This is a genomic window from Rhodococcus sp. IEGM 1318 (assembly GCF_033142465.1).
Lineage (GTDB): Bacteria > Actinomycetota > Actinomycetes > Mycobacteriales > Mycobacteriaceae > Rhodococcus_F > Rhodococcus_F qingshengii_B.
The window spans coordinates 55,969-169,348 of the sequence record NZ_JAWLSC010000008.1 but is presented as its reverse complement, the minus strand read 5'-3'; the positions used below and the strand labels follow the sequence as shown (position 1 = coordinate 169,348).

The following is a 113,380-nucleotide window of genomic DNA, read 5'->3' as shown; positions in this document are numbered from 1 at the left end:
CACAACTCGGGGGTGAAGAGGGTGGCACGGAATGCGACGTGGGGATTGGCCTGACCTTCGTGGAGGACTCCGCGAGGGATCCACAGGCCGACGCCGGGAGTGACGGTCCAGAGTTGATTGTCGATGATCATGTTGACGACGCCGCGGTCGGACCAGATGAGTTCGTGCTCGGCATGCGCGTGCTGTGGCCACTGGGTGATGTGGTCGGTCTCGACGATGTACGTCGTCAGTTGGAACGGCGCCGGGACGGCGCGCGCCATCGGAGTGTGGCGGTCGGAATCCGACAGGTGGAGGCCACCGTCGATTTCACGAAGGGCAGGGATCGGCACCGCGGACTACCTCCAGAGCAAAGTTAGGTAAACCTTACACTGAAATGTGCTGGGCTCAGTGACCCGCTCCGAGTTCGATGAGAAGCACGCCTGCGGCGATGAGACCGATCCCCACGATCATGAGTTTGGTCAGTGGTTCGTGAAAGAGAATGCGGGATGCGATTGCCGTCAGCGCCACCCCGCATGCGGTCCAGATGCCGTACGCGACGCCTATGGTGAGGCCCGCGTCGAGTGCGAGTGTGAGGAAGGCGAAAGCGGCGAGATACCCCACGGTGACAACTGCGAGCCAACGCTTGTCGCTGCCGTCCTGCGACGCCATCCTCAGCGACAGTGTTGCGGTGACCTCGGAAACAATTGCAGCGATGAGAAACACGAATGTCATGCTGGGTCCGCCGGTCCGCTGTCGGCAGCTGCCTGAGAGCCGAGTTCGACGCACAGCACTCCGCCGATGACCAGGGCAATGCCGACGCCCATCGTGGCTGTCAGAGGATCCCCGAATAGGAAAGTCGCGAACACCGCGGTCAGGACAACTCCGGTTGCGCCCCAGATTCCGTATGCAACACCGAGTCCCATGCCCTCCCGCAGGACGAACGACAACGCGGTGAATGCTGCGAGATATCCGCCGACGACCACGACGTACCAGGCGGGGTGATCGAGGGCAGCGCGCAGAGACAGAGTCGCAGACACCTCGGTCAGGATCGCGGTGATCAACAGCAGCCATTTCTTCACGGTTCGGATTCTGTCAGGCTCCACGGATTCCGGCCGCGCACTACGGTTGAGACATGACGTGCGTGCTGCTCGGCGGAATCCGCGAAGGTGACATCCGCCACGAAGTGTCCGGTGGCGATATAACCGCGACGCCGATTCTCGACTGGGGCCACGACGACGTGGCCCGCCTCTACGAGGACATTGCAGAAGGTGCGATCCAGTCGGCGCGGGAGTTCCTGGTGTCGGCGCATCGCAGCGTCGCTGGAAATATTCGGCCGGTGTACGGCCTCGACGACCGGCAACCCGTCTCGGTGACATTGAGTCGAGAGCGCGGATCCTGCAGTCAGAGACTGGCCATCGTCGAAGCCTTGGCTCGCCGCCGAGGTATCGCCACCCGAGTACGCGGTCTCGTACTACGCGGGGAATTCTGGTACCCGAGATTTCGGCGTCTACATGCGGTGATTCCGAAGTCAGTGCTGCTGGCGTGGCCGGAATTTCTGGTCGACGGACGCTGGCAGGACATCTCCGAGATCGTTTCACCTGCGGTGGTCTCAGCTGTCGAACCATTCACGAACACCGGCGAGGAAACACTGTTCGACGCGATCGGACGCGCTCCGATCAGTTGGGGCAAATCAATTTCGTGCGATTGCTTGGACTTCTCCGAATTCGTCGACCGTGATCTGGGCACCTTCGAATCTCGTGACAAGCTCTTCGAGGAATTCGGACAGACGATGTCGACCCCCATCAGAATTCTCGTCGATCCGGTTTTCCGGAACTGGAGTGCATCCGGCTGACGCGCGACGCGAGGTCTAGGCTGTTCTGCATGTCTGTGCGTACCCCATTGGTCCCTGGAACCGTCTCTCCCGTCCTCGCTGTACCCTCGAAGATCGAGCGGCCCGAGTACGCGTGGAAGCCGACCGCCAAAGAGGGCAACGAGCCCTGGGTTCAGACGCCGGAGACGATCGAGGCGATGCGCATCGCCAGCAAGATCGCTGCAGGCGCGCTGCAGGAAGCCGGCAAGGCTGTCGCTCCCGGTACCACGACCGACGAGCTCGACCGCATCGCACACGAGTTCATGCTCGACCACGGCGCATATCCGTCGACGTTGGGCTACAAGAGCTTTCCCAAGTCGTGCTGCACGTCTCTCAACGAGGTGATCTGCCACGGAATCCCCGACTCGACCGTGATCCAGGACGGCGACATCGTCAATATCGACGTCACCGCGTACATCAACGGGGTGCACGGCGACACCAATGCGACGTTCCTCGCCGGTGACGTGTCCGAAGAGAACCGCTTGCTCGTCGAGCGCACACACGAGGCAACGATGCGGGCCATCAAAGCCGTCAAGCCCGGCCGCGCGCTCAACGTGATCGGACGTGTCATCGAGTCCTACGCCCATCGGTTCGGGTACGGCGTCGTCCGTGACTTCACCGGACACGGAATCGGTGAGACCTTCCACAACGGTCTCGTGATCCTGCACTACGACGAGCCCGCGGTAGAGACGATCATCGAACCGGGCATGGTCTTCACGATCGAACCGATGATCAACCTCGGTGGTATCGACTACGAGATCTGGGAGGACGGCTGGACCGTCGTCACCAAGGACCGTAAGTGGACGGCACAGTTCGAGCACACCCTGGTGGTCACCGAGACCGGTGCAGAGATTCTCACCCTGCCTTGAGTTCGGAGATGCATGGCGCTCTGCTGGTAGCGGGCACCACGTCCGACGCGGGCAAGAGCGTTCTCGTAGCCGGACTGTGCCGCATGCTGGCGCGTCGAGGCGTCCGAGTTGCTCCGTTCAAGGCGCAGAACATGTCGAACAATTCCGTCGTCACGCTCGACGGCGGAGAGATCGGCCGTGCGCAGGCCCTTCAAGCACGGGCGTGCGGGCTCGAACCGAGTGTTCGATTCAACCCGGTGTTACTCAAGCCGGGCAGTGACCGGACGTCGCAACTTGTCGTTCGGGGCAAGGCGACGACCACGGTGGGTGCTCGCGACTACATGCAGCATCGCCAGTGGCTTCGAGGAGTCGTGGCCGAGGATCTCGAATCGCTTCGATCCGAGTTCGACGTCGTGATCTGCGAAGGCGCCGGTTCACCGGCCGAAATCAACTTACGCGCAACGGATCTTGCCAACATGGGGTTGGCAGAGGCTGCACGGATTCCGGTCATCGTCGTCGGTGACATCGATCGCGGTGGGGTCCTGGCCCATCTTTTCGGCACCGTGGCGGTGCTCTCGCCGAGCGACCAGTCGTTGATCGCCGGGTTCGTGATCAACAAATTCCGAGGCGACGTTGCCCTGTTGGAACCCGGCCTCGAGCAACTGCACAGCCTCACCGGCCGGCCGACGCTCGGCGTGATTCCCTTTGCCGACGACCTCTGGCTCGATGCCGAAGACTCGTTGGGGGTGACCGGGAATGCTCCGGTCGGCCGACCGCGTCCGCCTCTGGGGGATCGGTGGTTGAGCGTCGCCGCGATCAGGCTGCCGCGGATCTCCAATTCGACGGATGTCGAGGCCCTGGCATGTGAACCGGGCGTTGCGGTTTCGTGGATCACCGACGCGGCGCGTATTCGCGACGCGGACCTCGTGGTGATTCCAGGGAGCAAGTCCACTGTCAGTGATCTCGAGTGGTTGCGCAGTACCGGCCTGGCCGACGAGATCATCGCTCGCGCAGGTCGCGGGCAGGCAGTGCTGGGAATCTGCGGTGGCTATCAGATGCTGGGCAAGTCCATCGTCGACGACGTCGAATCGGGATCGGGTACCACGGCGGGACTCGGACTGCTGGACCTCGAGATCGAGTTCGCGCCCAACAAGGTGTTGGCGCAGGTGACCGGTACGGCAGACGGTATCTCTGTGTCCGGGTACGAGATTCATCACGGCCGGGTAGTCCGCAACGGCGACCGTCCACTGCTGGAGGGTTCCGAAGGCGCACCGGAAGGCAGCGTGCGAGGGTCTGTTCGAGGGACCCACTGGCACGGACTCCTGGAAAGTGACGACTTTCGGCGCAGACTGCTGCGGGAGATCGAGGTTACCGGTTTTGTTGTTGCCCCCGACACTTCGGTTGCCGATGTCCGAGAGCAGCAACTCGACCTCCTTGCCGACCTTGTGGAACAGCATCTCGACCAGGATCTGCTCGAGAAACTGATCAACGGCGGGGCGCCGCGTGGGCTCCCCGTCATTGCCTCCGCACTCGAAGACTGAGAGCGCTCCCGCAGTCGTCTGCGTGGACGCGGTAGAATAGCCAGGCCTCACTCCCGCGACGGCTCCCTAGTAGGAGTGTGCGCGGTGACAGATCAATTCGACGGCTTGCTGACCGACTTCAGTGACGAGGTGCTGGTCGACGCGGCAATACTCGGCGATCACGCAGCCTTCGATGTCATCGTTCGCCGACACGGCCCGCACTTGTATCGATTTGCCCGTCGACTGCTCGCGAGCGAGAGTGACGTCGACGACATCGTCCAGGAAACCTGCGTTGCCGCGTGGCGCCAACTTCCGGGGTTTCAGCGGCGCTCGAGCATCAAGACCTGGTTGTTCGCGATCTGTTCCCGCAAGATCTCGGATTTCTATCGAAAAGTCGGCTCGTGCGCCGCTGACGTGGACGAACTCAGGGAAGGAGCTGATCCCCGATTGCGCGATCCGAGCGAAGAAGTTTGTGGCACAGCATTTCTCGACGCCTTGGAATCCGAACTCGATCGCCTGCCCCTGCACCAGCGCGCCGCCTGGGTCCTGCGGGAAGTCGAGGGGATGACGTATCCGCAGATTGCGATTGTCCTGGAACTGAGCCCGGACGCGGTTCGCGGCCAACACACTCGGGCGAGAAGAAATCTCGGCGCCGCACTCCACCGATGGCGATGACAGCTCGCCGGTGTGCCGGGTTTTGTCGCCGAACTCACTCTCCTTCCTGCCCTCGAAACTGGAAGAATGCTTCGTCGTGGATACCGCTTTCGACCCCAGAGGCTTCGACCCGAGAACCGAGGATTCGGTCCCGTCAGTGATGCCGGACGACGCGACGGCAGCCGGCGCTGACGTCGCCGTCGAGGCTGCGGAAACTCGACTGACCGCAAGCGCGGTCCGGGAGTTGCTGGCAGCGCTCGGGGGAAGTATCGGCGACGAGGACGAACTCGTGGTCTTGCTCCAGCGCGCCGTCGAAATCGCGAACGACGCCATCGAGGGCGCCGACAGTATCGGCGTCACCATCGATCTGGCCGGGCAGACCTACACCGCCGTTCACACCGACTCGCGGACCCTGCGCGTCGACATCGAGCAGTACGACGCAGGCGACGGACCGTGTCTGCACGCAGCTCGAACCGGTGAAACCGTTGTCGTCGATGCCGAGACCAGCGCGGAACGCTGGCCGCGGTTCGCGGCGGCGGCGAAGGACGAAGGGATCAAGTCCTTTCTCGCGGCGCCGCTCTTCACGCCGGATCAGCGTCTGGGTTCGTTCAACCTGTACGGACGCGCTCCAGCGGCCTTCGACAGCGTCGACGCGGACGTCATGGAGATTCTCACGACAACAGTCTCACGCGCGATCGGCGACTTCTCTCGCTTCAGATCTGCCAGGGCGGTGGCTGATGCCTTGCAACGCGCGCTCGAGACCCGGGCGCCGATAGAACAGGCCAAAGGCATGCTGATGGCCATCCATCGGATCGACGCCGACACCGCATTTCACATGCTGCGCAAGCAGTCTCAGACCACGAACACCAGGTTGCGCGACGTGGCAGCCGAGATCGTCGAAACGTATTCCGCGCCGCCAACCGCGGTCTAGTTCGAGGGGGACCGACGTACAGCCTCGAGCGCGACGACGACGCCCGCGGCGACAACCACGTGCATCAGCGCGAGCATGACCGTGCTGGCGGCGTCGAAGTCTGCGGCAATGGTCAGAGCGATGGTGCCGAGCGCCACGACTGCACCCACGATCTGGGCGATGCGGATGATCGGCTCCCACTTCAGTGAGATCAACATTGCGACCGACAAACCGACCAGCAGTGGCACCACCGTCAATGTGATGACCCCACCAGGCGCGACGCTCGCAGGCTTTCCCTGATCTGTCATCTCGAAGGATCCGCCCAATGCGAGGCCGATCAACCACAGGATCAGATTGACTACGAGAGCAACTACCGTGGCGCCGAGTACGGCACGTGGCTTGGTGACGTGGAGGTTGTGTGCGGTTGACGCGATTGCAGACATGGTGTTCTCCCGGCTCGATGCGATGGTCTTGTGATGGTGTGGTGATGTAGACCTTCGGACCCGGAGAAACTCATCGCCGGGCAGTTACCGCGGATCGGCGATGGGCACGGCGGTGCCCGTGACCGCGATGCCGCCGCCTGCCGGGATGTCGACCGCGAGAACACTGGGACGCCCGACGTGTCGGCCCTGCAAGATGGTGATCCGGCGAGGAGTGGCCGCCGGGTCGAGTTCGCGCAGGTAACCGCCGGTCGATGCAGCAGCAGAGCCCGTTGCCGGATCCTCGGTGATTGCTCCCACCGGAAAGAGATTGCGGGCTTCGAAAGTGGAGTCGTCCAGTGGATGCAGGATCGTCACCGTGCCGGCCCATCCCTGCGCGTCCATCAGAGTTCGCATTGCGGGTGGATCGAAGGTGAACTCGTCGAACGTCCCCTGATCACGAAGTACGACGACCGGGTGCGTGTTGCCGGCGTACGAGAGCATGGCGGGATACCGCTGGTCCAGTGCAGACGAATCGACGCCGATCAGCCCGAGCAGTGCCGTCAACACAGCATGATCGATCGGCGAGACCGACGGTTCGACGCTGGTGAAGGTCGCGGTGGATCGCCCGTCTTCGTCAGTCGCCGTGTCGATGGATACCGGTCCGATCGGTGTTTCGAAAGTGAAGGTTCCGCTGCCGTCGCGCTCGGTGAGTGCTACGGCTGTCGCGATGGTGGCATGACCGCAGAACGGTACTTCGGCGATGGGGGAGAAGTAGCGGATCCGGCTGTGGCGCGGGTTGTCTCCGAGTTCCGGTTCGATGAGAAATGCCGTCTCCGCATACCCGATTTCGGCTGCAACAGATTGTAATTCGGAGTCGTCTAGCCCACGGGCGTCGAGCAGCACGCCGGCCGGATTACCGCCGGCCGGATCCGAACTGAACGCAGTCAGCCGGAGGATGTCGCGAGAATTTGCCATGTCGACCATCTTTGTCCGCCGCCATCGATCGGGGGAAGAGCAGTCACGCGATTGCGGTCCGCAATCTTCGAACTGGACTGCCTCGGAACAAACCGGCCGCACGGCGTCGTTGGTGCAGTTATGAGCAATGACACAGGCACTGACGACGCGTTGTTCGCACTCGTGGCCGAGGGAAAACAAGGTGTGCTGGCAACCGTCAAGCGTGACGGCCGTCCACAGTTGTCCAACATCATTTACCGCTGGGATGCCGAGTCGAAGACGGCTTCCGTGTCCATCACTGCCGATCGCGCCAAGAGTAAAAATGCGGTCCGCGATCCGCGGGTTTCCCTCCATGTCAGCGCGCCCGACTTCTGGAGCTACGCCGTGATCGAAGGACTTGCCGTGGTGACACCCGCAGCGGCCGATCCTCACGACGAAGTGTCTGACGCACTGGTCGAGCTCTACCGGGACATCAGCGGTCAGGAGCATCCCGATTGGGAGGAGTACCGCGAAGCAATGGTGGCAGAGCGTCGACAGATTCTCACGGTACGGGCTGATCACGTCTACGGAATGACGCGGCTCCCGAAGCCGTCCGGCACCTAGCCTGCCCTTCACCTGAGTTCGGCCCACCCCCAACCCCGAGCGAACGGTACGTTCGTCGCCTCAGATGCGCCGAAAGCCACTTTCGCTCAGTGGGGAGGCGGTGCAGAGCGAACAAATCGGACTCGCAGGCGGTGGTGAGAATGTATGAGTGGTCATACTTCTGTCGACTCCAGGGCCCTCCACAGTGTGGATCGCGTACCGTTTCCAGACATGGAATTGACTCGAGTGGCGGTGGGCAGTGGTTCGTGCACCGTTCGGATCGACGGGCCGGTCAGCAAGCACGCGGTACTCCTGCTCCCGGGCAAAGGCGACCCCGTCGACTTGTACGACGATGTGTGTGAGCGACTGCATCATTCGGATCTGCGGACCGTCGCGGTGGAATCGATCGAGAATCTCGACGAGACATCAGCAGTGGTACTTCTGGACGAGTTGAACATCGCCTGGGTGAACCTGGTCGGTCACCGGGAGGGAGCCGATCTCGCCTGGCTGTTGGCGGCACGGCAGTTCGGCCGCTTCGCGAGTCTGATCGCGGTGGACCGCGGACATCCGTCGGCGAGCGATATTGCCGGCGTACCGCCGGTCGAAGTGCCGACCACCATCGTCGTGGGCAGTGGAGGTCGGGCCATTGCCGACGCCAGCGGTCGTTTCGTGTACTCCGATTTCCGCGTGACGGAACTTCCGGGTGTCGACGACGTCGTGAAGTCTGCACCGGCCGAACTCGCAACCGAGATCGTGCTGCGTACCAGCCCCTGGTGAAACACTGACCTATGGAAAGGCGGGCACTCCCATCGCGCGGAGTGCCCGCCTTTTCGGCGTCGTACGGGTTGCGGGGGCTCAGATGTCGAGGCCGAGCAGCGCGTTCTCGACTACTTCGGCCAGGGCCGGGTGGATCCAGTACTGGCCGCGCGCCATGTCCTGAGCCGACAAACCGAAGCTCATCGCCTGGATGAGCGGTTGGATCACCGTCGGGGCCTGCGTGCCCATGACGTGGGCACCGAGAATGCGTCCGGTGCCGCGCTCGGCGATCACCTTGCAGACACCCTCCTGATCCTCCATCGCCCACCCGTACGCCACGTCTCCGTATGCCTGCACCTTGACGGCGATGTCGAGTCCGGCGTCGCGGGCCTGCTTCTCCGTCATGCCGACATCGGCGATCTGCGGGTCGGTGAACACTGCGGCGGGTACGAAGCGGTGGTCGGTGCTACGAAGTCCGGACGTGTCTTTCCACGCATCCTGAAGCAGGTTGTGCTGAACGACTCGCGCTTCATGATTGGCGACGTGCTTGAGTTGGTACGGCGACGAGACGTCACCGAGCGCGAAGACGCCCTCTGCGGTGGTGCGCTGGTATTCGTCGACCACGATCGAGCCCTTGTCGTCGAGTTCGACGCCGGCCGTGTCGAGACCGAGTAGATCGCCGTTGGGCTGGCGGCCCACCGCGACGAGGAGGACGTCACCGGAAACGACTGTGCCATTTGCCAGTTCGACGGCGATGTTGTCGCCGTCGTCGCGTACCGACGTGAGAGGGGAGCCCAGATGGACGTCCCACTTCTGTTCGGCCAACTCGGTGAAGCGCTCGGAGATCTCGTCGTCGAGGTGCCGCAGCAGTCTCTGGCTGCGACCGATGATCGACACGCGAGAACCCAACGCGGAGAACACGTGTGCGAACTCGGTGGCAATGAATCCGGAGCCGACGATCACGAGGTGCTCGGGAAGTTCGGGCAGTCGCATGATGTCTTCGTTGGTGTAGTACTTCACACCACTCGACGCGATCTCGTCCGGGATGATCGGACGCGAACCGGCTGCGATGACCACCTGGTCAGCGGTGATCGTCTCACCGGTTCCGGTGTCGATCGTCTTGTCGCCGGTGAACGTGGCGTGGCCGCGGTAGACGGTGGTGTTGGGACTGTCTTCGCTGCGGTACCGCTCACCACCTGCGGAAATGGGATCGATGCGGCCGAAGACGCGCTTGACGATGTCGGACCAACGGACGCCGTCGAGCGTGGCGTCGACGCCGTACTTCTCGGCAGTGGTGACGGTGCGTGCCACCTCGGCGGCGTAGACGAACATTTTGGTCGGGATGCACCCGACATTGAGGCACGTTCCGCCGAAGGTGCCCTCTTCGAGGATTGCGATCTTCTTGCCGTCGAACCGCTCGTCGGGCAGCGAGTTTCCGGATCCGCTGCCGATGATTGCAAGGTCGTAGTGCGTCACTGCGCGATCTCCTGTGTGTTGCTTGCTGTGCTTGCCGAACTTTCTGCGGCCGGGGTGAGGTGGCCGTCGAGCCACTCCAACCACAGGTCGAGTTCGGAAAAGGCTGTGGCCAAGGGCTTCTCGGTCGAAAGGAACACGTCGTGACGGGCGCCGTCGATCGGGACGATGCTGGTTCGATCGCCGAGGCAACCGGCCCAACGTGCGATCTGCTTGACGTCGAGCACGGAATCGGCGAGGTCGACGCTCGGGTTGTACGCCTTCGCGAACTGCGACTTCTTCGAGCGCAGAATCAGCGCAGGCACTCCGATGTCGAGGCCGCGGTGCAGTTTTGCGTGACCCGCTCGGACGGCCCGCATCCAGCCGAAGGTGACGGGGCAGCCGGCCAGTGGCTTCCAGTCGAGGTTGTAATCCCAGACTCCGTTGGCCGAAACGTGAAGACTGGAACCGTAAGTCGGTAGCCCGGTGCCGGGGATCACGGTCTTTGCCGAGACCCGACCGAGGGCGTCGATAGCGGTGGTGCCGACGTTGCGAACGACCGAAGGTCCCTGAAGGTCGAACCACGGGCTGTTGAGGACGAGACCGCAGATTCCGGCGCCAGTGCTGCCACCGGGCTTGCGCTGCAAGCGGTTCAGCCACAGTGGAACGATCAGACCACCAGTGGAGTGCGCCATCGGCAGCACCTCGCTGCCGTCGGTCTCGTTGCGGACGATGCGCAGCGCCTCGTTCAGTTCGGCGTCGTAGAGCGCGAGGTCGGAGACGTAGTGCGCTGTGTGTCCCGGCTTGAGGGACCGGCCGCACTTACGCAGGTCGAGTGCAAAGAAGGCGTAGCCCTGCTCGGCAAAGTGCTCGGCAAGGTGCTTCTGGAAGAAGTAATCGGTGAAACCGTGCACGTACAAAACGGCACGGTGCGTCTTCACCGCCTCCTTCTGCGGTTGGTAGCGGACCAGTGTTGCGTCCACCTCGCCTTCGCCGTCCGGATCCGTTCCGAGCGGGATCGTCAGCTGCTGATATCCGTCACCGAGGACGTCTGGAACCCAAGTAGTCACAAATCACAATCTAATGGTCGTTTCGAGTCCGCGTTGTAGAGCACAATTGGGGGTGGTGAACCGCGCGTGTACGCACGGGTAACCTATTCGGCGTAACACAGCAGGCGGATGCGCGCACGGCTAATGACAAGGAAGTCGATTCTCCAGTGTCGAATCAGAACGCGGTAGAGACGAAGACGGATGTAGTGCTCGTGGGCGCAGGCATCATGAGTGCCACGCTGGGCGCATTGCTGCGCCAGCTGCAGCCCGATTGGTCGATCTCGACCTTCGAGCGGCTCGATGCCGTCGCAGCCGAGAGCAGCGACCCCTGGAACAACGCGGGAACCGGTCACTCCGCCCTGTGTGAGCTCAATTACACCCCGGAGAACTCGGACGGCACGGTCGACATCAAGAAGGCCGTCAACGTCAACGAGCAGTTCCAGGTGTCTCGCCAGTTCTGGGCACACGCGGTCGAGCAGGGCGTCCTGACTCAGCCCAAGGAATTCATCAACCCCATCGCACATGTGAGCTTCGTTCACGGTGAGGCCAACGCCAAGTACCTGCGTGCTCGCTACGACGCACTTGCCGGCCACACGCTCTTCCGCGGTATGGAGTACATCGACGATCCGGCCGAGTTCAGTGAGCGTCTGCCGCTGATGGCCAAGGGACGCGACTTCTCCGATCCCATCGCGCTGAACTGGAGCCAGGACGGCACCGACGTCGATTTCGGAGCGCTCACCAAGCAGCTCATCGGCTACATCGGTAAGACCGGCGGCAAGATGTACTTCGGCCACGAGGTCACCAACCTGACCCAGAATTCGGACAAGTCCTGGACCGTCAAGGTCACCAACCGTCGTACAGGTGAAAAGCGCACCGTGCGCTCGCGCTTCGTGTTCGTCGGTGCCGGTGGCGGCGCCCTGCACCTGCTGCAGAAGTCGGGCATCAAGGAAGCCAAGGGCTTCGGCGGCTTCCCGGTCAGCGGCGCTTTCCTGCGCTGCACCAACCCCGAACTCATCGACCAGCACAGCGCCAAGGTCTACGGCAAGGCTGCTGTCGGCGCCCCGCCCATGTCGGTGCCGCACCTCGATACCCGCGTCATCGGCAACAAGCCGGGACTGCTGTTCGGCCCCTACGCCGGATGGTCGCCGAAGTTCCTCAAGCAGGGTCGCGTCACTGACTTGCCCGGCTCGGTCAAGCCCAACAACATCCTCTCGATGCTCGGCGTCGGTGTCAGCGAGCTCGGCCTGGTCAAGTACCTGGTCAGCGAACTCGCCAAGAACGAAGCCGGGCGTATCTGGGATCTGCGTGAATTCGCGCCCAAGGCGCAGGCCCAGGACTGGGAACTCATCACCGCCGGCCAGCGCGTCCAGGTGATCCGCCGGGCCAAGGGTAAGGGTGGTGTTCTCGAATTCGGCACCGCTGTGGTCGCCGCTGAGGACGGTTCCATCGCCGGTCTGCTCGGTGCTTCGCCCGGTGCGTCGACGGCCGTCCCGGCGATGCTGGACGTCCTCGAGCGCTGCTTCCCGACCGAGTTCCAGGGTTGGAAGGGCAAGCTTCGTGAGATGGTCCCGTCCATCGGCGTCAAGCTCACCGACAACGAGGGCCTGTTCAACCAGGTGTGGGATTGGTCCTCGAAGGTCCTCGAGCTCGATTCCGCCGGCGTTTCCGAATCCGTTCCGGTCGCGGATACCGCCGCGACTGTGTGATAGTCCAACCCATGACGGCAACAGCAGCTTTGAAGCGTTCATGGGCACTCGATCTCGACAACAAGACGTTCTACGAGTTGTTGAAGCTTCGAGTGGAGGTCTTTGTCGTCGAGCAGGCCTGCCCGTATCCCGAGTTGGATGGGCGGGACCTGCTGACGGAAACACGCCACTTCTGGCTCGAACAGGACGGCCAAGTGGTGTGCACGCTCCGTCTGCTCGAAGAGCACGACGACGGAAACAAGAGCTTCCGAATCGGGCGTCTCTGCACCTCGCGTCAGGCTCGTGGACAGGGTCACACGACCCGCCTCCTGCAGGCCGCACTGGCGGAGGTCGGCGAAGCGCCGTGCCGGATCAATGCGCAGACCTACCTGGTCGAGATGTACGCCAAGCACGGATTCAAGGCTGACGGCGAAGAGTTCATCGAAGACGGCATCCCGCACACCCCGATGCGTCGTGGTGGGGGAGAGCCATTCGTGGCTGTCAGCTAGTTTGTTCGAGATTTGACCCTGGTCGGCTCATGGGAAAGTGAGCCGACTAGGGTTTTTTCGATACCGAATGTTCGCGGGGAAGTCCTGTTCGATTCAGGCGCGGTCCCGCCACTGTGAAAGATCTCTCCTCTACCGATCGTCCGGGAGATCTCAGCCAGGTTGCCGCGGCATTCGAGTGCAGCCAAATTCTCGGCGAGGAAACCGAGAGGTGGAGGGATATCGACGTGCGAAGTGAAGAAGATCGACCAGTGGCGGGCTTCCCGTTCAGTGCTGTGGTCGGCCAGGATCAATTGCGATTGGCGCTGATCCTGTGTGCGGTACATCCGGGGATCGGTGGAGTTCTGGTCCGCGGTGAGAAGGGAACTGCCAAGTCGACGGTCGTGCGCGCGCTGACTGCGCTGCTGCCCGCAGTCGACGACGCCGGAACGACACGACCGGCCCGCTTGGTGGAACTGCCTGTCGGCGCCACCGAAGACCGGGTGATCGGTTCGATCGACTTGGAGAAGGTTCTGCGTGACGGTGAGCGCGCATTCCAACCTGGACTGCTCGCCGCTGCTCACCAGGGTGTTCTGTACGTCGACGAGGTGAATCTGCTTCACGACCACCTGGTCGACGTGCTTCTCGACGCCGCGGCGATGGGCCGGGTTCACATCGAGCGTGACGGCATCTCCCATTCGCATCCGGCCAAGTTCGTACTCGTCGGCACGATGAATCCCGAAGAGGGAGAACTGCGTCCACAGTTGTTGGACCGTTTCGGTCTGGCGGTCGATGTCGCAGCTTCTCGCGACGTCGACGTTCGCATGGAAGTGGTGCGTCGCCGCCTCGACTACGAGCGCGACCCCGAGGCGTTTGTCGCTCGGTACGAATCAGCCGATCAAGAGTTGGCAGCCGAAATCCTCACGGCGCGTGAGAAACTGGACTCCGTTGAGTTGAGCAATCGGGAGCTTCGTCGTATCGCCTCACTGTGTGCGTCGTTCGACGTCGACGGAATGCGCGCTGACTTGGTGCTCGCGCGCACCGCGACCGCCCACGCCGCGTGGCGAGGCGACAGTGAGGTCACTGCGGAGGACGTGCGAGTGGCGGCAGAACTGACGCTGCCGCATCGCCGCCGCCGTGACCCGTTCGACGAGCCCGGCTTGGATCAGCAGCAGTTGGACGATGCACTCGAGCAGGCTGATCAGGATGCCCAGTCGCAGGTCGAGGACGACGCGCGTGACGGGGAGCCCGAACCTCCCGAGAATCCCGACGGTCGTGGCCCCGAAGATGGCGGCTCCGGTGATGGGGGACCAGGCGATGAGGGGCCGGACGATGACGGCCCGGAAGACCCTGACGGGCCAGGTGGGGGAGTGCGCGCCACTGATCGACCCTCGGCACCACCGGCCGGCGAATTCAAGGCCAAGCTCCTCGAGGTTCCGGGAGTCGGTGAAGGTGCACCGGGACGCCGCTCGCGATCCATGTCGTCCCGCGGACGGGTTGTGCGATCCACCCGGGAGCGTGGGCACGGGTTGCATTTGACGAGCACGGTCTTCGCCGCAGCCGAGTCCCAAGTTGCGCGCGGTCGTACTACGGGGCGGCTGCGACTGGCACCGGATGATCTTCGCGGCGCGATTCGTGAAGGGCGAGAAGGCAATCTGATCGTCTTTGTTGTCGACGCCTCGGGGTCGATGGCAGCACGCGATCGGCTCTCCGCGGTCACCGGTGCCGTCGTCTCGCTGCTCCGCGACGCCTACCAGCGCCGCGACAAGGTCGCCGTCATCACTGTTCGCGGCCGCGAAGCGGAGCTCGTACTGCCGCCGACGTCTTCGGTGGACATCGCCGTTCGCCGTCTGCAGTCCATGCGTACCGGCGGCAAATCCCCACTCGCAGAAGGATTCCTGCGTGCCCGCGAGGTGGTTCTGCGTGAGCGCCTTCGTGACCCACAGCGCCGCGCCCTCGTCGTCACGCTCACCGACGGCCGAGCTACCGGTGGCAAGGACGCGCTGCATCGCGCCCGCGTCGCCGCGCATCTTCTTGCCGATGCGTCCGTTGCGTCCATCGTCGTCGACTGCGAGACCGGCCTCGTTCGTCTGGGGTTGGCGGCCGAGTTGGCCCGAGAACTACGTGGCGGTTACGTCCGCCTAGCCGAATTGTCAGCGCAGCAGGTCGCGGGTGTCGTCCGCGCCGCAGCCTAGATCCCAGCTCAGGAGTTCACGATGCCCAAGGGTGTTCCCGAGACAGTTCCCGACGACGGTCTGACCACGCGTCAGCGTCGTAACGCACCGGTGCTCGCCGTGCACACCGGCCCTGGAAAGGGTAAGTCCACTGCCGCTTTCGGCATGGCGCTGCGCGCCTGGAACCAGGGGTTCGACATCGGCGTCTTCCAATTCGTGAAGAGTGCCAAGTGGAAGGTCGGTGAGGAAGCCGCATTCCGCGCGCTCGGAAACTTGCACGACGAAACCGGCGTCGGTGGGCCGGTGCAGTGGCACAAGATGGGCGAAGGCTGGTCGTGGACACGCAAGGCCGGTAGCGAAGAAGACCATGCCGCTGCCGCCGCTGAGGGATGGCAGGAGATCGCGAGAAGGCTTGCAGGCGAGGAACATCGATTCTATGTCCTCGACGAGTTCACCTATCCGCTCAAGTGGGGCTGGGTCGACGTCGACGAGGTCGTGCAGACATTGCGTGATCGTCCGGGCAACCAGCACGTAGTCATCACGGGACGCGACGCCCCGCAGGCGTTGATCGACGCAGCCGACCTCGTGACGGAGATGACCAAGATCAAGCACCCGATGGATGCCGGCCGAAAGGGCCAACGGGGCATCGAATGGTGAGTTCTTCCACACCGGCCGTGGTGATTGCAGCCCCTGCCTCGGGTAGCGGAAAGACTACGGTGGCTACGGGATTGATCGGCGCGCTCCGGCGGTCCGGCAGCAGTGTCGCCCCTTTCAAAGTGGGGCCGGACTACATCGATCCCGGTTATCACGGGCTCGCCGCGGGGCGACCTGGACGTAACCTCGACACTGTCCTGGTGGGCCCGGATCGCATCGGCCCGCTCTACCGGCATGGAACCGCCGGCTGCCATATCGCAGTGGTTGAAGGTGTCATGGGCTTGTTCGACGGCAAGATCGACGAGGCCAACTCGCAGCCGTCAGCCGAAGGATCGACGGCGCAGGTCGCGTCGATCCTCGGTGCGCCGGTGGTTCTCGTGATTGACGCCCGTGGACACAGTCAGAGTCTGGCCGCCGTACTGCACGGCTTCGCGACGTACGACGCGGGTGTGCGCATCGGCGGCGTCATCCTCAATCGTGTCGGCAGTGCTCGCCACGAACAGGTGTTGCGGCACGCGTGCGACAAGGTCGGCGTCGCGGTGCTCGGAGTTGTGCCGCGGTTGACGGAACTCGAAGTGCCCTCCCGTCATCTCGGGTTGATCCCGGCGGCCGAGCACGGCGCGGCCGCCGTGGCCGCGGTGGACGCGATGTCCGACCTGATTGCCTCGCACGTCGATCTCGGCGCTGTTCGCGCGCTGGCCGCATCGAACGTGAGTTCAGCTGTGTGGGATCCGGTTGCCGAAGTCGGCGAACACGGCGACTCTCGACCTGTGGTCGCCATGGCTGGTGGACCTGCCTTCACCTTCGGCTACGCCGAGCACCGAGAACTGCTGACCGCTGCCGGTGCCGACGTCCAGGTGTTCGATCCGTTGCACGAAGAGCTTCCCGCGGGAACTGCCGCTCTGGTCCTTCCCGGCGGATTCCCGGAAGAGCACGCGGTCGATCTTGCGGCCAATACCGTTCTGCTACAGCAGGTTCGTGACCTGGCGGACGGCGGTGCGCCGATCCATGCGGAGTGTGCCGGTCTGCTCTACCTTGCTCGCAGCCTGGACGGTCACAGCATGGCCGGTGTTGTCGGGGTGGATGCGACGTTCGGGAAACGCCTGACCCTCGGGTACCGGGAAGCGGTCGCGATCAGCGACTCCAGCCTCTTCGACCCCGGCGCCCGCGTCACCGGCCACGAGTTCCACCGGACCTCGCTCGTCTCGGCCGACGCCGACGGGTGTGCAAGTGCATGGGGTTGGCGGCCCTGGGACGGCGGCAGCGTCCGCGAAGGATTTGTTCGCGGCGGCGTCCACGCGTCGTATCTCCACACTCATCCGGTGGGGCAGCCCGAATCGATCGCGAAGTTCGTCGATGCCGCCCGAGGGTGACCTCTGTCTTGGCGTTGGATTCACGACGAGTGCCACCGCGAAGGACATCGTCGCTGCGGTGAACGCCGTACTGCGAGGGAAGATCGTGGTACTCGCCACTGCGACGGCAAAAGCTGAGTCTCCGGCTCTGCTGGCAGCGGCCGATGAACTGAACGTCCCGATTGTGAGTTTCGCCCCGGACGTACTTGGGCGAGTTCAGGTTCCGTCACCGTCGACTCGCGTCGAGCACGCGATCGGGACGGCAAGCGTCGCGGAAGCGGCGGCGATCCTCGCCTCCGGGGGCGGCCAGCTCGTAGTGACCAAGACTGCCAGCGATGGAGTGACCGTAGCCGCGGCCCGTAAAGTTCCCTCCAGCTTGAACAATTCTGACGACGAAACGGAGTGCGAGTGAGCGAGTCCACCGCAGACGAGACCAACTACCTGGTCGGCCTCAACCTGACCGATCGACGCGTGGTCGTGTTCGGCGGTGGCACGGTGGCTCAGCGCCGTCTCGGACTGCTTGTTGCATCCGGTGCCCGTGTTCATGTCATCAGCCGCGCGTTCACTCCAGCCGTCGAAGGCATGGCCACGGCCGGGCAGATCACGGTCGAAGAGCGTCCGTACGCCGATGGTGACCTCGAAGGTGCGTGGTACGCCATCGCGTCGACCGACGAACCGGAAACCAATGCGGCGATCGTCGCCGAAGCGGAGCGTCGCCACATCTTCTGCGTGCGCGCCGACAACGCGAAGCACGGCACCGCAGTAACTCCCGCCAGTGCCGAGTACGACGGCATGAGCATCGGAATTCTGGCCGGTGGCGATCACCGTCGTTCGGCAGCGGTCCGCACCGCCGTTGTCGAAGGTCTCCAGTCGGGCGTGCTCGCCGATACGGCCGAGCCCGCCGCTGCGGGTGTAGCCCTGGTCGGTGGTGGCCCCGGTGACCCCGATCTGATCACCGTGCGCGGCCGCCGGTTGCTCGCTCGCGCCGACGTCGTCGTCGCCGACCGATTGGCTCCGCCGGAGTTGCTCGCCGAACTGGGTCCAGACGTCGAGGTCATCGACGCCGCGAAGATTCCGTACGGCCGCGCCATGGCACAGGAGGCCATCAACGCCGCGCTGATCGACAACGCCAAGGCCGGCAAGTTCGTCGTCCGGCTCAAGGGCGGTGACCCGTACGTCTTCGGGCGGGGATACGAAGAACTCGAAGCGTGCGCCGCTGCCGGCGTTCCGGTGACCGTAGTGCCCGGAATCACGAGCGCGATCTCGGTCCCGTCGGCCGCAGGCATCCCGGTCACCCACCGCGGCGTCACACACGAGTTCGTCGTCGTGAGTGGGCACGTGGCGCCGGATCATCCGGATTCGCTGGTCGACTGGTCGGCGCTGGCCAAGCTGCGCGGCACGATCGTGCTGCTCATGGCGGTGGAGCGCATCGATCAGTTTGCCAAGGCGCTCGTCGACGGTGGACGCCCGCCAACCACCCCGGTCGTCGTCATCCAAGAGGGCACACTTCGTACTCAGCGAGAGGTGCGTGCCGATCTCGCGACCGTTGCTCAGCGCGTCAAGGACGAGGAGATCAAGCCTCCGGCGATCATCGTGATCGGGCCGGTCGCGGGCTTTTCTGTCGATGCTGGGTAACGTGAAGTCTTGTGTCTGATTCCCCAACATCTGAAACCGCTTCGGCGAATGCCCCGGTAGCGACTCGAGTCATCGGGCTCGCCATCATCGTCCTGAGTGGTTTGCAGATGATGGTGGTGCTCGACGGCACTGTCGCGAACCTCGCGCTGGCTCCTCTGCAGTCTGATCTTGGACTGAGCGACAGTGGTCGTAACTGGGTGTTGACCTCGTATGCGCTTGCGTACGGAGGCCTCATGCTCCTCGGTGGTCGCCTCGGTGACGCGTACGGGCGCAAGAAGATGTTCATCGCAGGAGTCTCGCTGTTCACGGTGGCGTCGTTGCTCTGTGGTCTCGCGCTGAACGAGGGCATGTTGATCGCAGCGCGGGCGCTTCAAGGCGTCGGCGCAGCCGTGGCGTCGCCCACCGCCTTCGCCCTTGTTGCCACGACTTTCGCCGCGGGTCCGGCTCGTAATCAGGCCATCGCGATTTTTGCCGCCATGACGGGCGTCGGATCGATCGCCGGTCTGATCATCGGCGGCGCATTGACCGAGGTGTCATGGCGTCTGATCTTCCTCATCAACGTCCCGATCGGTATCGCGCTCGTCGGCATGGCGTTCCGCGCCCTTCGCGAGACGAATCAGACGCGTCTGGCTTTGGATGTCCCCGGCGCGATTCTCGCGACCCTCGGTTGTACCGGTGTTGTTTTTGCTCTCACCGAAGGCCCGGAAATGGGATGGGGGAGTATCGCCGTCATCGGGGCATTGGCTGTTGGATTGGTGGCCCTCGCCGCCTTCCTCTTCGTCGAGCGAACTGCAGACAATCCGCTGTTGCCGTTCTCGTTGTTCGCCGATCGCAACCGCGTCGCGACGTTCCTCGCCATCTTCTTCGTCGGTGGCGCGATGTTCAGCATGACGGCCTTCGTCGCGCTGTTCGTGCAAGACATCATGCAGTATTCGCCGTTGCGTGCCGGTATCGCGTTCATTCCGTTCGCGTTCGGATTGGGCGCCGCCGCGTCGGTTGCTTCCAAGCTCGCAGTGAAGGTTCAACCTCGTTGGCTGGTCCTCACCGGCGTCGTGATCATGATCGTCGGACTCCTCTACGGATCTACCCTCGATTCCGATTCCACCTACCTCGCCAACTTGTTCGTGCCCGTGATCGGTATCGGATTCGGTATCGGCCTCGCTATGGTGCCACTGCCGCTGTGCGCGATCGCCGGTGTCCCCGAGACGGAGATCGGTCCACTGACCGCCATTTCTCAGGTTGCCCAGACGCTCGGTGGTCCACTCGCACTGTCGGTGATCGGTGCGATGGCGACGTCGAAGACGCTCTCTCTCGGCGGCACTTCGGGCAAGGCGGCGGACATGAATCCGGCGCAATTGATCGCACTCGGAGAGGGGTACACCTTCGCACTTGTCGGCTGCGCGGTCTGCGCCGTGTTCGCCGGTATCGCGGCGCTGTGCATCAGGTTCACACCTTCTCAGGTAGCCCAGGCACAGGCTGCGGAGAAGGCAGCTCAGGGAATCGCCTGATCAGTCCTGTTTATCCGCTTCGCTAGCCGATACGATCGTTGCAGGACGTGCCGAGAGTCTCGACGAATCGGGGTGCCGTGATGCGGATCGCGGACATATTGCGAAACAAGGGCAACAGTATCGTCACCATTGACGCCCACACGACGGTCAACGGGTTGTTGTGCGATCTCGCCCGTCACAACATCGGAGCCATGGTGGTCGTCGACGACGGCGCGGTTGTCGGCATCATCTCCGAACGCGACGTTGTGCGACGCCTGCACGAGCGTGGCCCGGACCTTCTCGGGATCCAGGTTTCCGAGGTCATGACTGCCCTGATGTACACGTGCGTTCCGGCAGACGCCGTGGACAGCATTGCCGCGATCATGACCGAGCGTCGAATCCGGCATCTGCCGGTCATCGAGGACGGCAGCCTTCTTGGCATCGTGAGTATCGGTGACGTCGTGAAGAGCCGCATCGACGAGCTCAAGAGCGAACGCGATCAGCTCGAGTCGTACATCGATCAGGGCTGATCGATAGTCCATCGCACGGTGACTACTCTCGTGTGATGGCCGCAATCCAGGAATCCACAGCAGACACGGTCACCATAGTGGCCGGCCTCGAGAGCACCTTCGCTGACGAACTCGGCGCTCTGACGGTGCCGTGGCATGGTGCTGCCGCCCCTGACCCGCAGTTGCTCGTGCTGAACGAGCAGCTGGCTGCGTCGTTGAGATTGGACGTAGCAGCGCTGCGAAGTGCGGACGGGGTTGGCGTCCTGTCCGGGTCGACGGTGCCGGTCGGGGCCACTCCGGTGGCGATGGCGTATGCGGGTCATCAGTTCGGTGGGTACGCACCAATTCTCGGGGACGGTCGGGCGTTGTTGCTCGGAGAACTCGTCACCAGTGACGGGCAGCGAGTGGACTTGCATCTGAAGGGCTCCGGGCGCACGCCGTTCTCTCGGGGCGGCGACGGGTACGCGGTCGTAGGGCCGATGCTGCGCGAATATCTGGTCAGTGAGGCGATGTACGCCCTCGGTGTCCCCACTACGCGCGCGCTGTCGGTGGTGGCGACGGGCCGAGACGTTCGCCGCAACGGCGCAGAACCGGGTGCTGTGCTTGCACGGGTTGCGTCGAGCCATATTCGAGTGGGGACCTTCGAGTTCGCGGCCCGGCAGGGCGAGGTCTTGCAGTCGCTCGCCGATTACGCGATCGCCCGGCACTATCCGGAGCTGACCGAAGTGCCGGCAACGGGTACACACAATCGCTACCTGAGGTTCCTCGAGGCGGTCGTCGAGGCGCAGGCGTCACTGGTGGCGAGGTGGATGCTCATCGGTTTCGTTCACGGGGTCATGAACACCGACAACACGACAATTTCGGGGGAGACCATCGATTACGGTCCGTGTGCCTTCCTCGACGTGTTCGATCCGGCGGCAGTGTTCAGCTCGATCGACCACGGCGGCCGCTATGCGTTCGGCAATCAGCCCGCTGTACTGAAGTGGAATCTGGCGCGCTTGGCAGAAACACTGTTGCCGCTGATCGATTCCGCACCCGACAATGCGATTTCCGCGGCGTCGGCAGTTCTCGACATCTTCGACGAGCGTTACGAGGGCCACTACGCGGCCGGCATGGCGGCAAAGCTCGGTCTGGCCCAACCGTTTGTCGATCGAGCGCTAGTCGACGATCTGCTGACATTGTTGGTGGAACACGGTGCTGATTGGACGGGCAGTTTCCGTGCTCTTGCGGACGAGTTGCGCGGAAATTCGGCGCCCCTCGACGACCTCGTGCCACGGGACCACATCGCGCCCTGGTTGCAGCGGTGGCAGGGCGCCCTGACGGAACAGGGACGCGAGGCCGTGGAGACCGCTGGCGCGATGGATCGCGTCAACCCGCTGTACATTCCGCGTAATCATCACCTCGATGCTGCCCTGCGCGCCGCGACCGACGGTGACCTCGCTCCATTCGAGAAGCTGTTGGAAGTGGTCACGCATCCATTCGACCGACGCGACGAGTGGGCTGACTACACCGCAGCGGCTCCGCAGTCTTTCAGCGAGACGTTCCAAACCTTCTGCGGCACTTGATAGACGAAGCCATCAATCCGTCAGGATGATCAGTTCACGCTCCGACGCGATTTCCACCCGCAGGCCTGCCTTCGACGCCACCCGCGCAACACCCTTGATATCGGTCGGTTCGGCGCGCGAGACCACCAGTGCACGGGCGAGCAAACCCTTGTGGTGCTTGTTGAAGTGACTGACCACCGTCCGGGTGCCGTCCGGCTTTTCGGTGAGCACGGTGGCTATCAATGCGTCCGGAACCGGTCCGAGGTCTTGGTAGGTGCCGGACCGTAGATCGATGACAAGGCCGTCGGCTTCGGCGGCCAGGGCCTTCGGCAGTTCCGGCTTCCACAGTGAGCGGAGCGTGCCCATCCCGGGCAGTTTGGACCCTCCGGAGAGGCGGTAGGCGGGGATCAGATCACCGGCGCGGACCGCACCGAACAGGGCGGAACCGATAGCGATCCGATCGAGGGCCTTGGCCTTCTGGGCGCGGGTGAACGTCTTGGCGTCGAGTGCGTCGAAGAGCACCCCGGTGTAGCGCTGCAGCGCGGGCCGCGTTGCGGACACCCACAGCTTGGCGTTGCGCTCCACTTCGTCCGCTTGCGTCGGACCAAGGCCGAGCGCTTCGCACGACGCCTCGACGTCAGCGGCCAGATCGACGAGCGTCTGAACCAGCAATTCGCGCGTTTCGGTCAACTGTGGCATCGACAGTTCGGCCAGATCGAGGGGCGCATCCTTGCCGCCGTCGGACTTGGTTTCTGAGGGAGGCAGCAGTACAAGCACGCTGTAACCGTACCGAGGCCCGCTCGGCCGACTGCGGCGACTATCCTTACACCTCGTGATTACCCGTCTGTCCCACCTGTTCCTGCGTACCCTGCGTGACGATCCCTCGGACGCCGAAGTTGCCAGCCACAAACTGCTGGTACGTGCCGGCTACGTGCGCCGTATCGCTCCAGGCGTCTACTCGTGGTTGCCGCTGGGACTGCGGGTGCTGCGCGAGGTAGAGCGTGTTGTCCGTGAAGAAATGAATGCCATTGGCGGACAGGAAATCCTGCTGCCTGCTCTGCTCCCGCGCGATCCCTACGAAGCGTCGAACCGCTGGACCGAATATGGCCCCAACCTGTTCCGCCTCAAGGACCGCAAGGGCAACGACTACATGCTCGGCCCGACCCACGAAGAGCTCTTTGCTCTGACGGTCAAGGGTGAGTACAACTCCTACAAGGACTTCCCGGTCACCCTGTACCAGGTGCAGACCAAGTATCGCGATGAAGAGCGTCCGCGTGCGGGCATTCTGCGCGGTCGCGAGTTCCTCATGAAGGATTCCTACTCCTTCGACCTCACCGACGAAGGCCTGACGGAGTCGTACCAGGCGCACCGCGGCGCCTACGAGAAGATCTTCACGCGTTTGGGCGTCAAGTACGTCATCGTCTCGGCTACCTCCGGTGCGATGGGCGGCAGTGCGTCCGAGGAGTTCCTCGCCGAGAGCGAGATCGGCGAAGACACGTACGTACGCTGCCTCGAATCCGGCTACGCCGCCAACGTCGAGGCCGTCAAGACTGTCGTTCCCGACTCGATTCCGTTCGACGGACTGCCCGAAGCCAAGGTGTACGACACCGCGAACACACCCACCATCGACACCCTGGTGGACTGGGCCAACGGTGCCGACCTCGGCCGCACCATCACCGCCGCCGACACTCTCAAGAACATCATGGTCAAGACGCGCCTGCCCGGCGGCGAATGGGAACTGCTCGGTATCGGCATCCCCGGCGACCGTGAGGTCGACGAAAAGCGCCTCGAAGCTTCGCTGGAGCCGGCTGAGTTCGTGATGATCACCGAGACCGACTTCAAGAACAACCCCTTCCTGGCCAAGGGCTACATCGGTCCGAAGGCGCTGCAGGCCAACGGTGTTCGCTACCTCGTCGATCCGCGCGTCGTCGACGGCACGAGCTGGATCACCGGCGCCGACGAAGACGGCAAGCACGTGGTCGGCCTCGTTGCCGGTCGCGACTTCACCCCCGACGGAACCATCGAAGCCGCCGAGGTTCGTGACGGCGACGCCTCGCCCGATGGAGCCGGCATGCTGGTCTCGGCTCGCGGTATCGAAATCGGGCACGTCTTCCAGCTCGGCCGCAAGTACACCGACGTCTTCACCGTCGACGTCCTCGCGGAGAACGGTAAGCCCGTCCGCCCGACCATGGGTTCGTACGGCGTCGGAGTCTCGCGCCTGGTGGCTGTCATTGCCGAGCAGCATCACGACGAAAAGGGTCTGCGCTGGCCTGCCGAGGTTTCACCGGCCGATGTCTACCTCGTCATCGCGAACAAGGACGAGACTGCTCGCGCCGGTGCCGAAGGCCTCGCCGCGGAGCTCGACCGCGCCGGACTCGAAGTGATCCTCGACGATCGCAAGGCATCGCCGGGCGTGAAGTTCAAGGACTCCGAGCTGATCGGCATTCCACTGATCGTTGTCGTCGGACGCGGTTGGGCGGACGGCAAGGTCGAAATTCGCGACCGCTTCACTGGCGAGAGCCGTGAGATCGACGCCGACTCGGCGATCGAGGAGATCATCAGCGCAGTTCGCGGCTGATTCGAATAGTCGTCAGGGCCGCCGCAGCCACCTTCCGAGGTGTCTGCGGCGGCCCTTCTTTTCTGCCACAATCGTGGCTATGGAACGCGAACCGGATTGGGCAGAAGTCGACGGCTATCTCGTTTCCACGTTGGTAGGTGAAGATCCGGTTCTCGACGCGGCTCTCGCCGCCAATTCCGAGGCCGGTCTCCCACCCATCGACGTGGCGCCGAACCAGGGCAAGCTCCTCAACCTTCTGGCGCGAATGTGCTTGGCGCGCAATGTTCTCGAGATCGGAACGCTCGGCGGATACAGCACGATCTGGCTCGCTCGCGCGGTCGGTCCCTCGGGCCAGGTCATCACGCTGGAATTCGATCCCACCCACGCGGACGTCGCGCGGTCCAACATCGAGCGGGCCGGCGTGGCTGACCGGGTCGACATTCGCGTCGGCGCGGCGCTCGACAGTCTTCCGTCGATCGCGAAGGAGGAGCTGGGACCTTTCGACTTGGTCTTCATCGACGCCGACAAGGAGAACAACACCGAGTACGTGCGGTGGGCTTTGGCACTCTCGCATCCCGGAACCGTCATCATCGTGGACAACGTGGTGCGTGGGGGACATGTGTCGAACCCGGATATCGACGACGAGCGCGTCAAAGCGAGTCGAGCAGTGTTGGAGATGATCGCGGCCGAACCGAAGCTCGACGGCACTGCCATTCAAACCGTGGGTTCGAAGGGGTGGGACGGGTTTGCCGTTGCAGTAGTGAACGAGTGAGCGCAGACTCGAAGCGGTGAGGATGCTGGGGGCAGCAAAAGCGGCGTGGCGGTGGGTGCGCAGTGCACCCGGTACGTATGTCTGGCTGTTGGCCTTGCTGTTCACCACACTGTTCCTGCGGCATCTGCCCGATAACGTCGAGGAACGATTTCTCGGCAAGCGCTCGACCAATCTGCATCACCTCGCCGAAGACCCGCTACGAGTCCTGTTTTCGAGCGCCTTCTGGCTCGAAGGTGGCGGATGGTTGGGATACCTGGTGCTGTTCACGATCTTTCATGCCACAGCTGAGCGTTGGCTCGGGACGTGGCGGTGGTTGTGTGTTGTCGTCATTGCCCACGTCGGAGCCACGTATATCAGCGAAGGTGTTCTGTACGAAGGTATTCGGCACGGCTACGTGGCGGAGTCGGCGGTCAATACTCTCGACGTGGGTGTGAGCTACGGTCTGGCCGGCGTCATGGGGATTCTGGTGTACCGCATCGTCGATCCGTGGCGGTACGTCTACCTCGCGGGTTTGTTGCTCTTCTACGGGGTACCTCTGATTTTTGCCACCAATTTCACCGCCATCGGCCACATGTCCGCGTTGTTGCTCGGGTTGGCGTGCTACCCGATCACGCGTGCTCGGGCCGGTACGTGGAACCCGATGGACCTGTGGCATTCGCGAAGAATCGCAGGTCTTCCATGAATCGCACCGCGGAAAGTTACCCGCTGGTAGTTTAGCGTCATCGACGAAAGGTAATGACGTGTCAGGCACCGATGGATTGCTCTTCAACCCCCATACTTACGACCCCGCTCAGTTCGATCCGGAGACCCGCCGGTTGCTGCGAGCCACCATCGAATGGTTCGAGAGCCGCGGCAAGAAGCAACTGCTTCAGGACGACCTCGACGCCGTGTGGGTCTCCGACTTTCTCGAGTTCGTCGGCAAGGAGAAGTTGTTCGCCACGTTCCAGACTCCGGCGGCATTCGCCGACGGTGACGAGAACCGTCGTTGGGACGGAGCCCGCAACGCAGCCTTGAGTGAGATCTTCGGTTTCTACGGGCTCGCGTACTGGTACGCGTGGCAGGTCACGATCCTCGGACTCGGACCGATCTGGATGAGTGACAACGACGCTGCGAAGAAGCGTGCAGCACAGGAACTTGCCGACGGCGGTGTCATGGCGTTCGGGCTGTCCGAGCGCGATCACGGCGCCGACGTCTACTCCACCGACATGCTTCTGACTCCCGCCGACGGTGACGTCGTCTTCCGCGCGAGCGGCGAAAAGTACTACATCGGAAACGGCAATGTCGCCGGAATGGTGTCCGTGTTCGGGCGTCGTACGGATGTCGAGGGTCCCGAAGGCTACGTGTTCTTCGTCGCCGACAGTGCACATCCGAACTATCAGCTCGTGGACAACGTCCTGCGCGGGCAGATGTACGTCAGCAACTTCCGCCTCGACGACTACCCGGTGCGTGAGGAAGACATTCTGCACACCGGCGTCGCCGCATTCGAGGCCGCACTCAACACGGTCAACGTCGGAAAGTTCAACCTCTGCACAGGCTCCATCGGGATTACCGAGCATGCGTTCTTCGAGGCAATCACTCACGCGCAGAATCGAATTCTCTACGGCAACCCGGTCACGGACTTCGCCCACGTTCGCGCCGCCTTTGTCGATGCCTACTCACGTTTGGTCGCGATGAAGCAGTTCAGTGCGCGGGCGGTCGACTACTTCCGCAGTGCCAGCCTCGAGGACCGTCGCTATCTGCTGTTCAACCCGATGACCAAGGCCAAGGTCACGTCCGAAGGTGAAAAGGTGGTCGGGTTGCTGCACGACGTGATCGCGGCCAAGGGTTACGAGAAGTCCACGTACTTCCGCGAGGCCGCGCAGATGATCGGCACGCTGCCCAAGCTCGAGGGCACCGTCCACGTCAACGTCGGTCTGATCCTCAAGTTCTTGCCGAACTATCTGTTCAATTCAGCGGAGTTCCCGAAGGTCGTCACTCGCGACGACGCCGCCGACGACGAGTTCTTCTGGAATCAGGGGCCTACCCGCGGCGCTGCGAAGATTCAGTTCCACGAGTGGAAGCCCGTCTACGAGAAGCACTCGTCGATTCCGAACGTCGCTCGTTTCTATGAGCAGGCGATCGCGCTCACCGAATTGCTCACTGCCGCAGCGCCGGACGCGCAGCAGCAGAAGGATCTCGATTTCATGCTCAACGTCGGGCACCTGTTTTCCCTCGTCGTCTACGGTCATCTGATTCTCGAGCAGGCCGAGATCACCGGACTCGACGCCGACGTTGTCGATCAGATCTTCGACTTCCAGATCCGCGACTTCTCGGGATGCGCGATCGCACTGCACGGAAAGCCGTCGTCGACGCCGGAGCAGCAGAAGTGGGCACTGGCCGCGGTGCGTAAGCCCGTGGTCGACGGCGAACGCTTCGACCGGGTGTGGCAGCAGGTCAAGGCGTACGACGGTGCATACGAGATGCGCGCATGACCGCCCCGGTGACGCGCGAGCAGTTGATGGCCGTCGTGGAGGGATCTCCGAAAGCCGTCGGCGCGCATGACCGCTCGACGTGGGTTGCCTTGTTTGCCGGCGAGGGGCAGATCAACGATCCTGTTGGTTCGCGTCCGCACAACGGTCAGGCGGCGATCGAAAGCTTCTACGACACGTTCATCGCCCCCAATTCGATCACCTTCCATGTCGAGCGCGACATCGTGTGCGGCCGGACGGTGTGGCGCGATCTGAGCCTCGCTACCGAGATGTCGACCGGAGTCGTTCTCGACGTTCCGATGCACTTGCGCTACGACTTGGTGGGGGAGCCCGATTCCTTGCGGATCGGAACCCTTTATGCGCATTGGGAATTGGCGACGATGTTGAGCCAGCTCGCTACTGCTGGTGTGGCGGGGGTGAAGGCGGCCGCGAAGTTGACCCCACAGCTGCTCTCGAACCAGGGGATCGGCGGGGCGCTCGGGTTCTCACGCGGCATCTTCGGCGTCGGAGACAAAGGCAAGAAGGCTGCGTCGCGGTTCCTCGATGCGGCCGCCGTCGGCCGGACGCCGCCGGTACCCGTCGAGCTTCCGGCGGGCACACAGTTGTCCAACGCTGATGTCAACGCTCTGCTCACCGGCGTGACGAAGAGCAAGATGCTGGTTGCCGGTCGCACCGTGACGGCGAGCGTCATCGTCTGCGGGGAACCGGCCATCGCATTGTTCGGCTTCGAGGCGAGCGGTCATCGACTCAATCGGGTGCGTTTCTTCACTGAGAGCTGATATAAAGCCCTCCACATGCAGGTCAGGCTCGGCGCGCCACTCCGGCGCGCCGAGCCTTCGCTTTTCGGGGAATTGTCAGATCGCCCCGAGATCCGCAGACAGCCAGTGCTGCGGATTCATGTAGATCGCTACCTGCTCGCCCAACTGCGATCGCGCGAATTCGAGGTATCCGTCGACCTTGTCCGGGGTCAGGTAACGCCGCGACACTTCGACCAGCATCTCGTCGGTGCCCGGAACGATCTTGTCGACGGATCCGCTGACGCTGACGTAACGGATTGTCGGATCGAGCCTTTCGGCCATCAACGAGAAATGCCCGACTGACTCGATGAGTCGTGCCTTTCGAGAATCCTTGCCCGTGAGGATCCATGGTTTGCCACCGGGTGAGTACAGGTACCAGATCGGGACGGTCAACGGACCGCGCTCGGTGCCGTCCGCCACGGACAGCGCCCCGATGTGGGGTTCGGCCAGAAACTGTTCACGCTCATTTTCGGAGAGTGCCATTCCTCGAGATTACCGCGACGTTTGACATGGCGTTGTGACTCCGTACACAATCGATGTGCTCATTATGAACAGGCGTTCGTAATGCGAACATGTATCGATCTGGACTACTGGATCCGAACCGGTAGCGAACGCCCACAAGCAGTGAATGTCGAGGATCCGATGACCGCACCGCATACGCAGTCGAGTTCAATTACCGGTTCGCGTGGGGCGCGCGCCGCAATGTGGGTAGCACCGTTGTGTTGGATCGCTGTGCTTCTGGACGGATTCGACCTGGTCGTACTCGGCGCGGTCATTCCTTCGCTTCTCGACTACGACGCATGGGGATTGAGCACAGGCACGATCACGATGATCTCGACCTTCGGGCTCATCGGCATGACCATCGGCGCCCTCGTCATCGGCACTCTCACCGACGTCATAGGTCGACGCCGCGCGCTGCTGTACGCCGTTGCCGCATTCTCGATTCTCACTCTGTTGTGCGCAATTGCGCCTAACCCCTTCGTTTTCGGTCTGCTGCGCTTCCTGGCCGGTGTTGGACTGGGTGGCGCCCTGCCGACGGCATTGGCTCTGGTCAACGAATTCTCGAAGAAGCAAGGCGGCGGATCTGCGTCGACCATGCTGATGACCGGCTATCACGTCGGCGCCGTTGCCACCGCCGGGCTGGCGCTCGTCGTGATCGAACCTTTCGGTTGGCGAGCAATGTTCGTTGTCGGCGCACTTCCTGCCGTCGTCTTGATTCCACTCATGTTGCGGTATCTGCCGGAATCTCCGTCGTACCTTCTCGCTCACGGAAAGCGTGCCGAAGCCGAAGACATCGCTGCCCGTTACGGAGTCGGGCTCGAGGCCGCGCCTACGTCCGAAGCTGGTCGTGCCGAAGCCGCCAATCCTGTTCGTGCACTGTTCTCTTCGAAGTTCCTGCGTAACAGCATTGCCATCTGGATCACCAGTTTCATGGGCTTGTTGCTCGTCTACGGATTGAACACGTGGCTTCCGACAATCATGCGTGAGGCCGGTTACAACCTCGGAGCGTCGTTGATGTTCCTCCTGATCCTCAATGCCGGCGCTGTCGTCGGACTCTTGATCGCCGGGGGCGTCGCAAACAAGATCGGCCCGCGTACCGCCGCCATCGTGTGGTTCGCCGGAGCGGCATTGTTCCTGGCACTTCTGAGTGTGAAGGTGTCGTTCGGGATCTACGTGATGGTCTTTCTCGCCGGATGCTTCGTGTTCAGTGCACAGGTGTTGGTCTACGCCTTCACCAGCGCCAATCATCCTCCTCAAATTCGCGCGACAGCGCTCGGATGGTCGGCCGGTGTCGGTCGGGTCGGTGCGATCTGTGGCCCGATTCTGGGCGGAGTTCTCCTGGGCGCGGGTTACGCCGTGCCGTGGGGCTTCTACGCATTCGCGCTTGTCGGTCTGCTCGGTGCAATTTCGATCTCCTGCACACGGGTACGCATCTGAAATACCAGTTTCGCAGGTTGGTGCGCTACTGCTATCGTAAAACATGAGTATTAAGAGTAGCGCTATCATCGCGCCACAGGCACTGCTACCGACGACATCGTCTCGATCCGGTTTGTGGTGGGGCTTGCTCGGAGTGCTGGCGTTCTCGTTCACCGTTCCGCTGACGAGGGTCGCCGTCGCGGATCTCGACCCGTTGTTTGTCGGTGCGGGCCGCGCCGTCGTTGCCGGAGTCCTTGCGATTGTGATGCTTTCGGTCACTCGCGCGACGCTTCCGACGATTCGGCAATGGTTGCGCATCGCACTCGTGACTGTTGGTGCAGTTCTGGGGTTTTCACTGTTCACCACGTTTGCGTTGCAGACATCGCCGGCAAGTCACGCGGCGGTGGTGATCGGTCTACTTCCCGCGGCTACCGCGGTATTTGCCGTCGTTCGAGGAAAAGAGCGCCCCAGTCCGGGATTCTGGTGGGCAAGCGCCGCCGGTGCGGTGTCCGTCGTAGGGTTCGTGGCCGTCGCAAACGGTGGACTCGGCTCGTTCCATCTTGCGGACCTTCTTCTGTTCGCCGCGGTTGTCTGTGCAGCGCTGGCATATTCGGAAGGTGCGTTACTAGCTCGCGAGATCGGGTCGTGGCAGACGATTGCTTGGGCATTGATTCTCGGACTGCCGGTCACGATGGCGTTGACGGTGGTGTCCATGGCGCAGACACCGGTCTCGGCTGATATGAACTCGTGGCTTTCGTTTGCCTACCTGGGGTGCGTGAGTATGTTTCTCGGGTTCTTGCCCTGGTACCGGGGCCTGGCGATCGGTCCCATTTCCACAGTGAGCCAAACACAGTTGGTTCAACCTGTACTCAGCATCGCGTGGTCGGCGCTGATACTCGGTGAGGCGTTGTCACCCTCGATCATGGCCGGTGGCGTCGTCGTAATCGTCTGCGCCTGGCTTGCTTTGAAGGCCCGAGTGGCAGCGCCGCGTGCTGTGTCGGCACGCGACGCGACTACTGCCACCGATGATTCAGAAGAGCGGGCCGCCACCGAAGGCACTGCGATGTGACGCAGGTTGTTTCCCGTTGGCGTCGGTGATTCCGTACTCGACGGCCGTCTCCGCCGTGATCAGTGTGTGACCGCTACGCGCGTTCACTTCTGGATCGTTGGCCAACGAGGTGATGACCTGACCGACGAATTCGGGGGTTTCAGCCTCGGCCAGCGAGAAGCCTTCGAAGCTCTCGATCCCGCTCGCTTCCATGCGTTCGTTGCGGATCAATCCGAGCCAGAAGGACAGCGCGGTGACGCCGGTTCCCTTCAATTCGACGGCCATGTCCGCGGCCATCTTGTCCAAGCCTGCCTTCGACATGCCGTACAGCACCGAGTGCAGGTACCCGCGGGTCCCGAATGACGAGATGTTGCCGATCACTCCGCTGCCCCGGGGAACCATTATCTTGGCCGCTTCCACCGAAGCAACGTAGTGGGCGCGTAGTCCGATCCCGATCAGCGAATCCCAATCGTCGATCGGCCTCTTCCAGAACGGATCAGCAAAGCCTGCATAGCCGGCCGGGTTGGCCCAGACGTTGTTGACCAGGAGATCGAGGCGCCCGGACTGTTCGTCGGCGATACGGGCAAACAGGTCGACGATCTGCTGATCGTCGCTGTGATCGCACTGCACGGCAATGCCGTGACCACCGCGCTCGGTGATCTCCGCTGCGGTGCGATCGAGCGGGCCGTCGGCGCCGACGGTTCCTCGTGCCGTCACATACACCGTCCACCCGTCGCTTCCCAGGGCGAGGGCAATGCCCTTACCGACGCTCCTGCTGGCACCGGTTACGAGCGCAACTTTTCCGTTCGTCGTCATCGCGGCCCACCCAACGAACCCTCGGCGATATCAGCGTCCGGGGACAGGGGGGTGGTGATCGACCACGTCTCCGTGAAGTGGCATTGACTCATTTTCCACACACCGTCCTCGATCACGTATTTGTCGGCGTATTCCCCGGTCATCAACTTCTCGGTGCGTCCGACGGTGTCGACCTGGCGGAACTGCAGGGTCCATCGACCTTCCGCGGAAGTCTCCGAGGTCAGTGCGATATCGGGATGCAATCCGTGATGCATGTCGAGTACCGCGTACCGGCCGTCGACCTTACGGAGAGCGATCTTCTCGAAGATGTCCGCCATCGGCCCCGCGTCGTCGAACGCGCCGAGGCGGCCGTAGTCGATTGACGCTCCGGAACGGATGAAGCTGTTGCGGAACTGAACTGGATCCTTGGCGTCACATGCTCGCCAGTAGCCGTGCTTGAGCTTCTTGATTTCCTCGATCTGTTCGAGCGCGTCGAGGCGTTGTGCGAGATCCAACATCGGTCCTTTTCGTCTGGGTTTCCCGGAGACATGTCGGATCGACTGTAGGGTGTCCTCAGTCACATGTGTGTAGCTTTTCCCAGTGAACGGTCAGGAATCGGTGTCGGTTTCGCTCGAGGATTCGTCGCCGGTGAGCGTGATCGCAGTCGAGTCGCTGAAGACGCTGCCCCAGAGCTCGCCGAGGGCGGGATCTTCTTCGGCGTGTTCGGGCGCCATCATTGCGAGCAGATTGTTGATCAGCATCCCGTTCGCAATGAACAAACGCGCTTGCTCGGGCGTGCAGCCGGTGCGCTCACGCAGCAGGGTGTAGATGCCGGACATGGCGGTCCGGGACACGGCGGCGACTTCATCGGTGCTGGTGGCGAAGCCGTGCAACATGACAAGCAGTAGATCTCGGTCGAGGACCAACTCACCGTAGGCGGATCCGAGCTCGGCCCAGAACTGCGGATTGCTCGGATCGATCGTGACCGTATCCAACTTGTCGTCGAAGGTGCGCACGATTTCGTCGAGCGCGCGCGTGAACACCGCGTGGAACAGATCTGCCTTGGTTCCGAACATGCGCACGACGTAGGGCTGCGAGACACCGGCTTCTTTGGCGACGGCGTCCGTACTGGTACCGGAGTATCCACCCTTTGCAAATGCTCGTGTTGCCGCGGCAAGGACCAACGCGCGACGTTCCGGTGCGCTCATCCTGCGGGTACGTGGTTCAGCTGCACCGATCGACATGTTGACACGTTATCACCGGATAGCTTAATTTCGACTTAAGTAATCAATCAATGCCTTAAGGCACCTTCACGCGAGGAATCACGATGACCGTTCTGACGAAGTCCGGATCGGACGCCGCATCCGGGTCGGAAAACAGTGGAGGACGTAAGGTCCCGATCGCGATAGCGATGGTTGCTGCTTCTCTGCCCATGTTCATGGCCACCCTCGACAACCTCGTGATGACGAGCGCGCTACCGGTGATCGAGAAGGAACTGAATGCGTCCGTCGGGCAACTTCAGTGGTTCATGAACGCGTACACGCTCTGCTTTGCGACGCTGATGCTTTCGGCGACGACGCTCGGCGACCGGTGGGGGCGCCGCCGGATGTTCGTGTTCGGGATCGCGCTGTTCACGGCGGCATCGATTGCTTCGGCGTTGTCGACGACACCAAGCCTGCTGATCGCGGCCCGAGCCTTTCAGGGCGCCGGCGCTGCCGCGATCATGCCGCTCTCGCTCACTCTCCTCGTGGCAGCGGTACCGGAAGCCAAGCGCGCCATGGCAATCGGCGTGTGGGGTGGAGTCTCCGGACTGGGAATCGCGATGGGTCCGGTTGTCGGTGGAGCAGTAGTCGACGGGTTCTCGTGGCAGGGCATCTTCTGGATCAACGTGCCGGTTGCGATCGTCGCTGTTCCTCTTGCGTTGTACGCGCTGCGTGAATCGTCCGGTCGCACGCAGCCTCTCGATCTTCCCGGTGTCGCGCTCGCCGGGCTCGGCGTGTTTCTGGCGGTATGGGGAATCGTTCACGGCAACGACGAGGGCTGGGGATCCTTCGGAGTGGTGGCCTCGCTGGTGGGTTCCGCAGTTGCCTTGGCGCTGTTCGTTCTTCGCGAGATGAAGACGTCGCATCCGGTGATGCCCCTACGTCTGTTCCGCTCGCGCAGCTTCTCGATGGCGAACATCATCGGTTTGACCTTCTCGATCGGTATCTTCGGGGCGGTGTTCCTGCTGTCGCAGTACCTCCAGATCGTGATGGGCTACAGCCCGTTCCACGCAGGCCTGCGGACGCTTCCGTGGACGGCAGCGCCGATGATCTTCGCGCCTCTCGCAGGTTTTCTGGCGCCCAAGGTCGGGCTCCGTTCGCTCCTGCTGACCGGATTATTGCTCCAGGCCGGAGCACTGTTCTGGTTGGCCGCGTTGATCGGTCCGGACGTGACGTACGGGTCGCTGGTTCCTGCGCTGCTGATGGCGGGCATCGGCATGGGCCTGACCTTCGCGCCGAGTTCGACAGCTGTGCTCGTCGACATGGACGAACCCGATCACGGAACGGCCAGTTCGACGAATTCCACGCTTCGTGAGATCGGTGTTGCTCTGGGAATCGCTGTTCTCACCGCAGTCTTCCTCGCCGCTGGCGGTGCGCTCACTCCGCTGGGCTACGGCGATGCACTGACACCGGCTCTGCGCGTCGGCGGTTGCTTCGTGTTGGTCGCGGTGGTCGCGGCATTGTTCGTGCCCTCGCATCGCAAGGCCTGAACAACTGCACAGCAGTTACGTAGTCGGGTCCCCCGGAAACGCTGAGGTCGCCGGAGCGGTTCCCAGTGCGGACCGCCAACCGGCACCGCGGATTGCCGCATCGGTGAGGCCGTCGATTCCGAACGTGCGGAGTTGGTCGGTGTCGACTTGCTCGACAAATGCCCGGTAGGTCACGGCAGTGTCAGCTTCGATCTGTGCAGCCAATTGTGCTGCGGTAACGGCATCGGTCACCGGGAACGGAATCTCGTAGGCCGCCGCGGCTGTCGGCGGGGTCTCGCCGGTTTCGGTCGAGAGTGCGACGAGAGCATCGCGTCGAGCGCGGTGCGCAGCTGTGTGCGTGGCAACTTCATCGACACGGGCAGGGTTCGAAAATGCGGCGACTACTCCGTAGGCGAAGATCGCGGCATTCTCGGATTCGATGGCGGTCAGCAAGGCAGAACTCTCGGATCGACGGGTGTGCGAAGTGATCACGGAAGCAACACCGCAACCTGGGTTGAACACGACGCGCTGATCGAGCCGAGCAAGCCTGCGCGATAGCCGGACATCGTCCGCGCCAGGTCTGAGGCACTGCGCGCCGAATCGGCTAGCGAGGTACTCAGCGTGTCGACGCCAGTAGGAGCGTTCGCGGCCGAGGTTGACGGCGATGCAGTGGTCGTAGCGGCGCCGCCCGCTGCCCGTGCAATTTCGGCATCGAGTTCGAGTGCATGCGCTGTTCGTTCGGCGCTGATCGTCGTGAGCGAGGCCGACTTGTCCGGTGCAAGAGCGATCGCGGCGGTTGCCGCTGCCGCGTCCGAACGAGCTCTCTCGGCCTGGGCCGTCAGCTGGTCGACTTCTGCAGCCGCCTCCGCTGTGCCGTCGTCGGTGCAGGCGGACAAGGTGAAGGCTGCAGCGCCCAACGCTGCTGCGGTTCCCGTCATCTTGATCGCACTCCGCCGGGAGAGTGGGGTAGTGGTCATGGGCGTCAGCACCAGTCCATCGTGCCAGGTGGTCGGCCGATCGTTCGAATCCGCGGGTCGTGTTCAACTGTGACGTGCGTCGGGCACTCTGGTCACGGAGACGCGCAATGAGCGGTACTCTTGGATGCTTGCAGCATGTGGCACCTGGTGTCTTTTCATGCTCGCAGCCGCCCACGTCGACCGTCGACACAAGTCGGACAATCGACGACAACTGAAATGAGGAGTTCGCGAGATGCCGGTGCCATCCAGGGAGAGGGTGATCGAGCTGATCTCCGAACTCGTGCACGCCCAGGGTTACGACGTCGAAGACGTAGTCGTGACCAACGCGGGCAAGCACAGCGCGGTGCGCATCATGGTCGACAGCGATGCCGGGATCGAACTCGATGCCGCCGCAGAGATCAGCAGACTCGTTTCGGAACTCTTCGACAGTCTCGACGAAATCGGTGAAACGCCGTACACCCTCGAGGTGACCTCGCCGGGAATCGATCGTCCGCTGACGCTCGCGCGTCACTGGCGTCGAGCTCGGGGACGTAAAGCGCGCATCGATCTGGCCGGCGAGACCGTGGTGGGCCGTATCGGAACGTTGAACGACGATTCGGTTGCGGTTGTCATCGGTGGGCGCGGCGGACTGAGCGTGCGAGAGATTGCCCTGGCCGACGTACAGAAGGCAGTCGTTCAGGTGGAGTTCTCGAAGCCCAGTGAGGCGGAGTTGGAACTCGCGGGCGGCATTCCGGAGGGCCGTGCAGTCCCGTCGGATGCGATTGATGTCGGTGTCGACAGCGCTGAAGACGACGAAGCAGAATTAGAAGACGTAGAAAACGAAGAAGGGTTCGACAAGTGAATATCGACATTGCAGCGTTGCGAGCGATCGAAGCCGAAAAGGGTGTCTCGATCGAAACTGTGATCGCCACGATCCAGACCGCGCTGCTGACGGCGTATCGCCACACCGAGGGACACAAGCAGAACGCTCGGATCGACGTCAACATCAAGACCGGTTCCGTGCGAGTCATGGCGCACGACACCGATGCAGACGGCAACATGATCGGCGAGGAGTGGGACGACACTCCTGAAGGATTCGGCCGGATCGCGGCGACAACCGCACGCCAGGTCATCCTGCAGCGCCTGCGCGACGCCGAGCATGAGCGCAGTTTCGGTGAGTTCTCCACACATGAGGGTGAGATCGTCGGCGGTGTCATCCAGCGTGACACGCGAGCGAACTCTCGAGGAATGGTCGTAGTTCGCATCGGCAGCGAATCCAATGGCGCCGAAGGATTGTTGCCGCCGGCAGAACAGGTTCCGGGTGAGAACTACGAGCACGGTGAGCGCATCAAGTGCTACGTCGTCGGAGTTGCTCGCGGCGCTCGTGGCCCACAGATCACCCTGTCGCGGACCCACCCGAACCTGGTTCGCAAGTTGTTCGCCCTCGAGGTTCCGGAGATCGCGGACGGCAGCGTCGAGATCATCAACGTCGCGCGCGAAGCAGGACACCGTTCCAAGATCGCCGTTGCCTCACGCGTGCAGGGACTCAACGCGAAGGGCGCGTGCATCGGCCCGATGGGTCAGCGCGTCCGCAACGTCATGAGTGAACTGGCGGGGGAGAAGATCGACATCATCGACTTCGACGAAGATCCGGCGACCTTTGTCGGCAACGCACTTTCCCCGTCGAAAGTGGTCTCCGTCACTGTCGTCGATCCCGAAGCTCGCGCGGCCCGTGTCATCGTGCCCGATTTCCAGCTTTCGCTGGCCATCGGAAAAGAGGGCCAAAATGCCCGCCTGGCTGCGCGGTTGACGGGTTGGCGTATCGACATTCGTAGCGATGCGGCACCCGCTGCAGATGCGTCCGAGCGGCCCGCCACGTCCAACGGATAACGGTGGAATGCAGTGATCGAGACGGTTCGGCGGTAGAGTGGACAATGGTTCGACGTGAGTCCTCGGATTCTGCGCGCGTGAAACCCGGTTCTCCGGTTAGAACGTGTGTGGGGTGCAGGGAACAAGGGTCGGCTGTCGATCTGTTGAGGGTCGTGGTTGGTGAGCAGGGGCCGGAGGGCTCCCCGCTGATCCCCGACGTATCGCGAAGACTCCCCGGTCGAGGTGCATGGCTGCACCTGGATCCGAGTTGTCTGAGCCTGGCAGAGCGGCGCCGAGCATTCAGCAGAGCACTGCGAGTGTCCGGAAATCTGGACACGTCCGCTGTCGACCAACTGGTCGACGCAGTTCACACAAAAGCAGTACCTCTCGAGAAGAACAGGCACAAGCACTCATGAGCACACCGTGAAGCACCAACGATGAACGTCCATCGGCGATAACCCGAGGTCGTGCGGGACCCACATCTGTGGGATGCCTCCTGCTCGACCTCATCAGTGAGGAGAGCAGTGGCAGGCAAGGCCCGCGTGCACGAGTTGGCTAAAGAACTCGGTGTCACCAGCAAGGAACTACTCGCAACGCTCAAAGAGCAAGGCGAGTTCGTGAAGTCTGCGTCATCCACAGTGGAGGCGCCCGTCGCCCGTCGTCTGCGGGAGTCATTCCCGTCGGCAGGCGGAGCAGAAACCAAGACCGAGACCGGCGCATCCGCTCCGGCCCGCCCCGCGGCAAAGCCCGGTGCACCGTCGCCGTCAGCTGCAAAGCCCGGCGCCCCGCGTCCCGGCCCCAAGCCGGCCGCACCCGCACCGGCCGCACCCGCACCGGCCGCTCCCGCAGCACCGGCACCGGCAGCCCCCTCGGCTCCCGCAGCCGCTGCTCCGGCAGCACCGTCCGCGCCGGTCCCCACCCCGACGTTCAACGCTCCGAAACCAGCACAGCCGGCACGCCCGGCTCCGGCTGCTCCCGCAGCGTCGGCACCGGCAGCCCCCGCGGCTCCGGCCGCACCGTCCACCGGCGCAAAGCCCGGCGGACCGCGTCCGGGACCGAAGGCACCTCGCGTCGGTAACAACCCGTACTCCTCGGCTCCCGCCGAGCGTCCGGCACCTCGTCCGGCTCCCGGCGCACCGCGCCCGGGTGCGGGTCAGGGCGGTTCGCGTCCGGCTCCGGGTCAGGGCGGTCCCCGTCCGGCTCCCGGCCAGGGTGGACCTCGTCCGGCTCCGGGTCAGGGCGGTCCCCGTCCGGCTCCCGGCCAGGGTGGACCTCGTCCGGCTGCAGGTCAGGGCGGACCCCGTCCGAGCCCCGGCTCCATGCCTCCTCGCCCGAACCCGGGTGCAATGCCTGCTCGTTCCGCTCGTCCTGCGCCCGGTGGCGGCGGACGTCCGGGTCGTCCCGGTGGCGCTCCCGGTGGTCGTCCGGGTGGCGGCGGTGGATACCGCGGTGGCGGCGCTCCCGGCGCCGGTGCCGGTGCAGGTGCTCCTGGTGGAGCAGCTCCGGCCGGTGGATTCCGCGGTCGTCCCGGCGGCGGTGGCCGTCCCGGCCAGCGCGGCGCAGCGGCAGGTGCATTCGGTCGTCCCGGCGGAGCAGTTCGCCGTGGACGTAAGTCGAAGCGGGCGAAGCGCGCCGAGTACGAAAGCATGCAGGCTCCCGCAGTCGGCGGCGTCAGGCTGCCACGCGGCAACGGCGAGACCATCCGTCTCGCTCGCGGCGCATCGCTGTCGGACTTCGCGGACAAGATCGATGCGAACCCCGCAGCACTCGTGCAGGCGTTGTTCAACCTCGGTGAGATGGTCACGGCAACTCAGTCGGTCAACGACGAGACGTTGGAGCTGCTCGGCGGCGAAATGAACTACGTCGTGCAGGTCGTCAGCCCGGAGGACGAGGATCGCGAGCTGCTCGACAGCTTCGACCTCACCTACGGCGAGGACGCCGGCGGAGAAGAGGACCTCGAGTCCCGTCCGCCTGTGGTCACCGTCATGGGCCACGTCGACCACGGTAAGACCCGTCTGCTCGACGTGATCCGTAAGGCGAATGTCCGTGAGGGCGAAGCCGGCGGCATCACGCAGCACATCGGTGCCTACCAGGTGCTGACCGAGCTCGAGGGCAACGAGCGCCTCGTGACGTTCATCGACACCCCGGGTCACGAGGCCTTCACGGCCATGCGTGCTCGTGGCGCCAAGGCCACCGACCTCGCGATCCTTGTTGTCGCAGCCGACGACGGTGTCATGCCGCAGACGGTGGAAGCGATCAACCACGCCCAGGCGGCCGACGTGCCGATCGTGGTCGCGGTGAACAAGATCGACAAGGAAGGCGCGAACCCGGACAAGATCCGGCAGCAGCTCACCGAGTACGGACTGGTGGCCGAGGAGTACGGCGGAGACACCATGTTCGTCGACATCTCGGCGAAGCAGGGCCTCAACATCGACGCACTGCTCGAAGCAGTGCTGTTGACGGCCGACGCTTCCCTGGATCTGCGCGCCAACCCGGACATGGACGCTCAGGGTGTTGCCATCGAGGCGCACCTCGACCGTGGCCGCGGCCCCGTCGCTACCGTGCTCATCCAGCGCGGAACGCTGCGGGTCGGCGACTCGATCGTTGCCGGCGATGCTTACGGCCGCGTCCGCCGTATGGTGGACGAACACGGTCAGGACGTACACGAGGCACTGCCTTCACGTCCGGTCCAGGTCATCGGCTTCACGTCGGTCCCCGGTGCAGGCGACAACCTGCTCGTGGTCGACGAGGACCGTATCGCTCGCCAGATCGCAGACCGTCGCAACGCACGTAAGCGCAACGCGCTTGCAGCGAAGAGTCGTAAGCGCATCAGCCTCGACGATCTCGATGCAGCTCTGAAGGAACATTCACAGCTGAACTTGATCCTCAAGGGTGACAACTCGGGAACCGTGGAGGCCCTCGAAGAGGCTCTCCTCGGAATTCCGATCGACGACGAGGTGCAGTTGCGCGTCATCGACCGCGGTGTCGGTGGCATCACGGAGACCAACGTCAACCTGGCTGCTGCGTCCAACGCGATCATCATCGGCTTCAACGTCCGCGCCGAAGGCAAGGCAACGGAGCTGGCGAACCGCGAGGGCGTCGACATTCGCTACTACTCGGTGATCTACCAGGCCATCGACGAGGTCGAGAAGGCACTCAAGGGTCTGCTCAAGCCGGTGTACGAAGAGGTCGAGCTGGGCAAGGCAGAGATCCGCGCCATGTTCCGTTCGTCCAAGATCGGCAACATTGCCGGTTGCTTGGTCACGTCGGGCAGCATCCGTCGCAACGCCAAGGCACGTCTCATCCGCGACAGCAAGGTCGTCGCCGAGACAGTCACCATCTCCTCGCTCAAGCGGGAGAAGGAAGACGCAACCGAGGTTCGCGAAGGCTACGAATGTGGTTTGACCGTCACCTATTCCGATATCAAGATCGGTGACGTTCTCGAGTGCTACGAGCTTCGCGAGAAGCCGCGCGACTGATTATGTCGACACGGGCGTTGGGGCGGACGCACGTGAGTACTAGCTGACATGGACTCTCCCGGACTTGAACATTCAAGGCCGGGAGGGTCCATTCGGCTCTGTCTAGGGGGAAAATGTTTGTAGGGGCACTGGAGTTCGACATCCTTTTCGGGGATGTCCACTCACTCAAGGAAAAGCGTTCGATGCTGTCGCCGATCCTGACGGAACTCCGTCGATTCGGCGTGAGTGCAGCGGAGGCGGGGGAGCAGGGACGCCTGCGTCGTGCGCTCGTGGGCGTCGGTGTGGTCAGCTCGTCCGTCGATCACCTACACGATGTTCTCGATCATTGTGAACGGGCAGTGGCCGAGCGTCCCGAGATTCAGTTGCTGGCAGTGAGAAGGCGAATCTTCGGCCCGGAAGACTGAGCGTCACCGATCGGTGTCAGTGAGCCACGCTTCCAGACGGCGTACCGAATCGAGTTCGTCGGAAAAGGATTCGGTGGCTTCGGGACTAACTGTGACGGTGTTTGTGCTCACGCTCGACGCACCCGGTTGCCGTGGAGATCGACGACGGCCCTGCCAGCGGTGTGAATGTGCTCGAGGACCTCTGCGTATGGTGATTTGGTTGCCGGGTAGCCGATGGACGAGACTGTTGTCGGTAATAATTCTTGTTAACCAGAACTTTGATCGATCGAGTCACCTCGATTCGAGTGGCCAGGTAGAGGAGACTGACAGTCATGGTAGATCCAGCCCGGGCACGCAAGTTGGCAAAGCGTATCGGAACCATCGTCGCGACGGCGATCGATCACGAGATCAAGGATCCGCGACTCGCATTCGTGACCATCACCGACACCAAGGTCACCAACGATCTGCACGACGCGACGGTGTACTACACCGTCATGGGTGAGAAGGTCGATTCTGCGCCCGACGTGGAAGCCGCCGCTGCAGGCCTCGAGAAGGCCAAGGGCGTTCTGCGCTCGAAGGTTGGTGCCGGAACCGGAGTGCGATTCACGCCGACTCTGACGTTTGTCGCCGATACCGTTCCCGACACCGCGCGTCATATGGAAGAGCTGCTGGCCCGTGCCAAGGCCGCCGACGACGAGGTCGCCAAGGCGCGTGAGAACGCTCAGCCCGCCGGAGATGCAGATCCGTACAAGGAGCCGCGAGTGGCTTCGGACGAAGACGAGGCGTCGCCAGATGTTCGTGAAGCCGACTGACGCGCACCAAGAATGACGATCACCGCACTTTCGGACGTCGACCCCTGCGAGGCGAAGTTCGCTCAGGTGGCCGAGGTTCTCGAAGCAGCACACACGGTGACAATTCTCTGCCATGTGCAGCCGGATGCGGACACGATCGGCAGCGGACTTGCACTCGGCCTCGTTCTCGAGCGTCGGGGATTTTCGGTTCAGGTGGCGTTCAGCCGGCCGTCGGCGCTGCCCGAGTCGATGCGTGATTTCCCCGGTGTCCACCTGCTCGTGGCTCCCATCGATGTTCGGGAAAACGTCGATGTGTTGGTGACCGTGGACGTCGGGAGCGAGGGGCGGCTCGGTGAGTTGGCGAGTCGACTCGCCGGCGCGAATCGCACGATCGTTCTCGATCACCATCGTTCCAATTCCGAATTCGGAACCATCAACGTCGTCGACGAAACCGCGGCTTCGACGACGGCGCTCATCGCGCGATTCTTCGATTCGTGGGGAGTCGCGATCGATCGCGATATCGCGCACTGTCTCTATGCCGGGCTGGTCACCGACACCGGCTCCTTCCGCTGGGGTGGACCGACCCCGCACGTGCTCGCGGCGCGTTTGCTGGCGACCGGCATCGACGGCGACGCGATTGCGCGAAAGCTGCTCGACACCCATCCGTTCGGGTGGTTGCCGATGCTGGCTTCGGTACTCGGGTCCGCGGTGCTGGTCCCGGAAGCCGCGGGTGGACGTGGGCTGGTGTACGCGGTGATCCGACGCAGTGACATCGGCGATCTTCGTTCCGAGGAGATCGAGAGCGTCGTCGATATCGTGCGAACCACTTCGGAAGCCGAAGTTGCCGCGGTACTCAAAGAGTCGGTTTCCGGAAGCTGGTCGATCTCGTTGCGTGCAAAGTCGGCGATCGACGTGTCGGCGGTGGCCGAAAGTCTTGGTGGCGGCGGGCATCGGCTGTCGGCCGGATATACGTCGGCCAGTTCCAGCGACGAGATTGTTGCCGCGCTCGTCGCGGCACTCGGCTGAATCCGCGGCATTGAGCGAAACCGACGCCACCTCGGCGGGATCTTCAGCAGCTGATTTCGATGTCACTGGACGACGAATCTTTTCCCTCGCGTTTCCGGCACTCGGGGTGCTGGCGGCTGAACCCCTGTATCTGTTGTTCGACATCGCCGTGGTCGGTCGACTCGGGGCGCTTCCGCTGGCCGGGTTGGCGGTCGGTGGTCTGATCCTGTCGTTGGTGAGTACGCAGCTGACCTTCTTGTCATACGGCACGACGGCGCGCGCGGCACGGCTGCACGGAGCGGGCCGCGAGCGCGACGCGGTGGCCGAGGGCGTTCAGGCGACCTGGCTGGCGGCAGCGATCGGCTTGGCCTTGGTCGTTATCGTGCAGGTGATCGCCGGCCCGCTGACTTCGGCGGTGGCCGGGACTCCCGACATCGCCGCGGCTGCGGAAAGTTGGCTTCGGATAGCGGTATTGGGTGTTCCACTCATCCTGGTAGCCCTGGCCGGCAACGGCTGGATGCGCGGGGTTCAGAACACGGTGCGACCGCTTCGGTTCGTCCTTGTCGGCCTGGGTATTTCGGCGGTCTTGTGCCCGATTCTCGTGCACGGTTTGCTCGGTGCTCCGCGTATGGAACTCGAAGGGTCGGCTGTCGCGAATCTGGTTGGCCAGACCGTTTCAGGTGTCCTGTTCGCTTGGGCGCTCTTTCGTGAACCGGTTTCCGCCCGACCGCATTTTGCGATCATGCGGGCGCAGATGCTGATGGGCCGTGACCTGATTCTGCGCAGCCTCGCATTCCAAGCGTGTTTCGTCTCTGCGGCTGCAGTGGCGTCGAGGTTCGGTGCTGCCGTCGTGGGTGCACACCAAGTTGTCCTCCAACTGTGGAACCTGGTTTCGCTCCTTCTCGATTCCTTGGCCATCGCCGCTCAGACGCTCATCGGAGCGGCGCTCGGCGGCGGATTCGCAGCCGCGGCGAAGAAGATGACCTGGCGGATCACCGCATGGTCGACGGTATTTGCCGTGTTGCTCGCGATCCTCTTCGCCGCCGGACACTCCGTGATCCCCGGACTCTTCACGTCTGACGCCGAGGTGCTCGGTCAGATGTCGATCGCGTGGTGGTTCTTCGTCGCGATCATGCCGGTAGCGGGAATCGTGTTTGCACTCGACGGTGTTCTACTCGGTGCCGGCGACGTGGTGTTTCTGCGCAACGCGACCATGCTCTGCGCAGTTCTCGGGTTTCTGCCCGCGATCTGGCTCTCTCTCGCCTACGACTGGGGGCTGGCCGGAATTTGGGCAGGGCTTACCGTGTTCGTAGTACTTCGGATGGTCGCAGTGTCGTGGCGAGCGTTTTCCGGCAAGTGGGCAGTGACGGGTCCGGCGACGGCGAGGCGCGGAAGTTCAACTGAGGAAGCAGAGGGATCGTGGCAGCAAAGTTGATGGCGGTGAGCGACATTCATGTCGGTCACAACGGCAACAAGCCGATGACGGAAGAACTGTTTCCGGATTCGCCTGACGACTGGCTCATCCTCGCCGGTGACGTCTCGGAGAAGACGGACGACATCCGGTGGGCGTTGAAGCTCCTTCGCAGCCGATTCGCAAAGGTCATCTGGATTCCGGGCAACCACGAGCTGTGGACAACCGCCAAGGATCCGGTTCAGATTCACGGAGCGCCGCGGTACGAATACCTGGTCAACATGTGCCGCGAACTCGACGTCATCACGCCCGAGGACCCGTTCCCGGTCTGGGAGGGAGACGAGGGGCCGGTCACGGTCGTCCCGATGTTCCTTCTCTACGACTACTCGTTCCTGCCCGCAGGTGCGCGGGACAAGGAACACGGGCTCGAGATCGCGCGGGACAAGAACGTCGTCGCCACCGACGAGTTCCTACTCTCGCCGCAGCCCTATGCAACGCGCGATGCGTGGTGCCGGGCGAGAATCGAATACACCCAGGCACGGCTGGACGCGCTCCCCGAAGGCACAAAAACCGTTCTCGTGAACCATTTCCCGATGGTCCGGCAGCCGACGGACGTGCTCATGTATCCGGAGTTCGCACTGTGGTGCGGAACGACTGCGACGGCCGACTGGCATGTGAAGTACAACGCGGTGTGCTCGGTGTACGGACACCTGCACATTCCCCGAACCACGTACTACGACGGCGTCCGCTTCGAGGAAGTCTCACTCGGATACCCACGTGAATGGCGTCGGCGCGGTCTGCCGGAGAAGCTGTTGCGTCAGATTCTTCCCGTGCCGGAGTACCCGCCGGGAACGCTCAACAAGTGGGGTGGCCACTTCAAGGTCACGCCCGAGCAGGAAGCCGAAGTCGAGCGCATGCGCGCCGGACGCTGAGAGGTATCGCTACGTGATCGAACAGATTCTTCCCGGTGGAGTCGCGACGGCCGAGGCCTTCGTCGATCCGCCCGGTCTGGTACCGCATCCCAGCGAGGAGGCGTTGATCGGCCGCGCCGTCGAGAAGCGTCGTCGCGAGTTCGTGACTACTCGGCACCTTGCGCGTCAGGCGATGGGCAAGCTCGGTGTTCCGTCTGCTGCCGTCATGCGCGGCGAGCGTGGTGCCCCGCTGTGGCCGCAAGGAGTGGTCGGGAGCCTCGCCCATTGCGACGGCTACCGCGGCGCTGTCCTCGCGTACTCCATGCAGGTCCGCTCACTCGGGATCGACGCCGAACCGCACGGCCCGCTGCCGGACGGGGTTTTGCCCGCGGTCAGCATCGAGGCGGAACGCACGTGGCTGGGTGCCCAGGAGACCGACGGTCCGGTGCATTGGGATCGAGTGCTTTTCTGCGCGAAGGAAGCCACGTACAAAGCATGGTTTCCGCTTACCGGGCGTTGGCTGGGGTTCGAGGACGCCCACATCACGTTCGAGGCGGAGTCGGACACTTCCGGAACTTTCACTTCACGTCTGCTCGTCCCCGGTGAGGCGACGTCCGGTCCGCCGCTCACCTCTTTCGGCGGCAGGTGGTTGGTGTCGGACGGGCTCATCCTGACGGCAATTTCGGTGCAGTGAGGGCGACTGGCAGAATCGGGACACGTGTCAGCTCGTGAAAAGCCTTCCTCCGGTCTTGTCGGCGCCGGAATCCTGATCGTCGACAAAGAGGCGGGTATCACCAGCCACGACGTGGTCGCTCGATGCCGCAAATTGTTGAACACCCGCAAGGTGGGACATGCCGGGACGCTTGATCCCATGGCGACCGGCGTCCTTGTTCTCGGGGTGGAGCGTGCGACCAAGTTGCTCGGACTCCTGGCGCTGACCACCAAGGCGTATTCGGCGACTATTCGCCTCGGCGCAGCGACGGACACGGACGACGCCGAGGGTGAGGTCCTGACTTCCGCAGACGCTTCGCAGGTGACGGACGCGGAGATCGGCGCGATCGTGGCCACGCTGACCGGAGACATCAAGCAGATCCCGGCGAGCGTGAGTGCTATCAAGGTCGACGGTCAGCGCGCACACGCATTGGTGCGAGCCGGAGAAACCGTCGAACTCTCGCCCCGCCCGGTAACGGTGTCGACTTTCGAGGTTCTGGCTCGGCGAGATGTCCCGGGAGGGTTCGTAGATCTGGATGTCGACGTGGAGTGCTCGTCCGGTACGTACATCCGCTCGCTCGCACGGGATCTCGGTCGTGAGTTGGGCGTCGGCGGTCATTTGACGGCACTGCGCCGCACCCGCGTCGGGCCGTTCACTCTCGAACATGCGCGCACGCTCGAAGATCTCGCAGAACAGCCGGATGTGAGCCTCGACATCGATCAGGCCGCGCAGACGGCCTTTCCACATCGGCAGATCACGGCGGAGGAAGCCGAGGCGATCAGTCAGGGTCGTTGGCTCGAGCCGATCGGGATGAAGGGGATCTGTGCGGCCATCGATCCCACGGGTCACACGATCGCGCTCTTGCAGGAGAAGGGTCGACGCGCCAGTTCGGTAATGGTTGTGCGGCCGGCGACGCTGCGCGGATGATCGTTCGCGAGCGTGTCGAAAGCGACCTCGACGGTTGCGTCGACGCGCTGGCGCAGGTTCATGAGCGCGACGGTTATCCGGACACATGGCCGCAGATCCCACGACGTTGGCTCAGTTCGCCAACTCTGGTGAAGGCGTGGGTCGGTGAGAGTCACGGCCGTGTTGTCGGCCATGTCGCCCTCGACAGCTCGCTCGGAGGTGCGCCCACTACTGCGGGCACGATAGCCGTGTCGCGACTATTCGTTCATCCCGGTTCACGCGGAAACGGCCTCAGTGGTGCGCTACTTGACGCCGTGACGGATTTTGCCGTCGACCGTCGGTTGGGACTGGTGCTCGACGTCGTCGACGACGCTCTGCCGGCGATCGCGCTGTACGAGCGTCGAGGTTGGGTGTACGTCGACGAGAGGCTCGCCGACTGGACGCGGACTGACGGCGTCCGGCCCGTGGAACGTCGATACCGGCTGCCGCTCTGAGCGGTTAGACGAGCCAAATTGCTTGAGCGACTGGGCTTCCCAGGTCGATGGTATTCGGGCTGTCGCCGAGTCGCACGGACACGGTACCGGCGAAATCGCGGCGCTCCTCGACAGTGATCTCGACATCGAGACTGACGCCGACGGAATCGAAGTACCGGAGCATTTCGGGATCGGAATCGGAGATCCGGGCAACGCGGCCCCGTTCGCCGTTGGCGAAGTCGCTGAGCTGGCGGGCCGGGGGAGTCGGTACCGAACCATCGGTGGCGGGAATGGGGTCGCCGTGTGGGTCGCGTTCGGGGAAGCCGAGTTTGGCGTCCATCCGGGAGATCATCAAATCGGAAACGGCATGTTCGAGGACTTCGGCTTCGTCGTGGACTTCGTCCCACCCGTACCCGAGTTCCTGAACCAGGTAGGTCTCGATCAACCGGTGGCGCCGGACCATGGACACAGCAGCGGCGCGGCCGCTGTCCGTCAAGGCGATGGAACCGTAGCGGGCGTGATCGACCAGGCCCTGGTCCGAGAGTTTGCGGATGGCCTCTGACACGGTCGAGGCCGAGACGCTCATCTTCTCGGACAGGAGCTTGGTGGAAACCCGTTCGTGGGACCACTCCTGGATCGTCCAGATGACCTTGAGGTAGTCCTGAGCCACCGACGAGAGCGCGAGCGTGTCGATTGCCGCGTCGTGCGCCGAAGTGTTGTCGCTGTCCGACGCCGATGATGCTTCCGGGGTTCCGGTCTTGTGAGCTGCCACAACGCTTAGCTTAGGCTACGAAATCCGGAACTTCCGTACGTGAGCGGCAGCACAGCGGTGATTCGCTGGGCGGGTCCGAACGTGACCCGCCGCTAGTGGACCCGTAGGCTGCCAATCGTGCTGAGATGGCGTGGTCTCGACGAAGTTCCGGCCGATTGGGGTCGTTGTGTGCTCACTATCGGTGTGTTCGACGGTGTGCATCGGGGGCATGCCCAATTGATAGCGAGAGCGGTTACCGCTGCCCGCAAACGTGGTGTTCCGAGCGTGTTGATGACGTTCGACCCGCATCCCATGGAGGTTGTGCGGCCGGGTAGTCATCCAGCCCAGTTGACGACGCTGCAACGGCGTGCGGAATTGGCTCAGGATCTGGGCATCGACGTCTTCTGCGTGATGCCGTTCACCGCTGATTTCATGAAGCTGACGCCCGAGCGCTATGTCCACGAAATTCTCGTCGAACGCCTGCATGTCGCCGAGGTGGTGGTGGGTGACAACTTCACCTTCGGCAAGAAGGCGCTCGGAAACGTTGATCTTCTGCGTGAGATGGGCGCTCGTTTCGGCTTTGCCGTCGACGGCGTCCAGCTGCTCGCCGAGCATGCAGTGACCTTCTCGTCCACCTACATCCGCTCCTGCGTCGACGCGGGCGACATGGAAGCGGCTACCGAAGCTCTCGGGCGTCCGCATCGTGTCGAAGGTGTAGTCGTGCACGGTGACAAGCGTGGACGCGAGTTGGGATTCCCGACGGCCAATGTTGCACCGCCGATGTTTTCGGCCATTCCGGCCGACGGTGTGTACGCAGCGTGGTTCACGGTGCTCGGCGCCGGTGAGGAACTCGGAACTGTCGTTCCCGGTCGTCGATACCAAGCCGCAGTGTCTGTAGGGACCAATCCGACCTTCTCCGGCCGGACCCGAACCGTCGAGGCGTACGTACTCGACACCGAAGCCGACCTGTACGGGCAACATGTCGCCGTCGACCTGGTTTCGCGGATTCGCGGGATGGAGAAGTTCGACTCGATCGAGTCGCTCGTCACGGCGATGAACCGGGACGTCGACCGTGCTCGCGAAATCTTGAGTGAGGACGCAGAGCGCAGCGTGGGTTGAGCGCAGAGCGCAGCGTTAGTGGCGGCGGCCACATTCGCTGTAGGCGTGCGAATGCGCCGCATTGCTGCTGGTAGGATCTTCTCTCGGTGCGTGCTGCGGTTTGCGGTGGCCGCGCCCGATCTAGTTCCTTTCACGCAAACGTCATTACAGGAGTGAATCAAGTGGCATTGACCACGGAAGAAAAGAAGGTCGTTCTCGGCGAGTACGGCTTGCACGAGACCGACACGGGATCGCCCGAAGCTCAGGTGGCAATGCTCACCAAGCGCATCACCGATCTCACCGAGCACCTCAAGACCCACAAGCATGACCACCACTCGCGTCGTGGACTGCTCTTGATGGTCGGTCGCCGTCGTCGTCTGCTGAAGTACGTGGCAAAGACTGACGTCGCTCGCTACCGCACGCTCATCGAGCGTCTCGGCCTGCGTCGCTAGATTTTTCCTACGACGCTGATCGAAAGCAACACGGCACGCTTCGGTTTGCCGAACACTCCGTCAGCCGGCGAAGCCACGCATATACTGGGCTTCGCTGGCTTTCGGCGTTAGCTGCCGCAAGGCAGTTTCCGCTGTCGGCGCGCATGCACAGTTGTCTATGCGCAGTTGTGCAGTGCGCAGTCAGCACACCGTATGCACCAGAGAACGTGGTGTCGGTTGTCGGTAGTGGTTCTCCGGACCGGGCAAGTGCCCGAAAGCTCCGGCGGACTTCGATCGACGGCCGCCCGAACGTCGTGACGTCCCGAAGCAGAAATCGCTCGCATAGCAGGAGCGTCTGCAATTCAAGAGGGGGACGTCCCTCGGTGCGCAGTTTCCACCAGGAGGGTGGACACGCCCGCGCGGGTACGGCGAAGACGAGAGGGAAGTGAAGAGAAAAGAATGACAGACAATTCCGTAGTAGAGGTCGACGAAGGCGTGTTCGAATCCACCGCCGTGATCGACAACGGGTCTTTCGGTACCCGCACCATCCGTTTCGAGACCGGACGCCTTGCTCAGCAGGCCGCCGGCGCCGTCGTCGCTTACCTGGACGACGAGACCATGCTGCTGTCCGCCACGAGCGCCAGCAAGCACCCCAAGGAGCACTTCGACTTCTTCCCCCTGACGGTGGACGTCGAAGAGCGCATGTACGCAGCGGGCCGCATCCCCGGTTCGTTCTTCCGTCGTGAGGGACGCCCTTCCACCGACGCGATCCTGACCTGCCGCCTCATCGACCGGCCGCTGCGCCCGTCGTTCGTCGACGGTCTCCGTAACGAGATCCAGGTCGTCGTCACGGTCATGAGCCTCAACCCTCAGGATCTGTACGACGTCGTGGCTATCAACGCCGCTTCCGCGTCGACGCAGATCGCGGGCCTGCCGTTCTCCGGACCCGTCGGTGGCGTGCGTGTTGCACTCATCGTCTCCGAGGACAACAAGGCCGGCCAGTGGGTTGCATTCCCGACTGTCGATCAGCTCGAGAACGCCGTCTTCGACATGGTCGTCGCCGGCCGCGTCGTGTCCGGCAGCGGTGACAACGCCGACGTCGCGATCATGATGGTCGAGGCCGAGGCCACCGACAACGTCATCGCGAAGATCGCCGACGGCGCTCAGGCACCGACCGAGGCCATCGTCGCCGAAGGCCTCGAGGCCGCCAAGCCGTTCATCGCACGCCTGTGCGCTGCACAGGCAGCACTGGCATCCAAGGCTGCAAAGCCCACGGGTGACTACCCGGTCTTCCCGGCGTACCAGGACGACGTATTTGCTGCCGTCGAGGCCGCTGCATCCGAAAAGCTCAATGCCGCACTGACAATCGCCGGCAAGCAGGAACGTGACGACAAGACCGACGAGGTCAAGGTCGAGGTTCTCGAGCAGGTTGCACCGAACTTCGAAGGCCGCGAGAAGGAACTGGGAGCAGCGTTCCGCTCGCTCACCAAGAAGCTGGTTCGCCAGCGCATCCTGCGCGATCAGTTCCGCATCGACGGTCGCGGCGTCACGGACATCCGTTCGCTGTCTGCCGAGGTTGCGATCATCCCGCGCGCACACGGCTCCGCACTGTTCGAGCGCGGCGAGACCCAGATCCTGGGTGTCACCACTCTCGACATGGTCAAGATGGCGCAGCAGGTCGACTCGCTCGGTCCCGAGACCAGCAAGCGCTACATGCACCATTACAACTTCCCGCCGTACTCCACCGGTGAGACGGGCCGCGTCGGTTCGCCGAAGCGTCGCGAAATCGGTCACGGTGCACTCGCCGAGCGCGCTCTCATGCCGGTTCTGCCCAGCGTCGAAGAGTTCCCGTACGCAATTCGCCAGGTCTCCGAGGCTCTGAGCTCCAACGGCTCCACCTCGATGGGCTCGGTGTGTGCTTCCACGCTCGCACTGCTCAACGCCGGTGTGCCGCTGCGTGCTCCGGTTGCCGGTATCGCCATGGGTCTGGTTTCCGACCAGGTCGACGGTGAAACCCGTTACGTGGCTCTGACCGACATCCTCGGCGCCGAAGATGCCTTCGGTGACATGGACTTCAAGGTCGCAGGCACCAAGGACTTCGTCACGGCTCTGCAGCTGGATACGAAGCTCGACGGCATCCCGTCCAAGGTTCTCGCCGGCGCGCTGTCGCAGGCGAAGGACGCCCGGACCACGATCCTCGAGGTCATGGCCGAGGCCATCGACACCCCGGACGAGATGAGCCCGTTCGCTCCCCGCGTGACGGCCATCAAGGTCCCCGTCGACAAGATCGGTGAGGTCATCGGCCCCAAGGGCAAGATGATCAACTCCATCACCGAGCAGACCGGTGCCAGCATCTCCATCGAGGACGACGGCACCGTGTTCGTCGGCGCCACCGATGGACCGTCTGCACAGGCCGCGATCGACATGATCAACGCCATTGCCAACCCGCAGCTCCCCAAGGTCGGCGAGCGGTTCCTGGGCACGGTCGTCAAGACCACCGCCTTCGGTGCCTTCGTTTCGCTCCTGCCGGGACGCGACGGACTGGTGCACATCTCGAAGCTGGGCAGCGGTAAGCGCATTGCCAAGGTCGAAGACGTGGTCAACGTCGGATCCAAGATCCGCGTCGAGATCGCCGACATCGATGCTCGCGGCAAGATCTCGTTGATCCCGGTCGAAGAGGGCAACGACGAGGCTGCCGCTCCGGCCGCCGACGAGGCTGCTTCCGAGTAGATCTCACTTCGTACTCTGATGCGGCCCCGCGCGGATTTCCGTGCGGGGCCGCATCTGTACTGTCTGTAGACACGAGCCTGTAGATACCTGATTCACCACTTGTACCGAGGACTGCTGAACCTTTTCATGGCAAAGACCACTCCCAACACCACGCGCAGCCGCAGCGCTGTGCTGAAATCGCCGATCGATGCGAAGTCTCCTGAATCGGGAGTGCAGCGCACGGTCCTTCCCGGCGGGCTGCGCGTCGTCACCGAATTCATCCCCGGTGTGCGTTCGGCCTCCGTCGGCGTGTGGGTCGGAGTCGGCTCCCGCGACGAGCAGCCGAGTGTGGCCGGTGCCGCGCATTTTCTCGAGCACCTGCTGTTCAAGTCGACGCCGTCACGGACTGCGTTGGACATCGCGCAGGTCATGGATGGTGTGGGCGGCGAACTCAATGCGTTCACGTCGAAGGAACACACCTGTTTCTACGCGCACGTGATCGACGACGACCTGCCGATGGCGGTGGACCTTGTCGCCGACGTCGTGCTGCGCGGGCGTTGCAGAACCGCGGACGTCGACGTCGAGCGGCAAGTAGTGCTCGAAGAGATCGCAATGCGTGACGACGATCCGGAAGACTTGCTCGGCGACGCGTTCCTGACCGCGTTGTTCGGCGATCATCCTGTCGGCCGCCCGATCATCGGTAGCGTCGAATCGATCGAGTCGATGTCGCGCAATCAGTTGCATTCCTTCCATGTTCGGCGTTACACACCGCAGCGGATGGTGCTGGCCGTGGCGGGAAACGTCGACCACAAGCAGGTTGTGACGCTCGCTCGCCGTGCATTTGCCGGACATCTCGAGCGCGGGGTCAAGCCGGCGCCGCGGCGCGAAGGCACTCTGCGTTTGCGAACGATGCCTGAACTGAGCTTGACCCACCGCGACAGCGAGCAGGTCCACCTTGCGCTCGGGGTACGCGCGTTCGGCCGGCACGAGGGCCATCGCTGGGCGCTGTCGGTGCTCAACGCCGCAGTGGGCGGTGGGCTGAGTTCTCGTCTGTTCCAAGAGATTCGGGAGAAGCGCGGGCTTGCGTACTCCGTCTACTCCGGCGTCGACACCTTCGCGGACACCGGAGCGTTCTCCGTGTATGCAGGTTGCCAGCCGGAGAACCTCGGGGAGGTTGCCACAGTGATCCGCGAGGTACTCGCGAACGTGGCGACGGACGGAATCACCGATGCCGAGATCGCCCGCGCCAAAGGATCGCTGCGGGGCGGATTGGTTCTGGCACTGGAAGATTCAGGCTCACGCATGAACCGTATCGGTCGCAGCGAACTGAACTACGGCAACCATCGCAGTGTTGCGCAGACGCTCGCGACCATCGACGCAGTCACCTCCGAAGAGGTGCTAGAGGTGGCGCAGGTGCTTTTGACGAGGCCGTTTGCAGCCGCCGTCGTCGGCCCGTACAAGCGGGTTCGTGACCTCCCCGCGTCGGTACGCGGGATCGTGGGCAAGTAGTTCGAACTATCGAAATCGGGGTGTGCAGTTGAAGATCCGTGGTGCAGTGCTCGAAGAGATCGGCCGGGAGCGTCCCTTTGCGGAATCGACCCCGATTTCGATTTCGGAGCTTGATCTCGAATCCCCGGGCCCCGGCGAGATCCTCGTCAAGATCGAAGCTGCCGGGCTTTGTCACTCCGACCTCTCCGTGGTCGACGGGAATCGCGTACGCCCAGTGCCGATGTTGTTGGGCCATGAGGCGGCAGGTCGAATCATCGAACTCGGCGACGGAGTTGATTCGTTGTCGGTGGGCACCCGCGTCGTGATGACTTTTCTTCCGCGGTGCGGTGATTGTGCGGGATGCGCCACCGACGGGCGGATGCCGTGCACGGTGGGCAGCGCCGCCAACAACGACGGAAGTCTGCTCGGCGGCGCGCAGCGGCTCAGGCGTTCCGGTGAGGACGTCAAGCATCACCTCGGTGTTTCGGGTTTCGCGACGCATGCTGTGGTCAACGCCAAGTCGGTTGTTCCCGTCGACGACGACATCCCGGCCGAAATTGCAGCCGTACTCGGTTGCGCGGTGTTGACCGGTGGGGGAGCGCTGCTCAATGCGGCCAGGCCTCGCCCGGCCGACACGGTGATGGTGGTCGGCTTGGGCGGAGTCGGGATGGCCGCAATTCTGACGGCCCGCGCACTCGGGGTCGAGAACGTCATCGGCGTCGACGCGCTGGAGTCGAAGTTGGCCCAGGCCCTGGAATTGGGCGCGACCGAGGTCTTCACACCGTCCGGGTTGACCGAGAGCGGTGTCCGCGCAGACATCGTCGTCGAGGCTGCCGGAAATGCTCGGGCATTCGAGACCGCGGTGGCTGCGACGGCAGCGGGTGGCACGACCGTCACGGTCGGGTTGCCGGCGCCTGACGCGCGCTCGTCGATCTCACCTCTCGGGCTGGTCGCCGAAGCGCGGACCCTCATCGGCAGCTACCTCGGATCCGCAGTCCCGGCTCGCGACATCCCGATCTACGCGCAGTTGTGGCGGGACGGGAAGCTACCGGTCGAGAAGCTGATCTCCTCGCGCATCGAATTGGCCGACATCAATTCCGGTATGGACGAACTTGCGGACGGAAAAGCAATCCGACAGGTCATAGTTTTCGACTGAAAATCGTTACCTCCTGTAACGCTTCTTTCGTACTGGACGACTACTCGAATGACGTTGCGTGACGCCCCGGGGGTCGGTCGTACGTTTTCCAAAAGCTGATTGGGGAGAAGATATGCCGGTTCGTGGGTTCTTTTCGCGACATCGAATACTGGCGGGTGCACTAGCGCCCGCAGCGCTCGGCGTGGCCGCGTTGGTGGCGGTCGCAGTTGCCGTGGATTCTCCGGAGTCACGCACGATCGAGACACAATTGACGTCTTCGGTCACCGAGTGTCACGACATGGTGAGCATCGCGGTTGCAGGTCGACACGACACACCGGACGCTTCGACGGTGAAGATGTTGCTGGGAGCCGACGGGAAGCCCCTTCCGGCCGCCCTGTCCGGTGACTACAAGAGTGAACGCGTCGACCAGGTGATCAACCCGGCAGGCTCCGTCAACGCGAACAAACCCGGCTCTTACGCGGCTGTGTACATCGCGTACCCGGCCAACATGGCGTCCTACGAGGACGCCGTCGCTGCCGGCGCTGCAAACACGCAGTCCGTGATGAGTGCCATCGCCAAGGAATGCCCGAAGACTCAGTTCTCGATCGTCGGGTACAGCGAAGGCGCCGATGTGGTGCGTCGCGTGGCGAAGGACATCGGTACGCAGGAGAACAACGAGTTCGGGGTCGACCCGGACAAGGTTGTCGGTGTGGTCATGCTGGCGGATGCAGGCCGTGAAGCCGGCGACGGCACGTTCCTCGGTGCCAAGAATCCGTTCACGAACCCGAACAACTTCGATACGAAGTACCAGGACGGCACCTCCGCGACACCCGGCGAAGGTGTTCTCCCCGACACTGCTGGAGGTTTCGGCAAGCTGAACGGCAAGGTCGCGTCCTTCTGCTCGGACGGTGACTTCACCTGCTCGGCTCCCAGCAACATCTCCCTGTTGATCTTGGCGGCAAATGTCGGTCGGCAATTGAACATCGACCAGCTCGAATCGCAGGGTTTGAACCCGGCCACCGGTCAGGACGTCGCGGTGGTGTTCGGCCAGGTCGTCTTCGAGGCGTTCGCAGACATTTCGTCCAATCCCAACTGGATGCAGGGTGACGAGACGTTCCTTCAGGTGATGCTCAAGGTGTCGGATCCGGGGTACAAGCCCGGTAAAACACCCGCGCCGGCACCGGTAGCCGATGGCGAGACGGTGTCTACCGACAAGGTGTCTCCGCTGGCATATCTGCCGCAGAAGCTCTTCAAGGAGATCGTCGGTCTCATCGCTACCAACCAGAACACGATTCCCGTGATCCTGAGCGACCCCTACCAGCAGACACTCGCTCCGGATGTCGGACACCACTTCGATTACTGGCGCGATGCGGATGCGGCCAACGGCAAACCGTTGACTTCAGCTCAGTACGCAGCAGCCTGGCTCACCTACCTCGCCCAACAGGCGAAGGAGGGAAAGCCCGTCGACGCTACGGCGAAGCCGACCCCCGAACAGATCACCGCCGCCGTCGATGCATACATGGCTGACGGCAATGCGGAAGGCGATGCCGCGGTGGCTGAAGGCGCCGGAACCGGTCAGACACCGGCCGGGACCACTGGCTCCACGGGATCTGCTGGAGCGCCCGCAACCACGTCACAGGTGCCTGCGGCAGGATCGGCGTCGGTCACATCGGGAGCGGTCGCCACTCCGACAGGTTCGGCGGCAGTGACGCCGACGTCGACCGTTCCGACCACGCCGGTAGCGGCCACGGATGCGACGACGGTGCCCTCGACAACAACAGCGACGTCGACGACCACGACGGCGAAGGTGCCGGTTCCGAACCCGTAATCCTTCTCGCCGGCGTTCGTCACACGAATAACGCTGAAAACAGGCTGCGATCCGCAACTAGTTGCGGATCGCAGCCTGTTTTCATGTACGGGTTACGTACAGCGACCGTTGGTGCTTATCGTGGAAGGGAGGTTTCCGGATCACGAATCGTGGGTTTCACCGTGCACGAGTTGTCTATTGCGCAGAGTGTGGTCGAAGCGGTGTGTGAGCGTGCCGGCGAGCGACGGGTATCGAGCGTGCGGCTTGAAGTAGGGCAACTCTGCGCGGTGGTTCCACACTCTCTGTTGTTTTGCTTCGACGTCGTCACTGCGGGTACTCACGCCGAAGGTGCCAGCTTGCACATCGATCAGATTGCAACCAGCGCGCGATGCAAAAGCTGCGGCGTGACGTTCTCGCCGCCAGACATGTTCTTGCTGTGTACATGCGGCAGTGCTGATGTCGAGGTGCTTGCCGGCCGAGAGTTGCGGATCCTGTCGATGGAAGTGAGCTGAGCATGTGCGCGACGTGTGGGTGTGGGGACACCACAGGACCTCGGGTGTCGGTAGTCGCTGACGGAGAACACGAGCAGGAACACGGTCATGGGCACGGTCACGGTCACGGGCATGACCATGAGCACGGCCACCCCGACCACACTGTGATTCTCGAGCAGCAGGTACTTGCCAAGAATGACGGCATCGCACTTCACAATCGTGAGTGGATGCGGGGCCGCGGAATCACGGCGCTCAACATCATGAGTTCGCCCGGCGCGGGGAAGACGACGTTGCTGGCGCGAACGATCCGGGAACTCGAACGGCAACGACCTGTCGCAGTGATCGAAGGTGACCAGGAAACCCGGCTCGATGCCGAACGGATTCGCGAGACCGGTGCGTCGGTGGTCCAGGTGAACACCGGGGCCGGATGTCACCTCGACGCGGAGATGATCGACCGCGCACTACGCGCCCTGGATCCCGCAGACAAGTCGCTGCTTCTGATCGAAAACGTCGGAAACCTGGTGTGCCCCGCACTCTTCGACCTGGGAGAGGAAGGCAAGGTTGTCCTAATTTCGACGCCGGAGGGGGATGACAAGCCGAAAAAGTACCCGCACATCTTTGCCGTCGCGGACCTGGTGGTTATCAACAAGATCGACTTGCTCCCATACGTCGAGTTCGACGTCGAGGCCTGTGTCGCGCAGGCGAAAATCCTCAATCCGGCTGTGCGCGTGGTTGTTTTGTCTGCTACGACAGGTGAGGGCATGGACGAGTGGTATGGGTGGATCGGTAGTCGTTCGGCGATTTCTCCGCTGGCCGTTGACAACTGAACTGCTCCGGTAGTTAATGAAATGAGTGGGTGCCACGCAAGTGGGTCGAGGTTCGACTCCGGTGGCGTCAGCGTTTCGGTGCCGCGGCAATTCGAAGCCTTTGGGTTTCGAGGTCATAGCGTGTCAGGCCAGTCGCGGCGCTGAGAGTCAAGGCGCAAGTGCACCCGTGAAAGCTGCTGACATGGACACACAAAAATCGACTGCTGGCACCACGGCGGAACCTGCCTCCGAAAGCGCAGCGACCTCCCGAAGCGCAGCGGCGAAAGCGGAAGAAACCTTGATTCACGTGCTGTGGATCAATGCCGGGCTCAGTTGCGACGGTGATTCGGTGGCGCTGACTGCTGCCACGCAACCCAGTATCGAGGAGATCGCGCTCGGTGCGTTGCCCGGCCTGCCTCAGGTAGCGGTTCACTGGCCGCTCATCGACTTCGAATGCGGACCGCAAGGTGGCGCTGACGATTTCCTGGAGTGGTTCTGGAAAGCCGACCGGGGAGAATTGGAACCCTTTGTTCTTGTTGTCGAAGGATCGATACCGAACGAGAAACTCCACGACGAAGGGTACTGGTGTGGCTTCGGGAACAATCGCGAAACCGGCCAACCGGTCACCACGAGCGAATGGCTCGACAAGCTGGCACCGAAAGCCACTGCGGTAGTTGCAGTCGGCACGTGTGCGACCTACGGCGGAATACATGCGATGGCCGGCAATCCGACCGGTGCGATGGGTGTGCCGGACTATCTCGGGTGGAGCTGGAAATCGAAGGCGGGCATCCCGATCGTGTGCGTTCCCGGGTGTCCCATTCAACCGGACAACCTCTCCGAGACCCTGACCTATCTTCTGTACATGGCCACTGACCAGGCGCCGATGATTCCCTTGGACGAATCCCTGCGCCCGCAGTGGCTTTTCGGTGCCACCGTTCACGAGGGCTGTGACCGTGGCGGATACTACGAACAGGGCGAGTTCGCGACGGAGTACGGGTCACCGAAGTGCATCGTCAAACTCGGGTGTTGGGGACCGGTCGTGAAATGCAATGTCCCCAAACGCGGTTGGATCAACGGCGTTGGCGGGTGTCCCAACGTCGGCGGGATCTGCATCGGGTGCACGATGCCGGGATTCCCCGACAAGTTCATGCCGTTCATGGATGAACCGCCCGGCGGCAAATTCTCCACCAAAGCGGTGGGAATGTACGGGTCCGTGATTCACAGTCTGCGCCGGATTACCGGCCACACGTTGGACAAGGAACCGCACTGGCGCGAGCGCGGGTCGAAGTTGCTCACCGGTGCAACGCGTACGTGGTGACTGACCGGATACATTCAAATCAGTTCGTGAGCAACGTCTCTGGGAGGCACTGCAATGACGGCCATCGTTCCCGAACCCACCTCGACTGCGGACCGCGACGGTCTTGTCGAGATGGCGTGGGACCCCATCACCCGAATCGTCGGCAGCCTGGGCATCTACACCAAGATCGACTTCGCCAATCGCGAAGTGGTGGAGTGCCACAGCACGTCGTCGATCTTTCGTGGGTATTCCCTGTTCATGAAGGGGAAGGACCCGCGCGACGCGCATTTCATCACCAGTCGCATCTGCGGCATCTGCGGTGACAATCACGCCACGTGCTCGTGCTACGCACAGAACATGGCGTACGGCGTCAAGCCGCCGCATCTGGGCGAGTGGATCGTCAATCTCGGTGAGGCCGCCGAGTACATGTTCGACCACAACATCTTTCAGGAGAATCTGGTCGCGGTCGACTACTGCGAGAAGATGGTCTCCGAGACGAATCCCGGTGTGCTGGCGCAGGCGGAGAACACGCGCTGCCCGCACGAGGACCAGCATGGTTATCGCACGATCGCCGACATAATGAGGACTCTCAATCCGTTCACGGGTGAGTTCTATCGCGAAGCGTTGCAAGTCTCGCGTTCGACCCGTGAAATGTTCTGCCTGATGGAGGGTAGGCACGTTCACCCGTCGACGCTCTATCCCGGTGGCGTCGGCACGGTCGCGACGATCGAACTGATGACGGACTACATGTCGCGGCTGATGCGGTACGTCGAATTCATGAAGAAGGTCGTGCCCATGCACGATGACCTGTTCGACTTCTTCTACGAGGCGCTGCCTGGCTACGAAAAGGTAGGCCTGCGGCGGACCTTGCTGGGTTGTTGGGGTTCGTTCCAAGACCCCGAGTACTGCAATTTCTCGTACAAGGACATGACCGACTGGGGCCGGAAGATGTTTGTCACTCCCGGTGTTGTTGTCGACGGCAAACTGGTCACCACGGATCTGGTGGACATCAACCTCGGTATCCGAATCATGCTGGGCTCCTCGTATTACGAGGACTGGAGTGATCAGGAGATGTTCGTCAAAACCGATCCGCTGGGTAACCCGGTCGATCGCAGGCACCCGTGGAATCAACACACCAACCCCCACCCGCAGAAGCGGAACCTCGAGGACAAGTACAGCTGGGTCATGTCACCGCGGTGGTTCGACGGAAAAGACAATCTCGCTCTGGACACCGGCGGGGGAGCATTGGCTCGTCTGTGGAGCACCGCTCTGGCCGGCGTGGTCGACATCGGATATCTCGAGTCGACCGGACACAGTGTGAAGATCAATCTTCCGAAAACAGCGTTGAAGGGTCCGGTCTCGCTGGAGTGGAAAATTCCGGAACACGGCAGCAACACTCTCGAAAGGAACCGTGCGCGAACCTATTTCCAGGCGTATGCAGCGGCCGCTGCCCTGCATTTCGCCGAGAAGGCGCTTGTCGAGATCCGGGCCGGCCGCACCAAGACATGGGAGTCGTTCGAGGTCCCGGACGAGGGGATCGGCTGCGGATTCACCGAAGCCGTTCGCGGAGTTCTCTCTCATCACATGGTGATTCGTGACGGAAAGATCGCGAACTATCACCCGTACCCACCGACCCCATGGAATGCGAGCCCGCGCGACAGCTACGGAACCCCCGGTCCATACGAGGACGCCGTGCAGGGTCAGCCGATCTTCGAGGAGAACGATCGAGACCACTTCAAGGGCATCGACATCATGCGGACCGTGCGTAGTTTCGATCCTTGCCTGCCGTGCGGCGTCCACATGTACCTCGGCGGCGGTAAGACCTTGGAGAAGTTGCATTCGCCGACGCAGTCCGTGACCGGGGAGTGATCGATGGACCAATCGGCCGACTACTGGCGCGGAGCAGGTGAGCGCATCGAGACGTTATTGCAAGCCAATGCCGGTGCAGGCCCGGTGGCCAGAGATCGCGCCGAGCAACTGGTGCGTGAAGTCGTGCAGTTGTACGGCGCAGCACTCGAACGCACCGTCGCGCTGGCGGATCCGGCCACGATGGATGCGATGGTTCGTGACGATCTGGTGTCCAGCCTCCTATTGGTGCACGGACTTCACCCGCACGACGTGGAGACGCGCGTCCGCACTGCGCTCGACAGCGTGCGTCCGTACCTCGGCTCGCACGGCGGCGACGTCGAACTGATCGAGGTGGCGAATGGAGTCGTGCGGCTCCGTCTGCTCGGGAGCTGTAACAGCTGCCCTTCGTCGTCGGTCACCCTCGAAACCGCCGTCCAGGATGCGGTGCAGGCGGCGGCACCCGAGACCACCGGAATCGACGTCGAAACACCTGACCCGCACGAGGTGAGGTCGGGTGTGATCTCGGTCGAGTCCCTGTTCTCGCACGTACACGCCGACGGGGGAGGTGCGCACTGGGTGCAGGTCCCCGAATTTGCCGAAGTCGACGTGGGTGAGGTCGCGGGGTTCCGGGTATCGGGCACCGATCTGTTGGTCTGTCGCTCCGGAGACGATCTGTACGCGTATCGCGACCACTGCCCAGTGTGTGAGCACTCGATGGCGGGGGCTGTGCTCGAACGCATGATGGGCCGACCTGCCCGAGACGCCGCCGTCCTCACCTGTCCGACGTGCTCTGCTCACTTCAGTGTGTACGGAGCGGGAGCACGGGTGGGCACCGGCTCCGAGCATCTGGCGCCTGTGCCGGTGCTGATTCGCGACGGAGTGCTCTCGGTCGCGCTTGCTGACGATTCAGTGATACCGGTGACCTAGCCGTGAACGCAGCCCGGTTATGAAAGTCACTGTGGGAGAGGTGCTCACACGAATCGCCTCGACGCGCGCCGTTCCGACCGGACCGCGGTGTGAGATGTGCGCGGCGGGCATAGGTGACGAACACCAACACGTCGTGGACGTACAGGTCCGGAGCCTGATGTGCGTGTGCCGTCCCTGCTATCTACTCTTTGCGCCGGTCGACGCAGACCTTCGATACAAGGCGGTTCCCGATCGGTATCTCGAATTTCCGAACTTCGACCTAGGACCTGGCCGGTGGGAGTCTCTGGAAATCCCCGTCGGCCTGGCATTCTTCTTTCGAAACTCACTCCTCGACAAGTACATAGTCTTCTACCCGGGACCGGCCGGAGCTACCGAATCCGAGTTGCCCATCGACGCGTTCGAGACTGTGCACGACGAGAATCCGGGGCTCTCGCAGATGCGCGCCGACGTCGAGGCCTTGATAGTGTCCGTGCCCACGTCAGGGCAATCGCCGAGATGCTTCGTTGTTCCCATCGACGCCTGTTACGAGCTGGTGGGACGGTTGCGCACCGTGTGGCGCGGATTCGACGGTGGCCGGGATGCCGCACGCGCAGTGGACGAGTTCTTCGGGCGCGTCGAGGCGCGAAGCAGGTCGGCATGACTGTTCTCGACTTCTCGGTCGACAACGTGGAGGTGGAACCGTACGCGGTTACGCCGAATCTGACGGTGAGATTGAGAATGTCGGAATCCACCGGCGCGACCGTCCGTGCGGTGGCTCTGCGCGCTCAGGTTCGAATCGAACCGCACCGCCGACCGTACTCCGATGCGGAAGGGGAAGGTCTGCGCGATCTCTTCGGTCCGCGGGAGCGTTGGTCGAGTACGCTGCGCACCTTCCTGTGGATGGAATGCTCCACGGTCGTTCAAGGATTCACCGGAACCACGGTCGTAGCCTTACCCATGGCGTGTACGTACGACTTCTCGGTGACGGCGTCGAAGTACATGCACGCACTCCGTGACGGAACGATTCCGATCGTGGTACTACTGAGCGGCACGGTATTCACCGACGGACAACGCGGTTTCTCGGTCCAGCAGATCCCGTGGGACAGATCTGCTGCCTACGAATTGCCGGTCGACGTGTGGAAACAGCTGATGGCCACGCATTATCCGGCCTCCGGCTGGGTACGCCTCGACCATGAGACGATTGCCGATCTCGTGCGATTCAAGTCTGCCCACGGCCTCACGGACCTCGATTCAGCCGTGCGGCAGTTGCTGACGGCGAGCCAGGTGCAGCGATGACTCGAGCTGAGCTGGATCACGACGTTCGGGCCGTGGCCGACGCTGTCCTCTACGAGGGCTATCTTCTCTATCCCTACCGGGCCGGCTCGGCGAAGAATCAATCCCGTTGGCAGTTCGGGGTTCTCGGACCGCCAGGCGCCGCCGAGGTCGGAGTCGGGGAGGAACCGTCGATGTCCGCGCAATGTCTGCTCGGCGAATTCGAGCGGAGCGGCGTCGAAGTGACTGCGACTGTGAGGTTTCTGCATCACCAGTCGCGGACGGTTGAACGACTCGGTGCAGGCGGCGCGTGGATCCCGGTCGATCGGTTGGTAGTCGACGAGCGCGAGTCGATCTCGTGGGACGAAGCCACCGAATCCGAGATCGTGTTGGGTCCGTGGGGTTTGGACGAACTCGAGGGCGGCGTCGAAGAAACCTTCTGTGCAGTGGGAGTTGTCGACGGAGAGACTCTGTCGGACTCTCGGGGCAGGGTGGTCGGACGGATCGTCCGGACACGGCTTCCGGTGAATGGCTTTTTGGCAGTGAGCGCCTCCGCCGGGGTCGGACGCACGGTGATTTCCGTGAAGATCATGAATGCCACGAGCGTCGACGCAAGGGACAAGGGCACGGCCACGGCGCAATCGATGCTCGGCACTCACGTCATTTTGAACTGCACAGGCTCGAGGTTCCTGTCGATGTTCGAAGACGCAGATCACTTGGAGTCGCTGCGGCAAAATCGCTGTTATCCAGTGCTTGCGGGGGCCGAGGACCACACTCACCCTGGTACATCACCCACCGTTCTGGTGTCACCGATCATCTTGTACGACTTTCCCGAGATTGCGCCGCAGAGCGAGGGATCTCTCTTCGATTCGACGGAGATCGACGAAATTCTCACCCTGAGAATCCTTGCCATGACCGACGCGGAAAAGGCGCGGGCGCGGGCAACCGACTCCAAAGCTGCCGACATCATCGACCGATGTGAGCACTTGACGGACGATGATCTAGCCGGCCTGCACGGTGTGCTGCGAGATCCGCACGCCGGTTCTGATCTGATACCCGAGGTGCCTGACGGCGTGGACTGGTGGACCCCGGAAGCCGACACCAGTGTTCAACCACGCACCGACGCAGTTCTGATCAACGGCGTCCGCGTCTCCGGTGGCAGTACAGTTCGCCTTCACCCCTCACGTCGCGCTGATGCGCAGGACCTGTTCTTCGACGGCCGGATCGCCCACGTCGCCACCATTCATGAAGACGTGGACGGCGACATTCATGTTGGGGTGACACTCTTGGACGATCCGGCCGCCGATCTGCACAACTGGTACGGCCGCTACCTGTACTTCGCGCCGGACGAGATAGAGCCGATGCCGCGAGACAGCGCGAGTTGACGTACTTCACAGCTATCGGACTTCACAGCTATCGAGAGGAGAACTCGCAATGAGGAACATGGGATTGCTGTCGACGGCACTTCTCGGCGCCACCGCGATCGCAGCCGCGGTCGTTCTGGTGGTGTCGATGCCGGACATCCAGCGCTATCTGCGAATGCGAAAGATGTAAAACGCTGTGCGCGTGCTGATTGCAGGTGTCGGAAACATATTTCTCGAAGACGACGGATTCGGCCCCGAAGTTGTTCGGGCGCTGCAGCATGAGATTCTCCCGTCGGGAGCTCGCCTGGTCGACTACGGAATTCGGGGGGTGCATCTGGCCTACGACTTGTTGGAGTCGTGGGACGCGCTGGTGCTGATCGACGCCTTACCGGTGACCGGAGTCCCGGGGAAGCTCGCGATCGTCGAAGTGGACCCCGAAAGTGAAGGCACGCAAGGAGGTAGAGGTTTCGACGCGCACTCGATGCATCCGAGTTCGGTGTTTGCCAGCCTGCAGGCGCTCGGCGGAACACTCCCGCGGACGTTCGTGGTGGGGGCACACGCGAAATCGACTGGCGACGGAATCGGATTGAGTGCAGAGATGCGTGATTCGGTGGGGCAAGCCGCCTCTGCGGTGATGGCACTCGTCCGGTCGATCGACGTGGATTGTGATGCCACGACCTTGGGGCCGGAGGTGTGAGTCATGTGTCTGGGGATTCCGGGACGGGTACGCGAACTACTGGACGGGTACGGCGGTCAACTCGCCCTCGTCGACGTGGAAGGTGCGCCACGCAAGGTCAACATCGGCATGCTCGACGAAGGCACTGTCACGGCAGGTGACTGGGTGGTGATCCACATGGGCTTTGCAGTCGAGAAGGTCGACGAGCAGGGAGCACGCCACGCTCGGGCAGGCCTCGAACTGATGGGCCGTGGTGGTCATGACGGTGAGATCGACGACTCCGATACTCGTACGGGCGAGGTCGGGACATGATGATCGCCTGCCGTGTCATCGTTCGTGGCGTAGTCCAGGGGGTGGGATTCCGGCCGTTCGTTCATGCGACCGCCACCGAGTTGGGACTCTCGGGTTCGGTGGGAAATTCTGCTCTCGGTGTCGTGATCGACGTCGAAGGCGACGGAGAGACAATCGATGCATTTGTCGCTCGGGTGCGAAACCGCCCCCCACCGCTGGCCCGGGTGGAGTCGGTAGAGCGCGAGGACTCGCGACCGGTAGGTCGTCAGGGGTTTTGCATAATCGAGACGGATGCAGTTTCCGTCGGGCGAACCTTGGCGCCGGCCGACGTCGGGATCTGCGACGATTGCCTCCGGGAACTGACCGATCCCGGCGATCGGCGATTTCGTCATCCCTTCATCACCTGTACCAATTGTGGTCCACGATTCACGATCATCGAGTCGCTGCCATACGACCGGGCCGCCACGACGATGAAACGGTTCCCGTTGTGCACGGCTTGTGCGACGGAGTACGTGGATCCATCGGACCGCCGGTTTCACGCGCAACCGATTGCCTGCCCGGAGTGCGGTCCGACGCTCTCATTCGTGGAACGGGGCACGGGCGAGGTGAGTGGCGAGGCTGCACTGCTACGAGCCCGATCGCTACTACGAGACGGGAAGATACTTGCTGTCAAGGGGATTGGAGGTTTCCACCTGGCCTGCGATGCCCGCGATGATCGCGTGGTCCACGAATTGCGTGTACGCAAGCATCGAGCAAGCAAGCCGCTGGCGGTGATGGTGCGAGATGTGCGAGAAGCCAGAGAGCTCGGTGCGGTCGGGGATGCCGAGGCTGACGCCATGTCCTCGCGCGAGCGCCCGATAGTGCTGGTTGCCAAAGCGTCTGGCTACACGCTTTCGCCCTTGATTGCCCCCGACATTCCGGATATCGGAATCATGCTGGCATACAACCCGATTCAGCATCTTCTTCTGGGTTTGGCCGGAGAAGCTGCGGGGCCGGCGGCGTTGGTTATGACATCGGCGAACATCGGTGGAGAGCCGATTCTATACTCCGACAACGATCTCGATCGATTGGGCGATCTGGCCGACGGGGTATTGACCCACAACCGTCCGATCTTGATACCGTGTGACGACTCGGTGATGCGAATAGTGGACAGCCGACGACAGTTGCTTCGTCGCTCGCGCGGATATGCTCCGCTGCCCGTCACCGCGCCGTTCGACGTACCGCCTACCTTGGCGGTCGGGGCCGACCTGAAGAACACCTTCTGTCTTGCCGAGGGTGCGTATGTGTGGCCTAGTCAGCACATCGGAGACATGGGCGACCTCGCTGTTATCGACAGTTTTGCGGCGTCGGAGAGTCACTTCGAATCGATCACGGGAGTAGTGCCGCACCAGATTGTCTGTGACGAACATCCGCGGTATCGCTCGTCCTCGTGGGCTCGCAGTCGTAGTGGTGACCGACCGGTGCGCGTCGTCGGGCATCACCACGCACATGTGGCTTCCGTGATGGGGGAGAACGGTCAGGACGGGAGCGAACCAGTTCTCGGAATAGCGTTCGACGGCACCGGTTACGGGGCGGACGGCGCAGTGTGGGGAGGGGAACTACTGTTGGCGACGTACAAGGGTTATCGCCGTCTCGCGCATCTGGGATACGTGCCACTGCCAGGGGGCGATGCCGGAGTGGAACGACCGTACCGAATGGCGCTCGCCCACCTCTGGCATGCCGGGTTGGACTGGGAATCCGACCTCGCGCCGGTGGCAGCCTGTCCGCCACGAGAGCAGTCGGTCCTACTTCACCAGTTGGCAACCGGTTTCGGGTGTGTGGACACCTCGAGCATGGGGCGGTTGTTCGATGCAGTCTCCTCGCTGACCGGGGTTCGTCAGAGCGTCGACTACGAAGCGCAGGCCGCCATCGAACTGGAGGGCATTTCGAGGGGAGTCGACTGCGCCCCGTCGCGGTACACCTTCGACTGGGTGCAGTCGGACGACGATTCGTGGACAGCTGATCCACGGTCGGTCATTCGGGCCGTTGTCCGTGATCTCCGGGCGAAGGTGCCCGCCGACGTGATCGGCGCGCGCTTCCACGAATCCGTCGCGCACCTCGTACTCGAGTGGGCAATCCGTGGCCGGGAACTGGCGGGAGTGGACGAGGTAGTTCTCACCGGAGGCGTGTTTCAGAACCCTCTCCTGCTCGTCCGGGCGTGTGCCCTGCTCGGAGAAGCCGGATTCACGCCGTTGACAGGACTGCAGTTACCACCGAACGACGGTGGTCTCGCCTACGGCCAAGTGCTGGTCGGGAGTTCGTCATGAGGTCAGGAGTTGTGCCATGTGCCTAGCCGTACCAGGACGTATCGAGTCCCTGGAGGAACGCGACGGAACGACGATGTCGGTGGTGAACTTCGGTGGCGTCCGAAAAGAAGTGTGCCTCGAGTACATTCCGGGCGCCCAAGTCGGCGAGTACGTCGTGGTGCACGTCGGATTTGCCATCCAGCGACTCGACGAGGAATCCGCTCGCAGCACGCTGGCGGAATTCGAGCACCTCGGCGTACTCGAAGAGGAATTCGGTGACGGGTTCGAAAGGGCTGCCCGGGCCGCGGGGATCGAACCGAAGGAGAAAGAATCATGAAGTATCTGGACGAGTTCTCCGATCCGGAACTGGCCGGCAAACTGCTGGATCAGATCCGCGCGCTGGCCACACGGCGATGGGCGATCATGGAAGTGTGTGGTGGTCAGACACATTCGATCATCAGACACGGCATCGATCAACTACTTCCGCAAGAGATCGAGATGATCCACGGACCCGGATGCCCGGTCTGCGTCACCCCGCTCGAGATCATCGACAAAGCTCTCGAAATCGCGGCAAGACCCGATGTCATTTTCTGCTCCTTCGGGGACATGTTGCGGGTTCCGGGGAGTTCGTCGGATCTGTTCCGGATCAAGAGCGCCGGCGGCGACGTACGGGTGGTGTACTCACCGTTGGATGCACTGACTATTGCCAAGGAGAATCCGGACCGACAAGTGGTGTTCTTCGGGATCGGATTCGAGACCACCGCGCCGGCCAACGCCATGACCGTCTATCAGGCCAATCGCCTGGGTATCGAGAACTTCTCGCTACTCGTCTCGCATGTTCTGGTCCCGCCGGCGATGGCCGCGATCATGGACTCGCCAGAGTGCCGCGTGCAGGCATTTCTGGCGGCCGGGCATGTGTGCAGTGTGATGGGAACTTCGGAGTACCCGGCGCTCGCCGAGAAGTACAAGGTCCCGATCGTCGTCACCGGATTCGAGCCGCTGGATCTGCTGGAGGGGATCAGAAAGACGGTGCTGCAGTTGGAATCGGGTCGATACGAGGTCGAAAATGCCTACGCCCGTGCTGTCACGGCCGAGGGCAATACCGCGGCGAAGGCAATGCTCGAGGACGTGTTCGCGGTGTCGGATCGGACATGGCGCGGCATCGGATCGATCCCGGACAGCGGTTGGCAGTTGGCACCGAAGTATGCGTATTTTGATGCGGAGGAGCGTTTTTCGGTGACCGATATCCACACTGACGAGTCGAGCGTCTGCCGTTCCGGAGAAGTGTTGCAAGGCTTGATCAAGCCACACGAGTGCAGTGCCTTCGGGAAGGAATGCACTCCGCGGAATCCGCTCGGTGCCACGATGGTGTCGTCCGAGGGGGCGTGCGCTGCGTACTACCTGTACCGGCGCCTGGAACTTCAGGAGGCGGGTCATGCCGGCTGAGGAGACCGCTGTCGTGGACTTGTCGGCGTGGGTCTGCCCACTGCCGCTGCGTGATTCGCCGAACATCGTCATGGGGCACGGTGGTGGGGGAGCGATGTCCGCCGAGCTCATCGAGCACCTGTTCCTGCCCTCGTTCGGAAGCGCTGCCGATGCAGAACTCGGTGACTCGGCCGTATTCGATGTCGGCGGGGTGCGGCTCGCCTTCTCGACCGACTCGTACGTCGTGAAACCCATGGTGTTTCCCGGCGGAACGATCGGTGATCTTGCAGTCAACGGAACGGTGAACGACCTGGCGATGGCGGGAGCGCAGCCATTGGTGATGTCGACGGCATTCATCCTCGAAGAAGGGACGGCGCTGACCGACATCGCGGGAATCGCGCAGGCGCTCGGGCAGGCCGCGCGCGTTGCCGGCGTCCGACTGGTGACGGGTGACACGAAGGTTGTCGATGCCGGTCATGGCGACGGAGTCTTCATCAACACCGCGGGAATCGGGATTGTCGCCGATGGTGTTGACATCAATCCCACCCGCGCACAAGAAGGTGACGTCGTGATAGTCAGCGGCGACATCGGCGTTCACGGAGTAGCCGTGATGAGTTGTCGCGAAGGTCTCGAATTCGGGACCGAGGTGCGCAGTGATTGTGCTTCCTTGAACGGCGTGGTCGCCCACATGATTGCCACCGGTGTCGACATCCATGTCTTGCGCGACCCTACCCGGGGCGGAGTTGCCGCGACCCTCAACGAGATCGCTCAGGCGTCGAACATCGGGGTTGCGTTGGTGGAGCGAGATCTGCCGATTCCCGCTGACGTGCGCGATGCCTGTGGGCTACTCGGCTTGGATCCGTTGTACGTCGCAAACGAGGGCAAGTTGATCGCTTTTGTTCCACGCGAAGACGCCGACCGAGTCCTGGAAGCGATGCGCGGCAATCCACTGAGTGTGGGAGCAGCCGTCATCGGGGAGTGCGTGGCCGAACATCGCGGAATGGTGGTGGCGCGAACAGCATTGGGAGGCAATCGGGTAGTGGATTTGCCGGCGGGTGAACAACTTCCGCGGATCTGCTGATGACTGCCGTCGATATGGACGGGCCGGTGTTGTTTGCTCGTTACGCGTATCCGCCGAACGAGTTGGGTTACTGCGGACCCGATGATCCTTCCGTGCTGCTTCGACAGGCCCACGGCATCTCGGCGAGTGGCGACCGTGACCGCGCTCGTCAATTCGACGGTGCGTGGCCGTACCTCGAGGCATTGGCCGTAAGTGCGGGCATCGACGACCCCCTGGATCCGCGAGTGATCGAAGCTTATTGGGTGGGAGGTGATCTCCTCGGCTCTCTCGATTCGGGGAAGTTGTTGCAGCACCTGAGAAGGGCCTTCGGTGAACGCGAGAACACTGGGTTCCTCCCCGTCCTCGAGGAACGGGACCGCGCGCTCGCTCACCACAGCTTTCACGTACTTCTGGTGTATCCGTGGGTCAAACTTCTACGGAAGCGCGGTACGGTCCCACTGTCCGTCCTCCAGAATTGCCGGATCAGATGGGGAGTGGTCGAGGACGTCGGAGAGGAGCACGCGTTGGTGGTTTCCTCCCCGCTCGAGTTCGACGGCGAGAAACTCGCACGAGGCACGCCGGTAACGCAGCGAGTCCGATGGAGCGTAGACGGCCGCTCACTTGCGGCGATGCCCGTCCAGGGCGCCGTGGTGACGATGCACTGGGATTGGCTGTGCGACAGCATCACTGCAGAGCAGTCACATGCGTTGGATGCCGCGGAAGACTCTGCACTGCAGATCGCGAACGAGATGCTGTCGACCGATACGTGATCGTCGTAGGCGGGACTGACACCAGTGTCCTCCGCCCATCTGAAGCGGACTCTGCCTCATTGCTGCTGATGAGATGTCGACGCGACAGTGCCCTGTCAGCGCAGGGACTCAGTCTGGCGGACACGCAGGTGTCAGGGGACGAAGAAGGTTCCGAAGCCCGGTGTACCGATCGCCTGGGGATCGACGTATGCGACGACCTGACCCGAGCCCGGACGAATGGTGACGGGTTGTGCATCCAGTGTCGGAAATGATGCGGATCCGTACGCTCCGGTACCGAGACTGAGCCAGTGGACGACCGCGGAGTGGGGGTTTCCGTCTCCGGGTGCGCGGCGTACGTGCAGCACAGCGACGCCCGGCTCTTCGCCGATGCTCGCGGCAAGGCGGGGTGTGGGTAAGTCGACGAGCGGGATGTAAGGGTCGACCTGGAACGGAACCGTACTCGGCGCCGCTGCCGCGGTCCCCGGCATCATCACGCCGGAGATCGCAAGGGCCGCAAAGACAGTGACACCGGTACGTGCAAAAGCGTTGAGTGCAGTCATACGATTCGACGCTAGTCGCTTGACCGGCGATTCGGTGCCGTTTCGCGTTACGAGCGGTGGCGGGGACGTGATGCGCCCCGCGCATTCCTGACGGCCGTGTAAGGGTTTCCCGAGGCCCAACTCTTCTAATATCTCCCTAGCGTGGGCATATTGGCCAAAGCTCGACGGGCAGTGCGGGCTGGTGAGCCCTCCCTTCGAACCCCACGAACAGATAGGTGAACCTCACGAACAGACGGGCAAACGCAGCGGGTGGTTGCGGGTCATCCATCGCGAAATGGCAGCCAAGGGTCTTCTCTGTAAGGTGATTTGGCGACGGCACTAACGGCAAGGACAAGGTGCACAATCATGGAATTCTCCGTCGAACGGTTCGACCACATCGTGATCAACTGTCGTGACGTCGACGCCACCGCCCAGTGGTACGCGAAGGTACTCGGAATGACGATCGAGATATTCGGCCCTTCGGCGCGCACTGCAGTGAAGTTCGGAAATCAGAAGATCAATCTGAGGCCTCTCGGATCGGTGGAGCAAGACCCGGCCTGGACCACCGGCGCCGTCGAGGCGGCAGGTTCCGAGGATTTGTGCTTCATCACTCTTGCGTCACCTCGAACTGTCCGCGAGCACCTGGAGAACTGTGGGGTCGAGGTACTTGACGGGCCCGTGACCAAACTGGGTGCCCTCGGCGAGATGGTCTCGCACTATTGTCGCGACCCCGACGGAAACCTCATCGAGATCGCCGTCTACCCGTGAACGAACCACGCCGAGGAGAAATTACTGCAGATTCAACGTCGTCCAGTGCGGCCGCCGTCGGCTGTCGACATCTATCCCTGGGGAATTAGCTACTTCCGTCGTCTATCGCACGGGCGAGGGTGGAGAGGGTGCGCTTTCGGTGGGTTGTTGCGGGTTGCACCGTGTCGGGCCAGTCTGCAGTTTCTTCCAGCGCCCAGTCGGCCCATTCTGCGATGTGGTTGAAATGGCCGATCATGAATCGGTTCGCCAGTGCCATCAGGTGATTTTGTTGGGGGAGTGTGCCGGCTTCGGGAGCCGAAATTCGTTGTGCGTGTGAGACGAACAGACTTCGGGATTGAGTTGCCTGTTCGCGCATGGTGGTCAGGTTGGACCGCAGGTCGTCGATCGTCCCTTGGTGGGCAAAGATCACGCGAATCATGCCTTCGAACTGCAAGGCCGGAGGCGTGGACTGGGTGGAGAGCCAGTCGCTCAGCGCGGTTCGGCCTTCGTCGGTGATGGAGTAGACGGTGCGGGAGCGCTGAGTGCCTTTTGTGACCGTGGTGGCCGTGACCAGGCCGCGCTCGAGCAGTATTTTTGGGGCGTTGTACCGCTGTCGGTCGGCGCTGGGCCACAATTCGGCGACCCCGCGTCCGACCTGTTCGGCGATTTCGTATGCGGACCAGTCCTTGGCTGTCAGCAGTCCCAGGATCATGTACGAGGTGGGTGTGAGATCACGTTGAGCCACATGGCTCCCTTCGCTCCGCGGTTGGGATCCAAGCCTACAAGTGTTACTTCCCTTCGCCGTTCGCATCCTCGGTGTCGGCGATGTCGTCGGATGCATCCTGTGCGGGTTTGCCGTAGATGAAGGGGACGAGCGCTCCAGCGACTGCAGACGCCGGCGCGAAACCATCAGCGGTTGGGGCCAGATTTCCCCACACCACCATGGTCACATCGTTGACCGGGTCGTACCCCATGAAGGAGTTGTAGCCGGGCAGTTCGCCGATATGGCCGTACATCGGACCCATTTGAGCGATGCCGTATCCGTATCCCGCGGATCCCTCGCCATCTGTGGGTTGCACACTGTTCAAACGCAACTCGTGTGTGGCCAGAGTGAGGAGTGACCCGGTGCCCAAGGCTTTGACCCATGTCGCCATGTCGTTCGCAGTCGAGATTCCCTGACCTGCGGACCACGTCCACGAAGGATTGTGCATCGTGGTGTCGGTCGGTCTTTCGGTGCCTGCAGCGATCGCGTCGAGGCGAGATTGCGGGAGCGCTTGTTTGCCTTCGCCCAGCGTTTCGACGTTCCCACTGTAGGTGTAGCCGTCTGCATAAGGCGTCGGGATGCTGGTATCGGTGTTGGCAGGAAACGATGTCCCGGTCAGTGTGAGTGGCCCGAAGAATCGGTCCGCGAAGATCTGCTGAATCGGCTTGCCGTCGAGCTTCTCGGCGATCAAGCCGAGGAGAACGGTGTTGGTGTTGGAGTAGTGGTAGCCGGTGTCGGGCGCGAAGTACGGCGGCTGGCTCAGGCCCATCGCCAGCAGCTCCTCGGGTGCCCACACTCGCTCCGGTTGCTCGTCGAGCGCCCGGTTGAGTTCGAGGGTTTCGGTGTAGTTGTACAGGCCGCTACGCATGTCGAGTAGGTTGCCGATTGTGATGTTGTCCCCGTTGGGGACATCGGGGCGGAACTTGCTGACCGGATCGGTTACCGCCAGCTTGCCCTCGTCGACCAACTGCAGGATTGCCGTGCCGGTCCAGGTCTTGGTGTTCGAGCCCACGCGAACCTTGGTGTCCAGAGTGGGAGGCTCGTTCACACCTTCTCGGACCGAACCCCACGTGTTGACGTACTTCTGCGTCGGTGTCGTGATCATGACCACCATCGCGATCTCGCGGAACTGCTCCGCCTTCTCGGAGACGGCGGAATCCATTGCAACGCTGTCGAAAGACAAGACAGCGCTGTCCGCAGACCCGGCGGAGGTCGGCGCTGACGAGGAGGGGGACGCGGAATCGGTTGCGGACGAACAGGCTGAGAGCAATAACGCCGTGGCGATACCGACCACGGCCACTTTGCGAACCTTGACGTCGTCTCGTGACGTCGACTTCCCATCAGAGTTCATGAAATGACTTTAAGCGATACTGCACTCTGCATGCTGCACTTTGCAGTAAATTACGACAAATCAGTCATGTATCCTCAGGAGCGCCCATGCCGTACACCCCATCAGCTCGTGCCTTCGCTGCCTTGGTCAGCGTCGGCGTAGTCCTCACCGCATGTTCGGCGCAGCCGTCGAATTCCGAAATCGCATCGGCTCCGACGCAGCAAATTCCGCAGGAGGCAACCCGCATCATGACCTCCGATCCATACGCCATGGCTCGGTGGTCGTATCTCGTAGTCGACCCCGACACAGACAAGGTGATCTACAGCAACAACGCTGACAACTCGATGTTTCTGGCCTCACAAACCAAACACTTCACCGTCGGCACCGCCTACGACACCTTCGGCGTGGACCGCACCGTCACGACCCCCGTGTATGCCACCTCCGTTCCCGTCGAGGGCACCCTCACCGGTGATCTCGTGCTCGTCGGCTCCGGTGACCTTGCGCTCGGCGGGCGCAATGCGGCACAGGGCCGATTCGACTTCGCCACTGACGGCATCGACCACGTGTACGCCGACGCCCTGCCCGGAGCTGTTCTCGCGCCCGGCGATCCGCTGGCAGGCCTGAACGATCTCGCACGACAAGTAGCCGACGCCGGCATCACACGGGTAAACGGCGACGTTCTGGTGGACCCTCGTCTGTGGGACACATACTCGACAGTCGAAGGCCTGGTCCCGTCGATTTTCGTCAACGACAACCTCGTCGATATTCAGGCGAGCCCAGGTGTGGTAGGTGAGCCCGCCACCATCGACATGCTTCCCGGCAACGGCCTGTTCCGCGTCGATGCTCAGGTCACCACGGGTGAGGAAGGTAGCGACTCGTCTCTGAAGGTTGCGGCCGATCCGTCCGATCCCACCCAGATCAACGTAACCGGGTCGGTACCGGCTGGAAAGACATCACTGACTGTCTATCGCATTACCGACGCGCCGACGTGGGCGCGTCAGCTGTTCGTAGAAGCACTGCGACGCAATGGAATCGAGGTTGCATCGGTATCTCGCACGAACAGCACGGCTGCCCTGCCTGTCGATCTGACATATTCAGGAAGTCGACAAGTTGCGAGCCTGCAATCGGCACCAATTTCGGAGTCGGGAGGGATGATTCTCGCGACAAGCTACAACACGGGCGCGAACACTTTCTTGTGCTTGTTGGCAGTAGCGACAGGATCGTCGTCGTGCAGCGACGGTCTGCCCACCGTGCGGGCACTCGCCGAGAAGGCAGGTATTCCAGCATCCGACCTGGTGGTCATGGACGGTCAGGGCGGAGACCCGTCACAATCGACGCCCGCAGCGGTCCTCCAGTGGCTCGACTGGGTGGACCAGCAGCCATGGGCCGATACGTTCTGGGCAGGTCAACCCGTACTCGGTGAGCGAGGTTCGTTGTCGGGCGTGGGAACCGACAGTCCGGCAAAGGGGAAGGTCATCGGTAAGACGGGAACATCCGCCGACGTCGAAGCCGACACCGGCAGGTTGATCGTGACCCTTCAAGCGCTCTCGGGTTACATGATCACCCCCGACGATCGCCGACTTCTGTTCGTCGTGGCCGTCAGCGATGCAGTGTTTCCCGATCTGCCTCGTGGAGTCTTCCAAGTCGGGGGTGACGTGGGCGGTGTTGCCGCTGCGTTCCAACAAGCACAGACGAGCTGACACGGGACGAGACAGAGGTACGGCGGTTCGGGCACTCATCCCTTTCGAATGAGGCACGAACGATGTAGGCGCACAGAGTGTCAGCACATGCAAGCCATCGACGAGATGACCGCGGTCAAGGGATTGGGCCTCGTCTTCACGATCATCGCCAGTTCAACTGGCGCTCAAAGCCTGGCTCCAAGACAACAACACCACGGTGATGAGTGTGTTGATCTTCGTCGTCGGAGTTGTTCTGATCGGCAAGGGAATCGGCGGAATCTTCTGATGCCCGCTCTTTCGCGTGGTTTGAACGCGCGACTCCCGAGATGATCGTTCGATCAGGCTCGCTTGACCGCGTAGTCGCCGTCGGCGTGCCCGATCAGTTGCCATCCGCCCTCGATCGGGGACAGTCGGACGTCGGCGAGATTCGTGATCTCGACCTGTGGCTGGTGGGTGCCGGGGTACCAGGCCTCGACCCGTCCGATGCCGCTCCCGGTAAACCCGTCGCGCGATACCTCTGTCAGCACTCCGGGCGCTGCCCGCGGATACGCTCGCGAGAGTGGCACTGCGAATCCCTCTACGAGCCCGAGTGATTCACCGGACGGGCAGTCGATGCGACTCAGATTTCCCTGTGGCTGGTGGGTATTGTCGTCGCGAACCGGGTGGGGGTCACCGCACGCTTGTGTCCACGACCACCACGCGCCGCCTATCCGGTACTTGTCGGTGGCGTCGACGAAGCGGTCGACGTCTGCTCCCTGCTCGTCGGCGTCCCCGAACCAACCCCATTCGCCCGTCCACAACGGGGCGTCATACCAGGCGGCGGCGCGGTCGGCGATCCGAAATCCGTCTTCGATCGCGGGGAATTCGCTACTCACCGTGATGGATTCGCTGTAGAGGTGCGGCGAGAACACCATCAGGGGATCGGTCACGTACTCGCGTGGGGGCAGTGCGTCGAAGCCGAATGCCGACCAGATCGCGCTGGGCTCGAAGAACACGAGGTGCGGGAACCCGCCGGCTTCGGATTGCCGGATGGCGTCGGTGGCGCGCTGGTAGAACTGCCCGATCTGGTCTGCGGCGGTGAAGGGGTCGCGCAGACCGGGGTTCGGTTCGTTCAACAGGTCGTATCCGGCCACCGCGGGTTCGTTCTTGAACTCCGCGGCCAACTTCGCCCACGTCGCCACCAAACGGCTCTGGATTCCTTGCTCGTCGTCGTAAAACGCCTGGAAGGCATGGGCGATCGCTGGTGCAGCTTCCCGGAGTCCGCCGATGTTGCAGGTTGTCCATCCGCCGGTCAGGGTTGCCCACTCCGGTGCGCCGTCCCAGCCGACTCCCGGCCGCATGAATGACGGGCACGACTGGTCGCTCGGGGTACCGACATACGGGCCCCATGCGTCCTGATGCATGTCGAGAACGGTGTAGATGCCGTGGTCTTTTGCATCCTCGACCGCTACTCGAATGCGGTCGACGTAAGCAGCGTCGAATGCACCGCGGGTCGGTTCGAGGAGGGACCACGCGACGTTGAGTCGGACGACGTTGAAGCCCAGCGTGGCCATCTGCGCAAAGTCCGTCCTTCCCAGCGGCGTAACGGTGGGTAGTCCGGTGCCGTTGGTTGCGTAGTCGTTGAGACCGTTGGCGTTCACGCCGCGTAGCAACACTGTTCGTCCGTCGACGTCCTTGATCGTGCGATCTGCGACGGTCAGTTGGGGGAGAGTCCAGTCCGGATCTGGTGGTGCAGCGTTCGCCGCCGGAGTTGCAATCTGGAGGACCAGGATTGCAAGGGTGGCAAGCAGCAGCGCACGCATCCATCGACCTTTCTAGACAAACGTCCAATTCCGAGTCGAGGCTAGCGCGAGAACGCCCTTCTGCGGCGCGATTCGCACATACCCGTCACCTCATTGCTTGGCACGCCGGCTCGAAGCTGCTACTCGAGGTGCGAGAATCGTCGACAAGTCGCGACTCGAGGGAGCATTTGTGAAACTTGCACTGACTGAACTGGTCGAACAACTACCCGGCGACGATTTATTAATCACGCGAGTGTTCTACGTTTCACGGACCGCTGGCACCGGTCCGAGTTCTCTTCAGGAACTGCTCGCAGTGCGTGCTTCCAGGGTGGTTGATCACGCGCCGCCGACTCGAGCTGTTGAGCACATGCTCGACATCGACGGCCGAGCCATATCGGTCCGTGTGGTCACTCCGAAAGATGGCGTTGTCAACGGGGTCTATCTGTATCTTCCGGGCGGTGGTTTCTACATGAGTTCGGCGGCAAGCGATGACACTCGAAGTACGAGACTTGCCGACGAGGTCGGGGTCGCAGTGGTTACCGTCGATTACCGGCTTGCGCCGGAATTCCCTTGGCCGGCAGCGCCGGACGATTGTGAGGCAGTCGCCTTGTGGCTGCTTGATGTCGCTGCCGAACGGTTCGGGACGACCAGGCTCGCCATCGGTGGCATGTCGGCGGGAGCAACCTTGGTGACGACGACATTGCTGCGCCTTCGTGATCGAGGTCTGGCCAAGTCATTTTCGGGTGCGGTGCTGGAAGCGGGCACTTACGACGTCAGTGCGCAGACTCCCGCGGGCCGCACCATCAGCGACGAATACTTCATCGAAGCCTACGTCGGCCATGTCGATGATCGCACTCTCCCGGATATTTCTCCGACATTCGGCGACCTCAGCGGCCTGCCGCCTACCCTCGTGATTGTCGGATCAGAAGACGTGCTTCTGGCTGAGAACCTTGCCATGGCGGCGCGGCTGTCGGCGGCCGGTAACGACGTCGACTTACGTCTCTATCCTGATGTCCCGCATGGATTTACAAACCATCCAACGCCTGTTGCCCGGCGCGCAGCGCTCGATACAGGTGCCTGGCTTCGGCATTGTCTCGACGCCGAGCCGGCGTGACAGGCACGGGCGCGGTTCAGCGTGCCGAGGACACGCGGCGCGTGTTCGGTGTCAGATGTTGGTCGAGCGTTGGACGATGAAACAATTCGAGGCGCACGATAGATTTCATCAGGCCGTCGAGGGTTCGCGCATCCCATCCAGTCAGATGCTGCCAGCGGTCGAGTCGATAGGTGACAGAGTTCGCATGCAGGTGGATATCACGGGCGGCAGCGCTGACGGAGAACCCGCTTCGCGCGAAGGCGCGGACGGCGTCCATCAGATGTGAGGTTCTCCGGAGTTCCCCACGGTGCGCGCTCAGCGCACAATCCCGCGGAATTGCCAGGTGCGCCCATCCACGGAGCGGCCAGCGCAATCGCGAATACGACAATGCCAACGACGATGACGAACAGGGAAATGACCACTGCATCAGTCGTGCGAGACTTGCTGCCAGATGTTCGACCTTCGCCCATCGGAGAAGACTATCGTCCGCCCACGGAAATCCCTGCGAACCTGGGCCATTGGACTCCGCCATCTGGAGGCTGACCCACACGATGCCACTCCGTACCAGTGAGGTGCATGGTCCGTTTCCCGTTGTACGGTGAACCATGTCGCTGTCGCACCCTCGCACGTCGAAGATCGTCGCGGTGTCGCTGGTCGCCGTCGTCGCGGTCGCCTATCTGTATTTTGCTTCCGCCTTTCGCAGTGCGAACGTATTCGCACCGCCGGAGCGGATGACATCCCTTGGGCGCACCTACCTGATCAGTAATTTTCCGCCACTCAGTCGTGAAGAGCTCGAACAGCGGTACTCGCAGGGGCATGGCACGAGCTACACCTTCGAACGGGTGAGTTCCTTTCCGATCCCACTGGGTCTTCCTGTCTGCCAGTGGCAGAACGACGACATTCGCGGCCAGGCAACGTCGACTGCCTACCTCGAATGGGGTGACAAATACATCAGTTATCAACTCTCGGGCGCCCCGTAGGCAGGCACGCGGGCTGTCAGCGTCTGGGCAATCTCAATCGCCAGACAAACAGGACTATGCCGAGCGCGTCGACGCAGCCGATCACGGTGAGTACCCACCACAAGGACTTCTCGCCGTCGCCGCTGCCCACACTCGACTGCGGATCGATTGTCCGAGGCATTCCATAGACGGCCACCGCGGCAGCACGTGTTCGTTCGTTAGATGACTGAGTCGTCGCCGAGCAACTGTTCACTGACCATGATGCTGCGGGGTTTTCGCGTCTGGAGGTGAACACGATGTATTCGGTCCCGACTTCGAAACTGAGACCGCAGGAAGCACTGAGCTCGAATGCCGATACGGTCGCCGTCGGGCCGACGTCCCCCGCGAAGACCTCGCGCACATCGAACTCGTAAATCCAGACAGGGGCGCTCTCACGTTTGGCAGTCGCGGTACCGGTGAAGACCGACGCGGCCTGCGAGACCAGCTCGTCGACCTCAGGTCCATCAGGGGCATAGACACATGAGCAGGCATGGGCGGGGGCGGCACTCGCCAACGGCAGCGAGGCAGTGGCCTGCGGGTCTGCACCTGGAAGTGCCCCCCGACGCCGTCACCGAATGTGTGGCCAGGGTCGAGGGTGCACATACCTTCACCGACTACCGATCGACCTGCGATCCGCGACTGAACGCAGAACAGTCCGCCGAAGTCGTCTCACGTTTTCTCTCGCTGCTGTAACCGCCGGAACTCAGGAGAAGGCGTCGACGCCGATCGCGTCAGCGGAGTAGCGCCACAGGCGAGCGGCCTCGTCGGCGTCGGAGGCGTAGTCGCGGACACCGACGAACGGGCGGTCGTCGGTGGCAGGAACAGCGATGTCGCAGTCCTCGAGGTACAGGCCACCGAGGCCGGTCAGGTCGGGTGTGGTCGCCGCCCACACCGCGGTCGCCGCCCCTTGTTCCACGGTTTTGAAGGAGCTGTCGACCGGACTCCCGTCGTCGTCGATCCAGCCGAAATCGACCATTTCCTCGTGCGGGAGATGCCGCAGTAGAGGCGTCATGATCGACCCCGGATGTAGCGAGAACGAGCGGACTCCATGAGCACGCCCCAGAGCGTCGAGGTGGACGGCGAACAAGGCGTACGGGCGGTCTTCGACTGCCCGTACGCGAGCCACTTGTCGTATCCGCTCTCGAACGGCACATCCTCCCACCGCATCGGTGAGAAGTGATGGCCCGAGGACGAGACGGAGACGACACGCGAAGCACCCGCCGACGCCAAGGCGGGGAATAAGTAGTTCGTGAGCGCGAAGTGGCCGAGACGGTTGATCGCGAACTGAGAATCCCAGCGTCCGATTCGGTTCAACGGGCAGGCCATCGTGGCAGCGTTGTTGATCATCATCTCCAGCGGCCGACCAGAGGCAATGAACTGCTCGGCGAACTGCCGCAGAGAGTCGATATCTGCCAGATCCGCGTAGCTCACGCTCACAGCGTCACCGAACTCGGCGAGAGTTGTCCGCGCGATATCAGGTCGGCGAGCAGGGACGACGACGTGTGCCCCTCCGGTGACGAGGGCGTGGGTGATCTCGATACCCAGGCCGGAGTAGCCGCCGGTGAGAACCGCCGTCTTCCCACTCAAATTCGTGCTGTCGATGATGTCAGCGACCCGGGTGTAGTGCCCGAAGCGGGTGCCCAACGGACTTTGTCGTGTCAGTGTCACTGGGGTGAAGCCTTTCGTCGGTTGAAATTTCAGGTGAAGACAGTGAGGGGAGTGGGTCAGCTGGCGGCGAGGTGCTTGCTTTGCATCCACCGCGCGACGACACCGGCGCGGCTCCGGACGCCGTAGCGGTCGAATACGCGTTGTAGGTGGGACTCAACGGTTTTGGGCGACAGGCCGAGTAGACCCGCTACTTCTTTTCCGGAGTAGCGTTCGGCGACCAGTTCGATGATCTGTTCTTGGCGCTTACTTAATCGCATCACGGTCGCCTCGTGCGAGGGTGCGGCCGGACGCGGCGGGGGCGACGCACGTTTTGCGTCCAGTGATGAGGTGGGGGTCAGCGCAGTGTTGGTCGTGTAGTTGTCTACAGGCATGTTCTGAGTTCTCCAAGGTCGCGGGAATCGAACTCACTGCGCGCGTATTGCCGCGCAGAGCAATGAGTTCGCGTGAAACAGGCTGGGGCAGAGCGCCACACGGCGGGTGGCCTTGTTCGTCGGTTCGGACCCGCGTGTGCGGTGACTGCCGAGCGTGCGCAGAGCAGTCACCGCGCTCACAGATCCTTGTACGTGGTCAGGCTGGGACGGTTTCCTGGACAGACGCTGGACGCCGCCAGAGCGACAAGGTGGCTGCGCCGATGACGATCGCGAGTGTCACCAGCGCGGCGCTCGTCCAGAGCGGGGCGCGGTAGCTCAGCCCCATGCCGATCGCCAGCCCGCCGAGCGCCGGGCCCAGTGCAGCGCCGACGTTGAACGCGGCCGTCGCGAACGATCCACCCAAGGTCGGTGCCCCGTCGGCGGCGTAGAGCACCTGGGAGATCAAGGTCGAGCCGACTGCGAAGGACAGTGCGCCTTGGACGAACAGCATCACCAATGTCACCGCGGGGTGGGATGCCGTGAGAGCGAAGACGATCCATCCCGTCAACAGTGCTGCAGATCCCACGGCGAGCAGTTGGAACGGCCGGGTGTCGGCGAGCCTGCCTCCGACGCTGACGCCGATGAAAGATCCGAGCCCGAACAGCCCCAGCAGCAACGGAATCCAACGGGAGTCGAAACCGGAGATGTCGGTGAGAGTGGACGCCATGTAGGTGAACGAACAGAACGTTGCGCCGTTGATCAGCGCCCCGAGGATAAGCATCAGTTGGAGCTTGCGTGAGCGCAGTGAGGACAGTTCGCGCTTGGCATTCGGTGTGGACTCTGCAGGCGGCTCGGCCGGGGTGGCGAACATGATCGCCACCACCGCAGGGGCGGAGATGACGACGACAGCCCAGAACGCTGCACGCCAGCCCCACATTTCACCCAGGAAGGCGCCCCCGGGAACTCCGGCTACACATGCGATGGTGACACCACCGAGGAGGACGGACGTTGCGCGCCCTTTCATGTCGGCGGGCACCATCGCCATCGCCGCCCCCAGGGCCACCGCCAAGAATCCGGCATTGGCGAGGGCGCCCACGATGCGTGTGACCAGCAAGACCTCGAAGCTGCTGGTGAGCGCGCCGATGACGTGGACCAGCATGAACGTGATGAGGAATGTCAGAAGAGCGCGTCGTCGGGGCCACCGCATGCTGGCGATAGCCATCAACGGAGCGCCGATGATCATCCCCACGGCGAAGGCGGAGGTGAGGAGTCCGGCGGCGGGGACCGAGACCCCGAGGTCACGGGCCATATCCGGTATGAGCCCGGACAACATGAATTCGGATGTGCCCTGGGCGAAGACAGCAAGCCCGAGGACGTAGATAGCGAAAGGCACTGCGAGACTCCATAAAATCTGAGGATGGTCAGGGAGGCTACGCGGCTTCACCCAAAGTTCGATTCACTGAATGGAACTGGTAACCGCGAAGCAGGTGACCTGACAGCGTCACAGTGCGAGATGTGCGCAGCCGAGGCCAGATTCGAAGTTCAGACGGTAGAGGTGTGCCACTGATCGCAAACAACAAAGGAAGGCCACACGAGAGCGTGACGTTCGGGCGCGACGGGATGTGGCCACCGGACTACCTCCGGTGGCTAGAGTCTGGACGCCTTGGGGCTGGACATGATCTTGAACCTAGCAACGCCACTGGGCGATGTCCAACTGAAAAGCGTAAATTTGCCGCTCACGAGGCAAGGGCACCTGCAGGGCGGTTCTCCGCCGTGAGTTCGAATCGATATTCCTGCGCTGAGGGCTATCGAGCCATCCGATTATCCGAGCGGACGATCAATCCAACTAAAGTCGTAGGGCGACTGCAGCATTGAGGAGCGTCAGCTGCGGGGATGGAAACGAATGCGTGTGTGAAATCCTGCCGCAGGCACGCGTCGCATCGACTTTCTACTCTGCGCGCGAGGAGATTCCGTCATTTGGAAAGCGTCAATTCTGATGGCTTGCCGGGGCGACCAAGGCGGCGGCCGCGCATGTAGTTCGATTGGCGCACGGCACATTCGCGTAGTGCCGATCTCGAATGAGACTCATCGCGGTGGCGGTCAGATCGCACCTCTGAGTGATCTGACTACGCGCGAGACGTTTGCGAAAGACTTTGTCACACAATATGAATGTGACCTTGCGATCGACTGTCGACTACGAGAATCAATCGCCATGCCGATTCACACATCTCAACTATTTGCCGTGGGAGAGAACTGTGTGTATCGAAACCTTGCCATACCCGGATCCGCACACCCCAGCCGAGGGGTACACAGGAATCTCGGCTGGTGATGTGATCCGGTTCTCCCCACTGGACAGGTACGGCGGCCCGTCGGACGTCGAAGACTGCATCGTGCGCGACATCGAGTGCGACCCAAGAGCCTTCACCACCGGCGAAGCTTTTCCGCACCCGTGCCATCGGCTGCAGAGTTCAGGATATCTTCGCCGTCGATGCCCTCGGGGTTGGCGTGGGTATCTAGATGACGCGTGTGGAGGCCGCCACCCATGCCGCCGGGGTAACCCCTGGCTTTGACCGTGGAATGAAAGGGCGATCATAAGGTGGGTTGATTATCCAAGTATTATTCGATGATTTCGACGCTTCGGATCCCACAGTCCCTCTGCACCTTGACAACGAAACATAAAAACTTCCCCTACATCCGTGGGCAAACCAACAGGCAGCTGTCGACGGCGATTGCTGCGGTGTCTAGACCGATCGAATCGGGCTCCTGGTGAGTATTCAGAACTTAGCGCCCTCAAGCATGAACACATACCTAATCTCCCCACAGGCGGGGTTACTCGGCGACGCCCCACTGACTATCTCAAATGCGAATCTCCCCGAGCGAGGTTGCGCAATCTCACTAACCCTGATCACCCGCGACGGCCTCATCGACGCACTCGTCTGGAAACGATTCAGAGCAGCCGACGGAACCACGAGCGATCTGTTAATCGACACCGACATCCTTTACACCTGCGTCCAGAACCTCACGGAGAAGGAACGCGGATACATCGATACAGAACTCCGGCGACGATCGCCGTGGACCAACTGAGAGGCGCCACAATGAACGCACCCCCAGCCGGATGGCATCCCGACCCCGAAGGCAGCCAGCAGCTCCGCTACTGGGACGGTCAACAGTGGACCAGCGCGACACAACCTATGCCCGCCGCCTATACCCCGACGCCAGAGACACCCGAGCAGGCAAAGAATCGTAAACGTCAACTTCTCGCGATCGCGATCGTCATTGTCGGCTTCCTGGTCATCGTTGGGATCTCGAAACTGGACCTCGGAAAGAATGACGAGAACACCGCGGAGACCACAACTACAGAGGTGGTTACGTCAACAACCCGCGCACCCGTGACGACGCGATCCACGGCCGCCGCACCCGCTCCACCATCTGCGACACCGATGTACGTTGTGACAACGGATAGCCCTGGTAGACCCGAGTACATGACTGCAATTGTTGCCAAATTACCAACTCAGTCCGAACTAGAGAACATTCTTGCTGAGATTCGAAGCGACTATTTGCAAAAAGATGGCGGCTATCATGTCGCCTTCGATTGCTCATCCGAGATGGAGCCAACTGCCGCCAGTCGAATTGCGAATGGCAAGTTTGCAGTTGGACGCATTGGCGCAGCACGCACAGGACTCTCCGTAGGCGGCAGTGAAGTTGAGATGCTGACAAACCCCAAGTGCGCGGGTCCAGTCCCGGACGTGCCAGCCGATGCGGTGTCAGCGGACGACGTTCTGCTGGCAATCCGAAATGCTGGGCTTCCGGTGATAGACCCGAGGGTCAACACGACCTTCTGCCTAGAGAGCGGTTGCGTGAAGCTCATTACGACCGACGAGTTTTCGATCTACCAGTTCGCGGACATCGAGAAGGCAAACAAGTTCTCGACGATCTTCCCCTCGCATCACCAAAACGGGCTGATCTTCCTTCGCTACACACAAGATGGATCGGACCCCACTGATCCCGCACTGATTCCCCAGTACAACGCCGTTCTCGATCAGGTCATGGGCGGTTAGCCGTGTAGGAGTTGGGGAGAAAACGCTGGACGTCAACTTCGATGATATTCTGGCGGTGCGGGTGGCATTGGTCTACCCCGTGAAAGTCCATTGCTTGTCTGCCGACTTCGGCAATCTCTCGTGTCGCGCCGCGTCATCGGATTATGCAGCAGTAAAGGCACGGATTACGAGGCCAGCACCACCGGCGATCATCAATGCGAAACCGATGGCGGCCACTACAAGAATCTCGCTGGGGAACACCTCGACGAACGCAATGGTTGACCACACTCCGAGTAGCCCGGCGAGAAAGAGCAAGCCACCCGCGGTCATGGTAGCGATGCGTTTCATGTGTTGGAGGGTACCTGCGGTGTCGATCGAAGGACTGCGCGCGTCGGTTGAACCGATTGATGGGACGCTCGCGCCGAGAAGACGCCGCCGCCGCGAACGAGTCGCTGGCAGAAATAATTCTGGAGTCAGCACACGGAAGCTGTGGGCACAGAACCGAGTCCGGCAGTTGTTGCAGAACGCGCGGCAAGAGCAACAATGGCTTCACTGACCACAGCAGGTTGTTCGAGATGTGCGAGGTGTCCGGCCTTCGGGATTCGTACAAAGACTGTGTTTCGGTTCAACCCGGACACGAGATGTATTGAATTGCGTAGTGGCGTCACGTAATCGACGTCTCCGCAAACGACGAATGTGGGAATCGTCGACAGGGTTCGAGCGCGTCGGAGGTGTCTTGGTGTTGGAGCGATTCCAGAAAACCCGTGCAGGTTGCGAGCCTGGTACTGGTGATGACTCGGTCAGTTTGGCTGCGAACAGGCTTCGGGATGGCACCACGGCCGTAGATGATGTGGTCGAGGGCGAGCGCGGGGAGAACCGCGGAGAGAGGACGAGATCCGAGAGGTAGTCGGGCACTGACGGCGCGGACAGTATTGATGACCGGCGTGTTTGCGATGGGGAAGAGTCCGGCCATGGCGAGTCCGCGGGCCGACGTCGAAATCAAAGCTGCTCCCACGAACCGGGATCCGATTATCTCAGGGTGCTGGCGGGCGTGGGAGAGGATGCTCATTCCACCCATCGAGTGCCCGACCAACAAGATAGGTCCGTCCGGCGCTACAGCATCCAGGACGGCCTGCATTTCGCAGCCCAGTTGGTCGATGGTGTACGAGAGTGGGGGTGCGCCGCCGGACTCGCCGTGACCGCGCTGGTCGTATGCGACCATACGGACCGTGTCGCCCCAGTGCTGACAGAGATACTCCAATTGTGGTGCCCACGTAGAGGTTTGCAGGCAGAAGCCGTGCGCGAAGATGACCGTCAACGGTGCGGTGCGAGGTCCCCATTCGCGGACACTGATACGGACCCCGTCGTCGGTGACGACCGTTGAGGGTTGCACGGACATCAGTGAGGCCAGCGTTTCAGAGTGATCGGTGGCGTTCATGGTCAACTCCAACTGCGTCGTACCGATAGTGAGAAATATAGTGATACAACCGAATTGCTGTCGACTCTGAGTGTCTCAGACTTTGTGTGATCGGTGTTCGAGTTTGGTGTCTATGCGGTGGTGGTCCCGGACGATCGGGTGTTGGCGAGCTGTCGCCTCGGCACCCTAGATCGGCCAGTAAGATGGTCGGGCGTAGCAGGGATGTCCACTGCGTTGGGGTGCGGCGATGTACGTGGAGAGTTGGGGGTGGCATCGGGTGACTGTGACGTTGAGATCCGATAACGATAGTGGACGTTCGACATTCAGTGTTGTGGTCCGGACAACGTGCGAGGATGCCCTCTCTGGCGGCGAGGCGATCAAGTGCGTGTCGTTGTCGCTCGACGACGGCACGGTGCTTGAGGACGTGGAGGTGGAAGCGATCCTCGGCGGTGTTCTATTCATCCGCGCTGGAGGCGTGGACTATCGGGAGGTCGGCGTGGACGCTGTCGTGAGGATGGTCATCGGATAGGCGGCTGCGGATTGGAGTTCAAGACGTCGACCGATGCGCGGTGCCAGCGAGCGATGTACTTGTCGGCCAACAACTCCGGGTTCCTATTCACGTGTTCGATGAACCAGTCGGTCAGTCCGTCCCAATGCTGGTAGTCGCCAGCTGGTGTGATTGTCCATCCAAGTTCGTCGAGGGTCCAGTGTCCTTTGGCGGAGTTGCGGAGCATCGAGGTCGTTGCCCAATTCGTTTCGTCGTCGGCGCCGCCGCGTGCGATTGGCACGAGGTGATCGATGGTGGGTGAGAGTTCCCAGAACGCGAAGTGCGTCGCGGTCATCAGCCAGTTGGGGTGAAATGGGAAGACCTCCGGCATGGTCCGCGAGAGGACTCGCAGTGCCCCTGGGTGTACGAGCCGGGTACCGGAGTATCGGTCGATGAATCCGTCGCGGATGAAGGTCCGTAGCGACTGTCGAGGTGTGTAGTTCCGGGATGTCGTCACAGGCGGTGTGAACGGGTAGTCCTGTCCGATGATGCGTTTGGCGGCGCTGATGTCATTGCCACTCAACGCAGCCGCGACGCGGGCGAGGACATCTGCTCGGGGTTGCTGCGATGGAGCGGGGATCGGGGTGTTGTCGTCGTCGTTGTCCACGGTGGTGAGCGTATCGGGTGGCCGGGTTGGTCGCTGGGGTGGCAGCGGCTGTTTCGTGGTGGTTTCGGAAAGCAGTTCTGCCGGTGCGGTTGTGCCGTTTCGCTGCGGAGCTGTCAGCCGAGCAGGGGTGCCAGTCTGGGGTCGTCCGCCCACCGTGGGCCGAGGATGCCGATCGCGGACCACAGGGACAGTGCCGGTGTGGATGGCCCTGATAGTTGCAGGGGGACAGCGTTTTCGAAGACGAGGTTGACTGTCCAGCCGTGCAGGTCCGGATAGAACTCGCTGACGGCGTTGAAGTAGAAGCTGAGCCAGCCCTGGGAATGTGTGTGGCACAGGAAACGCTGGTTGGTGACGATAACCGAAACGTGTTGGTGTTCACGCCAGGTGACTTGGGCGTTGCGCTGCGCTGCTCGTTTGCGTGCGCTGTTGCCGATCGCTGAGGCGGCGAGAGCGCCGACGACGAATGCGGGGTTGCCGAACGCGAAGGTGGAATTGCGGAAGTAGGTTCCGTCTCCTCCCCAGAGGCGCGCGTACGTCGCTTCGGTTTGGAGAATGGCGAATTCGTTGTGACCGAGCACGATTCCATGCAGTGGCATCGTAGGTGGTGTGTGTCCGGCGCGAGCCTCGCGTGCGGCGAGCTGCGCGTACTGCCACCAGTGTGCGGATTGCTCGGCGGCAGCGGCGCGTGCTGCTTCTATCTGCTTCCCTTTGGCCACGTCGAAATACTATCTACTGCACGGTGGCGGTGGTCGGAAGCGCGGCGGGCGCCGCAGGTGTGCGCAGGAACGCAGGCCCCCACCAATTTGCGTTGCCCATCAACGTGACCAGTGCTGGGACGAGAAGCATCCGCACCAAGGTGGCGTCGAGTGCGAGGGCGATGATCATGCCGATTCCGATGAAGCGCATCGGGGTCAGCTCGGAGAGTGTGAAGGCGCCGGTGACGAGGATCAGCAGGGTTGCCGCTGCGGTGACGACTCGACCGGTGCGTGTCGCTCCGATGAGGATCGTTTCGTCGGTGCTCGCTCCGGCGTGTTTGGCTTCGACCATGCGGGAGATGAGAAACACCTCGTAATCGGTGGAGAGTCCGAAGACGACGGAGATCACCAGGACAACCATTCCCGCGGCGAGTGGGCCTTCGCTGACACCGAGCAGGTGGGAGAGGTGCCCGTCGTAGAAGATGAGGGTGAGGATCCCGAAGGTTGCGCCCAAGCTCAGGAACGCTACGGCAATTGCTTTGAGGGGCAGGACGATCGATCCGAAGGCGAGCAGCATCAGCAGCAGGGTAGCTCCGGCCATGATGGCGATCATGACGGGAAGCCAGTCGATGATGGCGTCGACGCCATCTGCGGTGATCGCACTCAGGCCGCCGATCTGCAGGTCGACACCGTCTGGGGTGGGGAGGCCGCGGATGTCCTCGACTGCCGCCATCGCAGCTTGTGATCGATCGGGGACCGACAGCTGCGCTTGCAGGACGGTGACCGCTTCGTTGGCGCCGACGACGGCGACATTGGTGACGCCGTCGACAGCGGCGACGAAGCCGCGCAGTGCGGTGATCGCGTCGCTGGGTGGGGCGGTGTCGTCCGTGCCGGAGGCGAGGATCAGGACGCCGCTGTTGGCGGCGGGGAATGCGGCGGCGACGGTTTCGGCGCCGATCCGAGCCGAACTGCCCGGCGGAAGGGCGGTGTGGTCGACGTCGCCGAGTTTGATGCCGGTGACCGGTGCCGCGAGGAGCAGTAGTGCCGTGATGATTGCGGCGGCGATGACACCGGGGCGGCGTAGGACAGCTGAGGTGACCGTGCCCCAGAAGCGTTGGGCTCTGGCCTCGCCGTGTTCGAAGGCGTCGGTGCGCCAACTCCACGTGCTGATGCGGTGGCCGAGCAGCGCTAACGCCGCCGGGAGCACGGTCAGGGACATCGCGGCGGCAACCGCGACGGCGGACATGGCGCCGAAGCCCAGGGATTTGAGCATCGACTGTGGGAAGACGAGTGTTCCAGCGAATGCGCACATCAGGAGCAGTGCGGAGAACGCGACGGTGCGTCCGGCGGTGGCCAGGGTGCGGGTGATCGCAGTGGCGGTGTCGGCGCCCTCCCGGGCGAGTTCTTCGCGGAAGCGGCTGACGATGAAGAGGCCGTAGTCGATGGCCAGGCCGAGACCAAGGAGCGATGCGATGTTGACGGCGAAGACGTTGACGTCGACGAACTCGGAGATCAGGCGCAGGGAGGCCAGCGCACCGAGGACGGACAGGGCACCGACGAGGACCGGGAGGGAGGCGGCGACGAGCCCGCCGAAGACGAGGACAAGCACGGCGAGAGTGACAGGCAGGGAGAGTGATTCGGCGAAGACGAGGTCGCGTTCGGATTGGTCGTTGATCGCTGTTGCGAGAGCGGTGAATCCGGTGACGTCGGTGTCGATGCCGGGGAGACGCAGGTGCGGTTCGATCTCGTCGAAGGCGGCGATACGTTCGTTCTCGTCTCCGGCGGCGAACACGACCGCCAACGCCTGGGTGCCGTCGTGCGAGCGGAGGTACGGGGCAGCGGCGGGGGTGTTCCAGTAGGTCAGGACCGGCCGGTCGAGGAGGGCGGGGTCGATCGAGTCGAGACTGCGGCTGATGTCGTCGCCGATGTCGTCGAGGGTTTGCCCGTCCGGAACGGTGTACACGGCAACGGCATCGGGGGTCTGCCTGCCGAAGTGTTCTTGCACGATGCGTTCGACCTGCATGGATTCGCTGCCGGGGTCGGAGTAGCCGCCCGCGCCGAGTTTGTTCATCACCGTCGATCCCCACGCTCCGGCGATGAGGACGAGCGCGATGGTGCCCAGCAGGATCGTCCAGCGGCGTCGAAGGATCACTCTCGCCCACAGGTTCACGAGCGCTCACTTTCGGTCGTGGGAGCAGCTGCGAGGGCGGCGACCAGGTCGGGGTAGAGCGGGGTGAAGACGCCGAGATTCGCGGCGCGAGCGTATTCGGGGTTGGCGCGGCGTCCGGCGAGGTCCGGGAGCCGCGATCGCCCGAAGTAGCCACCGCCGCGGGCGCGGGGTGTGATGGGGGTGAGGGCGTCCGCGAGGACGGCGTCGAGGTTGCGTTCGAAGAGGGTGTGGCAGGCGCGCAGGCCGCTCATCATCACGTCTTGGAAGCCGTCCTGAGGGTCGATCGGGAAGTCCTCGGTGTCGAACACGGCTCCGGTGTCGATGCCGGTGTCGACGGCGTGCAGGGTGGCGCCGTAGGTGGTTTCTCCGGCGAGGATGGCGTGCACGATCGCGATCTCGGGCAGTCCGCGGTAGGTGGGCAGGGGGCCGTTGTGGATGTTGTAGATCCGCAAGTCCGAGCCGACGAGTGGTGCCCGCAAGATGGTGGGATTGTTGATGGAGAACACCACGTCGTCGGTGGTGGCGCCGCGGAGGATGTCGTAGTCGTTGTTGACGTCGTCGGTGCGCAGGATCCGGTGATCGCCGGGGATGTCTACCTGGTCGTCGACACAGACGAGATCGACGGTGTGCCCGGCGCTGTCGGCGAACCGGACGGCGCGCCAGAGCAGCGATCCGCCGCCGATGAAGATCACGAGTTCACTCCTGCGCGTGCGGTGGTCGCGGCGGCGTGGACGCGGCCGAGGGTCAGGTGATGGAGCAGGCCTTCGAGCTGGGCGACGAAGACCGGTTCTGCTGCTGCGCCGACGACGGTGCGGGAGACCTTGGCGAGCATCTCCACCGAGGCGAGGGAATCGCCGCCGAGGGCGAAGAAGTCGGAGTCGGCGCTCAGGGTGTGGACGTCGAGGCGCAGGACGTCGGCCCAGATCGCGGTGATCGCGGTCAGGTCGTCGTCGGCGACAGTGGCCGGTGCTTGTGCGGTTGCCGGTGCGGGGGATGCGCCGGGCAAGCGGGAGGTGTCGAGTTTGCCGTTCGCGGTCAGGGGCAGCTCGTCGACGAAGTGCAGGGTGGACGGGATCATGTAGGCGGGCAACCTCTCCGCGAGGAAGCCGCGGACCGTGGTGCCGTCGGAGTGGTCGGCGATCACGTAGGCGACGAGGACGTTTCCGCCGCCCTCTCGTGCGCGGCCGAGGACGGCAGCTCGGCTGACCCCGGGGCAGTGCTCGAGCACCGATTGCACTTCGCCTGGTTCGACGCGGTTGCCGCGGATCTTGACCTGGTGATCGGCGCGACCTACGAAATCGAGTTCACCGCTCGGGAGGAGCCGGGCGAGATCCCCGGTGCGATAGGTGCGTTCACCGCTCGGCAGGTGCACGAAGCGTTGCGCTGTCAGCTCGGGGCGCGCGAGGTAGCCGCGGGCGAGCTGCGGACCACCGAAGTACAGTTCGCCGACTTCCCTTGCCGGTACGGGCTGTTGGTGTTCGTCGAGCAGGAAGACCGTGGTGTTCGCGGCGGGGTGTCCGATCGGGATCGACGGCGCCGCCGGGTCGGGGAAGCCGATGACGTGTGAGGTGCACACGATGGACAGTTCGGTGGGGCCGTAGCTGTTGAGCAGGTGCGCGTCGGGGCCGAAGAACGTGCGTGCTTTCGCCGCGAGGGCGGGGTGTAGTTGTTCGCCGCCGATGATGACGGTGCGCGGGGTGGGGACGTCGATGCCCAGACGGACGATGACCTCGAGCAAGCTCGGGGTCAGCAGGAAGGTGTTGGCGCCGGAGTCGCGCAGCATGGTCTGCAAGGTGAGGTGGGAGATGTCGTCGGGGATCAGGGTGACGGCGCCGCCGGTGAGCAGGGGACTGAAGAACGCTGCGCAGGCCATGTCCGCGGCGGGGGTGTGATAGTGCGCGAAGCGGGTGTCGGGGCCGAGTTTGTACCAGTCGCTGGCGGATTCGAGGTAGTTGACGATCCCGCCGTGGGGGACGAGTACGCCTTTCGGTCGTCCGGTCGATCCGGAGGTGTAGGTGACGAAGGCGATGTCGTCGGCGGTCACCGGGACGTGGACGGGTTCGTCGGTGTCCTGGTCGATGTCGTCGACGATGACAACGTCGATGCCGGTGCTGACGAGATCGCGTAGGTGTGGCCGTGTCAGCAGCAGCGCCGCGTCGGAGTCGGCGACGGTGTCGGCGAGGCGGTCAGCGGGGTGTTTGGGGTCGAGGGGCAAGAACGCGGCCCCGGCCCGCAGGATCGCCACTTGCGCGACCATCCCTTCGACGGATCGGTCGGCGAGTACGGCGACGATCGATCCGCGGCCGATGCCGCGGCGCAGCAGCTCGGCGGCGACAGCGTCGGCCCACCAGTCGATTTCGGCGTACGTGTACTCGCTGTCGGGGGCGACGACGGCGACGGCGTCGGGACGGGTGCGGACCTGCAGTTGGAACAGGCTGTTCACGTTCTGCCGGTTCGCCGGGCCGTCAACGCCTCGCGCTGGTGGAGCGGGTAGGGCGGCTGCGGGATCGAATTCGGCGACGATCCGATCGAGCAGCGCCTCCAATCGTTCTGCGACACCGCGGCATGCCCGGCAGGAGACGGTGATCTCGGTGCGCGTGCCCGACTCGACGACGACGAACGAGATCGGCACCAACCCGGTGTGCACCGGCAGTGCCCGCACCGCGGTGGCCGCGAACCCGGGCGCAGACAGCGCCGCAAGGTCGATCTTGCCCGCGTGGGAGACGATCGCAGAGACCAGGTTTCGGTTCGCGCGGGCGCCGAAGGCGTGCACGGACGCGAGGATACGGCGGGTGATCGGGGCGGGGATCTTTGCCAGTCCGCCGTTGTCCATCTCGTTGAGTTCACGCTTTTCGACCATGCCGAGGAGCAGGCGTGCGTTGATCTCCGCTGCGCTCTGCCCCGGATCCGCGTCGAGGAACAGCGGCAGCGCCAGGTTCGCGGTCGATCGGATCGCCGGATCGTGGCGGCGCAGATCCACCGGCACCATCAGCCGGACCGGGCGGCCGGTGGTGTCGGCGAGGACCGCGGCGATCCGGGCTACCGCCGACGGGTGGGTGCCGTCGACGCTGCGGTGGCGCCACAGGAACCGCTCGCCGCCGCTAATGGGTGCCCCGGCGCCGAGGGGGGATCGGTACGTCGGCAGCAGCCGGGTGGGGGTTCCGGGTGCGCCGATACGGTCGACGAGGGTGTGATCTGCGGTGGCGTCCGGCGCCCCCAGCGGCTCCTCACCGCGCAGGACCCGGAACACGTCCGCGGCCCAGGCGCCCAGGCCCTTGGCGTCCATCACGCCGTGGAAGGCGCGGAAGATGACGGTCGTCGGGTCCGAGGTGACGAGCACGACCTCGGTGGTGGCGTCCGCGGTGACACCGAGCGGGCGGGTCAGAATAGGGTTCGCATCGAGCGCGGTGAAGTCCACACCGCCGTGTTCGACGATTTCGAGGTGCGGGGTGAGGCCACTGTCTACCCAGCTCTCGCCCCGGCGGACCAGCCGTGCGCCGGGGCAGGCGTGCGAGGCGCGTTCGACGGCGCGGCGAACTGCGTCGACATCGATGTCACCGGCACCTTCGACGACGAGTTGGATGGCGAACGGTTCGGCCAGGGGCTCGGTAGCTAGGTACAACCGTTCGGTCGCCGAAATCGGTCGTGTGAACACGGGGGTGGTCGATGTCATGGGCACCTCGGAATATGTTGGGGGACTAGGCGGCTGAATGTCACTTCAGGGTTCGGGTGATCTCGGCGATGCCGCCTTGCGACTGGACCCAGTCCTGGAATTCGAGCAGTCCACTGTCCCGGTCGACGACGGGGACGTATCCGAAGTCGCGGCGCGCGGCAGTGGTGTCGAACGTCGAGGTGCGGGTCATGAGCGCGAGGACATATGTCGAGAGGGGAGGGGAGTACCTCACGGCGAGGTACGGGATCTTCCAGATCGTGTCCAGGACCGTGACGGCGGCGCGGACCACTGCCATGTTCGCCGCGCGGGTGGGTGCGGCGAACCCGAACGATTCGGCGACCTCCCCCATGAACGGCCAGATGTTGGTGATCTCGGCGTCGGCGATGAAGTAGGCCTTGCCGCCGACGTTGTCGGAGGTGGCCGCTTTGACGCAGGCGTCGACGATGTTGTCGACGTGGCACAGTGAGGCGTACACCTCGCGCCCGCCGGACAGGTTCGGCAGGGTGCCCGCCTGAGCGCGCCCGAGCAGTCGCACGATCGGCCCGGACCGGTCCCCTGGCCCCCAGATTGCGCGCGGTCGGAGCGCGCAGGTGGTGAATCCGGGCTCGTTCGCGGCCAGCACTGCCTGTTCGGCGGCGGCTTTCGTCTCGGAGTACAGGTTCAAGAATCTGCGCGGGTACGGGACGGTTTCGTCGATGTCGATCTGGTCGCCGCCGTCGTATTCCATCAACGCGCTCGGGCTCGAGATGAACACGAATCGGCTGACGCCGTTGCGGCGCGCGGAATCGAGAAGGGTGGTGGTGGCGGTGACGTTCTCTTCGACGAATTGTGCGCGGACGCCGCGTTCGTCGACGCGGGCGGCGCTGTGGATGACGACGTCGATGCCTTCGGTGGCGCGGGCGAGGGACTGCGGATCGGTGAGGTCGCCGTAGACGAGGGTCAGGGCGGTGGTCTCGCCGAGGTCGCGTAGATCGCTGGTCGGTCGGACCAGGATCGAGATGTCGTGCCCGCCGTCGGCGACGAGCCAGCGTACGAGTCGTCCACCGAGGAAACCGGAAGCGCCGGTGACCAGTACCTTCATCGTGTTCTCTTCTCGTCGTCGGAGCGGCGGGGTTGGGTTGTCCACCAGGTCATTCCGAAGATCAGCGTCAATGCTGCGGTCGCTGTTCGGGAGCGGTGGCCGTCGGCGCGGCGCAGCGCGGCCGGGATCTGAGCGGGATGGACGATCAGGGACAAGAACGCGTCGATCCACCAGGCAGTGCGGATCAGGGGATGCCGGAGGCGGTGACCACGGAGCTGGGTGAGGGCGCCGTAGGCCAGGAAGATCCATCCGAGGATCGGGATGGTGCGCAGTGCAATGGTTTTCATGCTGCCACCGTGGTGTCGAGTTCTCCGGCTGCCCACACCGTGAGCTTCTCGCGGCCTATCTTCGCGTTGTGCCGGATGTCGACGGGGAAACCGGGATGGAACAGGAAGTCGGCGACCGGTGCGGTGAGTGGGAACTCGGCGCCGCGTCGGCGCAGTGCCTCGGCGATCGCATCCTGGTTGTGGCCGGGTTTTAGTTCGACGCACAGCACGGGGCGTTGCCGACCGCGGGCACCGACACCGACCAGGGCGGTGCGGGCGATGCCGTCGACGGTGTTGAAGATCTGCTCGACCTGCACCGAGTACATCGGTCCGTCGCTGGTTTCGAGGCGCTGGCTCTTGCGTCCGCAGAACCAGATGCGGCCCTGATCGTCGACCCAGCCGACGTCGCCGGTGCGGTGCCATATCCGGTCACCGTCGGTGATCTTGCCGGTCAGATTCGCAGCTGGGGGCCAGTAGTAGCGGGCGCTGACGTTCGGGCCGGACACCACGATCTCGCCGATACCGCTGCCGATCTGCAGCGAATCGGACCAGCGGGGCAGCGGGTCGTCGGTCACGGTGATGATGCGGACCTCGAGCCCGGGTGCCGGGCGCCCGATGCAGGTGCCCTCGCCGTTGCGGGTGCGGTCGACGAGCCCACCGAGAAGCTCACGCGATTCGATCGAAGACATCGGCAACGCTTCGGTGGATCCGTACCCGGCGTGGACCTGAGCATGCTCGGGCAGTACCTCGCGCAGGCCGGTCACCACGTGATCGGGAACCGGTGCGCCGCCGGAGAACACCGAACGCACCGTCGGCATGAGTGAACGGTGCCGCCGGGCGTGATCGAGCAGTGGACCCAGGACGGCGGGGGAGGCGAACAGTGTGTGGACCTGGAATCGGTTGATCGCGTCGACGACGTGCAGTGGGTCGGTGGCGCCGACTTTGCTCGGAGTCAGCGGCGGCAGAACCAGACTCGATCCCATCAGCAGATCGAGTACTCCGAACATCGGCAGCGTCACCAGCGACGTCTCGAGGCCTTCGCGTGCCGCCAAGGTTCGGGTCTGCTCGACCATCGCCTCGAGGTTGCCGTGGGTCATCTCCACCGCTTTCGCGGGGCCGGTGGATCCGGTGGTGAAGGCGATCATCAACAGTTCGTCGCCCCCGGCGATGCGAGGCGACCCGGTCGAGGTTGACGGGGTGCGTCCCAACATCGCCAGCGTCTGTCCACCCCACAGCCAGCGGCGACCGACCGTGATCGAGGTGTGAACCCCGCGGAAGGTGCGCCGGAACAGCACCCGCACCGCATGCGCCTGCGGGATCCCGATGAAGGCCTGCGGATCGACCGCGGCCAGGCACCGGAGCATCGGGCGCAGCCCCATTCCCGGGTCGATGACGACGGGGACGGCTCCGGCCTTGAACAGTCCGAACAAGATCGCGTACAGCTCCGGACCGGGGGTGACCAGAACGATGGTGCGAGTACCCGCCGTGACGCCCGAGGCGGTGAAGCGCTGGGCCAAGGCGTCGGACCACTGATCGAGTTCGCGGTAGGTGATCTGCTCGTAGTCCGGAAGCGCCCCAGCCGGTGTGCCGGTCGCGTAGGTCACCGCGGAGCGCTGAGGGTGCTGCGCGGCGAGGTCGCGGAACAAGTCGATCGAGCCGCAATAGGTGGGGGCGGTCATTTCGCGTCGGCACCTGCTGAGAGGCGGTACACGGTCGCGGCGGCGCTCGGTCCGGCTCCGGCAGCGACGAACAGGATCGTCGAATACTCACCGAGCAGCTTGCCCTGCACCGCGTGCTGATACGCCACCGTCAGTGCGGCGGTGTGGGTGTCACCGCCGAATGCGGGCAACGCCGCCGCGTCGAGCGCGGTGATACCGAGCTTCGCGGCGAGCAGGGCAGGAAAGCCTGGCGTGGGAGTCGATGCGATCAGCACCGTCGACGACAGGTCCGGATCGCTGGCGTCGATCGCGGCCGACGCTGCCGCCAGGGCGACGTCGAGCAGTCGTTCTTCGGCGTCGGCGTCCCGCTCGACGGTGATGAGGTTGCGGCCGTTCGCGCCCATCGTTTTCGTCTCGACGAACCCGTCGACGACCGACGGGCCGTCCGCGAGTTCGGTGTGAACCGAGCCGAAACCTTCAGCGCCCTCGCTGCGTTCGAGGAGAAGGGCTGCGCCGGAGGTGGCGTAGGGGAAGCCGTCCGGGGCGCCTGCGGCGACGGCGCTGGGGTGCGTGTCCCCGGAGACGACCAGGACACGGCCGGTGCTGCCGGTGGAGAGGATCGCGTCGGCGACCTGCACGGCGTTGAGGACACCGCACGCACCGTTCATCAGGTCGAAGGAGAAGGTACGGGGATCGTGTTCGCCGTACTCGAGACCGATACCGGCGTCCTTCTGAATCAGGGCGGCGATCGCCGGTTCGACGGTGTTGGAATCGCGGTAGACGCCCGTGTTGATCAGCACGCCCACCTCCTGCGGCTCCACGGCGGCGCTGGTGAGCGCCTGCCGGACCGCTCGCGCGGCGTGGGTGACGACGCTGCCGCTGTCGCGGTCGTAGCTCGTGCCGACGGATGTGATGACGACGCCCATGTCAGGCCTCCAAGGAAGAGATCGTGGCGGACAGGAAGCCGGTGACGATGCCCGATGCCGCGGGCACCATGAGAATCTTCGACTCGGCCGCGATGGCGTTCTGCTGCAGCTGATCGTGCAGAACGATGAAGTGCGAGGTGGTGGAGGTGTTTCCGTACTTTTCGACCACGTTCAACGCTTCCGGCATCGGTGTGCCGAACTCTCGCTCTCCGAGAGCGTTCATGAACGTGACCGCCGACGCGCCGAACTGGTGGTGGATGATGTAGTCGAATTCCTCGTCGGCGAAGGTCGTGCCGCTGGCGGCGAGGTGGTTACGCTGACTGTTCGTCCACAACTTGAACCGGTCTTCGTTGTGCATGCGCCGGTTGTCGGTGTAGAGGGCCACGCCCGGGTTCTTGTCGCTCGGCATCCCCAAGCAGGCATCGGCGTACTCCGATGCGGTCATCAGTTCGATGTAGTCGATGCGATCGCGCTCGTCGACGGATTCGTCGACGACCAACGCGCACCCGGAATCGCCGACGGAGAGGGACGCGAACTGCAGGTCGTAGCCGCCGGTGATTTCCTTGACCGCCGTCTCGGAAATGGCCGTGATCGCTTCGCCGCTGACGACCAACCCGTTGCGGACGGCTCCGGACCGAATCATCCTGTCCAACACGTAGGTTCCGGTCATCATGCCCGCGCACGCGTTCGACAGGTCGAAGTGAATGGCCCCGGTGGCGCCGAGTTCCTTGGCGATCATCGCCGCGAAGGACGGCTCGAAATACACCTTCGACTCGTCCTTGCTGCGCGAGATCGAGGTGGAGATGACGACATCGAGTTCGTCTGCGCCATAGCGTGATCGGGACAAGCAGTCTCGTGCAGCCTTGAGGGCGAGCGTGAAGGAATCCTCGAAATTGCCCGGTGTCTTGTCGTGAACTCGGCGCTCCTGAACCCCGGTGATGGTAGCGAGATCGAAGGTGGGTTTCTGTGCGAGTCGGCCGATCAGCTCCTCGGTGGTGAGAACCTCGTCGGGCAGGTACGCGCCGATGGATTCGAATCGTGAATGCGGCAATGCAGCTCCTTGATTAGACGTGAAAGCCGAAAAGGGCACGGAAAAGCCAAGTTTGGTGAACGTCCCCCGACGGCACCGCAGCAAGTCAGGTGTGCGCCGATGTCGCATTCGCCTGGTTGTGGGTGCGGCTCAAACCATCCATCACGGTGCGAGAAAAGTACAGCGGCTCGATTGCCGTGACTCGGAAATCCGCTGCACGAGAGGCGATCCAGAACACACCGCGATGCTGTGACGGACGGTATCTGATACCGGCAGAGACAGAAACGCGCGCTTCGGAGGGTGGAGGCCTGGCTACGGCTCCGTAACCGGACCTACCCAGCGGTAACTTAGCGCGAAGCCCGAAATCGGCACCGGCCGCGGCAGGCTGCGATTACTACTTTAGGTGGAGGCGCGTCTGTGATTGAAAGTTGAAACAAGCACGCACGGAACAGTATTCACCTACCACTTCGTGAGCTTGGTCACGAGATCATACCGTGAGACGCGATAGGCGCAGCCCCGGTCGATCGGCTAATATCGGCTGACTGGGGACCAGGAGTCACGGCTCAGCAAATCGAAACCATCCGGAACGCAGCGCATTTCGCACACGCACAGCATCGACCGCGAGCGCGAGCGCTGTGCCGGAACCCGCCCCATACCCACCGCAACGAAGGGCACAACGACCATGTCACGACTTCAGGCCGCACTGCTTGCACTCGCGCTGCCCGTGCTGTGCGCCTGCGGCACAACCGCACCCGTCTCCGGCGACGACCACACCTCCGATACCGGCATGATCGCGACATCATCAGCTGCGGAACACATCCCAGGAGCGGCGAGAATCCCGGACGTCCCGGACCCCGCGCCCTCACTCGCAGGCACACCACAGCTACGCGACTACCTCGCCGCACTCACCGCAGCCGACATCGCGACCGACCCCGCCGACCTGGACGCCATCGCCGACTACACGCCCAAGATGTGCATGATGAAACGACTGACCAGCGCCTCCGACAAAGAAACGGAAGCACACGCCGTCGACGACCTCTTGGCCCTCGGTATCTCGCTAAACGCACACCAAGCCGATGTGCTTGTCTCCGCCGCGAACGACCACATCTGCCCGAAACCTCCCCGCTAGAGGCCAGTACGACGAGTTATTGACCTCGGTCGCCCGCCGGAAGCGACTCGCGGACTACGAAGATCGCTCGGCCTGAGCGCGACGACGCAACGGCGGCGCCCCGAAGATAAACCACACAACAGCTCCGACAATAGGAAACGCGACGGCCAGGGCTGACCACCAAAACTTCGATGCCATCCGGTCATGTGGTGTGCGAAAGATGGAAACCAGAGCAGCGACCGTCAGAGCAACGAAAGCCACTACCAGCGCCGTCCACGTGAGGTCGTACTCGAGTGGAATGGTAGGTGTCGCAGCAGATCCGGCCAGCAGAATCATCAGTTTGCCCCTAACTGCTCACGGCGAGTCTCTCGAGCATAGCGGTCGATCAATGCGATGCCCGTTCGATGGAACCGTCGCGGAGAACTGTGAACGACCAAAGCTCCACAGTGGTACACGGAGAGAAACCAACGAAAGAGGACACATCCTTGAAAGCCTTCATCGACGACATCAGCGACCTACTGTGCATGATCTGGATGTTGATCACGCACGGGCTCGGCGCACCGGCTGTCCAGTACGCGCTACCGTGAGCGCACCAACACCTCCACCGATCGACAGGACGGGTGATGCTCTTCGACACCCCGCCCCATCACAGTGGTGTGACCGCGACGGGAAAGTGAGCGGGAAAAGCGATGGCGCTACGACCATACGAACAAACACGGCACATCTACCTCAACGAACTCATCTACCAGTCTGAGATCGTCGACGCGGGCATCGCCAGGATCAAAGCAGCGATTTCGTCCGAGAGTCAGCTCGCCGGAGTCGAGGACCGCGCGAATGCGAGGCAGAACCTCGTCGAACTCGGCGCCGGAATTCAATCCGTTCTCGGGGCTGGTGCCCTTGCATCGAAAATCCTGCGTCCGGTAAACAACTCGGGAAAGTGGGCCGAGGGACGCGGTGATGACCTACGAGCGACACTCGCGCTCGATGACGACTTGCTGAACTCCCGGGCCGTGCGAGACTCTCTCGAACATTACGATGAACGGCTCGATACGTTCACGAAGAAGGACTACAACACTTTCGTCATGACGCCCTGGATGGTGATGTCTCAGAACACCCCTTTGGGTAACGGAAATGATCGCCCGATCTTGCGGTCGATCGACCCGAAGACACTCACCGTCCGATTGCCCGGCCGCGAACCGAAACCTGGCGAAGACGACAGCGCAGGAGAGGGCGTGATGCTGAGCTTGTATGCCCTCCAAGAGTCGCTGCACGATGTGCGCCGATCCGCAGAGCGGGCGCTCGGGATTGCCGAGACCGACGCCAGTTGAGCCAGGCCTCCGCGTCAGCCCGTGCCGAAAATTCTGTTCCGCCTCGCAGATGGCTGAAATGAGCTGACTGCGTAGGAGGGGAGTGCGAGCGCTCCAGCTCTGTGATCTGACTCTCAAGTAAGTCGTGTCGGTTGCTACTTGTTTGCGCGATATCGTTGACTGGATGTCCAGAACCCGACAATCCGGGTTACATGTTGCGCAGTGCGCGGCGTGGTGCAGCCACGACGAGGAGTCCACGATGAAGAAAGCACTCGCGGCGTTGGTGCTCAGTGCGACAGTGCTCCTTCCTGTCGTTGCAGCCTGCAGCAGCAGCGCTGAAGGCTCGTCGGTCGGTGCCCCCGAGGTAGATGCGCAGCGTTCCCGCGGAACCGAATTCGTCAGTCAGCCAGGAGAAGTCGGACCGCCGAGGTGGTCGGTCCTCAAACCTGACAGCTGGGCCGTCGACGACGACACACCAGGTTTCGACGACACACTCAGCTTCACCCGGAAAAGGACCGCGACAAGTCCCGCAGCACGAGATGTCGCGGGCTTCGCATCGAAGAACGCACCTAACCCGGATGTCGGCTCTGCCGAACTGCTTCAGGTCGGAATCGACATGGTCACCTCGGTCGCGAAAGGCGCGGAAATGACATCCGTCTCCGACGGCGCCACTCAACAACAGATCGACGACGTCGAACAGCTTCACAGCACCATCAAGATTCTCTGAAAGGGCGGCGACCATGTTCGACTTGATCGGTGAGCTGACATTCCCGGACACCATCGCTTTCACTGACGAGCAGCTCGACTCTGTGACTCGCAGCGCCGAAGCGGGCGACGTCGGCGCCATGACTACTGTGGCCTTAGTGATGTGTTCGCGTGGCGATTTCGGCGGCGGCGCAGTGTGGTTCACCCGCGCAGCGGAGGCCGGTAGCTCCATCTCGATGTTCTGGATGGGACTCATCTCGATGCGAGCAGATGACTTCGTCGCCGCGAGAACGTGGTTCGAGGCAGCGAACAATGCCGGAGATACGCGCGCTCACGACATGATCCTTCGACTTCCGATGATGATGGTCAGCGACGACCCCGACGCAACCCGGACCGCAGCACAGGCAGGTGATCCGGACGCGATGTACAAGCACGGCCGCGATCTGAGCGTCGACGGGCATCGCGATGAAAGTTTCGACTGGGTGCGTAAAGCGGCCGAGGCGGGTCAGGTCGACGCGATGTCCGAAGTCGGTGCCGAGCTTCTCGATACCGATCAACGCACCGGGCTTGCGTGGTTGGAGAAGGCTGCCAGTGCCGGTCACATCCGGGCGGCGAATCTTTTGGGCGGTCATTTCATCAAGGCGCGTGTGCATGGCCGGGCGCGGGTGTGGTTGGAGAAGTCAGCCGCAGCGGGTAGCGGTGAAGCGATGTATCTGCTGTCGGCGTCGTATCTGGCAAGTGGGGACACGGAGAAGGGGCGACGTTGGATGACAGCGTCGGCTGATGCCGGGTACGCGCGGGCTGAGCAGTTGCTGAAGGAGAAGGGCTACCCCCGTCCCTGACTGGGCTTCACGAATCACCGACCGGAACAAGCGGCCCGTGAACCGATACGACAAACCGGGCTGCACGCCCACCGACCACCGCATTCGGGACCGATGAAGGAGCCGTGCCATGACTGATCCGTACGAGGATCTCCCGGGGGCGCTGTATGCGCAGTGGGAGCGGCGTTGGGGTTCCGTCGCCTTCCTGGGCGTGATGATCATGAGCGTTATCGTCGGCGTCGGGGCGATCGTGATGTACGAGGCCACCTCCACCGTCCCGTATGCACTCGGTATCACCGGGGCGCTGTGCGGCATCTTCGCCGGTGTTTCCATGTTGACCGTGGCGGCGCTGCGTCCGAGAGCGGCAGATGTGTCCGGCGTGGTCGGCTGCGGCGGAACGTTTACTCTCTCGGCAGCGCGGCAGTGTGCGGCGGCGGGTTGGCTGTGGTTGGCGATGCTCGGGCTGGGATTGCTGTTCCTCGGCATTGGCCTGAATTACGCCGGCCGCGCCGACGCTGGTATCGGCCGAACCGATCTGGTGATCGGTTCTTTCAACACCAACTGGTGGATGGCGATGAGCGCGTTCGCCCTCGCGGTGGCCCCCGTCATCTCGCTGCGGTACCTCGGCGCGTTCCGTATATCGATCGATGACGACGGGATGCTGATGGAACTCGGTCGCGCCTATCGCGGCTACCTCCGCTGGTGTGACGTGCAGACAGTGCAACGAGCTGCGCGCGGACAGTACGCGATCGATATCATTCTCAAACCCGATGCCCGGGTGGAGAACACCTCACCCGGTTCGCCGCTCTTTCGCCTCGCTCCGGGAATCATCACCGAAGACTCACCGTTCCAGCCCGGCTACGTGCACCTCGAGTGCGGCGGATGGACAGGTACCGAGAGCACGCTGATCGAGGAGATTGTTCATCACGCGCGCGCCACCACTACGGAAGCGTGCACCCATGACAACCCCTGAGCCCAACCGTGCCGTCCGATATTGGGATCCGCAGTGGCCGCAGAACGGTCCTGGTTTCTTGCCAGGTACGCCTTGTTCCTGACTGCGGTCATTGCGGCGCTGTTCGCGGTCGTGGACGGCGCGCAGGTACAGGGACCGGCCTGGGCGTACAACAGGACGAGGAATTATCGACTTGCGTTTCACACACTGGCGGTGGGGCCGAACGTGTTTCGCGCTGTGCTTCGTCAGTTGCACGAGAGCCCGAAGAGTCGTCAGCACCTGGCTGGTCCCGCGTTTGGTGAGATGTTCACCGTCCCGCCGTTGCACGAGCGATGGCGCTTGTCCGGCCGCGTCCGGAAATACCCTGCACTGCATATCATTAACGAAAGCACGGCCGATCCCGAGGGGAACGAATGAACCTGAGCGGAAACAGATAGCGATCATCGTGACCTCCACGGCCCTCGGACTTGTTGTGATGCTGGTGATCGGTGTGAATGTCGCCGCGTCCTTCGTGAAACGGGTGCTGCCGTCCTATGCCGCGGTCTCCGAAACCAGTCAGCGGTTGACAGACACCGACTTGCAGTTCCCGCAGATCGACTGCACGCCAGTCGAATGGCGCGGTGACATCACCCGCCAGAAGCGGTACGCGGAAGGGATGATGAGCTGTCTGGACGAGATGTGGAGTCCGGTCGTGGACAAGGCACTCGACGGCGGCAACTTGGTGACACCTCACGTGGACATGCGCTTCTGCGGCGACGACGCACCCATTCTCTGCGGAGAAGGCGCCGAGGACTACGGGGTCAGTTTCTACTGCTCCCGCAACCGCACCATCCGCATCTGGACGTACGACGGTTTCAGCGAACTCGACCTCGTCAGAGTTGCCACCCCCGAGTACGGTCATCATCTTCAGGAGGCGATGGGACTCCATTCACAGCTGTCGATGCTGTCCAGACTGGAAGAGGACCCCTGGGAGGTGATGTTGTGGACCAAACGGCTAGAGGCTCAGGCCGAATGCCTCTCCGGTGTCAGCGCGAATCACATCCTGCCCAACCTCGCCGAAGAGTCCGTCATGGAAGACGACATCGACATCCCCGGCGAAGACCCCGAGGACACTCACCCGAGTCAGGCGAACAACAGAATGTGGTTCGACCGCGGGATGCAGGAAGGGCTCAGCTCCTGCGACACGTGGAGCGCACCGGAATCAGAAATTCGTTAGTACCCGACGCGGGGGCTGTTCGGTTTGACGATCGAAGCTCTCCAAGGGTTTTGACTGCACGAGTGTCGATAGCGAAGCAGGAAATCGGCGAGGTTTCGGCCGACGACCGGCCAGTCCTTGCGTTCCTCGAGCATTGAAGCCAGCAGTATGGTGTATTCGTCTCTTGTGGGGTCGAAGACGAGAAGTTCGGGTTCGACGAGCAGAGTTCCGAAGATGATGTCGTCTTTAGCCAGGCGGTGGTCGTTGACGCCCCAGAACATCAGTTCCCTGGCTGTCAGTGCCTTCGATGCCGACGGTGACAGTAGAGTGATGCCCTCTCGCCGGAGTCCATTGTCGTGGTGGAGCCTACATTCGGCGGTGCTTGTCCATAGATCGAGGAGATCGTCGGGAAGGGCGTCCAGGTCCCAATTTTCGGCGATGCCGGGTATCTCGCAGGGCGGATCGAACAAGGCGGCGTCGCCGACCGGCTGGCGTGGATGGGTCGAGATGGGGGTCTGCTGCCCACTGGAGTATGCGTTCAGAACGTCGGTGATCGAAGTGGTCATGAATCTCTCGCTATCGTGATGTGTTCTGGCAGAGGTCCGAGACAGCGGTCCTCAGGTGCGCGTCCACTACGTCGTCGATACGGGTGACGAGGCTGAAGTCTTCCGCGGCGCCGGTCTGGGCGTGGGCGGCGCCGATGACTCCTGCGCACAGGTTCCACGCCAGTCGGCGGGTCAGTGGATGATCGTCGAGTTCGTGTGCGGTAATCGCGGTTTGGATGAGGGCGTCGATCTCGCGTATCCAGTAGGCGAAGGCGGCGTTGTCGATCGAGGGTTCGAGGGTCAGCTTCATCCCTGCGCGAAGGTGGGTGTTGTGCGCGACGCTTCGAGCGATCTCGGAGAACACACACCGGATGCGTTCGGGCGTGGACGTTCTCGTATCGGACGCGGCAACGGTCTCGAGGAGGGTGCGCGTCCAGTCGTCGATGAGGTGCTTGGCGATGGCTTCTTTGGATGAGAAGTGAAAGTAGATGGAGCCTTTGGTGAGCTCGCCGGTGGCGATGATGGTGCTGATGCTTGTTTCTGCGTATCCGAGGACATCGAATTGATGTGCTGCGGCGTCGAGGATCGCAGCTCGGGTCTTTTGGGCGCGGGCCTGTATCGGTGGGTGTTGTCCGTGTGTGGGGTGGTCTGCCTCCGGGAAAGTTCGGGTCACTTTTGCTTCTTTCGTCCGGGGTTTTCTCGGGTGTATGTGGAGCTGGACCGTGGGTGTGGGCGCTTTAGTGTTGCGGGGCGAGTAGCAGTGTGAGGGTGTGGAATTGTTGTTCGGCGCTGGCCGCGAGGAATGCGCATCGGTCTGCGTCGATCTGTGGGTCGAGCATGGGAGTTGGTGGATTCGCAGCGTCTGCACATCCGAGGGAGAGGTACTGCTCGAGGCTGCGGTTGAAGACATCGACGGGGGAGGAGTTCTGGCCGGTCCACTCCAGTGGTGTGGTGGTTTTGTCGATTTCGTGGACGAGGTTGTTCTTGCGGGTCAAGGCGTCTGCGCAGAGCTGCGCCTTGAAGCGGCACGAGATTTCAGCTTCTGCGCGGAAGTCGGCGCACAACTGCGTGCACGGTGTCGGCACGGTTTGATCGTGAACGGTCATGATGGAGTCCTCCCCGCGGGCGCACCCTGGTAGCGACATCACCACCATTGCGAGAGCACCGAGCATCAGCAGACGGTGTGCACCACCACGCTGTTGCTTCATCTCCCATCCGTCCGGTGTCTTCCGAAGTAGCCGTATTTTCTGTGAGAGCGGCCGGTTCAACATGTGTTGACGACTCCCATCCCGAAAAGGGCGATCGCGAGCGCGGCCGTTGCGACGGCGAGGTTCGTCACGAGACGGCGATCGCCGTGGTCTTCGATGAGTAGAACCGTGAATCGCAGTGCCGCGGCGGTGACCGCGGTGAGGAACCCGGCGATGTAGAAACACTGACTCTGTGCCACCGGATCCCCCGGAGTTTCTGAATCGCGTTCTTTACCAGCCGCTTCCGGCGTAGAAGATGTTTCCCAGGTTGGTGGCGGGGTCGGCGAGGTGGATGCCGACGGTCCCGTTGGGGTGCGACGCCGCTTCGTCGAAGAGTTGATCGCCGGTGACCGGGGTCCAGCCTCCGCCGGTGCTCCAGATGGAATCGTCGGGCAGGCCGACGGTCCAGGCGTCGCCGAATGCGAGGTTGATGAGGTTACCTGCGTCGATCTGGCTGGCGACGACGGTTTCGTTGTGATCGAGAATGACTCCGACGTAACCGTTTCCGGATACCGGTGTCGCGGCCGAGGCCGATCCGGCGGCGACAACGGCGAAGGCCCCCGCTGCCGTGGGGATGGCGAGGGTCGCGAGGATTTTGTGTGTGCGATTCATGGACGATCCTTCTTTCGGTCCGGGGGTCGGCTCACGGCCGCATGCCGGAAATGTCGGAACGGTAGGTTCCTTGGCCATCCAGTGAACGCAAACGGCAAATAATTGGCAACCCCTCAAGGGGTGCTGGAGGCTCAGATCACACTAGGTAGGGCGTGAGCCTCTCATGCGCGTGAGGCCCTGAGTTGTTCTGCGCCCGTCGGAGGAGAGGGCGGCAACGTAATAAACATCAATGGCGCCCACCCATATTTGGTGAGCGCCATTCATGCTACTGCGCAACAGATTCCGGTCAGCCGATGACGGGGCCGCGAGGGTCGCGCCGGTCGGCGATTTAGTTGTAGGTCGGTGCGTAGTTGAACACGAGATCGCCGACGGTGATCAGATCACCGATAGTGAAAAGCTGGTTCAGGAAGTCGAGTCCGAGGGTGATGGTGGGCATCTGATCTTCTCCTGTGTTTGCTGGAAACTGGCTAGTTGAATATTTACCGCCAGCATGTCGCGAAGGTGATCTAAGTATGAACGCACGGTTACAGGAACCGAGATGTGACGGACAGAACATTGTTGTGATTGTGGCGGAAGCTGACTGGGCGATCGGAGGGCTTTGTTAGCCGGATAATTGCAAGCTCGCGACGATTATCGGTGCAGGTGGGGCGGCATAAGGGACTAAAGTCATCGCCGTGTTGATTTCGTGACGACCTGCGGGGTTGCGAGCTAATAGCTCCGATCGGTTAGTGTGTTGGTGAAACCGGACTTAACAGCTACCTGTCGATCACGGCTCGTGGTCGCCGCGAAACCGAAGGGCACCCACCTATGTCACGCACGTTGAAAGCTGCTGTGGCAGCGGCCGTTTTCGTATCGATTGGAACAGTGACAGGGATCGCGGGCGGCGGTGTTGCGTCGGCGGCGCCGACGGTGGCATTGGGCGGCGGCTCGGGAATCGTTCTGCCCGACACGGATCACGCGAACCCCCATGTGAGCGGGCTGTGCACCCTGACTGCCGTCGGCTACGACAACGCCGGGTCGTTGGTGGGCTTGACGGCCGGGCATTGCGGTTTCCGAGGCGACCGTGTCATCGCCGAATACGACGAGGGTGCAGGGGTGATCGGGCAGTTCCGGTACACGAGTCCGGTGACCGGTATCGCGGTGATCGACCTCGACGACGCGATGGTCACTCCGTTGCGGACGGTGGGCGGCACGACAATCAACGGCATCGGCGCTGCTCCGACGCCGGGAACGATCGTGTGCAAGGAAGGCCGCAAGACCGGCACCACGTGCGGTGTGACCTGGGGATACGACCAGGTCTACGGGGAGATCGTCGAGCACGCGTGCTCGATGCACGCTGACTCCGGCGGACCAGTGGTCGTAGGGGACCGCCTTGTGGGCGTGGTCAGTAACGGCTTCCGGCCGGGATGCTTCGATCCGGGCCCGCCGCCGTTCCACGCGCCGATCAATGCTGCGGACATCAACATCGGGATCGCCGATATCAATGCACACGGCGGCGGATTCCGACTGTTCTGACAGACATCGGCCAACCCCCGCTCACCTCGCAAAAGGAAACAACCGTGACGTACCCGCCACAGCAACCCGGGCCAGGCCCCACCGATCCCGGTGCCGGTCACAATCATTGGGTCCCGCCGCGCTCGCCGCTGCCTGGTGGGACGAGCAACTCGCCAGGGGCCGGTCAGCCGTACTTCGCGCAGGACCACCAACTCCGCCCTCCAGCGCAGCGCATCGAGTACGCCTCCTGGGGGCGCAGGGTGCTGGCGACTCTCGTCGATTTCGCGTTCAGCATTCCGTATCTGATTTCGTACACGGCGATGACGACAACGATCGAATACGGTTCCTACGACCCCCGCACCGGCGCATACGTTCGCGGTCACGGACCCGATGACACTCTGATGGTTCTGACCGTGATCCTCGGACTCGCCACCTTCGCCTTCTGGATCTGGAACACCATTGTCAGGCAAGGGAAAACGGGAGCTTCGATCGGAAAGCGTGTTCACGGCATCCGGGTCGTCTCCGAAGAGACCGGCCAGCCGATCGGGGTGGGCCAGAACTTCGCGCGCCAGCTCGCCCACATCCTCGACGGTCTGCCCTGCTACATCGGTTACCTGTTTCCGCTGTGGGAAGACAAACGACGCACATTCGCCGACATGATCATGAAGACCGTGGTCCTGCGGGACCCGAATGAGGCACCCCCCACTCCGGCAAACGACGTGGGCACGCTGTATCGCTGATACGGATCGAGGCGTTCACATGCACTCTGCACAACTAGGCGACGCGGCTATCTCAGCGGCCGAGACGAACCCGGCTGACCGCCAACCTGACACGGTGGACGCAGTTGAACACAAAGGCTGCCTCGTGTACGGGATTGCAACGGCCGCAGTGGTCGTCGCCGTCATCGGTGTGAGCGCGGTGATCGGCAGCGTCGTCGATGTCTGGGCCGGGAGAGCGCCAGCAGGTGCGGTGGTCTTGCCGTGTGCCTCGATGTCGTGGATTGTGCTGCACGCGGTGCGGATTGCGGTCGTGTTCGGTTTCGACGGCTTCGATCGCCTTCAGGGTTGGCTGTGGGCGGCCTCGTACTGTGTCGTTTTTCTGGCGGGGCCATTGGCTTTGCTGCTGTACGGCACCGATTTGTGGTGGACCGGCCGCGCGCCGGACCGCGTCGGGGGCATCGGATCTTCGCTGATGACCGGGCTTCTGATCGGAATCGTCGCGGGGGCGGCGGTCACGAAGCGTCGAAGCAAAGACTCAATCGGAAGGGTGTGAGTATCGCGTGGTGGGACGGGTGACGCAGGAGAACGTCTTCCAAGTACGGCTCAACGACCTGTTCGCGAACTCGGGACGGCGATTGACGAATCGGGCGGTGGTGAACGGCATGGCAGCCGATGGCTGCCGGATCTCGACCCCGTATCTGTCGCAACTGCGAACTGGCGTGCGGGACAGTCCCTCTGACGACGTGGTGATGGCGCTGGCGAAGTATTTCGGTGTTTCTCCCGGATACTTCTTCACGACCCCGTGGGACGGTGATCGCGATGCCGCGTACGGCGAGGACGAGAAGATTGTTGCTGGTCTCGATGATTCGGACCTGCGAAAGCTGTTGTCGACCTCGAATGGTCTCTCGTCGGGGTCACTGGACCTGCTTGCCGACGTTGCCACGAAGCTCAGAGCTGCAGAAGCGAGATACGTCATCCCGGCGGATTCGTCGGTGTACGTGCGACTGGCGGAATCTCGGTGGCGAAAGAGATAGCGGCGCAGCAGGGTCGGCGTCCGATGGCAATTCTCTGGACCTCGCCTAGTTTTGTTTGGTGTGTTGTTGATCGCCATGGCAGCTGCGCAACGCACTGCACGTGAAACAAGCGCGCGGCCCGGAGTGACTTCGGGTCGTTCGAAGCCCTTTGGCTGTTAATCGACTCATGATGTCACCGTTGTGGGCGTCTCCAAA

Annotated in this window: 122 protein-coding genes (1 of these 122 cut by a window edge); 78 read left to right on the top strand and 44 right to left on the bottom strand. The window is 62.9% G+C overall.

The genetic code is table 11. From position 1 onward, the window contains the following. The 3 genes in view from R4P65_RS19820 to R4P65_RS19810 are tightly spaced (at most 55 nt apart) and all read right to left on the bottom strand, a layout consistent with a single transcriptional unit that may run on beyond the window. A protein-coding gene (locus R4P65_RS19820; RefSeq protein ID WP_317827829.1) for an AraC family transcriptional regulator crosses the window boundary here: on the bottom strand, positions 1-329 show its 5' end (the start). It extends 490 nt beyond the left edge of the window; only the first 329 of its 819 coding nucleotides appear in the window; it begins with the start codon at positions 327-329; its stop codon lies beyond the left edge, outside the window. Positions 330-384: 55 nt separating this feature from the next. Next, on the bottom strand, positions 385-711 hold the full coding sequence (locus R4P65_RS19815; RefSeq protein WP_317827828.1) for a DMT family transporter: 327 nt from the start codon (positions 709-711) through the stop codon (positions 385-387). After that, positions 708-1,058: a DMT family transporter gene (locus tag R4P65_RS19810; RefSeq protein ID WP_317827827.1), complete on the bottom strand. Its 351-nt coding sequence runs from the start codon at positions 1,056-1,058 to the stop codon at positions 708-710. Before R4P65_RS19810 ends, R4P65_RS19815 begins: the two co-directional genes overlap by 4 nt. A gap of 53 nt (positions 1,059-1,111) precedes the next feature. Between R4P65_RS19810 and R4P65_RS19805 the strand changes: the two genes are divergently transcribed. The 5 genes from R4P65_RS19805 (at position 1,112) to R4P65_RS19785 (ending at position 5,802) form a co-directional block, all read left to right on the top strand. Beyond that, positions 1,112-1,831 carry a transglutaminase domain-containing protein gene (locus tag R4P65_RS19805; protein WP_317827826.1) on the top strand — a complete coding sequence of 240 codons (720 nt, stop codon included), beginning with the start codon at positions 1,112-1,114 and terminating at the stop codon, positions 1,829-1,831. A gap of 29 nt (positions 1,832-1,860) precedes the next feature. Then, on the top strand, positions 1,861-2,718 hold the full coding sequence (map, locus tag R4P65_RS19800; protein WP_230813004.1) for a type I methionyl aminopeptidase: 858 nt from the start codon (positions 1,861-1,863) through the stop codon (positions 2,716-2,718). A gap of 8 nt (positions 2,719-2,726) precedes the next feature. Beyond that, on the top strand, positions 2,727-4,238 hold the full coding sequence (locus R4P65_RS19795; protein WP_317827825.1) for a cobyric acid synthase: 1,512 nt from the start codon (positions 2,727-2,729) through the stop codon (positions 4,236-4,238). Between the two features lie 84 nt (positions 4,239-4,322). Further along, positions 4,323-4,892, top strand: coding sequence for an RNA polymerase sigma factor (locus R4P65_RS19790; RefSeq protein WP_230813006.1), 570 nt, complete (start codon positions 4,323-4,325; stop codon positions 4,890-4,892). A 76-nt stretch (positions 4,893-4,968) separates the two neighbouring features. Continuing rightward, complete coding sequence (locus R4P65_RS19785) at positions 4,969-5,802, top strand: GAF and ANTAR domain-containing protein (RefSeq protein WP_317827824.1); 834 nt, start codon at positions 4,969-4,971, stop codon at positions 5,800-5,802. On the opposite strand, the gene R4P65_RS19780 is transcribed toward R4P65_RS19785, so the two are convergent. Both R4P65_RS19780 and R4P65_RS19775 read right to left on the bottom strand, forming a co-directional pair. Beyond that, positions 5,799-6,224 carry a DUF6069 family protein gene (locus R4P65_RS19780; protein WP_317827823.1) on the bottom strand — a complete coding sequence of 142 codons (426 nt, stop codon included), beginning with the start codon at positions 6,222-6,224 and terminating at the stop codon, positions 5,799-5,801. The genes R4P65_RS19785 and R4P65_RS19780 overlap by 4 nt on opposite strands. Positions 6,225-6,308: 84 nt before the next feature. After that, a complete protein-coding gene (locus R4P65_RS19775) occupies positions 6,309-7,178 on the bottom strand; it encodes a PhzF family phenazine biosynthesis protein (RefSeq protein WP_230813009.1) in 870 nt (289 codons plus the stop codon). A gap of 120 nt (positions 7,179-7,298) precedes the next feature. Between R4P65_RS19775 and R4P65_RS19770 the strand changes: the two genes are divergently transcribed. Next, positions 7,299-7,760, top strand: a complete 462-nt coding sequence (locus R4P65_RS19770; protein ID WP_317827822.1) for a PPOX class F420-dependent oxidoreductase — start codon at positions 7,299-7,301, stop codon at positions 7,758-7,760. A 210-nt stretch (positions 7,761-7,970) separates the two neighbouring features. Next, positions 7,971-8,516: an alpha/beta fold hydrolase gene (locus R4P65_RS19765; RefSeq protein ID WP_230813011.1), complete on the top strand. Its 546-nt coding sequence runs from the start codon at positions 7,971-7,973 to the stop codon at positions 8,514-8,516. A 78-nt stretch (positions 8,517-8,594) separates the two neighbouring features. Here the strand turns inward: R4P65_RS19765 and mtr are convergent, their stop codons facing one another. Together mtr and R4P65_RS19755 are read right to left on the bottom strand one after the other, a co-directional pair. After that, complete coding sequence (mtr, locus tag R4P65_RS19760) at positions 8,595-9,971, bottom strand: mycothione reductase (protein ID WP_317827821.1); 1,377 nt, start codon at positions 9,969-9,971, stop codon at positions 8,595-8,597. Then, positions 9,968-11,017 carry an alpha/beta hydrolase gene (locus R4P65_RS19755; protein ID WP_317827820.1) on the bottom strand — a complete coding sequence of 350 codons (1,050 nt, stop codon included), beginning with the start codon at positions 11,015-11,017 and terminating at the stop codon, positions 9,968-9,970. The genes mtr and R4P65_RS19755 overlap by 4 nt, the downstream gene beginning before the upstream one ends. Before the next feature lie 146 nt (positions 11,018-11,163). Here R4P65_RS19755 and mqo point away from each other — a divergent pair, with 146 nt between their 5' ends. From mqo to R4P65_RS19705, 10 genes are all read left to right on the top strand, one after another. Next, positions 11,164-12,702, top strand: a complete 1,539-nt coding sequence (mqo, locus tag R4P65_RS19750) for a malate dehydrogenase (quinone) (protein ID WP_269590692.1) — start codon at positions 11,164-11,166, stop codon at positions 12,700-12,702. 11 nt (positions 12,703-12,713) lie between these two features. Next, positions 12,714-13,190, top strand: coding sequence for a GNAT family N-acetyltransferase (locus R4P65_RS19745; protein ID WP_003942808.1), 477 nt, complete (start codon positions 12,714-12,716; stop codon positions 13,188-13,190). A 224-nt stretch (positions 13,191-13,414) separates the two neighbouring features. Further along, entirely contained in the window at positions 13,415-15,361 is a 1,947-nt protein-coding gene (locus tag R4P65_RS19740) for a magnesium chelatase subunit D family protein (RefSeq protein ID WP_230813014.1), read from the top strand. 21 nt (positions 15,362-15,382) lie between these two features. After that, on the top strand, positions 15,383-15,997 hold the full coding sequence (gene cobO, locus R4P65_RS19735) for a cob(I)yrinic acid a,c-diamide adenosyltransferase (protein ID WP_019748043.1): 615 nt from the start codon (positions 15,383-15,385) through the stop codon (positions 15,995-15,997). Further along, a complete protein-coding gene (locus R4P65_RS19730) occupies positions 15,991-17,367 on the top strand; it encodes a cobyrinate a,c-diamide synthase (protein ID WP_317827819.1) in 1,377 nt (458 codons plus the stop codon). Before cobO ends, R4P65_RS19730 begins: the two co-directional genes overlap by 7 nt. Next, positions 17,351-17,758 carry a cobalamin biosynthesis protein gene (locus R4P65_RS19725; protein ID WP_317827818.1) on the top strand — a complete coding sequence of 136 codons (408 nt, stop codon included), beginning with the start codon at positions 17,351-17,353 and terminating at the stop codon, positions 17,756-17,758. Before R4P65_RS19730 ends, R4P65_RS19725 begins: the two co-directional genes overlap by 17 nt. Beyond that, positions 17,755-18,981: a uroporphyrinogen-III C-methyltransferase gene (cobA, locus tag R4P65_RS19720; protein WP_317827817.1), complete on the top strand. Its 1,227-nt coding sequence runs from the start codon at positions 17,755-17,757 to the stop codon at positions 18,979-18,981. Before R4P65_RS19725 ends, cobA begins: the two co-directional genes overlap by 4 nt. Positions 18,982-18,992: 11 nt before the next feature. Continuing rightward, on the top strand, positions 18,993-20,489 hold the full coding sequence (locus tag R4P65_RS19715) for an MFS transporter (protein ID WP_411742561.1): 1,497 nt from the start codon (positions 18,993-18,995) through the stop codon (positions 20,487-20,489). An 80-nt stretch (positions 20,490-20,569) separates the two neighbouring features. After that, the gene (locus R4P65_RS19710; protein ID WP_317827816.1) at positions 20,570-20,998 is read left to right on the top strand and encodes a CBS domain-containing protein; all 429 of its coding nucleotides are present in this window, start codon (positions 20,570-20,572) and stop codon (positions 20,996-20,998) included. Between the two features lie 35 nt (positions 20,999-21,033). Continuing rightward, the gene (locus R4P65_RS19705) at positions 21,034-22,542 is read left to right on the top strand and encodes a protein adenylyltransferase SelO (RefSeq protein WP_317827815.1); all 1,509 of its coding nucleotides are present in this window, start codon (positions 21,034-21,036) and stop codon (positions 22,540-22,542) included. Positions 22,543-22,554: 12 nt separating this feature from the next. Here R4P65_RS19705 and yaaA read toward each other — a convergent pair whose 3' ends face one another. Further along, positions 22,555-23,298: a peroxide stress protein YaaA gene (gene yaaA / locus R4P65_RS19700; RefSeq protein ID WP_317827814.1), complete on the bottom strand. Its 744-nt coding sequence runs from the start codon at positions 23,296-23,298 to the stop codon at positions 22,555-22,557. Between the two features lie 55 nt (positions 23,299-23,353). Between yaaA and R4P65_RS19695 the strand changes: the two genes are divergently transcribed. The 5 genes from R4P65_RS19695 to R4P65_RS19675 all read left to right on the top strand — a co-directional run bounded on the left by R4P65_RS19695 (position 23,354) and on the right by R4P65_RS19675 (position 29,097). Next, positions 23,354-25,099, top strand: a complete 1,746-nt coding sequence (locus tag R4P65_RS19695; protein ID WP_317827813.1) for a proline--tRNA ligase — start codon at positions 23,354-23,356, stop codon at positions 25,097-25,099. 79 nt (positions 25,100-25,178) lie between these two features. Beyond that, positions 25,179-25,850, top strand: a complete 672-nt coding sequence (locus tag R4P65_RS19690; RefSeq protein WP_230813022.1) for an O-methyltransferase — start codon at positions 25,179-25,181, stop codon at positions 25,848-25,850. Between the two features lie 22 nt (positions 25,851-25,872). After that, the gene (locus R4P65_RS19685) at positions 25,873-26,532 is read left to right on the top strand and encodes a rhomboid-like protein (protein ID WP_003942804.1); all 660 of its coding nucleotides are present in this window, start codon (positions 25,873-25,875) and stop codon (positions 26,530-26,532) included. A 58-nt stretch (positions 26,533-26,590) separates the two neighbouring features. Next, positions 26,591-28,321, top strand: coding sequence for an acyl-CoA dehydrogenase (locus R4P65_RS19680; protein WP_317827812.1), 1,731 nt, complete (start codon positions 26,591-26,593; stop codon positions 28,319-28,321). After that, positions 28,318-29,097, top strand: coding sequence for a nuclear transport factor 2 family protein (locus tag R4P65_RS19675; protein WP_317827811.1), 780 nt, complete (start codon positions 28,318-28,320; stop codon positions 29,095-29,097). The genes R4P65_RS19680 and R4P65_RS19675 overlap by 4 nt, the downstream gene beginning before the upstream one ends. Before the next feature lie 75 nt (positions 29,098-29,172). Here the strand turns inward: R4P65_RS19675 and R4P65_RS19670 are convergent, their stop codons facing one another. Continuing rightward, positions 29,173-29,598: a pyridoxamine 5'-phosphate oxidase family protein gene (locus R4P65_RS19670; RefSeq protein WP_317827810.1), complete on the bottom strand. Its 426-nt coding sequence runs from the start codon at positions 29,596-29,598 to the stop codon at positions 29,173-29,175. A 159-nt stretch (positions 29,599-29,757) separates the two neighbouring features. Here R4P65_RS19670 and R4P65_RS19665 point away from each other — a divergent pair, with 159 nt between their 5' ends. Both R4P65_RS19665 and R4P65_RS19660 read left to right on the top strand, forming a co-directional pair. Then, complete coding sequence (locus tag R4P65_RS19665; protein ID WP_411742564.1) at positions 29,758-31,053, top strand: MFS transporter; 1,296 nt, start codon at positions 29,758-29,760, stop codon at positions 31,051-31,053. A gap of 43 nt (positions 31,054-31,096) precedes the next feature. Then, entirely contained in the window at positions 31,097-32,101 is a 1,005-nt protein-coding gene (locus tag R4P65_RS19660) for a DMT family transporter (RefSeq protein WP_317827809.1), read from the top strand. Here the strand turns inward: R4P65_RS19660 and R4P65_RS19655 are convergent. From R4P65_RS19655 to R4P65_RS19645, 3 genes are all read right to left on the bottom strand, one after another. Continuing rightward, the gene (locus tag R4P65_RS19655; RefSeq protein ID WP_230813027.1) at positions 32,063-32,896 is read right to left on the bottom strand and encodes an SDR family NAD(P)-dependent oxidoreductase; all 834 of its coding nucleotides are present in this window, start codon (positions 32,894-32,896) and stop codon (positions 32,063-32,065) included. The two genes, R4P65_RS19660 and R4P65_RS19655, sit on opposite strands and share 39 nt — an antisense overlap. Next, positions 32,893-33,390, bottom strand: a complete 498-nt coding sequence (locus tag R4P65_RS19650; RefSeq protein ID WP_230813228.1) for a nuclear transport factor 2 family protein — start codon at positions 33,388-33,390, stop codon at positions 32,893-32,895. The genes R4P65_RS19655 and R4P65_RS19650 overlap by 4 nt, the downstream gene beginning before the upstream one ends. Positions 33,391-33,483: 93 nt before the next feature. Then, positions 33,484-34,119 (bottom strand): helix-turn-helix domain-containing protein, encoded by a 636-nt coding sequence (locus R4P65_RS19645; protein ID WP_317827808.1) that lies wholly within the window; start codon positions 34,117-34,119, stop codon positions 33,484-33,486. An 83-nt stretch (positions 34,120-34,202) separates the two neighbouring features. On the opposite strand from R4P65_RS19645, the gene R4P65_RS19640 reads away from it, so the two are divergent. After that, positions 34,203-35,627 carry an MFS transporter gene (locus tag R4P65_RS19640; protein WP_317827807.1) on the top strand — a complete coding sequence of 475 codons (1,425 nt, stop codon included), beginning with the start codon at positions 34,203-34,205 and terminating at the stop codon, positions 35,625-35,627. A gap of 15 nt (positions 35,628-35,642) precedes the next feature. On the opposite strand, the gene R4P65_RS19635 is transcribed toward R4P65_RS19640, so the two are convergent. Both R4P65_RS19635 and R4P65_RS19630 read right to left on the bottom strand, forming a co-directional pair. After that, positions 35,643-36,098: a ferritin-like domain-containing protein gene (locus tag R4P65_RS19635; RefSeq protein WP_317827806.1), complete on the bottom strand. Its 456-nt coding sequence runs from the start codon at positions 36,096-36,098 to the stop codon at positions 35,643-35,645. Further along, complete coding sequence (locus R4P65_RS19630) at positions 36,095-36,544, bottom strand: hypothetical protein (protein ID WP_230813229.1); 450 nt, start codon at positions 36,542-36,544, stop codon at positions 36,095-36,097. The genes R4P65_RS19635 and R4P65_RS19630 overlap by 4 nt, the downstream gene beginning before the upstream one ends. Before the next feature lie 271 nt (positions 36,545-36,815). Here R4P65_RS19630 and rimP point away from each other — a divergent pair, with 271 nt between their 5' ends. The 12 genes from rimP (at position 36,816) to R4P65_RS19570 (ending at position 48,523) form a co-directional block, all read left to right on the top strand. Further along, positions 36,816-37,424, top strand: a complete 609-nt coding sequence (rimP, locus tag R4P65_RS19625; protein ID WP_317827805.1) for a ribosome maturation factor RimP — start codon at positions 36,816-36,818, stop codon at positions 37,422-37,424. Continuing rightward, positions 37,421-38,452, top strand: a complete 1,032-nt coding sequence (gene nusA, locus R4P65_RS19620) for a transcription termination factor NusA (protein WP_230813032.1) — start codon at positions 37,421-37,423, stop codon at positions 38,450-38,452. The genes rimP and nusA overlap by 4 nt, the downstream gene beginning before the upstream one ends. Before the next feature lie 44 nt (positions 38,453-38,496). After that, the gene (locus R4P65_RS19615; RefSeq protein WP_095970750.1) at positions 38,497-38,847 is read left to right on the top strand and encodes a YlxR family protein; all 351 of its coding nucleotides are present in this window, start codon (positions 38,497-38,499) and stop codon (positions 38,845-38,847) included. A 108-nt stretch (positions 38,848-38,955) separates the two neighbouring features. After that, on the top strand, positions 38,956-41,910 hold the full coding sequence (infB, locus tag R4P65_RS19610) for a translation initiation factor IF-2 (RefSeq protein ID WP_317827804.1): 2,955 nt from the start codon (positions 38,956-38,958) through the stop codon (positions 41,908-41,910). A gap of 113 nt (positions 41,911-42,023) precedes the next feature. After that, the gene (locus tag R4P65_RS19605; RefSeq protein WP_003942205.1) at positions 42,024-42,314 is read left to right on the top strand and encodes a DUF503 domain-containing protein; all 291 of its coding nucleotides are present in this window, start codon (positions 42,024-42,026) and stop codon (positions 42,312-42,314) included. 311 nt (positions 42,315-42,625) lie between these two features. Continuing rightward, a complete protein-coding gene (gene rbfA / locus R4P65_RS19600) occupies positions 42,626-43,105 on the top strand; it encodes a 30S ribosome-binding factor RbfA (protein ID WP_003942248.1) in 480 nt (159 codons plus the stop codon). A 12-nt stretch (positions 43,106-43,117) separates the two neighbouring features. Continuing rightward, positions 43,118-44,110 (top strand): bifunctional oligoribonuclease/PAP phosphatase NrnA, encoded by a 993-nt coding sequence (locus R4P65_RS19595; RefSeq protein ID WP_317827803.1) that lies wholly within the window; start codon positions 43,118-43,120, stop codon positions 44,108-44,110. A gap of 10 nt (positions 44,111-44,120) precedes the next feature. After that, positions 44,121-45,524: an MATE family efflux transporter gene (locus R4P65_RS19590; RefSeq protein ID WP_411742560.1), complete on the top strand. Its 1,404-nt coding sequence runs from the start codon at positions 44,121-44,123 to the stop codon at positions 45,522-45,524. Further along, complete coding sequence (locus R4P65_RS19585) at positions 45,509-46,432, top strand: metallophosphoesterase family protein (protein WP_317827802.1); 924 nt, start codon at positions 45,509-45,511, stop codon at positions 46,430-46,432. Before R4P65_RS19590 ends, R4P65_RS19585 begins: the two co-directional genes overlap by 16 nt. A gap of 13 nt (positions 46,433-46,445) precedes the next feature. Further along, the gene (locus R4P65_RS19580) at positions 46,446-47,105 is read left to right on the top strand and encodes a 4'-phosphopantetheinyl transferase (protein WP_230813038.1); all 660 of its coding nucleotides are present in this window, start codon (positions 46,446-46,448) and stop codon (positions 47,103-47,105) included. Between the two features lie 24 nt (positions 47,106-47,129). After that, positions 47,130-48,050 (top strand): tRNA pseudouridine(55) synthase TruB, encoded by a 921-nt coding sequence (truB, locus tag R4P65_RS19575; RefSeq protein ID WP_230813039.1) that lies wholly within the window; start codon positions 47,130-47,132, stop codon positions 48,048-48,050. After that, positions 48,047-48,523, top strand: a complete 477-nt coding sequence (locus R4P65_RS19570; protein ID WP_317827801.1) for a GNAT family N-acetyltransferase — start codon at positions 48,047-48,049, stop codon at positions 48,521-48,523. Before truB ends, R4P65_RS19570 begins: the two co-directional genes overlap by 4 nt. 4 nt (positions 48,524-48,527) lie before the next feature. On the opposite strand, the gene R4P65_RS19565 is transcribed toward R4P65_RS19570, so the two are convergent. Further along, positions 48,528-49,274: a metal-dependent transcriptional regulator gene (locus R4P65_RS19565; protein WP_269590693.1), complete on the bottom strand. Its 747-nt coding sequence runs from the start codon at positions 49,272-49,274 to the stop codon at positions 48,528-48,530. Between the two features lie 117 nt (positions 49,275-49,391). On the opposite strand from R4P65_RS19565, the gene R4P65_RS19560 reads away from it, so the two are divergent. The 22 genes from R4P65_RS19560 (at position 49,392) to R4P65_RS19460 (ending at position 72,412) form a co-directional block, all read left to right on the top strand. Further along, positions 49,392-50,372 (top strand): bifunctional riboflavin kinase/FAD synthetase, encoded by a 981-nt coding sequence (locus R4P65_RS19560; RefSeq protein ID WP_230813041.1) that lies wholly within the window; start codon positions 49,392-49,394, stop codon positions 50,370-50,372. A 161-nt stretch (positions 50,373-50,533) separates the two neighbouring features. Beyond that, positions 50,534-50,803, top strand: coding sequence for a 30S ribosomal protein S15 (gene rpsO, locus R4P65_RS19555; protein ID WP_003942254.1), 270 nt, complete (start codon positions 50,534-50,536; stop codon positions 50,801-50,803). A gap of 438 nt (positions 50,804-51,241) precedes the next feature. Further along, positions 51,242-53,512 (top strand): polyribonucleotide nucleotidyltransferase, encoded by a 2,271-nt coding sequence (locus tag R4P65_RS19550; protein ID WP_230813042.1) that lies wholly within the window; start codon positions 51,242-51,244, stop codon positions 53,510-53,512. A 126-nt stretch (positions 53,513-53,638) separates the two neighbouring features. Then, positions 53,639-55,000, top strand: coding sequence for a pitrilysin family protein (locus R4P65_RS19545; protein ID WP_317827800.1), 1,362 nt, complete (start codon positions 53,639-53,641; stop codon positions 54,998-55,000). Between the two features lie 28 nt (positions 55,001-55,028). Continuing rightward, the gene (locus R4P65_RS19540) at positions 55,029-56,135 is read left to right on the top strand and encodes an alcohol dehydrogenase catalytic domain-containing protein (RefSeq protein ID WP_317827799.1); all 1,107 of its coding nucleotides are present in this window, start codon (positions 55,029-55,031) and stop codon (positions 56,133-56,135) included. A 112-nt stretch (positions 56,136-56,247) separates the two neighbouring features. After that, positions 56,248-57,942 (top strand): cutinase family protein, encoded by a 1,695-nt coding sequence (locus R4P65_RS19535; protein WP_317827798.1) that lies wholly within the window; start codon positions 56,248-56,250, stop codon positions 57,940-57,942. A gap of 161 nt (positions 57,943-58,103) precedes the next feature. Next, positions 58,104-58,433 (top strand): hydrogenase maturation nickel metallochaperone HypA, encoded by a 330-nt coding sequence (gene hypA / locus R4P65_RS19530; RefSeq protein WP_230813230.1) that lies wholly within the window; start codon positions 58,104-58,106, stop codon positions 58,431-58,433. A 2-nt stretch (positions 58,434-58,435) separates the two neighbouring features. Beyond that, positions 58,436-59,239 carry a hydrogenase nickel incorporation protein HypB gene (hypB, locus tag R4P65_RS19525; protein ID WP_317827797.1) on the top strand — a complete coding sequence of 268 codons (804 nt, stop codon included), beginning with the start codon at positions 58,436-58,438 and terminating at the stop codon, positions 59,237-59,239. A gap of 181 nt (positions 59,240-59,420) precedes the next feature. Then, entirely contained in the window at positions 59,421-60,536 is a 1,116-nt protein-coding gene (locus R4P65_RS19520) for a hydrogenase expression protein HypE (RefSeq protein ID WP_317827796.1), read from the top strand. A 54-nt stretch (positions 60,537-60,590) separates the two neighbouring features. Further along, positions 60,591-62,384 carry a nickel-dependent hydrogenase large subunit gene (locus R4P65_RS19515; protein ID WP_317827795.1) on the top strand — a complete coding sequence of 598 codons (1,794 nt, stop codon included), beginning with the start codon at positions 60,591-60,593 and terminating at the stop codon, positions 62,382-62,384. A gap of 3 nt (positions 62,385-62,387) precedes the next feature. Further along, positions 62,388-63,290, top strand: a complete 903-nt coding sequence (locus R4P65_RS19510; RefSeq protein WP_317827794.1) for a NifU family protein — start codon at positions 62,388-62,390, stop codon at positions 63,288-63,290. Between the two features lie 19 nt (positions 63,291-63,309). Next, a complete protein-coding gene (locus tag R4P65_RS19505) occupies positions 63,310-63,930 on the top strand; it encodes a DUF5947 family protein (protein ID WP_317827793.1) in 621 nt (206 codons plus the stop codon). Further along, positions 63,927-64,565 carry a DUF6084 family protein gene (locus tag R4P65_RS19500; protein ID WP_317827792.1) on the top strand — a complete coding sequence of 213 codons (639 nt, stop codon included), beginning with the start codon at positions 63,927-63,929 and terminating at the stop codon, positions 64,563-64,565. Before R4P65_RS19505 ends, R4P65_RS19500 begins: the two co-directional genes overlap by 4 nt. After that, positions 64,562-65,926, top strand: coding sequence for a hypothetical protein (locus R4P65_RS19495; RefSeq protein ID WP_317827791.1), 1,365 nt, complete (start codon positions 64,562-64,564; stop codon positions 65,924-65,926). The genes R4P65_RS19500 and R4P65_RS19495 overlap by 4 nt, the downstream gene beginning before the upstream one ends. 49 nt (positions 65,927-65,975) lie before the next feature. Then, complete coding sequence (locus R4P65_RS33185) at positions 65,976-66,095, top strand: DUF6893 family small protein (RefSeq protein ID WP_374227973.1); 120 nt, start codon at positions 65,976-65,978, stop codon at positions 66,093-66,095. Positions 66,096-66,101: 6 nt separating this feature from the next. Then, entirely contained in the window at positions 66,102-66,602 is a 501-nt protein-coding gene (locus R4P65_RS19490) for a hydrogenase maturation protease (RefSeq protein WP_317827790.1), read from the top strand. Positions 66,603-66,605: 3 nt separating this feature from the next. Next, positions 66,606-66,893, top strand: a complete 288-nt coding sequence (locus tag R4P65_RS19485; RefSeq protein ID WP_230813054.1) for a HypC/HybG/HupF family hydrogenase formation chaperone — start codon at positions 66,606-66,608, stop codon at positions 66,891-66,893. Next, on the top strand, positions 66,890-69,178 hold the full coding sequence (gene hypF, locus R4P65_RS19480; protein WP_317827789.1) for a carbamoyltransferase HypF: 2,289 nt from the start codon (positions 66,890-66,892) through the stop codon (positions 69,176-69,178). Before R4P65_RS19485 ends, hypF begins: the two co-directional genes overlap by 4 nt. Positions 69,179-69,194: 16 nt before the next feature. Further along, positions 69,195-69,494 carry a HypC/HybG/HupF family hydrogenase formation chaperone gene (locus tag R4P65_RS19475; RefSeq protein ID WP_030535597.1) on the top strand — a complete coding sequence of 100 codons (300 nt, stop codon included), beginning with the start codon at positions 69,195-69,197 and terminating at the stop codon, positions 69,492-69,494. Next, on the top strand, positions 69,491-70,603 hold the full coding sequence (gene hypD / locus R4P65_RS19470) for a hydrogenase formation protein HypD (RefSeq protein WP_230813056.1): 1,113 nt from the start codon (positions 69,491-69,493) through the stop codon (positions 70,601-70,603). Before R4P65_RS19475 ends, hypD begins: the two co-directional genes overlap by 4 nt. Beyond that, entirely contained in the window at positions 70,593-71,663 is a 1,071-nt protein-coding gene (hypE, locus tag R4P65_RS19465; RefSeq protein WP_317827788.1) for a hydrogenase expression/formation protein HypE, read from the top strand. The genes hypD and hypE overlap by 11 nt, the downstream gene beginning before the upstream one ends. Then, positions 71,663-72,412 (top strand): DUF6390 family protein, encoded by a 750-nt coding sequence (locus R4P65_RS19460; RefSeq protein ID WP_317827787.1) that lies wholly within the window; start codon positions 71,663-71,665, stop codon positions 72,410-72,412. The genes hypE and R4P65_RS19460 overlap by 1 nt, the downstream gene beginning before the upstream one ends. Before the next feature lie 131 nt (positions 72,413-72,543). On the opposite strand, the gene R4P65_RS19455 is transcribed toward R4P65_RS19460, so the two are convergent. Beyond that, the gene (locus R4P65_RS19455) at positions 72,544-72,951 is read right to left on the bottom strand and encodes a hypothetical protein (protein WP_317827786.1); all 408 of its coding nucleotides are present in this window, start codon (positions 72,949-72,951) and stop codon (positions 72,544-72,546) included. A gap of 345 nt (positions 72,952-73,296) precedes the next feature. On the opposite strand from R4P65_RS19455, the gene R4P65_RS19450 reads away from it, so the two are divergent. Continuing rightward, positions 73,297-73,698, top strand: a complete 402-nt coding sequence (locus R4P65_RS19450; protein ID WP_317827785.1) for a VOC family protein — start codon at positions 73,297-73,299, stop codon at positions 73,696-73,698. Positions 73,699-73,783: 85 nt separating this feature from the next. Here R4P65_RS19450 and R4P65_RS19445 read toward each other — a convergent pair whose 3' ends face one another. Both R4P65_RS19445 and R4P65_RS19440 read right to left on the bottom strand, forming a co-directional pair. Then, the gene (locus R4P65_RS19445; protein WP_317827784.1) at positions 73,784-74,422 is read right to left on the bottom strand and encodes a PadR family transcriptional regulator; all 639 of its coding nucleotides are present in this window, start codon (positions 74,420-74,422) and stop codon (positions 73,784-73,786) included. Positions 74,423-74,465: 43 nt separating this feature from the next. Further along, positions 74,466-75,791 (bottom strand): serine hydrolase domain-containing protein, encoded by a 1,326-nt coding sequence (locus tag R4P65_RS19440; protein ID WP_317827783.1) that lies wholly within the window; start codon positions 75,789-75,791, stop codon positions 74,466-74,468. An 86-nt stretch (positions 75,792-75,877) separates the two neighbouring features. On the opposite strand from R4P65_RS19440, the gene R4P65_RS19435 reads away from it, so the two are divergent. Further along, positions 75,878-77,470 (top strand): D-alanyl-D-alanine carboxypeptidase/D-alanyl-D-alanine-endopeptidase, encoded by a 1,593-nt coding sequence (locus tag R4P65_RS19435; protein ID WP_317827782.1) that lies wholly within the window; start codon positions 75,878-75,880, stop codon positions 77,468-77,470. Positions 77,471-77,787: 317 nt separating this feature from the next. Here R4P65_RS19435 and R4P65_RS19425 read toward each other — a convergent pair whose 3' ends face one another. After that, positions 77,788-79,251, bottom strand: a complete 1,464-nt coding sequence (locus tag R4P65_RS19425) for a glycoside hydrolase family 5 protein (RefSeq protein WP_317827781.1) — start codon at positions 79,249-79,251, stop codon at positions 77,788-77,790. A gap of 169 nt (positions 79,252-79,420) precedes the next feature. On the opposite strand from R4P65_RS19425, the gene R4P65_RS19420 reads away from it, so the two are divergent. Continuing rightward, the gene (locus tag R4P65_RS19420; protein WP_317827780.1) at positions 79,421-80,344 is read left to right on the top strand and encodes an alpha/beta hydrolase; all 924 of its coding nucleotides are present in this window, start codon (positions 79,421-79,423) and stop codon (positions 80,342-80,344) included. Positions 80,345-80,360: 16 nt separating this feature from the next. On the opposite strand, the gene R4P65_RS19415 is transcribed toward R4P65_RS19420, so the two are convergent. Both R4P65_RS19415 and R4P65_RS19410 read right to left on the bottom strand, forming a co-directional pair. Then, positions 80,361-80,600, bottom strand: coding sequence for a helix-turn-helix domain-containing protein (locus R4P65_RS19415; RefSeq protein ID WP_411742559.1), 240 nt, complete (start codon positions 80,598-80,600; stop codon positions 80,361-80,363). Beyond that, the gene (locus R4P65_RS19410) at positions 80,542-80,793 is read right to left on the bottom strand and encodes a hypothetical protein (protein WP_317827925.1); all 252 of its coding nucleotides are present in this window, start codon (positions 80,791-80,793) and stop codon (positions 80,542-80,544) included. Before R4P65_RS19410 ends, R4P65_RS19415 begins: the two co-directional genes overlap by 59 nt. Positions 80,794-80,928: 135 nt before the next feature. Between R4P65_RS19410 and R4P65_RS19405 the strand changes: the two genes are divergently transcribed. Beyond that, a complete protein-coding gene (locus R4P65_RS19405; RefSeq protein WP_317827779.1) occupies positions 80,929-81,303 on the top strand; it encodes a hypothetical protein in 375 nt (124 codons plus the stop codon). A 16-nt stretch (positions 81,304-81,319) separates the two neighbouring features. On the opposite strand, the gene R4P65_RS19400 is transcribed toward R4P65_RS19405, so the two are convergent. Further along, positions 81,320-81,835, bottom strand: coding sequence for a hypothetical protein (locus R4P65_RS19400; protein WP_317827778.1), 516 nt, complete (start codon positions 81,833-81,835; stop codon positions 81,320-81,322). On the opposite strand from R4P65_RS19400, the gene R4P65_RS33180 reads away from it, so the two are divergent. Then, positions 81,802-82,014: a 3-deoxy-7-phosphoheptulonate synthase gene (locus R4P65_RS33180; RefSeq protein ID WP_411742558.1), complete on the top strand. Its 213-nt coding sequence runs from the start codon at positions 81,802-81,804 to the stop codon at positions 82,012-82,014. The two genes, R4P65_RS19400 and R4P65_RS33180, sit on opposite strands and share 34 nt — an antisense overlap. 10 nt (positions 82,015-82,024) lie before the next feature. Here the strand turns inward: R4P65_RS33180 and R4P65_RS19395 are convergent, their stop codons facing one another. The 4 genes from R4P65_RS19395 to R4P65_RS19380 all read right to left on the bottom strand — a co-directional run bounded on the left by R4P65_RS19395 (position 82,025) and on the right by R4P65_RS19380 (position 84,732). Continuing rightward, positions 82,025-82,333 carry a hypothetical protein gene (locus tag R4P65_RS19395; protein WP_317827777.1) on the bottom strand — a complete coding sequence of 103 codons (309 nt, stop codon included), beginning with the start codon at positions 82,331-82,333 and terminating at the stop codon, positions 82,025-82,027. After that, positions 82,330-82,989, bottom strand: a complete 660-nt coding sequence (locus R4P65_RS19390; protein WP_317827776.1) for an SDR family NAD(P)-dependent oxidoreductase — start codon at positions 82,987-82,989, stop codon at positions 82,330-82,332. Before R4P65_RS19390 ends, R4P65_RS19395 begins: the two co-directional genes overlap by 4 nt. A 56-nt stretch (positions 82,990-83,045) precedes the next feature. Further along, positions 83,046-83,360: a helix-turn-helix transcriptional regulator gene (locus tag R4P65_RS19385; RefSeq protein WP_317827775.1), complete on the bottom strand. Its 315-nt coding sequence runs from the start codon at positions 83,358-83,360 to the stop codon at positions 83,046-83,048. 196 nt (positions 83,361-83,556) lie between these two features. Further along, positions 83,557-84,732: a Cmx/CmrA family chloramphenicol efflux MFS transporter gene (locus R4P65_RS19380; protein WP_317827774.1), complete on the bottom strand. Its 1,176-nt coding sequence runs from the start codon at positions 84,730-84,732 to the stop codon at positions 83,557-83,559. A 1,403-nt stretch (positions 84,733-86,135) separates the two neighbouring features. On the opposite strand from R4P65_RS19380, the gene R4P65_RS19375 reads away from it, so the two are divergent. Both R4P65_RS19375 and R4P65_RS19370 read left to right on the top strand, forming a co-directional pair. Further along, complete coding sequence (locus tag R4P65_RS19375; RefSeq protein ID WP_317827773.1) at positions 86,136-86,423, top strand: hypothetical protein; 288 nt, start codon at positions 86,136-86,138, stop codon at positions 86,421-86,423. Between the two features lie 11 nt (positions 86,424-86,434). Further along, positions 86,435-87,397 carry a DUF2510 domain-containing protein gene (locus tag R4P65_RS19370; protein ID WP_317827772.1) on the top strand — a complete coding sequence of 321 codons (963 nt, stop codon included), beginning with the start codon at positions 86,435-86,437 and terminating at the stop codon, positions 87,395-87,397. A gap of 141 nt (positions 87,398-87,538) precedes the next feature. Here the strand turns inward: R4P65_RS19370 and R4P65_RS19365 are convergent, their stop codons facing one another. Both R4P65_RS19365 and R4P65_RS19360 read right to left on the bottom strand, forming a co-directional pair. Next, a complete protein-coding gene (locus R4P65_RS19365) occupies positions 87,539-87,724 on the bottom strand; it encodes a hypothetical protein (protein ID WP_317827771.1) in 186 nt (61 codons plus the stop codon). A 316-nt stretch (positions 87,725-88,040) separates the two neighbouring features. After that, positions 88,041-88,814: an alpha/beta fold hydrolase gene (locus R4P65_RS19360; protein ID WP_317827770.1), complete on the bottom strand. Its 774-nt coding sequence runs from the start codon at positions 88,812-88,814 to the stop codon at positions 88,041-88,043. 256 nt (positions 88,815-89,070) lie between these two features. Between R4P65_RS19360 and R4P65_RS19355 the strand changes: the two genes are divergently transcribed. Further along, a complete protein-coding gene (locus R4P65_RS19355) occupies positions 89,071-89,322 on the top strand; it encodes a hypothetical protein (protein WP_317827769.1) in 252 nt (83 codons plus the stop codon). On the opposite strand, the gene R4P65_RS19350 is transcribed toward R4P65_RS19355, so the two are convergent. The 10 genes from R4P65_RS19350 to R4P65_RS19305 all read right to left on the bottom strand — a co-directional run bounded on the left by R4P65_RS19350 (position 89,312) and on the right by R4P65_RS19305 (position 101,467). After that, positions 89,312-89,947, bottom strand: coding sequence for an HNH endonuclease (locus R4P65_RS19350; protein WP_317827768.1), 636 nt, complete (start codon positions 89,945-89,947; stop codon positions 89,312-89,314). The genes R4P65_RS19355 and R4P65_RS19350 overlap by 11 nt on opposite strands. A 113-nt stretch (positions 89,948-90,060) precedes the next feature. Next, a complete protein-coding gene (locus R4P65_RS19345; RefSeq protein WP_317827767.1) occupies positions 90,061-90,663 on the bottom strand; it encodes a hypothetical protein in 603 nt (200 codons plus the stop codon). Between the two features lie 13 nt (positions 90,664-90,676). Continuing rightward, the gene (locus R4P65_RS19340; RefSeq protein WP_317827766.1) at positions 90,677-92,812 is read right to left on the bottom strand and encodes an MMPL family transporter; all 2,136 of its coding nucleotides are present in this window, start codon (positions 92,810-92,812) and stop codon (positions 90,677-90,679) included. After that, a complete protein-coding gene (locus R4P65_RS19335; protein WP_317827765.1) occupies positions 92,809-93,504 on the bottom strand; it encodes a formyltransferase family protein in 696 nt (231 codons plus the stop codon). The genes R4P65_RS19340 and R4P65_RS19335 overlap by 4 nt, the downstream gene beginning before the upstream one ends. After that, positions 93,501-96,485 (bottom strand): non-ribosomal peptide synthetase, encoded by a 2,985-nt coding sequence (locus R4P65_RS19330; RefSeq protein ID WP_317827764.1) that lies wholly within the window; start codon positions 96,483-96,485, stop codon positions 93,501-93,503. The genes R4P65_RS19335 and R4P65_RS19330 overlap by 4 nt, the downstream gene beginning before the upstream one ends. A gap of 40 nt (positions 96,486-96,525) precedes the next feature. Continuing rightward, a complete protein-coding gene (locus R4P65_RS19325; protein ID WP_230813081.1) occupies positions 96,526-97,566 on the bottom strand; it encodes an NAD-dependent epimerase/dehydratase family protein in 1,041 nt (346 codons plus the stop codon). Next, positions 97,563-97,853: a hypothetical protein gene (locus R4P65_RS19320; protein WP_317827763.1), complete on the bottom strand. Its 291-nt coding sequence runs from the start codon at positions 97,851-97,853 to the stop codon at positions 97,563-97,565. The genes R4P65_RS19325 and R4P65_RS19320 overlap by 4 nt, the downstream gene beginning before the upstream one ends. Next, on the bottom strand, positions 97,850-99,511 hold the full coding sequence (locus R4P65_RS19315; protein ID WP_317827762.1) for a fatty acid CoA ligase family protein: 1,662 nt from the start codon (positions 99,509-99,511) through the stop codon (positions 97,850-97,852). Before R4P65_RS19315 ends, R4P65_RS19320 begins: the two co-directional genes overlap by 4 nt. Continuing rightward, on the bottom strand, positions 99,508-100,416 hold the full coding sequence (locus R4P65_RS19310; protein ID WP_317827761.1) for a hypothetical protein: 909 nt from the start codon (positions 100,414-100,416) through the stop codon (positions 99,508-99,510). The genes R4P65_RS19315 and R4P65_RS19310 overlap by 4 nt, the downstream gene beginning before the upstream one ends. Position 100,417: 1 nt before the next feature. Continuing rightward, positions 100,418-101,467 (bottom strand): 3-oxoacyl-ACP synthase III family protein, encoded by a 1,050-nt coding sequence (locus R4P65_RS19305; protein WP_317827760.1) that lies wholly within the window; start codon positions 101,465-101,467, stop codon positions 100,418-100,420. A 661-nt stretch (positions 101,468-102,128) separates the two neighbouring features. Between R4P65_RS19305 and R4P65_RS19300 the strand changes: the two genes are divergently transcribed. Then, complete coding sequence (locus R4P65_RS19300) at positions 102,129-102,575, top strand: hypothetical protein (protein ID WP_317827759.1); 447 nt, start codon at positions 102,129-102,131, stop codon at positions 102,573-102,575. 54 nt (positions 102,576-102,629) lie between these two features. Here the strand turns inward: R4P65_RS19300 and R4P65_RS19295 are convergent, their stop codons facing one another. Beyond that, a complete protein-coding gene (locus R4P65_RS19295; RefSeq protein WP_317827758.1) occupies positions 102,630-102,890 on the bottom strand; it encodes a PLDc N-terminal domain-containing protein in 261 nt (86 codons plus the stop codon). A 353-nt stretch (positions 102,891-103,243) separates the two neighbouring features. On the opposite strand from R4P65_RS19295, the gene R4P65_RS19290 reads away from it, so the two are divergent. From R4P65_RS19290 to R4P65_RS19265, 6 genes are all read left to right on the top strand, one after another. Then, positions 103,244-103,882 (top strand): hypothetical protein, encoded by a 639-nt coding sequence (locus tag R4P65_RS19290; RefSeq protein WP_317827757.1) that lies wholly within the window; start codon positions 103,244-103,246, stop codon positions 103,880-103,882. 238 nt (positions 103,883-104,120) lie between these two features. Beyond that, the gene (locus R4P65_RS19285) at positions 104,121-104,588 is read left to right on the top strand and encodes a hypothetical protein (RefSeq protein ID WP_317827756.1); all 468 of its coding nucleotides are present in this window, start codon (positions 104,121-104,123) and stop codon (positions 104,586-104,588) included. Between the two features lie 13 nt (positions 104,589-104,601). Further along, a complete protein-coding gene (locus tag R4P65_RS19280) occupies positions 104,602-105,408 on the top strand; it encodes a tetratricopeptide repeat protein (RefSeq protein ID WP_317827755.1) in 807 nt (268 codons plus the stop codon). 109 nt (positions 105,409-105,517) lie between these two features. After that, positions 105,518-106,360, top strand: a complete 843-nt coding sequence (locus tag R4P65_RS19275) for a hypothetical protein (RefSeq protein ID WP_317827754.1) — start codon at positions 105,518-105,520, stop codon at positions 106,358-106,360. 33 nt (positions 106,361-106,393) lie between these two features. Further along, positions 106,394-106,756, top strand: a complete 363-nt coding sequence (locus R4P65_RS19270) for a hypothetical protein (protein ID WP_317827753.1) — start codon at positions 106,394-106,396, stop codon at positions 106,754-106,756. Between the two features lie 28 nt (positions 106,757-106,784). Continuing rightward, positions 106,785-107,555 (top strand): neutral zinc metallopeptidase, encoded by a 771-nt coding sequence (locus R4P65_RS19265; RefSeq protein WP_317827752.1) that lies wholly within the window; start codon positions 106,785-106,787, stop codon positions 107,553-107,555. Here R4P65_RS19265 and R4P65_RS19260 read toward each other — a convergent pair. The 5 genes from R4P65_RS19260 to R4P65_RS19240 all read right to left on the bottom strand — a co-directional run bounded on the left by R4P65_RS19260 (position 107,552) and on the right by R4P65_RS19240 (position 109,938). Next, the gene (locus R4P65_RS19260) at positions 107,552-108,100 is read right to left on the bottom strand and encodes a hypothetical protein (RefSeq protein WP_317827751.1); all 549 of its coding nucleotides are present in this window, start codon (positions 108,098-108,100) and stop codon (positions 107,552-107,554) included. The genes R4P65_RS19265 and R4P65_RS19260 overlap by 4 nt on opposite strands. A 10-nt stretch (positions 108,101-108,110) precedes the next feature. Beyond that, a complete protein-coding gene (locus R4P65_RS19255; protein ID WP_317827750.1) occupies positions 108,111-108,752 on the bottom strand; it encodes a TetR/AcrR family transcriptional regulator in 642 nt (213 codons plus the stop codon). Between the two features lie 64 nt (positions 108,753-108,816). After that, positions 108,817-109,287 carry a hypothetical protein gene (locus tag R4P65_RS19250; RefSeq protein ID WP_317827749.1) on the bottom strand — a complete coding sequence of 157 codons (471 nt, stop codon included), beginning with the start codon at positions 109,285-109,287 and terminating at the stop codon, positions 108,817-108,819. Between the two features lie 56 nt (positions 109,288-109,343). Continuing rightward, complete coding sequence (locus R4P65_RS19245; RefSeq protein ID WP_317827748.1) at positions 109,344-109,526, bottom strand: hypothetical protein; 183 nt, start codon at positions 109,524-109,526, stop codon at positions 109,344-109,346. A 31-nt stretch (positions 109,527-109,557) separates the two neighbouring features. Continuing rightward, positions 109,558-109,938, bottom strand: coding sequence for a hypothetical protein (locus R4P65_RS19240; RefSeq protein ID WP_230813098.1), 381 nt, complete (start codon positions 109,936-109,938; stop codon positions 109,558-109,560). Positions 109,939-110,802: 864 nt separating this feature from the next. On the opposite strand from R4P65_RS19240, the gene R4P65_RS19235 reads away from it, so the two are divergent. From R4P65_RS19235 to R4P65_RS19220, 4 genes are all read left to right on the top strand, one after another. Next, positions 110,803-111,453 carry a S1 family peptidase gene (locus R4P65_RS19235; RefSeq protein ID WP_317827747.1) on the top strand — a complete coding sequence of 217 codons (651 nt, stop codon included), beginning with the start codon at positions 110,803-110,805 and terminating at the stop codon, positions 111,451-111,453. Between the two features lie 44 nt (positions 111,454-111,497). Further along, positions 111,498-112,172: an RDD family protein gene (locus tag R4P65_RS19230; protein ID WP_317827746.1), complete on the top strand. Its 675-nt coding sequence runs from the start codon at positions 111,498-111,500 to the stop codon at positions 112,170-112,172. A gap of 94 nt (positions 112,173-112,266) precedes the next feature. Then, positions 112,267-112,704 (top strand): hypothetical protein, encoded by a 438-nt coding sequence (locus R4P65_RS19225; RefSeq protein WP_317827745.1) that lies wholly within the window; start codon positions 112,267-112,269, stop codon positions 112,702-112,704. Between the two features lie 19 nt (positions 112,705-112,723). Then, positions 112,724-113,185 (top strand): helix-turn-helix transcriptional regulator, encoded by a 462-nt coding sequence (locus tag R4P65_RS19220; protein ID WP_317827744.1) that lies wholly within the window; start codon positions 112,724-112,726, stop codon positions 113,183-113,185. The last annotated feature ends 195 nt before the right edge of the window (positions 113,186-113,380 follow it).

Bases quoted from the DNA above. Each gene is read 5' to 3' on its own strand.
- R4P65_RS19815 (WP_317827828.1), bottom strand. From the start codon at position 711: ATGACATTCGTGTTTCTCATCGCTGCAATTGTTTCCGAGGTCACCGCA.
- R4P65_RS19805 (WP_317827826.1), top strand. From the start codon at position 1,112: ATGACGTGCGTGCTGCTCGGCGGAATCCGCGAAGGTGACATCCGCCAC.
- map (WP_230813004.1), top strand. From the start codon at position 1,861: ATGTCTGTGCGTACCCCATTGGTCCCTGGAACCGTCTCTCCCGTCCTC.
- R4P65_RS19795 (WP_317827825.1), top strand. From the start codon at position 2,727: ATGCATGGCGCTCTGCTGGTAGCGGGCACCACGTCCGACGCGGGCAAG.
- R4P65_RS19780 (WP_317827823.1), bottom strand. From the start codon at position 6,224: ATGTCTGCAATCGCGTCAACCGCACACAACCTCCACGTCACCAAGCCA.
- R4P65_RS19775 (WP_230813009.1), bottom strand. From the start codon at position 7,178: ATGGCAAATTCTCGCGACATCCTCCGGCTGACTGCGTTCAGTTCGGAT.
- R4P65_RS19770 (WP_317827822.1), top strand. From the start codon at position 7,299: ATGAGCAATGACACAGGCACTGACGACGCGTTGTTCGCACTCGTGGCC.
- R4P65_RS19765 (WP_230813011.1), top strand. From the start codon at position 7,971: ATGGAATTGACTCGAGTGGCGGTGGGCAGTGGTTCGTGCACCGTTCGG.
- R4P65_RS19745 (WP_003942808.1), top strand. From the start codon at position 12,714: ATGACGGCAACAGCAGCTTTGAAGCGTTCATGGGCACTCGATCTCGAC.
- cobO (WP_019748043.1), top strand. From the start codon at position 15,383: ATGCCCAAGGGTGTTCCCGAGACAGTTCCCGACGACGGTCTGACCACG.
- R4P65_RS19730 (WP_317827819.1), top strand. From the start codon at position 15,991: ATGGTGAGTTCTTCCACACCGGCCGTGGTGATTGCAGCCCCTGCCTCG.
- R4P65_RS19725 (WP_317827818.1), top strand. From the start codon at position 17,351: ATGCCGCCCGAGGGTGACCTCTGTCTTGGCGTTGGATTCACGACGAGT.
- R4P65_RS19710 (WP_317827816.1), top strand. From the start codon at position 20,570: ATGCGGATCGCGGACATATTGCGAAACAAGGGCAACAGTATCGTCACC.
- R4P65_RS19705 (WP_317827815.1), top strand. From the start codon at position 21,034: ATGGCCGCAATCCAGGAATCCACAGCAGACACGGTCACCATAGTGGCC.
- R4P65_RS19690 (WP_230813022.1), top strand. From the start codon at position 25,179: ATGGAACGCGAACCGGATTGGGCAGAAGTCGACGGCTATCTCGTTTCC.
- R4P65_RS19685 (WP_003942804.1), top strand. From the start codon at position 25,873: ATGCTGGGGGCAGCAAAAGCGGCGTGGCGGTGGGTGCGCAGTGCACCC.
- R4P65_RS19675 (WP_317827811.1), top strand. From the start codon at position 28,318: ATGACCGCCCCGGTGACGCGCGAGCAGTTGATGGCCGTCGTGGAGGGA.
- R4P65_RS19670 (WP_317827810.1), bottom strand. From the start codon at position 29,598: ATGGCACTCTCCGAAAATGAGCGTGAACAGTTTCTGGCCGAACCCCAC.
- R4P65_RS19665 (WP_411742564.1), top strand. From the start codon at position 29,758: ATGACCGCACCGCATACGCAGTCGAGTTCAATTACCGGTTCGCGTGGG.
- R4P65_RS19660 (WP_317827809.1), top strand. From the start codon at position 31,097: ATGAGTATTAAGAGTAGCGCTATCATCGCGCCACAGGCACTGCTACCG.
- R4P65_RS19655 (WP_230813027.1), bottom strand. From the start codon at position 32,896: ATGACGACGAACGGAAAAGTTGCGCTCGTAACCGGTGCCAGCAGGAGC.
- R4P65_RS19645 (WP_317827808.1), bottom strand. From the start codon at position 34,119: ATGTCGATCGGTGCAGCTGAACCACGTACCCGCAGGATGAGCGCACCG.
- R4P65_RS19640 (WP_317827807.1), top strand. From the start codon at position 34,203: ATGACCGTTCTGACGAAGTCCGGATCGGACGCCGCATCCGGGTCGGAA.
- R4P65_RS19630 (WP_230813229.1), bottom strand. From the start codon at position 36,544: ATGACGGGAACCGCAGCAGCGTTGGGCGCTGCAGCCTTCACCTTGTCC.
- rimP (WP_317827805.1), top strand. From the start codon at position 36,816: ATGCCGGTGCCATCCAGGGAGAGGGTGATCGAGCTGATCTCCGAACTC.
- R4P65_RS19615 (WP_095970750.1), top strand. From the start codon at position 38,497: ATGGTTCGACGTGAGTCCTCGGATTCTGCGCGCGTGAAACCCGGTTCT.
- R4P65_RS19605 (WP_003942205.1), top strand. From the start codon at position 42,024: ATGTTTGTAGGGGCACTGGAGTTCGACATCCTTTTCGGGGATGTCCAC.
- rbfA (WP_003942248.1), top strand. From the start codon at position 42,626: ATGGTAGATCCAGCCCGGGCACGCAAGTTGGCAAAGCGTATCGGAACC.
- R4P65_RS19595 (WP_317827803.1), top strand. From the start codon at position 43,118: ATGACGATCACCGCACTTTCGGACGTCGACCCCTGCGAGGCGAAGTTC.
- R4P65_RS19570 (WP_317827801.1), top strand. From the start codon at position 48,047: ATGATCGTTCGCGAGCGTGTCGAAAGCGACCTCGACGGTTGCGTCGAC.
- R4P65_RS19550 (WP_230813042.1), top strand. From the start codon at position 51,242: ATGACAGACAATTCCGTAGTAGAGGTCGACGAAGGCGTGTTCGAATCC.
- R4P65_RS19545 (WP_317827800.1), top strand. From the start codon at position 53,639: ATGGCAAAGACCACTCCCAACACCACGCGCAGCCGCAGCGCTGTGCTG.
- R4P65_RS19535 (WP_317827798.1), top strand. From the start codon at position 56,248: ATGCCGGTTCGTGGGTTCTTTTCGCGACATCGAATACTGGCGGGTGCA.
- hypB (WP_317827797.1), top strand. From the start codon at position 58,436: ATGTGCGCGACGTGTGGGTGTGGGGACACCACAGGACCTCGGGTGTCG.
- R4P65_RS19520 (WP_317827796.1), top strand. From the start codon at position 59,421: ATGGACACACAAAAATCGACTGCTGGCACCACGGCGGAACCTGCCTCC.
- R4P65_RS19515 (WP_317827795.1), top strand. From the start codon at position 60,591: ATGACGGCCATCGTTCCCGAACCCACCTCGACTGCGGACCGCGACGGT.
- R4P65_RS19510 (WP_317827794.1), top strand. From the start codon at position 62,388: ATGGACCAATCGGCCGACTACTGGCGCGGAGCAGGTGAGCGCATCGAG.
- R4P65_RS19505 (WP_317827793.1), top strand. From the start codon at position 63,310: ATGAAAGTCACTGTGGGAGAGGTGCTCACACGAATCGCCTCGACGCGC.
- R4P65_RS19500 (WP_317827792.1), top strand. From the start codon at position 63,927: ATGACTGTTCTCGACTTCTCGGTCGACAACGTGGAGGTGGAACCGTAC.
- R4P65_RS19495 (WP_317827791.1), top strand. From the start codon at position 64,562: ATGACTCGAGCTGAGCTGGATCACGACGTTCGGGCCGTGGCCGACGCT.
- R4P65_RS33185 (WP_374227973.1), top strand. From the start codon at position 65,976: ATGAGGAACATGGGATTGCTGTCGACGGCACTTCTCGGCGCCACCGCG.
- R4P65_RS19485 (WP_230813054.1), top strand. From the start codon at position 66,606: ATGTGTCTGGGGATTCCGGGACGGGTACGCGAACTACTGGACGGGTAC.
- hypF (WP_317827789.1), top strand. From the start codon at position 66,890: ATGATGATCGCCTGCCGTGTCATCGTTCGTGGCGTAGTCCAGGGGGTG.
- R4P65_RS19475 (WP_030535597.1), top strand. From the start codon at position 69,195: ATGTGCCTAGCCGTACCAGGACGTATCGAGTCCCTGGAGGAACGCGAC.
- hypD (WP_230813056.1), top strand. From the start codon at position 69,491: ATGAAGTATCTGGACGAGTTCTCCGATCCGGAACTGGCCGGCAAACTG.
- hypE (WP_317827788.1), top strand. From the start codon at position 70,593: ATGCCGGCTGAGGAGACCGCTGTCGTGGACTTGTCGGCGTGGGTCTGC.
- R4P65_RS19460 (WP_317827787.1), top strand. From the start codon at position 71,663: ATGACTGCCGTCGATATGGACGGGCCGGTGTTGTTTGCTCGTTACGCG.
- R4P65_RS19455 (WP_317827786.1), bottom strand. From the start codon at position 72,951: ATGACTGCACTCAACGCTTTTGCACGTACCGGTGTCACTGTCTTTGCG.
- R4P65_RS19450 (WP_317827785.1), top strand. From the start codon at position 73,297: ATGGAATTCTCCGTCGAACGGTTCGACCACATCGTGATCAACTGTCGT.
- R4P65_RS19440 (WP_317827783.1), bottom strand. From the start codon at position 75,791: ATGAACTCTGATGGGAAGTCGACGTCACGAGACGACGTCAAGGTTCGC.
- R4P65_RS19435 (WP_317827782.1), top strand. From the start codon at position 75,878: ATGCCGTACACCCCATCAGCTCGTGCCTTCGCTGCCTTGGTCAGCGTC.
- R4P65_RS19425 (WP_317827781.1), bottom strand. From the start codon at position 79,251: ATGCGTGCGCTGCTGCTTGCCACCCTTGCAATCCTGGTCCTCCAGATT.
- R4P65_RS19415 (WP_411742559.1), bottom strand. From the start codon at position 80,600: ATGGACGCCGTCCGCGCCTTCGCGCGAAGCGGGTTCTCCGTCAGCGCT.
- R4P65_RS19410 (WP_317827925.1), bottom strand. From the start codon at position 80,793: ATGGGCGAAGGTCGAACATCTGGCAGCAAGTCTCGCACGACTGATGCA.
- R4P65_RS19405 (WP_317827779.1), top strand. From the start codon at position 80,929: ATGTCGCTGTCGCACCCTCGCACGTCGAAGATCGTCGCGGTGTCGCTG.
- R4P65_RS33180 (WP_411742558.1), top strand. From the start codon at position 81,802: ATGAGCAGGCATGGGCGGGGGCGGCACTCGCCAACGGCAGCGAGGCAG.
- R4P65_RS19395 (WP_317827777.1), bottom strand. From the start codon at position 82,333: ATGACGCCTCTACTGCGGCATCTCCCGCACGAGGAAATGGTCGATTTC.
- R4P65_RS19385 (WP_317827775.1), bottom strand. From the start codon at position 83,360: ATGCCTGTAGACAACTACACGACCAACACTGCGCTGACCCCCACCTCA.
- R4P65_RS19375 (WP_317827773.1), top strand. From the start codon at position 86,136: ATGAACACATACCTAATCTCCCCACAGGCGGGGTTACTCGGCGACGCC.
- R4P65_RS19370 (WP_317827772.1), top strand. From the start codon at position 86,435: ATGAACGCACCCCCAGCCGGATGGCATCCCGACCCCGAAGGCAGCCAG.
- R4P65_RS19365 (WP_317827771.1), bottom strand. From the start codon at position 87,724: ATGAAACGCATCGCTACCATGACCGCGGGTGGCTTGCTCTTTCTCGCC.
- R4P65_RS19360 (WP_317827770.1), bottom strand. From the start codon at position 88,814: ATGAACGCCACCGATCACTCTGAAACGCTGGCCTCACTGATGTCCGTG.
- R4P65_RS19330 (WP_317827764.1), bottom strand. From the start codon at position 96,485: ATGACATCGACCACCCCCGTGTTCACACGACCGATTTCGGCGACCGAA.
- R4P65_RS19325 (WP_230813081.1), bottom strand. From the start codon at position 97,566: ATGAAGGTACTGGTCACCGGCGCTTCCGGTTTCCTCGGTGGACGACTC.
- R4P65_RS19320 (WP_317827763.1), bottom strand. From the start codon at position 97,853: ATGAAAACCATTGCACTGCGCACCATCCCGATCCTCGGATGGATCTTC.
- R4P65_RS19315 (WP_317827762.1), bottom strand. From the start codon at position 99,511: ATGACCGCCCCCACCTATTGCGGCTCGATCGACTTGTTCCGCGACCTC.
- R4P65_RS19310 (WP_317827761.1), bottom strand. From the start codon at position 100,416: ATGGGCGTCGTCATCACATCCGTCGGCACGAGCTACGACCGCGACAGC.
- R4P65_RS19300 (WP_317827759.1), top strand. From the start codon at position 102,129: ATGTCACGACTTCAGGCCGCACTGCTTGCACTCGCGCTGCCCGTGCTG.
- R4P65_RS19295 (WP_317827758.1), bottom strand. From the start codon at position 102,890: ATGATTCTGCTGGCCGGATCTGCTGCGACACCTACCATTCCACTCGAG.
- R4P65_RS19290 (WP_317827757.1), top strand. From the start codon at position 103,244: ATGGCGCTACGACCATACGAACAAACACGGCACATCTACCTCAACGAA.
- R4P65_RS19285 (WP_317827756.1), top strand. From the start codon at position 104,121: ATGAAGAAAGCACTCGCGGCGTTGGTGCTCAGTGCGACAGTGCTCCTT.
- R4P65_RS19280 (WP_317827755.1), top strand. From the start codon at position 104,602: ATGTTCGACTTGATCGGTGAGCTGACATTCCCGGACACCATCGCTTTC.
- R4P65_RS19275 (WP_317827754.1), top strand. From the start codon at position 105,518: ATGACTGATCCGTACGAGGATCTCCCGGGGGCGCTGTATGCGCAGTGG.
- R4P65_RS19260 (WP_317827751.1), bottom strand. From the start codon at position 108,100: ATGACCACTTCGATCACCGACGTTCTGAACGCATACTCCAGTGGGCAG.
- R4P65_RS19250 (WP_317827749.1), bottom strand. From the start codon at position 109,287: ATGAAGCAACAGCGTGGTGGTGCACACCGTCTGCTGATGCTCGGTGCT.
- R4P65_RS19240 (WP_230813098.1), bottom strand. From the start codon at position 109,938: ATGAATCGCACACACAAAATCCTCGCGACCCTCGCCATCCCCACGGCA.